The sequence below is a fragment of the Ideonella alba genome (assembly GCF_018069845.1).
Lineage (GTDB): Bacteria > Pseudomonadota > Gammaproteobacteria > Burkholderiales > Burkholderiaceae_C > Ideonella > Ideonella alba.
Genome location: NZ_JAGQDD010000024.1, coordinates 1 through 82,760, shown reverse-complemented (window position 1 = coordinate 82,760; position 82,760 = coordinate 1). Strand labels below are relative to the sequence as shown.

The following is an 82,760-nucleotide window of genomic DNA, read 5'->3' as shown; positions in this document are numbered from 1 at the left end:
ACGAAGTCAAGGAGGAGGCCGCAGGCCGGGGGACATGAGAGAGACCCCTTTCCCCCACCTCGCCTCAACCACCTCCGGGGGCAATGACTTCCAAGGGCAGAAATCAGCCCTCCAGACGCAACAAAGCCCGCCGAAGCGGGCTTTGCCTTGTGCGCCAGACTAGAAGGTCAGGCGGCGCTGAGCCACATCGCCGTGTCGAAGGCGCTGCTCATCATCGGCATGTTCATGCCGAAGTTTGGATTGATGCCGTTCTTGGCTGCCGCCTTCGCGGCAGGCTTCGTAGCTTCCTGGGCCGTCTCAGCAGCCCGCTCCCATGACCCGTTTTCCTGGGAGCGGGCTACTGAAAAGAATAGAAACATCTGAAGGGTATTTTTCGATCACCCCAGAAGTCGGCGGCATCGCGGAAGACGTCGAGCAATTGCTCGCGCGACTCGCGGTCGAAGCGCGTGTTGTCGGGGATCTGCTCGAGCACGACCACGAAGCCCGGCTGCTGGCCCGACTTGTGGACCAGGTCGGTCATGCAGTCGTACAGGGCGTCGAGGTTCTTGCCGAAGTGCGATGGGAACAGGAACGCGCTCGCGATGCCTTCCAGCACGTCCTGCTTGGACTGTGCCTCGGTGAGGTTGGCATACAGGAAATGCTGGCCCGACTCCTGTGCCGCGCGCATCAGGTCATCGACCCGGTACGCGCGTATCGCCTGCACGATGTTGGGACGGACGGTCTGCAAGAGCATGGTCTCGTTCCTCCGTTGATCAAATGTCTGTCGTTCGTCTTGCGCGGGCTTCAGGGCACGATGCGCCGGAAGCTCGCGTAATGGTCTTGGGTGTAATAACAGGCCTCAGGTTCCCTGGGTTGCTTGCCGCCGCAGACGATGCGCCGGGCACCCCGGTCGCGCGAGCCTGGCGTGGGCACGGTGTATTCGCGGTAGTGACCCCGGGGCTGGCGCGGTAGCAGTCGCTCGCGGTTGCCGAACACCGTGCCATCCTTGGCATACGGGAACGGACCGCCGGCGCGGATCAGGCTGTCGGTGCGGCGGGCCTCGACCGGCAGATCGCTCAGCCGGACCGTGGCCATCGCCGAGTCGGTCGCAGGGCTCGTTTCACGGGCCTGCGCCGCCGTCGCGGCAGCCCCCAGGACACCCACTGCGGCCACACCGACGACCGCCGCAGATGCGATGGTGAGCCCCCACTTGCGTAAGGTTCTGCCCACCAGCAGCGGATCGCACGAGACCACGGGTTTACCCTGAAGACTTAAACAGTCATGCTACCGGATTGGCGCGAAAACCACAAGTGCACTGCACCATGGCGGCGCAGCGCAAGGCCTTTCAAGTAAGCATTTGCTTACCTGCTTTACGTTGTCAATGGCGGGCGGCGTTGGCGTCAACCACCGTGAGTGCCGTCATGTTCACGATGCGGCGCACCGTGGCGGACGGCGTCAGGATATGCACCGGTTTGGCCGCACCCAGCAGCACCGGGCCGATCGCGATGCCCCCACCCGAGGCGGTTTTCAGCAGGTTGTAGCTGATGTTGGCGGCGTCGATGTTGGGCATCACCAGCAGGTTGGCCTCGCCGGTGAGCGTGCTGCGCGGCATCAGCTCGGTGCGGTAGGCGGCGTCCAGCGCGGTGTCGCCGTGCATCTCGCCGTCGATCTCCAGCCAGGGCGCCTGCTCGCGCACCAGCGCCAGCGTCTGGCGCATCTTCACCGCCGAGGGCTGGTCGCTCGAGCCGAAGTTGCTGTGCGACAGCAGCGCGGCCTTGGGCGCGATGCCGAAGCGGCGCATCTCCTCGGCAGCCAGGATGGTGATCTCGGCCAGCTGCTCGGCGCTGGGGTCGTAGTTGATGTGGGTGTCGACCACGAAGACCTGGCGCCCCGGCAGCACCAGGCCGTTCATGCAGGCGTAGGTCTTCACGCCCGGGCGCTTGCCGATCAGCGCGTCCACGTGGTGGATGTGCATCGCGGTGGTGCCCCAGGTGCCGCAGATCATGCCGTCGACCTCGCCCTTGTGCAGCAGCATGCTGGCGATCAGGGTGAGCCGGCGGCGCATCTCGATCTTGGCGAACTGCTCGGTCACGCCGCGGCGCTCCATCAGGCGGTGGTAGGTCTGCCAGTAGTCGCGGTAGCGGGTGTCCTCGTCGATGTTGACGATCTCGAAGTCGCGGCCCTCTTCAATGCGCAGGCCCAGCTTCTCGATGCGCGTCTTGATGACGCTGGCGCGGCCCACCAGCACCGGGCGGGCCAGGTTCTCATCGACGATCACCTGCAGTGCGCGCAGCACGCGGCGGTCCTCGCCCTCGGCGAAGGCCACGCGACGGTTCTTCGCGCGCTTGGCCACCGCGAAGATCGGCTTCATCAGCGTGCCCGAGGCATAGACAAAGGTCTGCAGCTTGTCGCGGTAGGCCTGCAGGTCGGTGATCGGGCGCGTGGCCACGCCGCACTCGGCGGCGGCCTGGGCCACGGCCGGGGCGATGATCATCATCAGCCGCGGATCAAAGGGCTTGGGGATCAGGTACTCGGGGCCGAAGCTCAGCGTGGCGCCCGAGTAGGCGGCGGCCACCGCGTCGTTCTGCTCGGCCTGGGCCAGCGTGGCGATCGCGTGGACCGCGGCGATCTCCATCTCGTCGGTGATCGTCCTGGCGCCGCAGTCCAGCGCGCCGCGGAAGATGTACGGGAAGCACAGGACGTTGTTGACCTGGTTCGGATAATCCGTCCGGCCGGTGGCCATGATGGCGTCGTCGCGCACCGCCTTGACCGCCTCCGGCATGATCTCGGGCGTGGGGTTGGCCAGCGCGAAGATCAGCGGCCGCTCGGCCATGCTGGCCACCATCTCGGGCTTGAGCACGCCGCCGGCGGACAGGCCCAGGAAGATGTCGGCCCCGGCAATCGCCTGCGCCAGCGTGCGGTGTGGCGTGTCGTTGGCGAACTCGGCCTTGTCCGGGTCCATCAGCTCGGTGCGGCCCTTCCAGACCACGCCGGCCAGGTCGGTGGCGATGATGTTCTCGCGCGGCAGGCCCAGCTTGACCAGCAGGTTCAGGCAGGCCAGCGCGGCGGCGCCGGCGCCGCTGGACACCAGGCGCACGTCCTTGATGTCCTTGCCCACCACCTTCAGGCCGTTGAGCAGCGCCGCGCCCACCACGATGGCGGTGCCGTGCTGGTCGTCGTGGAAGACCGGGATGGACAGGCGCTCGCGCAGCTTGCGCTCGACATAGAAGCAGTCGGGCGCCTTGATGTCCTCGAGGTTGATGCCGCCGAAGGTGGGCTCCAGCGCGGCGATGATGTCGACCAGCTTGTCCAGGTCGTTCTCGGCGATCTCCAGGTCGAACACGTCGATGCCGGCGAACTTCTTGAACAGGACGCCCTTGCCCTCCATCACCGGCTTGGAGGCCAGCGGACCGATGTTGCCCAGGCCCAGCACCGCGGTGCCGTTGGTGACCACCGCCACCAGGTTGCCCCGGCTGGTGTAGCGGAAGGCATTGGCCGGATCCTCGACGATCTCCTCGCAGGCCGCGGCCACGCCGGGCGAGTAGGCCAGCGCCAGGTCGCGCTGGTTGATCAGCTGCTTGGTCGCGGTGATGGCCACCTTGCCCGGGGTCGGGAACTCGTGGTACTCCAGCGCGGCTCGGCGCAGTTCGGATTGCTTCTCTTCGGAGGTGGTCATGCAGGAGCCTCGGCGCAGCGGATCGGGGGTCGGATTGTAGGAGTCACCCCGCGCCCCAGCCCTGCGGGAACTGCGTAGGCCCTGCCCCCGGTCCGGCTGGATACTTCCGCCATGCCACCCGCCACCGGCTCCACGCCCACCCCAGCGCTGCGCGCGCGCGTGCTGTGGGGGGCACTGGTGCTGATGCTGCTGGTGGCGCAGTCGCTGCTGGTGTGGCTGACGCTGGACTACGAATCCGGCCGCGCGCAGGACCGCGCCGCCGAGGTGGCTGCGCAGTCGGCCGGCGAGCTGCGCCGCCAGGCCCAGCAGGTGCTGGAGTCGGTGCAGGTGCTGGTCTGGACGCATGGCTCCGATGCCGCCTGGCGCACCGAGACCCAGGCCCTGCTGCGCGAGCGCCACGCGCTGCTGCGCCTGGAGCGCCGCGACGACCAGCTGCACCTGCTGTCGGCCACCGACACCCCCTACGGCCCCACGCCCTTCTCGGCGATGAGCCGGCGCGCGCTGGAGCTGGAGCTGGCGCCCACCTGCGCGCAGGCGGTGCGCACCTCCACGCCCACCTTCTCGCGCAGCTACTTCATGCCGCTGCCCGGCGGCCAGGGCCAGGAGGTGGTGGACCTGTGCTTCGCGGCCGAGGGCGGCGCGCGCTTCGTGGTGGCCACCGTCTCGCTGCCCGAGCTGCTGGAGAGGGTGGCGGCCGGCACCCGCGGCGAGCACGAGCTGTCGCTGGTCGAACCTGACGGCACCCGCCTGGCGCGCGCGGGCAACCTGCGCGGCCAGGGCGTCTACCAGGCCACGCGGCTGGTCAGCCTGCCGGGCCTGTCGCTGCTGCTGCGTGCCGACGCGGTGACCGGCCGCCCGGGCCTGATTCCCAACCTGGCGATCGCGCTGGTGCTGGGCCTGTCGCTGAGCCTGCTGGGCGTGGTGGGCCTGCTGGTGCGCGACATCCGCCGCCGCAGCGCCGCCGAACACGCGGTGGCCGAGGCGCTGGCCTTTCGCCGCGCGATGGAGGACTCGCTGGTCACCGGCCTGCGCGCGCGCGACCGCGACGGCCGCATCACCTATGTCAACCCGGCCTTCTGCGCGATGGTGGGCTGGGAGGCCGAGGCACTGGTGGGCCAGGACACGCCGCCCTACTGGCCGCCCGAGCGGGTGGACGACTACCGCCGCCGCCAGGCCGAGCGCCTGCAGCTGGGCGCCGACGACAACGCCCAGCGCCAGGGCTTCGAGACCCAGTTCATGCGCCGCAATGGCGAGCGCTTCCCGGTGATGATCTACGAGGCCCCGCTGCGCGACCGCGAGGGCCACCACACCGGCTGGATGAGCGCCGCGGTGGATGTCAGCGGCGAGCGCCGCATGGAGGAGCTCTCGCGCCAGCAGCAGGAGCGCCTGCAGGCCAGCGCGCGCCTGGCCACGGTGGGCGAGATGGCCTCGCTGCTGAGCCACGAGCTGAACCAGCCGCTGGCCGCGATCGCCAGCTACGCCACCGGCTCGCTGAACCTGATGGACGCGCCCGACGAGGACCCGGCCGAACTGAAGGACCTGCTGCGCCAGGCCCTCACGCGCATTGCCGAGCAGGCCGAGCGCGCCGGCCGGGTGATCAAGAGCGTGCACGGCTTCGTGCGGCGGCGCGACGGCGCGCGCGAGGCCCTGGCCGCCGACCAGCTCATCGAGGCCGTGCTGCCGCTGGTGCGCCTGCAGGCCCGCAAGAGCGGCACCCGCATCGAGGTGACGCTGGCCAGGCCGGTGCCGCGCGTCTGGGCCGACCGCACGATGGTGGAGCAGGTGCTGCTGAACCTCACCCGCAACGGCATCCAGGCGATGGACGAGGCCACGCCCGCCGCCGAGCGGGTGCTGCACATCGAGGTGGTGCAGACCCACCCGCGCTGGGTGCGCTTCACCGTGCGCGACGCCGGCCCCGGCATCCCGCCCGAGGTGGCGGCGCGCCTGTTCACGCCCTTCTTCACCACCAAGACCGAGGGCATGGGCCTGGGCCTGTCGCTGTGCCGCACGGTGATCGAGCAGCATGGCGGCGCGCTGGATTTCGGCCCCCCGCCGGGCGAACCCGCTGGCCGCGGCACCGAGTTCCGGTTTACCCTGCCGGTGCCCGAGACGCCCGTTCGCAAGCCCACCGACACCCCGCCATGAACTCCGCCCGCTTCGGCCTGCCGATGGTCTATCTGGTTGACGACGAGGACGTGGTGCGCGACGCGTTGGCCTGGCTGCTGCGCTCGCGCCGCCTGCTGTCGGAAGCGCATGGCAGCGCCGAGGCGTTTGAGACCATGCTGCGCCAGCGCCTGGCCGCCGGCGCCTGGCCCAGCGCGCCCAGTTGCCTGCTGCTGGACGTGCGCATGCCCGGCATGAGCGGCCTGGCGCTGTTCGACCGCCTGGTGGAGCTGGGCCTGACCCGGCTGCTGCCGGTGATCTTCCTGACCGGCCATGCCGACGTGCCCACCGCGGTGGCCTCGGTCAAGCGCGGCGCCTTTGACTTCGTCGAGAAGCCTTTCTCCGACAACGCCCTGGTCGACCGCGTGGAGCAGGCGCTGGCCTTGAGCCTGCAGGCCCTGACCGAGCGCGAGGATGCCCGCGCGCTGGCGCGTGCGCTGGCCGAGCTGACCGAGCGCGAGCGCGAGGTGATGCAGCTGGTGGTGGAAGGCAAGCCGAACAAGCTGATCGCCGATGCGCTGGACATCAGCGTGCGCACGGTGGAAGTGCACCGCGCCCGGCTGTTCGAGAAGATGAATGTGAAGTCGGCCGTGGAGCTGGCCAACCTGCTGCGCCCTGGCGGCGGCTGACGCGCCGCTGCGCCGTGGCGCGGCTCAGTTCTCGTCGAAGCGCGTTGGCTCGAACGAGGTGCCGCTGATCACGTGGCCCTGGCTGGAGGCCTCGACCAGCGCGCGCAGCTTGGCGCGCTCCTGCTTCAGGTCTTCTTCCAGGTCGGCGATCTCGCCGGCGTGCGAGCGCTTGAGCGCCTCGATCGAGCGCAGGTGGCGCTGCTCCTGCCGCTCGACCCGGGCTTCCAGCTCGCGGTTGTCCTCACGCAGCTTTTCCAGCGCGCGGCGCTGCTGCGAATCGGCCAGCGCATCGCGGGCGCGCTGGCTCTCGCGTGCGGCGCGGGCCGGGCCCACCAGCAGCATCACCACCGCGCCGATCACGGCGCCGGTGAGCAGCCAGGCTGCGCCGATCAAGGGGTCCATGCAAGCTCTCCTGCGGTGTCAGTGGCGCTGCGCCGGGCCGGGCAGCAGCTCGGTGCTCGCGAAGGTGGTGGTGGCGGGCTCGTCGGTGCTGTCATGGGGGCCCATGCGGCGCCAACGCTCGACCTCGGCCTCCAGCGCCTTCACATGGTTGGCGTGGGCCTTGTGGATGCCGTCCACCTGCTCCACCAACAGCGCCATCAGGTGGCGCAGCTCGGTGGAGTGCTGCTGGCGCAGCGTTTCGACGCGCTCGTCGTAATCGGCCTTGGCCTCGGCCAATGCTTCATCCTGGGTGCGCAGCAGCTTGGCATGCTGGGCGGCACTGGCCTTGAGCTGCGCGGCCAGGTCCAGGTTGCTCTGGCGCAGGTGTTCCAGCAGGCGCTGCTGCGGGGATTCGGCCGGGCTGCCAAAGCGGCTGGCGCCTGGCAGCACCGAGGTGGGCAGCTCGCTGGCGGGTTTGCTCAGGCGGCTGTCGCTGGCGGGCGGGCTGGCCGGGCGCTGCGGCCGCCGCTGGGCCTTGGTGCGCCGCAGGTGCCACGCGCCCAGGCCCAGACCCAGCCCCAGGCCGCCGAAGGCGCCGAGCACCTGCCAGGCCCAACTGGGAATGTCCGCCCACTGCACGCGAGTCCTCCACGCGCCGCGAGTCCCGGCGCTTCCATGCCTGATTGTGCGGGCAAACGCGCACCGCCACCACCCGCGGCCGGCCGGCAGCTGTGCCAGACCGTGACCGCCGCGTGCCGCTTGCGACAGGGCCGGGCACTCCGTCACGCCCGCCAGGCCCGCTCGGCGCTTCATCCAGGGGGCTTCTCCAGGAGGTGGCCAAAGCGCACACTGCCCCATCCCTTCGCCATCCCGCCCATCGCATCCGGCCCGCCCACCCTCCCGGCGGGCCGTTCGTCCGTCCACCGGTCGAGGAGGGCGACCCCTCTTGTCGAAGGAAGTGCCATGTCCACACCCACCACCCGCGCCATGATGGTCCTGCTGGCCAGCCTGGCGGCGGCTCCGGCCTGCCGGGCCGACGCGAGCGCACCGCCCCCCTGCCTGATCAGCGGCACGCCCTTCCAGGCCGCCTATGCGCAGCAGCTGAGCTTTGGCAGTGACATCGAGACCTACGACCTCGAGACCCACTCGTACCGTTTCATCCCGCGCATCAACATGACGGTGTGCAGCGTCGGCTACACCAGCCCCGCCACGCCGCCGGGCCGCTACCGCTTCCAGATCCGCGACATCAACTGCAGCCCGGGGGTGCTGCTGAGCGTGGTCTTCAACCCCGCCTCGCTGGCCTTCCCGCCGCTGGGCATTCCCAACACCACCCACCAGCTGGTCACGCCCACGCCGCTGAGCGCCGGCTGCACCTACGAGATCCGGCGCACCGCGCTGAACTACAGCGTGACCAACCAGCTGATCGGCCGGGTGCTGACCGGCCAGGCGCCCTTCCTCAGCGGGCCCAACAGCATCAACGCCCCGCTGATGACCATCGTCAGCAGCAAGCTCTTCGGCGGCGGCGGGCCGGTCAAGGATCAGGTGCTGCCGCACATCGACTTCGGCACCTACTGAGGCCGGCGCGGCCGGGGCGCGGCACGGCCGCGCCTCCTAGAATCGCACCGATGCCCGATCCCGCCGCACCCGCCCAGGCCCACCCCTCCGCCCCGGCGACCCTGACGGCCCAGGAAAGGCTGCAGGCCGCCTGGCGCCTGCTGGCGGTGGCGGTGCTGGGCTTTGCCTCCGGCCTGCCGCTGGCCCTGACCGGTCAGGCGCTGCAGGCCTGGCTGAGCCAGTCGGGGGTGGACATCGCCACCATCGGCTTTCTCAGCCTGGTGGGCCTGCCCTACACCTTCAAGTTCCTGTGGGCGCCGCTGATGGACCGCTTCGATCCGCCCTGGCTGGGGCGGCGCCGCGGCTGGCTGGTGCTGACGCAGCTGCTGCTGGCGGCCGGCCTGTGGGCGATGTCGGTGACGCCGCCGCAGGGCGCGCTGCAGACGCTGGCGCTGCTGGCGGTGGCGGTGGCCTTTCTGTCGGCGTCACAGGATGTGGCGGTGGGCGGCTACCAGACCGATCTGCTGGCGGCGCGCGAGCGCGGCATGGGCGCGTCGCTGAACGTCATGGGCTACCGGCTGGCGATGATCGTCTCGGGCGGCATCGCGCTGATCTGGACCGACGCGCTGCAGGGCGGCGGCTGGACCTGGCCCGAGGTCTACCGCCTGATGGCCGCCATCCTGGCCGGCGCAGCGGTGTTCAGCGCGGTGGCGCTGCCCCGGCTGAAGGCCCCGCCGCCGCTGGCCCAGCCGGGCGGTCACGACCTGAAAGGCTTCCTGGCCGTGCTGGCCGCGGCCGCGATGGGCTACTTGCTGACCGACCGCCTGCTGGTGCCCGCGGCGCATGCGCTGCTGGCGCCGCTGTGGCAGGGCAGCACGCTGCCCGCCGGGCTGCAACAGCGCTGGGGCGATCTGCTGGCGTTGCTGGCCGGCATCGCGCTGACCGTGCCGCTGGGCGTGGCGGCGGCGCGTTGGGCCCGCTTCGAGACCCTGCGCGCCGGCCTGGCCAGCTACTTCGCCCAGTCCGGCGCGGTGGCCTTCCTGGTGTTCATCGTGCTGTACAAGCTGGGCGATGCCTTCGCCGGCGCGCTGATGACGCCCTTCCTGCTCAAGAGCATGGCCTTCGCCGCGGCCGAGGTGGGCCTGGTCAACAAGGTGCTGGGCCTGTGGCTGACCATCCTGGGCGCGCTGGCCGGCGGCGCGCTGATGCTGAAGCTGGGCCTGTGGCGCGCGCTGATGCTGTTCGGCGTGCTGCAGGCCGCCAGCAACCTGGGCTTCTGGTGGCTGGCCACGCATGGGCAGGGCGCGCTGGGCGCGGTGCCGGTGCCGGCCTTCGACTGGGGCTTCGTCAAGCTGGCGCAGGACAGCCGCATGGACGGGGGATTGATTCTGGTGGTGGCGCTGGAAAACCTGACCGGCGGCATGGGCACGGCCGCCTTCGTGGCCTTCCTGATGAGCCTGACCAGCCAGCGCTTTTCGGCCACCCAGTTCGCGCTGCTGTCGGCGCTGGCCTCGGTGGGCCGGGTCTGGGTGGGGCCGATGGCCGGTGTGGTGGCCGAATCCATCGGCTGGCCCGACTTCTTCGTGCTGTCCACCTTGCTGGCGCTGCCCGCGTTGGGCATGCTGTGGTGGCTGCGGCCGCAGATCCAGGTGCTGGAAGCCGATCCGACCGCCGCCGCCATGGACGACTGAGTGACCGCTGAGTGACGACCGAGGGAGCCCGATGAACGACCGCGTGGATGATCTGCTGGTGACCGACGCCACCATCGCCTTGCCGCCGATGGCGCACGCCCGGGGCTGCGGCTGCGCGCTGCACCGACGCCGCCGCGTCTTCGGCGGCCTGGCCGGCGCCGCCGCGCTGGGCACGCCGCTGGGCGCGCTGGCCCAGGACGGCGTGCGCAGCGAAGTGGGCAAGACCAGCGGCTTCACCAAGCTGGTGTCGGCCGAGCAGGTGGAACAGGCCGCCACCGAACAGTACGGCCAGATGAAGCGCCAGGCCGCCGCCAAGAATGCGCTGGCCCCCGACAACCACCCGCAGGTCATCCGCCTGCGCGCGATCGCCAACCGCATCATCCCCTTCACCAACCCCTGGAACCCCCGCGCCGCCCAGTGGCGCTGGGAGGTCAACCTGATCGGCTCCAAAGACCTCAACGCCTTCTGCATGCCCGGCGGCAAGATCGCCTACTACTTCGGCATCCTGCAGCGCCTGCAACTGAGCGACGACGAAGTGGCCATGATCATGGGCCACGAGGTGGCCCACGCACTGCGCGAACACGCCCGCGAACGCATGGGCAAGACCGCAGCCACCCGCGTGGGCGCCGGCCTGCTGAGTTCGCTGCTGGGCCTGGGCAACCTGGGCGACGCCGCGCTGAACATCGGCGGCCAGCTGCTGACCCTGAAATTCAGCCGCCAGGACGAAAGCGAAGCCGACCTGGTCGGCCTGGACCTGGCCGCCCGCGCCGGCTACGACCCCCGCGCCGGCATCAGCCTGTGGCAGAAGATGCTCAAGGCCAGCGAAGGCGCCCCGCCCGAATTCATGTCCACCCACCCGGCGGGGCCGACGCGGATCAAGGACATCGAGGGGACGTTGCCGAAGGTGATGCCGCTGTACACGGCGGCGGGGAAGCCGGGGCAGAGGTTTGGGCCGCCGGCTGTCAGCGCATCCAGCTGATCAAAGTTGGCACATTCGCCAATTCTATTTGGCTGACTCAGAGCGCGTTCCTGCGGATGCCTGTACTTGCGTCTGTCACCAGTGATGTCTGCCGTAGACAAAGCCCATCTAACCGACGCTGAAATGGGCGGATGTCAATTGCTTGACTGCAAGCCATGCCGCGCCTCTCCAAGGCATATCGGTCCTGTAATGATCTGGAGGAACCTCAGGCGTGGTTTGGCTAGGTCGTAAGAAGATCTTGGACCGACCCCATGCGCAGCCTGATATCCCAAGAACGTAGTAGAAACAAGATGCGCATCCAAGCTTGATCTGTGCTAGCTTTACAAAGGACCGCAAATCCTTTGCCCCCAAACTAAAAAGCATGGCCTATGGCACTGACCCGGCGAAAGCTCCTGACCGTCGCAGTGAGTGGAGGGATCACCATAGCGATAGGCTACAAGTTCCTCTCAACCAAGCCGGTCAGGTTGTCGCTCGATAATTTCATCGGGGAAAAGCGCGAAGAACAGTTTATCGAGCTCTTCAGAAAGCTCCGACTAGAAAAGCCAGAGTCAACTCGCGGTCTATTGGTTCAGGCCGCTCGGCACGGGCGCCTTCACAAGGCGATGCTAGAAGGCAAAATACCATACGACCCAAAGACGCCAGCGTATAGATATATAAGACAAAAATACAGCGCGGCATCGGATGTGAAGCAAGTTGATAGCGTCTTATCCGTTTTCGCCTGCGCCACATGCTTGCACAACCAACAAGACTTCCTGTTCTGGCATCGCGCGTATTTATACCACTTTGAAAAGATCGCACAATTGCTGCTGCGAGATGACTCCTTTGCTATCCCATATTGGCATTGGGATTCGAAAGAAATATTCTCGGAGCCACGACTCTTTTCAAACCCGCTAGCAAAATGTGATACCAATCCGCTGTGTAGCGCATCTCGTGATTTCCGATCATCCAAGATCCAGCCTTGGCAACTGCGAGACCTAGTAATGTCAGCCCTGGGTGCCAATTACTTCTTGGCGTCTGAAAAGGGGGACGGCTTTGGGCAGCCCATAAGGCAGCTCAGCAATAAGCTGATTGTCTCGAGTGAGCCGAGCAAGATAAATATTGAGCACGGCGCGCATGATCTCGTTCACAATAATTCTGGCGGATGGCTGAAATCTTATCAATCATCAGCCTTTGATCCCTTGTTCTGGGTGCATCACTGTAACGTTGATCGCATTTTTTCGAAATGGCTCGCCAGTGAGGGAAAGGAGTGGTCTCCAAAGGACCAAGTGTGGGACGCCAAGGAGTGGCTGAACACAGCGGTGGCTCCGTTCTACTCCAATAATGACGACCTAGTGACGATGACAAGGAGTGAATTGTTAGATATTGGATTGACTAGCTATCGTTACGACGATCCAAGTTTTGAAAATAGATTATCAGGGACCCTATCGAGATATCAATCCTCAAATGAGAAATGGGCGGAGTCTTCACCTCGGAAGCGTCCATATCAGCCAAATAGAGACGGGCACAATTACATGGCCCTGCTGAATGGGGCGGGCGGCAAAGTCACTGGGCCGGGCATTGGCGTTTTTCCCCTCAGGCATTCAGCAGATACCATCATCTTGGATGACTTTGCTGACCACGTGGCAGTTCACCTAGCTCGCACACGCGAATGTCCCGCTATGTTGATTCTTGCTGGGTGGCGAATGACTGGATCCTACGAGAGTATCCGCGTGTTTCTTGGCGAGAGCGATCCAGTTGGTGATGCGGGAATTGATCTAGGCGAGATTGGGCTTTTCCAGTTGCCATCTGACGCCGAACTCAACCAAGATGCGGCAGACCTAGTGATTTCTATCTCCGTACGGCAGCTAGTTGCCACGCAGAAAATCCTTAACCCAGTGATTCGCCTCGTCTCAAGGAGTCAAGGTGATACCGCCAATTTGATGCCAAGTCTCAGCTTCGAGAAGGCGTTGATATTGGCATCTCAAGAGCCGTCCAAGTAACCTTCGGAGAGACTAATATGTCAAGCTGCTACGTTGTCGTATTCTCAAAGTCCATTGAAGAGCACCGGAATTTTGGAAGCAAAGTTGATCGGACTAGCGAAGATGATAGTAAGCCGACTATGGTTGGCTGCACTACTACGGGCTATGGGACCAACAGCCTCCCTGCATTGCTTGCAGCTCTTGGCAAGAATATAAGCAACTTGGCAAGATCTAATGCTCTCTCTGGTCGCAATCAGTCTGAGTCCAGCAGTGAAGGGATTATTGAGCTTGATAAGTATCCCAGAGATGTGGATATAACTGTCTGCCTCAAAGCCGGCTGGCAGGGCTTTGTTCTGACATTCGCGTCGATGGAATATGCAGAGGCCTGGATGAACGAAGCAACGAGAGACAGCAGCGGAGAAACAATTTGGTTCGCTATCCCTATGACTAGTTAAGGGGTATATGAAGTTGCTTGTGGCAGCAAGGTTAACGGGGGCCGTGGTGGTCGCCATCTGGCTTGTTGCCTACTTTACACAATATCATCGGAAAGAAAAGGTAGAGATATCGAGCGAATCACCAACACATATTCTTCTGCTGGAGGAGCAGCATGGGTGGCTTGACGCCCTAAGGGTACGCTTAGCGGCATGCCAAGAGAGAAGTCGGTTTGCATGCGAAATTAGAATTACAGACTTGCACCATGGTCAGTTCAGCAATTCCATAAAGGCTGTTGGGGAGTGGTTGAGCGAGGCGGAGAGGAGGTCCCCGACAGTTGTTGGAGTTACCGGTGAGCTAGCGGCTGAACTTCGAGACTATTATCCGGCAATAGGAGTTCTATTTGATTCTTATCATGACCCGAGAAGATCATGCCTTGTGACGTCACTGGAGAATCCTGGCAATAAGGCCTCAGGAATATATGGCATTCCTGAGGTCGGTGACAGGATGATCGAGTTAATTGTCCGGGCTTATCCAGACACAAAAAGGGTGGTCGTACTAGTTGATGACGATCGATTAGGGCAAATGGACTGCTTGATGAGTATAGAAGACCGGCGGGGCTGGAGGTCGGGCCGCTGTTTAGGCAAGAGAAACATTGATATAGCAGAAGCCGCACAATTCATAGAAACAACGAGCATTGCTCGCGCTGCCCAGCGTTTAGCAGTCACGCTGAATTTCTGGCAGTTTTGTCGGAAGGATAGAATAGCAATTCCTAGTGCGGGTCTATTGCCCTTCGGTACGGCCTTTGTTATTCCAATTAGAGAGTCGTTCTACCTGCGACGAGGTGACTTGACCAATGCGATTGGAGCGGCGGGCGTGCCCGCTATCTATCAAGGGCGCGTGTTTGTGCGATCCGGAGGACTACTAGCTCTGAACCCAAAGATACCTGATGCAGTTGAGGCATTAACTGAAATAACAAGGCAGATTTCATTGGGGAGAGATATATCAAGTATTCCAGTTGAGCAGCCAATGCAGAGCGAGATCGTCCTCAACCGTGAGGCCGCAAGGTCCCTCAAGAAAGCACCGTCATCAAGCTTTCTGCGACTAGTTGACGAGTTCTATGTCCGAAGCCAGAGGTGACCCCAAGGGTCGGGCTGTTGGGCGATTCTGGGTCCGAATGGCCTTGGTCGTTGCCGCCGTATCATCACTGGGTGTGATCGGGTTAGGTGCGCTTCAGGCAAGGCACACGTACCAAATTGCACTTGAGTCGCAAGAAAGGCTCTTGAACTCACAAGTTGAGGATCTCGCTAGTGAGGTTCGTGTCTACTTGGCGTCTATAACCAGACATATGTTGGCCATAGCCACTCTTCCATGGAATGAGCAGGGTTGGCTTACTGCAAATGATCTTGGTCTTGAGCTGGAGCGTTTGCTGTTGATCGTGCCGCAAGCCGCAGCCGTCGAAGTCTGTAGAGGCGACGGGAGTTTGGTGGCCATCCGGGAGCGCAGCCGCGCTGTATCGGACAGAAGCAGAGATCATTGCGACGGGGCAAGCTTCCGCCCAAGGGTCTCAGTGGACCGGAGCGACCCTGACCGGCCAATGGACGTGGTGACGTTGCAAGCCCTCGAGTTCGGACCGAGAGCTACCTTGTCTCTTCGGCTTGATATGCGAGCGGTCAGTGTGCATATGAAGCCGTCGTTGGCTCGAGGAAATGGCGTACAGCAGGTCGTTCTTGGAGGCGATGGTCGAGCCGTCATGCACGCGGACTCGCTCTACCTACTTGGACAAGGCAGTCAATTTGATTCGGGCGAAGGCTGGATCTATGCAAAGCGCAATGTTCCCGAAACTGATTGGGTGGTCGTGGGTCGTCAATCCGACGCAGCGATCAAAGCAGAAACCTTGCGCAGCGTTTGGCCGGTATTGGGTGCACTGGGCCTAAGCTGGTTGGCGGCGCTGGCAATCTCGATATTATTGGCCCGCCGCCTTTCACGGCCGATTAGCGAGATATCACGTGGAGTCGAGGCCTTCGCCGCTGGGCGCCTGGAGGCACGTGTGCAAGTGCAGGACCAGGGCGAAATCGGCCGTCTGGCCGAACAGTTCAACCGCATGGCCGATGTGGTCCAACGCTCGCAGGAAGAGCTGGAAGGGCTGGTAGCTGTACGCACACAGGACCTCGCCCAAGCCAACGACCAGCTCGCCGCCTGGTCCAAGGAACTGGAGCAACGTGTGGCTGACAAGCTGCGCGAAGTAGAACGCCTCTCCGAACTCAAGCGCTTCTTCTCGCCCCGATTGGCCGAGAGCCTGGTGGCCGAGGATCGCGCCCAGCTGCTGCAAAGCCACCGCCGCGAAGCCACCGTGATGTTCGTGGACCTGCGCGGCTTCACCGCTTTTGCCGAAGCCGCGCCGGCCGACCGCGTGATGGCCGTGCTGCGGGAATTTCATGCCGAGGCGGGCCGGCTGATCTTCGAGTTCGAAGGCACGCTGGAGCGCTTCACGGGCGACGGCATGATGGTCTTCTTCAATGACCCCGACCCCATGCCTGACCATGCCGGCCGCGCCGTGGCGCTGGCTTGTCGGCTGCGCGATCGTGCTGCGGCCCTGATGCAGAGCTGGCAGGCCGAGGGCGCTGGGCCCAGTGGCGTGGGCATCGGCCTAAGCCTGGGGCAGGCCACGATCGGCCCGATCGGCTTTGAATCGCGCGTGGACTACGCGGCCATCGGCACCGTCACCAACCGCGCGGCGCGCCTGTGTGCCGAGGCGGCTGCGGGCGAGGTGCTGATCTGCTCGGCGCTCCATGAACGGCTGCAGGGTCGCCTGCATCTGGCAGGCATCCGCCAGGCCCAGCTCAAGGGCTTGCAGGCCCCGGAAACCTGCTACGCCGTGGCCGCCATCGACGCAGCCCCCGCCGATCCCCTGCTCACCAACGCGCCGGCAGAGGCCGGGTGAGCTTCAGCGTCTTGCGTTCCTTGAGCAGGTAGCCGCCGTCACTCAGGCTCTTCATCACGCGGCTCACCATCTCGCGTGAGCAGCCAATGTGGCCGGCAATGGCCTTGTGGGTCAGCGGCTCGCTCACGGTGCGGGTGCCATCGGCTTCGGCCACCGCCATCTCTTCCAGCAGCCGCTTCAGGCGCCCGTACACGTCGTTGAAGGCCAGGGCCTTGGCATTCAAGGTGGCCACCCGCGCGCGGCGGATGACCTTGGCCAGCAGCTCGAACGCGAAGTCCGGATGCTCCGCAATGTGCCGGGTCAGGGTCTCGCGGGTGATGGTCACCAGCACGCAGCGGCCGTCGGTGATCACGCTGGCGGACCGCGGGCCGCCGTCCAGGTTCATCTCGCCGATGTACTCGCCGGGGCCATAGGTGCCATAGGTGATTTCGTGGCCCTGCCCATCCTCAGAAAAGACGCGCAGCTGGCCCTGCAGGATCAGGTAGATCGTGTCGCCCTGATCACCTTCCTGGATCAGCAGCGTGCCAGACCGGTACTGCCGCACCACACCCTTGACGGCCAAGGGCTGCAGCACCTCGGGCAGGTGCTGCAGCTCGGGCGGTATGTCGGGCAGGGCGGCGGCCATGCCCCATGGTAGCGCGGCCTCTAGGCGGTGCAGGCCGCCCGCCGCGCGGGGCTCAGTTGGGCTTGGCGCTCACGGGGATCTTCACTTCGCGTCGGTTGCGCCCCTGGCTGTCGGTCGCCCACAGCGTCAGATCACCGGGCGGGAACTGCGCCGGCACCTCCACGGTGGCCACCACCACGCCACCATCCACCGCCAGAGACAAGGTCGCCTTCAGTGCGCCTCGCTGCGCCCCCAGCAGGCCGGCGCGCGGCAGGCGGCCGTCCGCCAGTGCAATCATCAGGCTGGTGCTGCCGCCGGGCACCACTGCATCTGGCTGATCCGGGGTTATCTCCACCACCCGCGCCAGTCCGCCGCAACCGTCCATGCCCTGGACCGTGCGCATGGCTTGGCGGAACTTCACCAAGGTCAGCATCACCGGCCGACGCGCCTGGTGGATGCGCTCGGTCAGCCACTGCAGTGACGCCGGTCGCCCACCCTGGCGCCACAGCCCCTCCGGTGTGGCGGCCAGGTGATCGCTGATGCGGTGCTTGCAAACGGCCTGGTCGGGTTGATCGCCCGCGTCCAGACACAGCTTGCCGGGCAGCGGCTGCGCGGGCGTGGCAGCAGATGCAGCGGTGGACGGTGCCGGGGCGGACTTGGTGGACTTGCCCGCCACCTCGGACTTGCGCGCACCTGCAGACGATGTCCCAGCCGACGCTGGCGCCGAAGCCGCTGCTGAGGCAGCAGGCGCCGCCGCCTGTCCACCCGTCGTGGTGCCCGACGTGCCTGGTGCAGAAGGTGCGGGCGAGCCATCACCCTCCTGCCCACCGCTGTCCTTGGTTCCCGAGCCGGTTGTTTTCTCCTCGGCCTCGGTGTCCTTGCCCACGGCATTCAGGCTGGCCAGCATGCCGCTCATCTGGGTCGTGGCCATGTTGAACTCGGGCAGCGCCTTCTGGCGCGACTGCAGTTCGGCGTTGCTGGCCCCCACCAGTGCCGCAGTCCGGTAGCGCAGCAGTGCGCCCGACTGGTCGATGGCGTCGGCCAGCACATGGCCCTCACGCAGCGCGGTGCGCGCCAGGTTCAGCGCGCTCTCCAGGCGCTGCACCACCTTGGCGGCGCGCGGCGACATCTGCTTTGCGTCATAGCCGCCTCGCGCCAGCCCCAGCGCCAGGTAGCCCTCGTCGATGCTGGCCTGCAACTCATCCAGACGGGCCTGCAGCGTGGCGCGGTCCTTCACCACCGCGGCCGCGCCGGCAGACCCTGCCGTGGGCGCTGCGGGCCACATCAGCGGCTCACTCTGCAGCGCCAGGCAGGTCAGCGCGCTGTAGCTGCGGGCCTGCACGGATTCCTGGTCGCTGTTGAGGCTGTCGCTGGTGCCCATGTACAGCGTGGACGCGGTAACTGCCAGCCGCGTGGCTCGTAACTGGTCTGCGTTCGTCGGGTCAGGCTTCAGGCCCGTGTACGCGGCCCAGCCGATCAAGCCGAACAACGACTGGGCGCCCAGGTTGCGCCGCACGGCGCTGCTGTCGAGCTGGCGGTATACCTCGGTACGGCGCTCCTCCAGCTCCACCAGCGCGTCGCCCATGCCGCCCGCCAGGCCGGCAAGCTGCGCCCGCGAGCCATTGCTGCAGCCACTCGCGGCATCGGCCGACTGGCAGTTCGGCGCCGCGCCGGGCGCCAGCGGCATGTGGTTGTAGGGGCTCAGTGCGCCGCAACCGGACAACAGGGCCAGGGCGGCCAGCGCCAGCTGCTGACGTCGGACGATGAAATGACGGCCAAGGTGATTCATGACAGTTCCCCCTTCGATCAGGCAACACGCACGTTGAGCAAGGCCACCGCTTCCGCCACGGCCGGGAAGCCACGCAGCGAACTCATCATCGGCGGCAGCATCGCCACCGACTGCACCAGCTCGCGGATGCTGGGCGTGTCGGTCTTGGCGCGAATGCAGGCGATCTGGGTGCGCACGGTGGCGATCTTCACGCCATGGCGGTCGGCGATCTCGGTGGGTGTCAGACCATCGCACAGCTGCCGCAGCACGCGCTCCTCATGGTCCGACAGGCCGTGGGCCCGTGCATAGCCGTGGATGCTCAGCGCGCCGCACACCTGTCGGCGGCCCAGCACCAGCAGTGCGCCGGCGGGGCTGTCTGCACCGGGCGCCAGGCCGCCCAGCGGCACCACCGACACGCTGATGCGCTGCGCGCCCTGGCCGATCGACAGCATCCGGCGCAGCCCCTTGGTCACCGCCGTGTTCACGGCCTCGAACAGCGCGGCCACGTCCTTGGCGTCGCGGGCGCGCAGCTCGCCACCCAGCAGCTGCAGCGGGTGGTCCTCGCCCACCTCGGCCCGGGCGGCGTGGTTGACGTGCAGCACCTGGCGCGCATCGGCCAGCAGCACCAGGCCGTAGTCGATCTCGTCCAGCACCTGCGCCAACAGGCGCGCCATGGTCAGGCTGGCCTGGCGGCGTTCGGGGCCGCTGTAGGGCAGAGGCTGGTGCCAGGCGCCGCTGGCGTGCGGGCGGCGGGCCGGCTCGGGAAACGGGGTGTGGGTGTTCATCGCTGTCCTCCATCCAGGCCCCCGAGATGGGTGGGAGCCATGGGGAGTCAGCGTAGAAATCCGGCCCGGTTTCAGGCGGGCACTCTGACCGCGGCGGTTTGTGATGTATTCACCTTGCCGCGGCGCAGGGCGGATCAGTTGAACCGATCAGGTGCCTTTGACGTAGGGGTTGTAGCGCCGCTCTTCGCCAAACGTGCTCTCGGGCCCGTGCCCCGGGATGAACACCGTGTCATCACCCATCGGCCACAGCCGCTGGGTGATGCTGTCGATCAGCTGCGGGTGGCTGCCACCGGGGAAATCGGTGCGGCCGATCGAGCCGGCGAACAGCACGTCGCCCACGAAGCAGCGCTGGATGTCGGGGCTGTGAAACACCACGTGGCCGGGCGTGTGGCCGGGGCAGTGGCGCACGTTCAGCGTGGACTGGCCCAGGGTGACGCTGTCGCCGTCGTGCAGCCAGCGCGTGGGCGTGAAGGGCTCGGCCTTCGGAAAACCGAACATCTGGCTCTGCTGCGGAAGGCCGTCGATCCAGAACTGATCGCCCTCGTGCGGGCCGATGATCGGCAGGCCCAGTTCGCGCGCCAGCTGGCCGGTGCCACCGGCGTGGTCGATGTGGGCGTGGGTGAGCCACAGCGCTACCAGCTTCACGCCGCGGCGCGCGACCTCGGCCTTCAGCAAGTCAAGGTCGCCGCCTGGGTCGATCAGGGCAGCTTCGTTAGTCTGGTCGCACCAGAGCAGGGAGCAGTTCTGGGCGAAGCCGGTGACGGGGGTGGTGTGGTAGTGGAGCATCTGCCGACAAAAGAGCCAACCGTGGGCGACGTCAGTCGCCAGAAACAGCACTAGCTACGATCGCCGAGTGCGCCATCATTATCGACCCCTAAGGGCAGGCCGACGGCGTCAATCTGCAGGTGTTGTAGCGCTGCTGCTGAGCGATCAGATCGCTTGCCGCCTTCAATGCAGCAGTTTCAGCATTGTCCACGTTGACCTGCGCATTAACTGTGGCGGTAGCAGCGCCCATTGCGGCCGGAACACCAGTCAACTTTCCATAACCCAAAGTTGCAATTCGCCCAGAATCAGAAAGTACAAGCTGAAAGGACTGTTTGCCAAAAAGTGCGGCCTTAGGTATTGGCAGCACGAATGTTCGCGATGTCGGAACGGCTATTTTCGATCCACCTATAGTTCCAGAGCTGTCCTCAACAGAAACCAACAGTGAAACCATTCGTTGCAGTGTCAGCGGGACTTCATCAGCCCCTACGCTACTCTTCAGATTGGCAATTGGCTGCAGCTCTTCGGTCCCAAAAATACCCTTCACACTTGACGATAAATCGATACCCAAGGACTTAAGACCCTCAACAAGTACCTCCTGATCATTAGATGCCTTGGGCACCGCACTTATGGCTTCTGAATTGAGTGAAGCAGTGTGCACAATGGATACCTGTGGTAGCTGGTCTGGTGCAAGAATAGTGCTTTTCCTTATCAGTCCGCAAACTGCAGCTGGCGCGGGTCCCTTCAGCTGCTTCTTGAAGATGTCTCGTTCGAACAAAAGGATGCCAGCCGTCGGTTGGTTAAGAGAAGCGGTTGGGCCTACGTTCTGGCCGGACAGTAGGGATGCTCCCAGCGATATTGCGCCCTTGACAACCAGCTCGCCTTGCCCCGTTGTCGACTGGTTGACTGACTTGAGCCGACCGTCATCCGTGAAGGCAAGGCTAATATCGGAATCAGCAAAAAAACGGTCTAGCTGTTTCAGATCAATTCTGAAATCGTCGCGCGGCTCATCTGCGGAATAGATCGGTACGAACGCTGCATCCCGTTGTATAACGACAATTTGGTCGTCTCGGCTGCAGGTGATTGTATGAACCACGGCGACCGAAGTAGCCCATCTGACTGGGCGGTAGCTCACGGCAACATCAGGCACTGAAGCGCAACCGATCAACAGCAAGTTCGCGAAAAAGGCGAGCGTAAAAAATATGCCACGACGCAAGCTGGATTTGCTCATTGCTAACCTCCGAAGAAAAGAATTGAAAGATCAGGTGCTTGACCGCTAAAGCCCAAGCTTGATAAGCAAACTTCAGAAGATAGATGCTCTTCGGTGTGCTTTGCGACCTCGATTGCTGAGTTTCTAGCGTGAGAGCGAAGCTGGATCCCAGCAAGACTCCCGCTGGCAGTGCGAGCACCACTCTCTTGGCGGACTGCCGATGCGACATCGGGATCAACCAATACGACCAATTCCGGCGCAGAGGACGACATAGAACTCCCTCGGTAGAAGTCCATTCAGACTACGCGAGTCTAGGCGAACAGGTCATCGTGATGAATGATGAGGCCGGGAACCACAGCGGGCTGCCGAGTGGCACAGCATGCCTTGACCAAGCGTCATTTGGCCGCAGCCCCGCCTGGGTCGGACAACTGTACAGGTCCACCAATCGGTGGCTTCGGGCCTGTTGTTGATGTTCTGCTGAGTAGAGATGGCCGATCGAAGGCCAACACCTGAGCAACGCCTACCATGCCCTTGTATCCTGACAGCGTGGCCCTCCTCCCCACCCTCGCCCCCCTGCTGCTGGCCACCCTCGCCACCACAGCCTCAGCCGCCCCCTCCCTCCCCCTCACCCCCTGCCGCCTCAGCAACGTCCCCCAGGAAGCCCGCTGCGGCACGCTGCAGCGTCCCTTGGACCCGGCGCAGCCGCAGGGTCGGCAGATCACGCTGCAGGTGGCCCTGATCCCGGCGCTGGCGCGCAACGCGCGGCAGGATCCGGTGGTGTTCGTGGCGGGCGGGCCGGGGCAGAGTGCGGTGGATCTGGCGGGGCATGCGATGGCGCTGTTTCCGCGGCTGCTGAACCGGAGGCCGTTGCTGCTGGTGGACCAGCGGGGCACCGGGCGCAGTGCGCCGCTGTACTGCGATGACCGCGTGCCGCCCACGCGGCCGCTGGCCGAGCTGGTGGATGCGCGGCGGCTGCCGTCGGAGCTGGCGGCGTGTCGCCAGCGCTTGCAGCAGTTGCCGCATGGCGACCTGCGCCACTACACCACCACGGTCGCCAGCGCCGATCTGGAAGCCGTGCGCCAGGCGCTGGGTCTGGGGCCGCTGAACCTGTTTGGCGGCTCCTATGGCACACGCGCGGCGCTGGACTACCTGCGCCAGTACCCCGGCAGCGTGCGCCGCCTGCTGCTGGACGGCGTGGCCCCGCCGGACATGGTGCTGATGCGCTCCATGCCCACCGACCAGCGCGCCACGCTGGACGCGCTGCTGGCCAGCGCCGAGCCGCAGCGCCCCGGCCTGACCCAGCGCTGGCAGGCGCTGCTGGCCGCGCCCGCGCGCGACTGGCCGGTGCGCCACCCCTTCAGCGGCCGCGATGAAACCCTGCGCGTGGACGGCGCGCTGCTGGCCTCGCTGGTGCGCCCGGCGCTGTACCAGCCCGCGGCGGCCGCCGCGCTGCCCTCGGCGATCGACCGCGCCGCGGCGGGTGACCTGGGCCCGCTGCTGGCGCTGGCCACGCCCGGCCCCAGCCCCAGCGGCCGGCCGGGGCTGGCGCAGGGCCAGCATTTCTCGGTGGTGTGCAGCGAAGACGCGCCACTGCTGGACACCCAGCCCGCCGCCCCCTCGCCCGATCCGGCGGGCACCGAGGCCCTGTACCGCCGCATCTGCGCCGACTGGCCACGCGCCAGCGTGCCGCCCGACTTCTACCGCCTGCCCCTCAGCCCGGTGCCGGTGCTGCTGATGTCCGGCGGCCAGGACCCGGCCACACCGCCGCGCCACGCCCAGCGCGTGCTGCAGGCGCTGGGCCCGAAGGCGGTGCATGCGCTGGTGCCGCAGGCCGGCCACGGCGTGTCCAGCCTGGGCTGCCTGCGCGAGCTGATGCACCGCTTCATCGACGCCGACGACGACACCGCCGCGCTGGCCGCCGCCCGCGAGGGCGCCGATTGCGCGAAGGACGTGCCCCGCCCCACGCCCTGGCGCGCCCTGTCGGAGACCGCGCCATGATCGAGGTGCAGGACCTGCGCAAGCACTTCCCCGCCCCCCAGGGCGCGCCACCGGTGCGTGCGGTGGACGGCGTCAGCTGGCAGGCGGCCGACGCCCGCATCACCGGCCTGCTGGGCCCCAATGGCGCCGGCAAGACCACCACGCTGCGCATGCTGGCCGGCCTGCTGCCGCCCGATGCCGGCACGCTGCACATCGACGGCATCGACGTGGCCGCGCAGCCGCTGCAGGCGCGCGCGCGGCTGGGCGTGCTGTCGGATGCGCGCGGGCTGTACCCGCGCCTGACCGCGCGAGAGAACATCGTCTACTACGGCCGCCTGCAAGGCCTGTCGGCCCAGGCCGCGCAGGCGCGCGCCGAAGCGCTGTCGGACCAGCTGGGCCTGCAGTCGCTGATGGACCGCCGCACCGACGGCTTCAGCCAGGGCGAGCGCATGAAGACCGCGCTGGCCCGCGCGCTGGTGCACGACCCCAGCCACATCATCCTGGACGAGCCCACCAACGGCCTGGACGTGGTGGCCACCCGCGCGCTGCGCGAGGTGCTGCGCCGCCTGCGCGACGAGCAGGGCAAGTGCATCGTCTTCTCCACCCACATCATGCAGGAGGTGGAACGCCTGTGCGACGCGGTGGTGGTGATGGCCCGCGGCCGCACCGTGGCCAGCGGCAGCGTCGATGACCTGCGCGCGCTGAGCGGCCACACCGACCTGGAAGACGCCTTCGTGGCGCTGGCTTACGGAGACCCGCCATGACCCGAGCTTGGCTGGTGTTTCTGAAGGAACTGCGCGACGCCCTGCGCGACCGCCGCACACTGCGCGCCGTGCTGCTCAGCGCGCTGCTGCCCGGCCCGCTGATGCTGGTGCTGCTGTCGGTGCTTGTGAGCGATGTCGAGCGCCAGGCCGAATCGCGCGAACTGGTGGTGGTGGGTCTGGCCCACGCGCCCACGCTGGACAACTACCTGCGCCGCCAGACCTGGACCACCCGCGACGCGCCGGCCGACTACGAAGACGCGCTGCGCCGCAAGCGCCTGGGCGACGCGGTGCTGGTGCTGCCGGCCGATTTCGAGCAGCGTCTGGCCAGCGGCGAGCAGCCGCGCCTGCGCCTGATCTTCGACAGCGCCAACCCGCGCGCCAGCGCCAGCCAGCGCCGCGTGCAGGAGCTGCTGGCCGGCTTTGCGCGCGAACGCGGCACGCTGGCGCTGGTGTCGCGCGGTGTGGCGCCGGGCCTGTTGCAGCCGCTGGCGGTGGACGCCGAGGACCTGGCCGACCCGGCCGCGCGGGCCTCCAACTTCACCAGCATGCTGCCCTTCCTGGTGATGATGGCGATGGTCTCGGGCGCGCTGGCCGCCGCGCTGGACAGCACCGCGGGCGAGCGCGAACGCGGCTCGCTCGAGCCGCTGCTGATGAACCCTACGCCGGGCTGGTCCCTGGTGGCCGGCAAATGGGCCGCGGTGGCGCTGCTGGGCATGTTCATCGCGGTGCTGGCCTGTGGCAGCCTGATGCCCGGGCAGTGGCTGCTGCGCAATGAGCAGCTGTCGGCGATGTTCCGCTTCGGCCCGCCCGAGGTGGCCGCCTTCCTGGCCCTGCTGCTGCCGCTGGCCGGCCTGCTGGCCGCGGTGCTGATGGTGCTGGGCATCCACGGCCGCAGCGTCAAGGAAGCCCAGGCCGGCGCCAGCCTGGTGGTGCTGGCGGTGTCCTTCCTGCCGCTGGTGCCCATGCTCAGCACCCGCGGCGAACAGCCCTGGCAGCTGTGGCTGCCGGTGGTGGCGCAAAGCACACTGATGTCGCGCGTGCTGCGCGGCGAAGCCATGGCCTGGCACGAGGTGGCCGGCCCGGCGCTGGCCTGCGCACTGCTCACCGTGCTGGCGCTGGCGCTGGTGGTGCGGCAGATGGGGCGGGTGGTGGCGCGCTGAGCGCCAGTCGGCTGCCCGACCTGATCGCCAGATCCGCCGCCAGGCCCGCGCGCAGCTCCAATGTCTGGTGTGCGCCGCGGCAGACCGCCGCGGCCCAGGGCCGCAGGCCGGGCACCACGCGCAGCACGCAGCCGCTGCGGTCCAGGAAGACGACGTCCAGCGCATAGGCCATGCCGGCCATGTGCACCGCGGCGCAGGGGCTGAGCCACAGGCCGTCGAGCCGGTCGAGTCGGCGCGTGGCCAGCAGTCCGATCGCCCGCGAACGCCAGCGGTTGGCCAGGCCAACGCGGCAGCCGCTGTCACGGCCGTCGATCCACAGTGCCTGGGCAGGATCCATGCGTCTCAAAGGCCCGCGCTGAGGAACTTCATGACGATCGGAAAGCCCAGCACGATGAACGTGCACGGGAAGATGAACAGGATCAGCGGCCCGAGCATCTTCACCGGGGCCTCCATCGCCAACTTCTCGGCGCGCTGGAAGCGCTCGGTGCGGCGCTGGTCGCTCTGGGCGCGCAGCACCGGACCCAGGCTCGAGCCCATCAGTTCGCCCTGGACCAGCGCACTCACCAGGCTGGAGACCGGCGCGAAATCCATGCGCTCGGCCAGGTCGCGCAGCGCATCGACGCGGGGCTTGCCGGCCCGGATATCGCGCAGCACGCGGTTGATCTCGGACATCAGGGGCCCGGGCTTGCTGCGGTCGACCGCCTTTTGCAGCGCGCCAGTGAGGTTCAGGCCCGCCTCGATGGCCAGCGTGACGATGTCCAGGAAGTAGGGCATGGCCTTGAGCACCGCCAACCGGCGGCGCTGGGTGTGGTCCTTCAGCCAGAGGTCCGGGTAGTACCAGCCCAGCAGACCGCCGCCCAGCAGGGCGGCCAGCGAGCTGCCGTCCAGCAGCCACTGCGCCAGCAGCCCCGCCAGCAGCGCGGACAGCAACTGGCCCCCGATGAATTGCTCTGGTGTCAGCGCGTACTCCTGGCCGGCGCGCCGCAGGCGGGTCAAGATGGTCTGTCGCCGGCCTGGCGTCAGCAGGGTGGCCACGCTGTTGCCGAGGATGTTGATCAGCGGCCACAGGACGCGAAAACCCGGCGGCGGCCTGTCACGGTAGGTGGCGTCGGCGCGGCCGAGCGTGGTGTAGAGGCCCCAGGCCGCAATCAACAGCAAGACCAGCGCGAGACCGCCGAGCACGGAGACCATCAGGGGATGTGTCATACGTCGATCGAGACAATCTTGCGGATGAAGACGCCGCCCAGCAGCAGCAGCACGGCGACGGCTGCCATCACGCCCCAGCCGTACAGGGTGGTGAACAGCGGCAGCATGGCTGGCGGATCCATCAGATACAGGACGCCGGCCAGGAAGATGGGCAGCAGGCCGACGATGAGGCCCTGCAGCTTGCCTTGCGCGGTGAGCGCGCGGATCTTGCCTTCCATCACCGCCTTGGCGCGCAGCGCGGACGACAGCCGCTCCAGCACTTCAGAGAGATTGCCACCCACCTCCTTGGCGATCGTCAGCGCCGAGACGAAGAGGTCCACCTCCTCCATCTTCAGCCGCTGTCCCATGCCGTGCAGTGCGTCCTCCAGCGCCACGCCCAGCCGCTGTTCGCGCAGCAGCAGCGAGAATTCCTGGGACAGCGGCGCAGGGCTCTCGCGCACCAACAGGTCCAGTGCGTTTTGCAGGCTGGCACCGGCCCGCAGCGAGCCGGCCATCATCGTCAGCCCATCGGGCAGCTGCTGCACCAGCCGGGCGGCTCGGCGTTGGCGCATCACCACCCAGGCCAGGCGCGGCAGCCCAGCGCCCAGCAAGCCGGCCAGCAGCGCCAGCACCGGCGCACCGCTCAGCAGCCAGACCAGCAGCGGCAGCAGCATGAACATCAGCAGGTTCAGACGGAACAGGCGGCGCGGGTCAATGAACAGGAACATGTCCTCCAGCGTCACACGGGCGTGTTCGGTGAAGCTGGCCCGCCAAGCGATGTAGGCGCCGCTGATGGCACTCACCAGCAGGAGCACGCTGGCAAAGACCAGCAGGGCGATCACCAGCGCTTCGGTGTTCATGGGCGGCGCATCCGTGCGACTTCTTCGGCGGGCATGCCCGAGAAGAAGATGTCCAGGTTCAGTGGCACGCCGATGCGCCGCAGTTCCTCGTAGAACTCCGGCACGAAGCCGCGCCCGGCGAAGTGACCGCGGGTCTTGCCCTGGTGGTCGATGCCGGACTGCTGGAAGGCGAAGACTTGCTGCAGCTGGATGCGACCGCTTTCGACGCCGGTCACTTCAACGATGCTGGTGATCTTGCGGGTGCCGCAGGCGAAGCGTGTCTGCTGCACGATGATGTCCAGCGCAGAGGCCACTTGCTCGCGGATCGCCGTGACCGGCAGGTCCATGCCCGCCATCAGCACCATCACCTCCAGCCGCGCCAGCATGTCCCGCGGGCTGTTCGCATGGGCGGTGGTCAGCGAGCCGTCGTGACCGGTGTTCATGGCCTGCAGCATGTCCAGGGCCTCGCCGCCGCGGCACTCGCCCACCACCACACGGTCGGGCCGCATGCGCAGCGAGTTCCTCACCAGGTCGCGGATCGACACCGCCCCCTTGCCCTCCAGGTTGGCCGGGCGCGCTTCCATCGACACCAGGTTCGCGTGGTGCAACTGCAGCTCGGCGGCGTCCTCGATCGTGACGATACGTTCGCCGTCGGGGATGAAGTTGGACAGGATGTTCAACAGCGTGGTCTTGCCCGAGCCGGTGCCGCCGGAGATCAGCATGTTCTTGCGCTGCTCCACACACACGCGAAGGAAATCGATCATCGCCGGGCTGGCGGAGCCGAACTTCAGCAGGTCGCCGGCGCCCAGCTTGCGCTGGGAGAACTTGCGGATCGTGATCGAGGGGCCCTTGAGTGCCAGCGGCGAGATCACGGCGTTGACCCGTGAGCCGTCTTTCAGGCGCGCATCGACCATGGGTGAGCTCTCGTCGATCCGGCGCCCGATCGGCGCGACGATGCGCTCGATCACGCCCTGCACCGCGCGATCGCTGGTGAAGTTGACGGCCCATCGCTGCAGTCGGCCGGCGCGCTCAACGAAGACCTCGTCGTGACGATTGACCATGATCTCGGTGACCGAGGCATCGGCCAGCAGCGGCTCCAGCGGACCCAGGCCAATCGCCTCGTCGCGGACCTCCTCCAGCAGGCGCACGCGGTCCACCTGTGGCGGCAGATCAGCCGACATCTGCGCGATGAGCTCGCGGATCATCCGCTCGGTCAGCTCGCGCAGCTCGGCGTCACCCATGCGGTGGGTGTCGACGCGGCGCACATCGAAGGCATCCAGCAGCCGACCATGCAGCGCGCGCCGGAAGCGGTAGAGCTCATCGTCGGCGTCGGCCGTGGCCGCGGGGGCGGACACTGCCTCCCCAACGGCCGGGACCGCCGCGGCCCGCGGCTGTGCGTCGGCGGGGGCGGCCGTGGCCGGCGGGGTCACTGGCGCCCGCTGCAGGCGCACCCTCAACTGGTGTCCGCCGATGCGCAACTGGTCCTGCTCGTCCACCACGGCCGTGCCGTCGACCTTGCGCTCATTGATCAGGGTTCCAAAGGCGGACGCCAGATCGCGGACATAGACGCGATCATTGCTGACGAAAACCTCGGCATGACGGCGGCTCACGCGCCAGCCAGGCAAGGTCACCTCGCAGTCAAGGTCCTTGCCGATGACGCAGCGCGGGGCCTCGACCCGCAGCGGGCCTGTCTGCCCGGGAATGCCGTCAACGATCAGCATGGGTCGTCACCTGCTCATGTCGAAGTTGCCCTCGATGGTGCTGGGCGTGACGCGCGGCCTCACCTTGTCGGCCGCCGCCGCGGCGGCGGCAGCGGCCTTGTCCAGCGCCTCGCGGTTGATCGCCGAGTCTGGTGTGATCACCCGGGGCGTGGCGATCACGAACAGCTCGGTCTGCTCGGTGGTGTTCTCGCGCGAGCGGAAGAGGGTATTGACCACCGGGATGCGCGCCAGGCCGGGGATGCCGTCCATGCCGCGCTCGGCACGCTGGCGCAGCAGGCCCGAGATCACCAGTGGCTCACCCTGGCGCAAGGCCACGCGGGTTTCGGTGCGGTGCGTGGTGAAGGCCACATAGCCGGCGTTCGAGTTGCGCGCGTCGGGTTCGGAGACCTCGACCATCAGCGCCGAGTCGATGTTGCCCTCGCCGTCGGCCACAGGCTTGAACTCGATGCGCACGCCATATTGCTTGTACTCGACGGTGACCGCTCCCAGGCCCTGGGCCACGGGGATCGGGATCTCGCCGCCCGCCAGGAAGCTGGCCTCGCCGCCACTGCGGCAGCTCAGGCGCGGCTCTGCCAGGGCCCAGGCGTCGCCGTTCTGCTCCAGCAGGTGGATGGCCGAGCTGAGCTGCGTGGCGAGGCCGAAGTAGCTGCGTGCCGGCACCACGCTGCTGACCGGTGGCAGGCCGACGTTGTCCGCGGGCCGCCACGGCGTGTTGCTGTAGCCCAGGATGTTGGTGGCGAAGCTGGGGCCCTGGGCGCTGCTGCCCCATTTCACCCCGAGTTGGTCGAGTGCGCGCTTCTTCACCTCGACGACGCGCAGGTCGATCTGCACCATGCGCTCCATTTGCAGCGGGTCGGCATCGGCCGGCCGCTCGGCCACCAGGTTCAGAGCCTGGGGGAAACTGGCCGCCAGCTTGTTCATGCGGATGGCCGTTTCGGCGTCGGGGTATCGCCCCTCCATGACGATGCGGTCTCCCACCTGGCGCGCGGTGACGCCGGGCACCGCGCGGATCAGCTCCTGCAGATCCTCCAGCACCCGCGAGGCACGCACCGCCTCGACCTTGAGCTGGTAGCTGATCTGCCGGCCCGACTTGAGCCAGACATGCATCGTCGTCTCGCCAGCGGCCTCGGCCAGCAACACGATCTCACGGTCGTCCACGACCGTCGCCTTGACCACGGCGCCGTTGCCGATGGCGATGCGGCTGATCGCCGGCAGGCCGATGGTGCCGACCTCGCCCACCACCATGCGGCGGTTCGGCCCCAGCTCGACCTCGGGGGCAGCCACGGGCGGGGGTGTGCGGGCCGGGGCACGCTGGGCGGGCAGGACTCGGGTCTCCATCGGCGTGCCGCGCGCTGTGGACACGGGCGACGTGGTGGCGCCGGCCGGCATGGGTGCCGCTGGCGGCGTGGCCGCAGCCACGGTGGGCACCGCGGCCGTGGCAATGACCGGCCAGGCCAGACACGCGGTCAGACAGGCGGCTGGACGGCAGCACCACCGGGCGCAGGCGGACATCATGGCGCGCAGGAACAACGGAATCTCCCGAGGAAGGTGGGTCGGTTGCAGGGCGTCAACGGATGGCCGTGGCCGCTGGACGGCCGGCCGCCGGTACCGATGGACCCGCTGGCTCCAGCAAGCCCTTGAGCAGCGGTGCCAGCCCGGACACCTTGGCGTCGATCACGTTGGCCAGACCACTGCCCTGTCCACCGACGATGAACTCGACCCGACGGTCACCCACCTGCGCCGGGCGCTGGCTGATCAGTGACGCGCCACTCATCACCGGCGTGTGGTTGGGATCGGTGTCGTCCGGGTTGCGCAGCAGCGCGGTCAGCCGACCGGCGGCGCGGGCCACGATGATGCGATCGGCTTCCTCAGGACTGACCTCCAGGGTGATGGTCGAGTAGGCCGACTCGGAGCCATCGTCCCGCCGATTGACCCGCTGGTCGGTGGCCAGCACCGGCACCTTGGACAGCAGCGGCAGCGTCAATTCGTCGTCGCGCGCGGTCCCCTGCGCAGCAGCTGGCCGGCCGGAATAGATCAGGTCGATGAAGTCGCCGGGCTTGAGCATGCCGGAGATCGAGTTCACCGAGTCGACCTCGACCGTCATCGCCCGCAGCCCCTTCTTCAACGTGGCCGAGAACACGTAACGACCACCGCCTTCGGCGTGCATGGGCAGCAACACTTCGCCACGCTTGATCGGCACGGTCAGCCGCTGGCGCTCGAAGTCACCGAACTGGCCGGGCATCACCGCGCTCTGGTGCACAAACTCCTTGGGCACCTCTCGAACGGCCATCGCGTCGGCCGAGATCGGCTCACCACGGTCCAGGTCACGCTTGGCGACGACCACCCGGACCATCTCGCGCCCGCGGCGGCTCTCTTCCTCGAGCTGCGCCAATCGGCTGTGGATCAGGTGGTTGCTCAGGTAGACAGCCCCGGCGCCCAGCGCGATGGCGACGCCCAGCAGCAGCCAGTGGGTGTTGATCTGGGGTCGGGCAAACCGCATGGTCAGGGCAAGGAGAGGAAGTAGGTGAGGTTGCGGTAGAAGAGCCGGACCATGTCGGCCAGGTGCTGCGCGCCGGTCCGGCCGTCCACCTCGACGATGAACAAGGTCGCCACCAGTGCAGACACGACCACGAGGTACTCGACCATGGACTGCCCGCCATCACCGCGGAGGACTGGGCGTCGGTGTTCAGCGACGTTCGTCATGGCTCAGCGTGTCAGGGCAGCGGTGGCGGGCGCCAGCAGGTTGATCGTGGCGACGCCACGCTGCGCCTGCGGCTGCCAGCTGATCACCACATCAACGCTTTGCGGGGGCCGCTCGAAACTGGCCAGCCAACTGCGGCCGGTTGCGGCGTCGGCAGGGCTTTCGCGGTCGAACGTGGCGCGCCAGCCTTGTCGCTGCCAGTGGTCCCGCCAGCGACGGACCTGCACCTCGAATGGCGCCCGGCTGACCAGGGTCACGCGCTCGCTGCGTACGGGCCCATCGGTGGAGGCCATGCTCTGCGCGATGCGGTGGTCTGAGAAACGGGGCAGCCAGGTCGGTGCCAGATCGCGCCGCAGGCCCTGGACATGGCCCCAACTGATCAGCCCCTCACAGCCTCGGCCTTCGGGATGCTCGCGCACCTGAACGGCCACCTGCAGTCCACCGGCCAGCGTCGACAAGGCCATCCAGCCCCCGGTATCGACCCGACGCGGCGCGCCAACGGACCGGCGCGCCCATTCACGTTCGAAGAAGTCGAACACCTCGCGCGGCGTCAACTCGGAGACGAAGTGCTGCAGCCGGGTCGGCAAGCCATTGACCACGGCGTCGTTGGTGACCCACTCGGCATGGGTTCGCGGCGGCAGCTGGATATCGACCCACTCGACCGGGCTGGCGACCGCTGCGCCCGCCATCACCCAGACCAGCGCGCCCAGGAGCGACTTCATGGCACGCAGGGCCCTGCGGTACCGGCCCCCTCCAGGCGGCTCGCGTAAATCGGGTCAGGCTTGATGCAGCCCAGCACGGGTCCTTCGGGTTCGAACAGCGAGACGGCCCGTTCCACAAAGTCGCTCAACATGCCGGGCATGTGGGTCAGCGGAACAATGACCGCCGCCGCGTCACGGGTGGCTTTCGAGCCGCTGCTGCCCAGCGCGTTCGCGCCTGCGGCCGTGGCGGCGGCCAGCGTGAGGCGATCGGTCTTCAGGCTCTCGGCCAGCGGCAGCCGGTTGATCAGCGAAACCTCCACCCGAGCGACGGTGCCCGCGGGGTAGTGCTTTCCGGCTGACCAGGCCATGGCCTTGGCCTCGGCCAGCGGTCCCTTGCTGCCCATCGCGACCCCGCTGAAGACCACGCTCACGTCCTCGGGCTTCTCCAGCAGTGGCTGGCCGGACAGGTCCAGCCACAACGAGGTCTGCCCCTTGGCGCCCTGGATCGACGCGACGCTGTCGTCAGAGCGCAGCCTGCCGCCATGCAGATGGCTCCCGTGCAGGAAGAAGCGGGCCCGCATCTGGTCCTGGATCCGGTCCTCGGACAGGCCAGGATGCATGGCCTTCTGCATGGCCGCGTAGCGGCTGGCCTGTGTGGCTGTCTGGTTCAGGTCACCATAGCGGCCCAGGTAGCTGATGCCCAGAAACAGCGGCAGCATCACCGCCAGGCCGATCAGGAATTCCGCCATCGACTGGCCATGCTGGTGCAATCGCAGCGCGGTCATCGGGCGGCTCCCAGCGCTTGCTTGTGCGGCTGGCGCAGGAAGGCCTCGACGCCCTCGCGGGAGAAACGGGTGGGTGGAATCGGGGTGCCGTCGCTGAACTCGGCGAGCTTCATCTCAGCAGCCATAGGAATGATGGCGCCGACGTCGCCGCCGCGGTCATTTCTGTTGTCCAGGCGCATGCGCACGACGACCCGCTTGGTGCCGCTGGGATGGGCCACATGCGAGCGGCGCGCGTAGAGGCAGGTGTCAGTGCCGCTGCGTTTTCCCAGGGGCATCTTGAGCTCTCGGGCGACGATGTCTGCTGTCCAGATGCATTGAACGCCCAGTCCGGCATCGTCGACGGGCAGGCCGCTGAGGTCGGTCTCGCGCTTGGTCTGCCGCCGGGCACAGCCGACAGGATCATCGAACACCATGGCCTGAGCAGTCTCATTGCCGTTGTAGAGAGGCGTGCCTTTGTGTCCTCGAAGTGCTCGTCGACATCCATCGATGACGTTGACCTGAAAACTGCGCAGGATGATCGGCTGGCAGTTGGAAGGATCGACTACAAAGGCCGCGTTGGTCGTGTACATCGCCCACCGTTCGCCGTCGAAGAGTTCTTCGTTCTGCTCCTGGGGCGCTTGCTCCAACTGGGCCGCTGACAAGAGGGGCACAGGGGCGGCGGGCAGTCCTTTGCTGGTCCAGCATGCGTGGGACAGAAGTTCCAGATGCTCCTGGATCGTTGCCGGGTGTGCGTAGCCGCGCAACACCACCCGCAGGGGCCCACCGTCGGCGACGGCTGACCCATTGAACAACATCCACAGCAGCAGCAGCCCAAGCGTTCGGCAGCGATCTTGACCGCGCACAGCGCAGCGCATCTTCATTGCCCTCCAGGTGTGTACAGCGCGGCGTCCGGCGCCAGTCCCATGGCCATCAGAAGGGCCGTCTTTTCGCTCTGGCTGGTGTCTGCCAGCCGAGCTTGCCAGTAGGGGCTGAACAAGGAACCGTGCTCCTTGGCGCTGTCTGGGCGCCACAGTGAGCGGGCCGTGAAGTCGTTGGGCAGGCCGCGGCGCGGGCGCTCAAAGAAGACCCGCGCCTTGCCAATTGCGCTCAGCCGGTGGCCAGCCAGGCGCTCGGGCATCTCCGAGGAGCCAGCCACCGAGCCCGTTGGTGCACCCATTCGCAGCGCATCACTGGTCAGGGTGTTCGACGCAGGGCGGCTCACCACCACCACGAAGTCCAGACCCAGGCGACTGCGCTGGGACAGGGACTTGTCTCTGATGTCGTAGACATGGGGCACTCCGGTCCACTCCGCGTGCCTGCTCGCGTCTTCGTAGGCCAACATCTGTGCGCTGCGCCGAGGTGACCAGCTATCGCCACGACCACCAACGTAGTCCGCGTTGGAGCGACCCCACCCGATCGGTGTGTACAGCTTGCAGGGCCGCGGCGGCTTGCCGCACAGACCCTTGACCCACAGCTCCAAGGTGTCCTGGGACTCCCAACGCTCATAGCTCTTGAGGCGGGAGCCACCGTCTTTCTCGAGGCCGAACAGCAGGGCGTCGAAGTTCAGCCAACCCGCGCCGGGTCGAGACGCTGAGAAGCCATCGCGCGAGGCCAGTAGGACCTGGGCGGCATCACGCCGGTCGTCCCCGGTTGTGCCGTACTGCCGAGTGAAGCTCAGCCACTCCCGCGCGTTGGCGGTCAGGGTCAGCGCCAAGACCGCCGGGCGACGATCGAGTTGCACCCCAGCATCGATGTGCTGCCCATACTGGGCACGGTTGGCCTCCGCTACGGTCACTGCGGCATCCTGCGCCAGCAGGCTTCCCGTGGTCCTAACCGCCAGGTGACTGCCTTTGAACAGCTTCTTCTCGCCTTCCAATGCGGTGACGACCTTGCCGATCGACTGACCCAGGCGCACATGCCCTTCGTCGGCGGCGGCCGCCAACTCGTGCAACAGCCGGGCCGCGATCGCCACTTGAGGTACGACCGCGCCCAGCACGTCCATCACGTCGCCAATGTGTTCTGCCGTGTTTGAGAAGTACTGGGTCCAGCTCTCCAGGCTGAGCATCTGCACCAGGAATGCCTCGTTGGCCATCATGGCGCGGTTGTTGTAGGCCATCAGGTTGAGCAGCCGCGCTTCCACCGTGGCGCCGGCCAGCGCGGCGGCATCGGCCGCGTTCACCGTCCGCTCCTTCGCCACGGTGAGTTGCGAGACGTTGAACACGCCGTACATCACGGCAGCTGCCACCGACAGCGTGCCCAGAAGCCAGATCAAGGCCTGGCCGCGCTGCTGCCGGCGCGGCTGCAGTGGGTGTGCGCAGAATGCGCCGACCCATGGGGGCCTCCTGCGCATGGTCTCTCCCTCCTGTTTTGGGTGCTGGCCTTCAGAGGCTCAGTGCACTGGCCTGAGCTGACCGCTTGATCGAGACAAGTTGTCGAGTCCTCATGGCGCCTTCACCAATTCGACGCGTCGGTTCTGGGCTCGACCAGCCTCGGCCCGGTTGTCGGCGATCGGCTGCTCTTGTCCCCAACCCTTGGCGGACAAGCGGTTGGCCGCAACACCCTGCGCCTGCAAAGCCTTGCTCACTGCCTCTGCGCGGGCCTGAGACAGCCGCTTGTTGTCGGCGGCCTGGCCCACGTTGTCGGTGTGGCCCTCGATCGACAGGCGCAACGACGGCGTCTGCTTGAGCCACTGCACGATGGTTTGCAGGGTCTGCGCAGCGTCTGGTGGCACCTCTGCGCTTCCAGTGGCGAAATTCAAACGAATCGTGGCAAACCCCTGGTCAGCCATCTCCTGGGCGAGCTTCCCAACCGTGACCTGCTGGACCATCGGGCTGGGTTCGATGAATGTCAGTGAATACCGCCGCGAGCCGTTGATTCGCAGCAGGACGTAGGTGGGCTCAGCCACGGACTTGCTAGGAATCTGGAAAATGTGGTGCCCTCCTTGAACATCCCGGCTAGTAGGCCCAAAGTTCGAGTTGAGTTGCACGCCGCCGAGTGACTTGGCCGCACTAAGATAATTTCTGTAGATGAACGCTGGGGAAGTGGTCTCTTTGTCATCGTTGTAGTCAATGAAAGTAACCTTACCCTCGGCTTGAAATGCCTGAGAATTCTTGCCGATCTGGCCTGCGATGCTGAAGTCTTCGATTTTCACGACATCGAATCTCGGACCCGTCTTTGAGTGGACCTCAAACCCCGGAATGCGAGAAAGCAGCGGGTGGTCACTGGGTTCAGGTGAAGCCGCCGCGTGGGCGGTGGAAGCAGCGAATGCGGCCCAGAGCAGCCACAGAAGCAGACGGAACATGCGCATACATTCAGACTTCAGGAGTACGACGCAGGCGAGATGCCCGGCAGCCCAGATGACGAGTGAATCCAGACATGCATCACCAGCGTCAAGTAGATGAGAAGGGTTCGGACCTTGAGTTCTTACTTTTCGCCCGTCGAATCGGCAAAGCTCGACAACCCACGTGGGGTATTGGCGTCGGACTTGGCTGCCTCCTCAGCATCCCGCGCGGCCTTAATCGCATTCTTGGCGTGCCCATCCTCTCCAGCCAAACCCGCCGCCAGACCCGCCGTTTGGTTGCGGATTGTTTTGCCGAAGAGGTTGTAGACGCCGATCGATGCGATCGCGATCAGCGCCACGATGATGATGTACTCGGTCATCCCCTGGCCGTGATGACGGCCCTTCATGCTGTGTGCGGACATATTCGCTCCCTGAGGTTGATTGAGTCGAAGGTCGACGCCGATGTATCGCTGGAATGGGTATGACACGCGGCTGTCGATGGCCACCAGACTACTTCAAGACCTGCTGATGTCATCCCCCCCTCATGGGTGATGGCCGGCCGAATGCCGACGGATTAATTTCCCTGGGTCGCGGCGCCCGAAACCCCCTCGGCGCTGATTGTCAAAACCCTTGGATCGCCACGTCGCGCCATCAAAGTGCCCAGCACTCCACAGGTCAAACCCGCTTGGACCGGCGCGGTGTCCGGCGCCCTGATCGGCCTGTCGCTGGCAGGACCGGCGTGGTCGGTTCTGGCCTGGCCCGCCTTGTTGCTGTGGGCGATGGGCATCCATGGGTGCCAGGATCGTCGCCAGGAGGTCGCCTGCCTCGCATGCGGTGTCTGGGCCTGGTCCGGTGTCGGCACGGTCTGGGTGGCCACCGCGGTGCAGGACGCCTCGGACGCGCGGCTGCTCTGGCAGTGGCTGGCGATGCTGGTGTCCGTGTGTCACCACTCGGTCTGCGTGATGCTGCCCTGGATGCTGGTGCGCTGGTCCAAGGCGCGGGACACCACAGCGCGCCAGCGCCTGGCAGCGTGGGCCATCGCCCTGGCGTCGGGTGAGGCTTGGCGCCAATGGGGCTGGGCGGGGCACGGCTACGCGTCGCTGGCGGACCCCCTGTCGGCGATGCCTGGCGCAGCGCTGCCGCTGAGCCTGGTGGGCGGGCTGGGGTGGTCGGCCATCGGTTGCGGTGCTGCCGCGGTGGCAGCCAGGGCGCTGCTGTCGCCTGACCACCGTGGACCTCGGCGCATGGCCGCGGTGGCCGCTGTGTTGCTGCCGATGCTCCTCACGGTCCCGTTGCGACCCCCGCCCACCGAGACCCGCGCACACACCGACGGGTGGCGGGTGGTGGCCCTGGCCACCCACATCGACCATGGTCAGGCGTCCAGCCGACCAGGGCGAGATCGCCAGCTCGCGGCACTGGATCAGGCCATGCAACTGGCCGGCGCCGGCCAGGCGGTGGTCACCCCAGAGAGCTTCTTTGCTGAGCCACCCCCTCAGAGGGCGGAAGGGGTCTGGGCCGACCTGCTGCAGCAGGTGGACACCCGTGGCGTCACGCTGCTGCTGGGCATGCCGCACGCGCTGCACGACGCGACCGGCCTCCGCATGGTCAACACGGCGCTTCAGCTCGCCCCAGGCCGAGCGTCGATGTATGGCAAGCGTCGACTGGTTCCCGGCGGCGAGTATCTGCCCTGGCCGTCGCTGATGGGCTGGATCGATGGGCAGGCCTTCGGCCGCACGCTCGAGGGGCCCAGTCCCGCCCCCGAGGAATTGGTGGAGTCGCTGCTGGTGGCGGGACACGCCACGGGCGTGTTGATCTGCCACGAGATGTCCTTCGCTCTGGAAGCCGCCGAGCGGGCAGCCAACACCGAATGGCTGGTCGTGCTGTCCGAGGACGGCTGGATCGACCACCCGATGTATCGCCAGCAGATGGTTGCGCTGGCCCGGCTGCGCGCCATGGAGACCGGTTTGCCCGTGCTGCGGGTGGCCAACAGCGGGCCGACGCTGCTCGCCCTGCCCGACGGGCAGGTGCAGCGCATGCTGCCGCTGCGCGGCGCACGCATCCAGCCCTGGCCCGTGGGGGTCCCCGCCGGCAGCACCGCCTCGTTCTATGCGCGCAGTGCCGCCCCGCAGTGGTGGCTGCTGGCGCTGCTTCCGCTGGCGCGGGCCCTGCCTGCGGCCTTCGGGCACCGGGCCGCATGGCGGCGGGGAGCCCCAGCATGAAGCCCGCATGGGCCCAGCGCCTTCAGCAAGGCGCGTCGTTGGTCGAGTTCGTGATCGTCTTTCCGTTCGCTGTGCTGTTCATGCTCGGCCTGATCCAGGTGGGCTTCGTCTTCATGGCCAAGACCACGCTGAACCACGCCACCTTCATGGCGGCGCGGGTGGGGGCGACGCACAACGCCAGCCGCAGCGCCATGAACGAGGCGCTGGCGCGCGGGCTCAGCCCGTTCTACCAGGATGGCTCCCACCGCAATGACCACACCCGTTTGGCGCTGGCGCTGGCCCAGGCCAAGGTGGACAGCCTGCTCTTCAGCGACCTGACCGTGCTGTCGCCCTCGCCCGAGGCTTTCGCCGATTTCGGTGTGCGTGATCCCGTCAAAGGGGTCACCTACATCCCGAACGACAACCTCGCGTTCCGCAGCCAAGCCGTGCAGCCCAAGTCCAAGATGAACCTGCGCGACGCCAACCTGCTGAAGATCAAGGTCGTCTACGGCTACGAGATGAAGGTCCCCTTGATGGCCGGCGTGGTCCGTCGCGTGATGTGCGGCGGAGACGCGGGCGTCGACGCCTGGGGTGACGTCAGCATCACCGAGTCCACCTTCGGCCTGTCCCACCCTGTGCTGTGCGCCCGCTACTACCAACGCGGCCGACTGCCCATCGAGGCCTATGCCCTGGTCGAGATGCAGTCGCCGGCCTACCAACCCTGAAGTCTTCGCAAGGATCGCTCCGTGTCCACATCCATCCCACGTTCTTCCCGGCGCGGCCTGGTGGCCTTGCCGCTGGCGATCGCCCTGGCCGGCTGCGGCGGTGGCGGCAACGAACTGGGTCCGGCCGAGGCCGTCTGGGCGTCGCCCGATGCGGTCAAGGTCGGCGCCAAGGGCAGCTGCTTCGTGGGGATCGGCCCAACCGTCCATGTCTATGGCGGCAAGCCGCCCTATGTGCTGAAGAATGCTGCGCCCTTGGCCATGTCGCTCGATCGTGCACGCGTCAACATGCCGGGGGAGGGCTTCACGCTGACCTTCAACGGCGTGTGTCTGACGGACATGCCCATCACGATCGAGGATGCCGAAGGCCGGTTGCTGGCCGTGCCGATCAGCAACGCGCCGATATGACCGCCGGTCCCGGCCCATGGCTCGCCGTGGTCGTGCTGGGCCTGCTGCTCAGGCCCGCGTCAGCGCAGTGGCATTGTCGTCAGGGACGGGTCGAGCTGATCGTCGGGGGCGCCCAGGGCTGCGTCGAGTCCGTACCCGCCTCCCCGCCCGCCTCCCCGCCCGCCTCCCCACCGAGCCCCGGTGTTGCACCGACGTTGCAGCGCCAGCGTGACATCACTCGGCGCGCCATCCTGGAGAACGAGTTGCGCCAGGAGCAAGCTGCGCTGGCCGCCCTGCAGAGCGGTGGGCGTGTCGTGGATCCCGCCGAGCGGCAGCGCGCGCAGGACAACATCGCTGCCCTGCGGCGCGAACTGGCGCGTTGAGCACTTGCCTGATCGGCTCTGTCGGCTTCGTCGGCTGCCGCGCTTCGGTCGGGCGCTGACGGACCTTTGGCGCACCACACTGGTACGACGGGCAGTCTGCAGTGAGGCCGGTGCACCGCTCACCGTGCTGGCACTCGCGCTGGCGCTGGTGGTGCGGCAGATGGGGCGGGTGGTGGCGCGCTGAGGCCGCGCCTCAGCGGTGGTACAGGACGCCCTGCGAGGGCCCCTGGGCCAGCTGCAGCAGGATCCGGCAGGACTCGGCCAGATCGGCTTCTGAGGCCTGGCTCAGCTCGGTGCTGAGCCGCCGGTCATGAGCCTCGTACTCGGCCGTGCCAATGTACGACGCATAGCTCCGGCCGGCGAAGCTGCCCGCCAGCACCTGCCGCACGCGGGCGAAGACCGCGGCCTGCGCGGGCGCGCGCCGCGAGCAAGCCGCCATGCCCAGCGCCATGCTGGCGATGAACTCGGCGGGTGGCGGGATCTCCGGCTCGGCCCGCGCCGTGGAGCTGGCGCAGGCCAGCAGCAGGGCCGGCAGCAGGTCCGGCCTATGGCCCGGCCGTTGGCGGTCAACGGGGGGCGTCACGTGCTGTCTTCCTGGCAGGTCCACGGCGGGGGGCTGAGCTTGAAGGTGGCAACGGGGGGATGGGGCCACGCGCTCGGCCCCTGCGCTCGCTCAGGGCTGCAGCAGTTCATCCAGCCGATCAATCACCCGATCGGGCTGCGAGGCCTCAACCGGCTCGCCGTGGTTGTAGCCATAGCGTACCAGCACCACCGGGCAGCCGGCGGCGCGCGCGGCCTGGCAGTCGTTGCTGGAGTCGCCCACCATCAGCGTCTGCGCGGGCGCAGTGCCCAGCGCCTCGCAGGTGCGCAGCAGCGGCAGCGGGTCGGGCTTCTTGCGCTCGAAGGCGTCACCGCCGAACACCACGTCGAAGTAGCCGGCCAGACCCTTGCGCGCCAGCAGCTCGCGCGCGAACTCGCCCGGCTTGTTCGTCAGGCAGGCCAGGCGCAGGCCGCGCGCGCGCAGCGCCTGCAGGCCCTCCAGTACGCCCGGGAACACCGCCGAGTGCGCGCCGTTGATGCTGCGGTAGTGGCGCTGGTAGGCGGCCCAGGCGGCCTCGTACAGCTCGGCCGGCGCGCCCACCTCGGCCAGTGTGCGGCGGATCAGGTGCTCCGAGCCCTTGCCCACGGTGCGCTCGATGAAGGCACGCTGGATGGCCGGCTGGTCCAGCTCGGCCAGCGTGCGGTTCAACGCGGCATCGAAGTCGCCCACGGTGTCCACCATTGTGCCGTCGAGGTCGATGATGGCGGCGAGCCAGGGCAGGGGGGTGAGCGAGGTCATGAGCGGTGGGTGGGCCAGGTCAGGGTGCAGGCAGCGCGGATTGTGCGGCGCCGCGCCCGGCCCGCGTGCGGGGTGGGTTGCTATCGTGCCCCGGGTGCCCTGCTTCGGCGACACCCGCCCGCCCTCGCCACACCGCTGACAGCCCGCGAGCATCGCCCGGCCGCGGGCGCCACTGCGCACTGCGGAAGCGGTGTCTATCCAGGCCCAGGCGCGTCAGAATGTTGTGGATCACCGGCCCCTTCACCACAAGTGGCCGGCATGAGTTCTGCTTGACAAGGTATCTCCAGGCCTCACAGTCGTCATCATGGAACCCCTGATCCTGCACGCCGACCATCTGCTGACGATGGACGCGGCCAATACCGTCATCACCGATGCCGCGCTGCTGGTGGATGCCGCCGGCCGCATCGGCGCCGTGGGATCATCGGCCGACGTGCTGGCCGCACATCCCGGTGTGCCGGTTCGGCGCCTGACGGACAGGCTGCTGATGCCCGGCCTCATCAACACCCATTCGCACTCGGGCGTGCTGCGGGGCACCGCCGAGGGCCTGCCGGTGTGGGACTGGCTGCAGCAGTACATCGACCCGATGCACCGCGTCCTCACGCCCGAGGATGCCGAGATCGCCTCGCGCCTGTGCTACGCCGAGTCGCTGCTGGCCGGCACCACCACCGTGGTCGACATGTGGCGCTACATGGATGGCAGCGCGCGTGCCGCCCGTGATCTCGGCATCCGCGCGGTCCTGGTTCCCTACGTGGCCGAGCACCCGGACCACGACTACTTCGAGACCCTCGACAGCAACGAGGCCACGATCGAGCAATGGCATGGCGGCGCCGACGGGCGCATCCAGGTGTGGGTCGGCATGGAGCACATGTTCTACGCCACGCCGGATGCCTGGCGGCGCGCCATCGACCTGGCCCGCCGCCACGACACCGGCTTTCACACCCACAGCAACGAGAGCCGCTTCGACGTCGAGGAAACGCACAAGCGCCACGGCATGCGCCCGATCGAGGCGCTGGAGTCCTTCGGCCTGCTCGACGCGCCGCGCACCCTGCTGGCGCACTGCGTGTGGCTGTCAGAGGCGGAAATCGTCATCCTCGCGCGGCGCGGCGTCGGGGTGGCCCACAACCCGGTGAGCAACATGAAGCTGGCCAGCGGTGCCGCGCCGGTCGAGGCCCTGCTGGCGGCCGGCATCAACGTCGGCCTGGGCACCGATGGCGAGAAGGAGAACAACAACCTCGACATGTTCGAGGAGATGAAGGTGTCCTCACTGCTGGCCAAGTTCAACCGGCTGGACGCCGCGGCGCTCGATGCCTGGTCGATCTGCCGCATGGCCACCCTCCTCGGCGCGCGCGCTCTGGGGCTGGACGCCGAGACCGGCTCGCTCGAGGCAGGCAAGAGCGCCGACCTGATCGCCGTGCGCACCGACACGCCACGCATGACCCCGCTGATCGGCGGGCAGGCCGGCAACCTGCACCACAACCTGGTGCACGCGGTGCGCGGGGGTGACGTCGACCTCACGATGGTGTGCGGCCGCGTCCTGGTCGACGGCGGCAGGCTGGTCTCGGGCGACCTGCAGCAGGCGATCGCCGAGGCCAACCGCATCGTGCCCGACCTGTTCCGGCGCCGCGCCGCCTGGCTGGCCTCGCACCAGGCGGTGCACCGCGGCTCGGCCATGCCGGACTCGACAGGGCCTGCCGGCCCGTAGGACGCGGGGCATGCCCGCCCGGCGGAGTGCCGGGCTGGCTTGAGGCCTTCGTCAAAGGTCACGGAGGCGCCCGCCGGGAGGCGCGCTGCCCATGGCACCTGACTGCGGCGACCGTTCCGGCCACGCGACTCACCTCCGATCATCAGGTCCCGCTTGCCCCCTTGACCGGTCGCCCGATCAGGGGACTGTGCTCGAGGATCTGCACGGCATCGACGATCTCTCCGATACCTTGCGCGATGTGTTCCGCATCAGAAGCCGACAGGTGGTCGAGGATGCGGTCGAAGTCGTCCAGCACCTCGGGCGCCAATTCGACCTTGGCCATCTCGGCGCTCTCAGCGCTTGGGTTTGCGTGCGCTTGGGCGACGTGAGGGCTCGCCGCGCGCGCGCTTCCAGCCAAGCCTTGGTGTCAGACCAGGCGACAAACCGTCCGTTCGTCATCAGCGATGTCCACCGGTCGTCGGCCAGCCGCTCGAACGCCTCATCCAGTTCGACCTGCTCGACCGTTCGGGCGATGGCCTCAACGATGAACGCATGTGCCGTCTTGCCGGCTCGCTGAGCGGCCATCGCGACACGGGCCTTCAGTTCCTCGTCGATGCGGATGGTGGTCGTGGACATGCGCGGCTCCCGAAGATCGATCACGTGTGGCACTGGAGTGCTACATCTCTGCCTCCGTTCTCTTCAATCCTTCCGTGCCCACCGGAGGCGGGCGGTCGACCGAGCCCGTCTGCGATCCTGGACGCGCGCGGAGGGTGCCCCAAAGCCAGAGATCCACCCTTCAATCCGCCTCCTCCACCGTCTCCGTCCCCCCGCTGATCTCGCCCACCAGCTCTGCCAGCACCCCTCGCCCGCTCTCCAGCAGGAAGTAGCGAAACGCCTCGGCCGCCGGTGACAGCTCGGTGCCGCTGCTGCGCACCAGGTGCCAGCGGCGCAGCAGCGGCAGGCCTTCCATCGGCGGGGTGGCGATCAGGCCGTGCTGCAGCTCCAGCGCCACGGTGTGGCGCGACAGCAGGCTCACGCCCAGGCCGGCCATCACGGCCTGCTTGATGGCTTCGTCGCTGGGGATCTCCATCAGCGACAGCGGCTGCACGTGGTGGGCGCGCAGGAACTCCTCCATCGCGGCGCGGGTGCCCGAGCCGGCCTCGCGCACGATCAGGGTTTCGCGCGCCAGCGCGGCCACCGGCACGTGGGCCAGCGCGGTGAAGGGATGGTCGGGCGCGGTGACCAGCACCTGCGGGTGCATCGCAAAGGGCTCGGCGCGGTTGGGCCAGTCGGCGGGGGCGCGGCCCATCACGGCCATGTCCACCTCGCGCGCCTGCATCGCGGCCACCAGCTGGGCGCGGTTGCCCAGGCGCAGCGTGACCTGCACGCCCGGGTGCTCGGCCCGAAAGCGCGCCAGCAGCGTGGGCAGGAAGTACTTGGCCGGGCCCAGCATGCCGATGCTCAGGCGGCCCGATTCCACCTGCTTGTAGCGCGCCATCAGGTCCTGGGTTTCCTTCAGCAGCGACAGCATGCGCCGGGCCTGCATCAGGAACTGCTCGCCGGCCATTGACAGGCTCAGGCCGCGGCCCTGGCGGTCAAACAGGCGCAGGCCCACCTGCGATTCGATCTCGCGCAGCTGCATCGACACGGCCTGCGGCGTCAGGTGCAGCGCCTCCGAGGCGCGCTGCACGCTGTTGTGGCGCGCGACCTCGGTGAAGACGCGCAGCTGTCTGAAAGTGATATTCATCAATCTCGTCCCGACACCTCAGCCGCACCTTACGTGATCGACAAGAACTTCTGACTGTTTCTTTCGCAAGCCTGTTCCTACAGTGGGGTCACCCACCCACCTGAGAACACCTGAAGGAGACACCCATGAACAGCCCTGTGGACGCCGGCCTGGTGGCCGAGGCCACCCAGATCGTCGATGCCAAGAAGCGCTACAGCGCGGGCGTGCTGAAGTACCGCCAGATGGGCTACTGGGTGCCCGACTACGTGCCCAAGGACACCGACACCATCTGACTGTTCCGCATCACGCCGCAGGACGGCGTGGACCCGGTGGAAGCCGGCGCCGCGGTGGCCGGCGAGAGCAGCACCGCCACCTGGACCGTGGTCTGGACCGACCGCCTCACCGCCTGCGAGAACTACCGCGCCAAGTGCTACAAGGTCGAGCCGGTGCCGGGCCGGCCGGGCGAGTACTTCGCCTGGGTGGCCTACGACATCATCCTCTTCGAAGAGGGCTCGATCGCCAACATGACGGCCAGCCTGATCGGCAACGTCTTCAGCTTCAAGCCGCTGAAGGCCGCGCGGCTGGAGGACATCCGCATCCCGGTGGCCTACGTCAAGACCTTCAAGGGCCCGCCCACCGGCCTGATCGTCGAGCGCGAGCGCCTGGACAAGTTCGGCCGCCCGCTGCTGGGCGCCACCACCAAGCCCAAGCTGGGTCTGTCGGCGCGCAACTACGGCCGCGTCATCTACGAGGGCCTGAAGGGCGGCCTGGACTTCATGAAGGACGACGAGAACATCAACTCGCAGCCCTTCATGCACTGGCGCGACCGCTTCCTGTACGTGATGGACGGCGTCAACAAGGCCAGCGCCGCCACCGGCGAGGTCAAGGGCAGCTACCTCAACGTCACTGCCGGCACGATGGAGGCCATCTACGAGCGCGCCGAGTTCGCCAAGAGCCTGGGCAGCGTGATCGTGATGATCGACCTGATCGTCGGCTGGCCCTGCATCCAGAGCCTGGGCGAATGGTGCCGCCGCAACGACATGATCTTGCACCTGCACCGCGCCGGCCATGGCACCTACACCCGCCAGAAGAGCCACGGCGTGAGCTTCCGCGTGATCGCCAAGTGGCTGCGCCTGGCCGGCGTGGACCACATGCACACCGGCACCGCGGTGGGCAAGCTCGAGGGCGACCCGATGACCGTGCAGGGCTACTACAACGTCTGCCGCGACGCCTACACGAAGCAGGACCTGCCGCGCGGCCTGTACTTCGACCAGGACTGGTGCGACCTGAAGAAGGTGATGCCGGTGGCCTCGGGCGGCATCCATGCCGGCCAGATGCACCAGCTGCTGCACCTGTTCGGCGACGACGTGGTGCTGCAGTTCGGCGGCGGCACCATCGGCCACCCGGCCGGCATCCAGGCGGGTGGCGTGGCCAACCGCGTGGCGCTGGAGGCCATGGTCAAGGCCCGCAACGAGGGCAAGGACATCATCAATGAAGGCCCAGAGATCCTGCGCAACGCCGCGCGCTTCTGCACGCCGCTGAAGCAGGCCCTGGATACCTGGGGCGACATCAGCTTCAACTACTCCCCCACCGACACCAGCGACTACGCGGTCACGCCGGCCGTGGCCTGAGCCCGCACGAAGGAGACACCCACCATGATGACCAACCCCGCCGGCCGCGTCACCCAGGGCCAGTTCAGCTTCCTGCCCGACCTGAGCGACGCCGAGATCACCCAGCAGATCGCCTACGGCCTGTCCAAGGGCTACGCCTGGAGCGTGGAATACACCGACGACCCGCACCCGCGCAACACCTACTGGGAGATGTTCGGCATGCCGATGTTCGACCTGGAGGATGCGGCCGGCGTGATGATGGAGCTGAAGGCCTGCCGCGAGACCTTCCCCCAGCACTACATCCGCCTGATGGCCTTTGACTCCACCCGCGGCATCGAATCGATCGCGATGAGCTTCATCGTCAACCGGCCCAGCACCGAGCCCGGCTTCGGCCTCGTGCGGCAGGAGGCCGATGGGCGCTCGATGCGCTACACCGTTCACTCCTACGCCACCGACCGGCCCGAGGCCGAGCGCTACACCGGCTGAGGTCTCGCGCGATGAATGCTCCGCTGTACCGCATTCCGGGGGCCACGCTCGCGCCTGCGAGCGCGGCCGACGACCCCTCGGCTCCGCCCCCGCGCACCGTCGGCGAGGTGCTGGCGCACAGCGGCATCGAATCGGTGCTGGACGAGCTGGACCACGACCTGGTCGGCCTGGTGCCGGTGAAATCGCGCATCCGCGACATCGCCGCGCTGCTGGTGATCGACCGGCTGCGCGCCCAGCACGGGCTGGCGGCGCAGCCGCCGTCGCTGCACATGTGCTTCACCGGCAACCCCGGCACCGGCAAGACCACGGTGGCGCTGCGCATGGCCGAGATCCTGCACCGGCTGGGCTATGTGCGCCGGCCGCAGGTGGTCAGCGTCACCCGCGACGACCTGGTGGGCCAGTACATCGGCCACACCGCGCCCAAGACCAAGGAGGTGCTCAAAAAAGCGATGGGCGGCGTGCTGTTCATCGACGAGGCCTACTACCTCTACCGCCCCGAGAACGAGCGCGACTACGGCCAGGAAGCGATCGAGATCCTGCTGCAGGTGATGGAGAACCAGCGCGACGACCTGGTGGTCATCCTGGCCGGCTACGAGGACCGGATGAACACCTTCTTCCAGAGCAACCCGGGCATGAGTTCGCGCATTGCCCACCACCTGGCCTTCCCGGATTACTCGGTGGAGGAGCTGTTGCAGATCGCCGACCGCATGCTCAGCCAGTCGCACTACCGCTTCGGCGACGGCGCACCGGCCGCTTTCGAGGCCTACCTGCGCCGCCGCGTGCAGCAGCCGCACTTTGCCAACGCCCGCAGCGTGCGCAATGCGCTGGACCGCTCGCGCCTGCGCCAGGCCAGCCGCCTGTACGCCGACCGCGACCGGGTGCTGGACGCCACCGAGCTGTCGACCATCGCCGACGTCGATATCCTGGCCAGCCGGGTGTTCGCGGCGGGCTGAGGTCTCAGGCCAGCCAGCGCGCGGCCCAGTCGCCGCCCCAGGTCCAGGCCCACAGCACCAGGCCCGTCGTGGCCAGCACCGCCAGCGCGGCGCCGGCCAGGCCCAGCGCCACCGCCAGCCCGTCGCGGAACACCAGGCCCAGGCCGATCAGCACCAGTGCCAGCGAGGGCAGCAGGTTGCCGAACGGAATGGGCAGCAGCACGATCAGCGCCATCAGGCCCACCACCGCCGCCAGCGCCGGGTGCCAGCGCTCGGCGGTCAGCATGTCCAGCCGCTGCCGCGCATGGCGGCCGGCCAGCGCATAGGCGGTGGCCAGGCCGTGCAGTACCCGGCGCGCCCAGTGCCCGGGCAGCTCCAGCGCCGCCACCTGCGGCGGCAGGCCCACGCCGTGGCCGCGCCACATGGCCACCGACAGCGCGGCAATGCCCAGGCTCAGCACCGTGCCCACACCCGGCACCGGCAGCAGGCAGGGCATGGCCAGCAGCAGCAGCAGCGTGCCCTGGGCCTCGGGGCCGTGGGCCTGCGCCAGCGCCTGCATCGACACCCGCTCTCGGCCGACCGAGTCGGCGGCCTCGCGCAGGCGCTGCGCGATCGGCGGCGTCATGCGGCGCCACCCGCCGCCAGCGTTGGCGCGCGCCGCTGCCACAGCGCGATCAGCCCGTGCAGACCGGCGCCCAGCAGCACCAGCAACAGACTGACCAGGCCCCACAGCACCCAGCTCAGCACCGTCAGGCCGGTGGCCAGCGCTGGCGCGGCCGACAGCGTGGCATCCACCCACGGGCCCAGCCAAGCCACCAGGTCGCCCAGCGCGCCCACCAGGTCCAGTGGCACCCAGTCGGCCAGCCAGGCGGGCAGCGACAGCAGGCTGCCCGGCTCGGTGTCGCCGGCCATCGTGCCGGCGCTGTTCAGGCTCCAGGTGGCCAGGGCGTGCACGGCCCAGACGAGCAGGGACCAGCCTGCGAGGACGATGGCGACCAGCAGCCAGCTGAGGGCGTAGACCATGGTGTGTACGGGGTGCGTGAGGTGGATTCCGGCAGTGTGGGGGCGCCGCCGCGCGCCACAAGCCAGGACGGGCCTGAACAAGGCTTCGGTTTTCCCGCAGCGCCCGGCGTCCCGGTTTTTCGAAGCCCCTGCGCGGAAAAGCCTGCTGGTTCCCCCACCGGGGTGCCACCACATTCCAGCCGTCCGGCGATTGCCGGCCCCTTTACCGAGGAGACATGCCATGCGCAGCTACCCCACCGACAGCCCCCAGGCCGCCGCCCGCATCCTGGCGCTGACCGCCACCGCCGACGGCCTGGTCGATCCCGCCGAGCTGGACTGGCTCGACCGCCACGCCGTCCACCAGTCGCTGGGGCTGTCGCGCTCCTCGCTGCTGGCGCTGCTGGCCGCCCACATCAAGGAGCTGCGCGAGGTGGGCCACTGGGTCGACCCCGACATCTGCCCCTTCGACGAGCGCACGCTGGCCGACCTGATGGCCGAGATCCTGGACCCCGCGCTGCGCCGCCGCCTGCTGGGCCTGTGCGTGGCGCTGGCCCAGTCCGACGAGTTCGTCGCCGAGGCCGAGTCGGCGGTGCTGGTGGCCGCGGTCGAGCACTGGGGGCTGCAGCACGCGATGGTGCTGCCCGACGCGCCCGCCCTGGCCAACCACTGAAGGCCGCGCGGGGCGGCCTGCGGGGCAGGGGCCGGGCATCGGGTTGACCCTGCGGCTCAGACAACGGTCAGCTTCGGCCGGCAGACTGCGCTGGTGCGGCTGCGTCTGGCCGTGTCCGGAGCCCCGATGCGCCTCACCCTGTCCTGCCTGGCCCTGGTCGCCAGCCTCGCCGCCCCGCTCACTGCCTTGGCCGCCAAGGCCAACCTGCTGGTCAACGGCGACTTCTCGGCCGACACCACCGGCTGGAGCGGCGCCACGCTGAGCGACGGCCGCCCGCTGATGAACCTGTTTGTCGATGCCAACGGCGAGCTGGTCTACCAGGCCCGCTACGACCGTTGCGACCCGGGCGACCCGCCGTCGTGCAAGCAGTTCCCGATGTCGCCGCTGCTGTCGCAGGCCGTCACCCTGACCGCCGGCACCTACAAGCTCAGCTGGCACCAGCACAACGACGGCCGCCAGATCGGCCCGATCAATGCCTTCGATGTGCGCGTGCTCAACCCCGGCGAGCCGCTCTACGTGCTGGACCCCAGCACCGGCTACTACGTGCGCACGCCGCCCGACATGCAGGGCCCGATCCTGGTGATCGACCCGGTGACCAACCAGTGGGTCACCGCCCCGCCCGCCACCCACACTTACAAGTTCAAGGCGCCGGTGGACGGCATCTACACCGTCTACCTGGGCCTGCACGGCGTGGGCCGCCTGGTCGACACCGGCCTGCCCTACGACACGGTGTGGATCGACCAGGTGATGCTGACCAAGGTCTGCAAGAAGGGCCAGACCTGCTGAAGCCGGCCTGGCCGGCCTGCGGCGCTCAGCGGTGCAGGTCGAAGCGGTCAGCCTCCATCACCTGCGTCCAGGCCGCGGCGAACTCGCGCACGAAGCGGGCGCCGCCGTCGTCCTGCGCATAGACCTCGGCGATCGCGCGCAGCTGGGCATTCGAGCCGAACACCAGGTCCACCCGGGTGGCGCTCCAGCGCGGCGCGCCGCTGGCGCGGTCGCGGCCGCTGTAGGCGTTGTCGCCCACGGGCTGCCACACCGTGCCCATGTCCAGCAGGTGGACGAAGAAGTCGTTCGTCAGCTGACCCGGCCGCTGGGTGAACACGCCCTCGGGCGCGCCGCCGTGGTTGGCACCCAGCACCCGCAGGCCGCCCACCAGCACGGTCATCTGCGGCGCCGACAGGCCCAGCAGCTGCGCGCGGTCCAGCAGCATCTGCTCGGGCGCGACGCTGAAGGCCTGGGCGCGCCAGTTGCGGAAACCATCGGCCTGCGGCTCCAGCACCGCGAAGGATTCGACATCGGTCTGCTCGGCGCTGGCATCGGTGCGGCCGGGGGTGAAGGGCAGTTGCAGCGCATGGCCCGCGGCCTGCGCGGCGGCCTCGACGCCGGCGTTGCCGGCCAGCACGATCAGGTCGGCCAGCGACACGCGCTGGCCCTTGCTGGCCTGGGCGTTGAAGTCGCGCTGGAGCGCCTCCAGCACGCCCAGCACCTTGGCCAGCTGGGCCGGCTGGTTGACCGCCCAGTCCTTCTGCGGTGCCAGCCGGATGCGTGCGCCGTTGGCGCCGCCGCGGCGGTCGCTGCCGCGGTAGGTGCTGGCGGCGGCCCAGGCGGTGGACACCAGCTCGGCCACGCTCAGGCCCGAGGCCCCGATGCGCTGCTTCAGCACGGCCACATCGGCGTCGTCGATCAGCGGGTGGTCCACCGGCGGCAGCGGGTCCTGCCACAGCAGGTCCTCGGTGGGCGCCTCGGGGCCCAGGTAGCGGCTCTTCGGGCCCAGGTCGCGGTGGGTCAGCTTGAACCAGGCGCGGGCGAAGGCGTCGGCGAACTGGTCCGGGTGGGCCAGGAAGTGGCGCGAGATCGCCTCATACGCCGGGTCGAAGCGCAGTGACAGGTCGGCGGTGGTCATCATCGGCGCATGCTTCACCGACGCGTCGTGCGCATCGGGGATCAGGTCCTCGGGCGCCACGTCCTTGGCGCGCCACTGGTGGGCGCCGGCGGGGCTCTTCACCAGCTCCCACTCGTACTTGAACAGGGTCTGGAAGTAGCCCATGTCCCAGCGCGTGGGGTGGGGCTTCCAGGCGCCTTCAATGCCGCTGGTGGTGGTGTGCACGCCGTGGCCGCTGCCCAGCTGGTTGATCCAGCCCAGGCCCATGGCTTCCATCGGGGCGGCTTCGGGCTCGGGGCCCACCAGCGCCGGGTCGCCCGCGCCGTGGGCCTTGCCGAAGGTGTGGCCGCCGGCGATCAGGGCCACGGTTTCCTCGTCGTTCATCGCCATGCGGGCGAAGGTCTCGCGCACGTCGCGGCCGCTGGCCACCGGGTCAGGGCGGCCGTCGGGGCCTTCGGGGTTCACGTAGATCAGGCCCATCTGCACGGCGGCCAGCGGGTGCTCCAGCTGGCGCTCACCGTGGTAGCGGCTGTGCGGCTGGTCGCTGGTGGCCAGCCAGGTCTTTTCGGCGCCCCAGTAGATGTCCTCCTCGGGCGCCCACAGGTCTTCGCGGCCACCGGCGAAGCCGAAGGTCTTGAAGCCCATGGTCTCCAGCGCCACGTTGCCGGCCAGGATCATCAGGTCGGCCCAGGAGATGGCGTTGCCGTACTTCTGCTTGATCGGCCACAGCAGGCGGCGCGCCTTGTCCAGGTTGCCGTTGTCGGGCCAGCTGTTGAGCGGCGCGAAGCGCTGGTTGCCGGCGCTGGCGCCGCCGCGGCCGTCGGCCGTGCGGTAGGTGCCGGCGCTGTGCCAGGCCAGGCGGATGAACAGGCCGCCGTAGTGGCCCCAGTCGGCGGGCCACCAGGGCTGCGAATCGGTCATCAGCGCGGCCAGGTCGCGCTTGAGCGCGGCGTAGTCCAGCGTGCCGAAGGCGTGGGCGTAGTCGAAGTCAGCGTCCAGCGGGCTGGACACCGGCGGGTGCTGGTGCAGGATCGCCAGGTTCAGCTGCTGGGGCCACCAGTCGGCATTGGCGCGGGTGGCGGCGGTGGTGCGCGCCCCGGCGGACGCGTGGAAGGGGCACTGGGCGGTGGACGGCTGGCTCACGAGGGATCTCCTGGGTGGAACGGCACGGGGGCCGGTGTCTCCACTTTAGAGATCTACTATCAAAGTGGGTATTTGATTGGGCCTATCAATGAGATAGCGCTCAACGCGGCGCGTCAGGCTGCCGCGCGGGCGCGGCGTCGGCAAAGGCGGGCAGCGCCGCGCAGGCCGCATCCACCGCGCTGATCAGCGGCCAGCGCGACAGGTCCACGCCGAAGCGGCGCGCGCTCTCCACCTGCGGCACCAGGTAGACATCGGCCAGCGTCGGCGCGCCGCCGAAGCAGAAGTCGCCGCGTGCGGTGTCGGCCGCCAGCAGCGCCTCGATCGCGTCGAAGCCGGCGCTGATCCAGGTGCCGCACCAGGCGTTGATGGCGGCGTCATCGCAGCCGAACTGCTTGCGCAGCGTTTCCAGGATGCGGCGGTTGTTGATCGGGTGGATGTCGCAGCCGACGATGGCCGCCAGCGCACGCACCTTGGCCCGCGCCTCGGGGCCGGCGGGCAGCAGCGGCGGGTTCGGGTGGCGCTCTTCCAGCCACTCGATGATGGCGGGCGACTGGATCAGTACGTCGCCATCGTCCAGCACCAGCGCCGGCACCAGCTGCTGCGGGTTGACGGCCTTGAAGGCGTCCTGCAGGTGCGCTTCAGTGCGTAGGTCCACCGCGATGTACTCGGGCGCCAGGCCCTTGAGGTTCAGCGCGATGCGCAGGCGATGGGACGTCCCGCTCCTGAAGAAGTTGTACAGCTTCATGCAGCAGGCCCAACCACCAGCTTGACGCTGCCCACACCCTCGACCGAGCCTTCGATGACATCACCCGCCACCACCGGCCCCACACCCTCGGGCGTGCCGGTGTAGATCAGATCACCCGGCTGCAGGTGATAGAACAACGAGAGGTCAGCAATGATCTCGCGGATGTTCCAGATCAGCTTGTCCACGTTCGACTGCTGACGCACCTGGCCGTTCACGCTCATCGCCAGCGCACCCTGCTCCAGCACCACGCCGGGCAGCGGCTTGATCGGCGCGCACACCGACGAGCCTTCCACATCTTTGCCCAGGTCCCAGGGGCGGCCCTTGTCGCGCGCCACCAGCTGCAGGTCGCGCCGGGTCATGTCCAGGCCGCAGGCGTAGCCGTAGACCAGTTCGTGGGCCTGCTCGGCCGGCACCCGGAAGCCAGCGCTGCCGATCGCCAGCACCAGTTCCATCTCGTGGTGGAAGTTCTTCGTCTCGCTGGGGTAAGGCACGGTCGCGCCCGATTCCACCAGCGTGCTGGGCGACTTGGTGAAGTAGAACGGCCGCTCCACGCTCTTGTCCACCGGCTTGCCCATCTCCACCGCATGCGCGTGGTAGTTGCGGCCGACGAAGAACAGGCGGTTGACGGGGAAGCGCTCGGTGCGGCCCTCGATGGGCAGCGAGGCAACGGGCGGCGGGGGGAACAGGTAGGTGGTCATGGTCGGGGATTACGAACGGACCTCATAGACGCCCAGCTTGCGGTGCAGCGGGCTCTCGTCGGCGATGAAGATGAAAGCGGGTTCGGTGGCCGAACGGTTGGTCAGCGTGGCCGCGGTGTAGCCGGGGATGGCGCAGGTGTCGGCCTCGGCCAGCGTGAAGGCGCTGGACTCCACCGCCACGTCCACGCAGCCCTCGATCTGGTGCAGCACCTGGGCCGGCGAGCGCGCCGGCAGGCGCAGGGTCTGGCCCGGGCGCAGCAGCTGGGCGTAGAAGCCCAGGATGTTCTCGGCGTCACGGCCCGTCTCGGGGTTGATGTAGGTGACCTGCACCGATTCCAGCGCAGGCTGGTCCTCGGCCAGCGACAGCAGCGCCGCCTTGGCGTCGGCCCAGGGGTAGCGCAGCATCGGGTAGGCCTTGTCGCTGCGCTGGAACACGGTGGTGGGCGCCACGCCACCACGCGCATAGGCCTTGGCGCCCTGGCCGGGCTTGACCGTCTGGCTGGGCACTTCCTCGTGGTACGAGGCCTCGATGTAGTAGACCAGCGGCAGGTCCAGCACATCCAGCCAGATCACCGGGCCCGTGCCGTCGTGGCCATGCTCGTGCCACAGGCCGGTGGGGGTGAGGATCAGGTCGCCGCGGCTCATCGGACACTTCTCGCCGCCCACCAGCGTCCAGGCGCCCTCGCCTTCCACCACCATGCGCACCGCGTTGGGGGTGTGGCGGTGGGCCGGGGCCAGCTCGCCGGGCAGCAGCAGCTGCATGCCCAGGTACATCGCCGCGCTGGCCTGCATCTTCTCCAGACCGTGGCCGGGGTTGGCCAGCACCAGCACGCGGCGCTCGGCCTTCTCGATGGGCGTGAGCTCGCCGGCCTTCAGCAGCAGCGGGCGCAGGCCCGCGTAGGACCAGTGCGTGGGCCGGGTCTTGCGGGCCGGCACATGCGGCGGCAGCACCGCGCGCAGGCTGGGCCACAGCGGCACCAGGTTCTGTGCGGTGAGTTCGTCGCGGTAGTCCTGCGGCAGGTCTTCCAGACGGCCCAGGGTGTCAAAACGTCCTTGTTCGCTCATGGTGTGCTCCTGCATTCAACGGGCCAGGCAATTCGAGACATTCCAGCCGTACAGCCATTCCATCGCGTCGTAGAAGCGCTCCTGCGAGCGGCCCTTCCACAGCGCGTTGCGCACCAGGCGCTCGACGCCGGCCGCGTGGTACAGCCGGCCCATCTCGCGGCCCGACAGCACGATGCGCGCGGTGCGCGCCACGCGGCTGTCCTGGTAGAGCTGCAGGGCCTTGTCCCAGTCGTTGTCGTGCACGCGCAGGGCTTCGCCCAGCGTGACGGCGTCTTCCAGCGCCATGCAGGCGCCCTGGGCCATGTACTGCGTGGTGGGGTGGGCGGCGTCGCCCAGGATGGTGGCGCGGCCAAACACCCAGGTGCCGATGGGTTCGCGGTCAGCAGTGGCCCAGCGGCGCCAGCTCTTGGGCAGGTCGATCAGCTGGCGCGGCTTGGCGGCAATGCCCTGGAAGTAGCTCTGCACCTCTTCCTTGCTGCCGTCGGTGACGCCCCACTCTTCCTGCTGGCGGCTGTGGAAGGTGACCACCACGTTGTACTGCTCGCCGCCGCGCAGCGGGTAGTGCACCAGGTGGCACTTGGGGCCGGCCCACAGGCTGGCGGCGTTCCACTGCAGGTTCTCGGGGAAGTCCTTCTTGTCGATCACCGCGCGGTAGACCACGTGGCCGGTCACGCGCGGCGGATCGTTCACGTACTGCGCGCGTACCACGCTCTTGCCGCCGTCGGCACCAATCAGCGCCTGGCCCGCCCAGCGCTTGCCGTTCTGGTCGATCGCGGTGACCACGCCACCGTCCTGCTCCACCTTGACGATGCGGGTGCTGGTGAAGAACTCCACGTTCGGGCTCTCCTGCACGCCTTCCAGCAGCGAGGTGTGGATGTCCACGCGGTGGATCACCGCATACGGGTTGCCAAAGCGCTGGCGAAAGGCCTCGCCGGTTTCCAGGCGGCCGATCAGCGACTCATCAATCGCGTCGTGCATCACCATGCAGTCGGTGTAGACCGCCCGGCCGCGCGCCTTGTCGCCCACGCCCAGCGCATCAAAGGCGTGAAAAGCGTTGGGGCCCAGCTGGATGCCGGCGCCGATCTCGCCGATCTGCTCGGCCTGCTCGAACACCTGCACCTTGAAGCCGCGCTTGAGCAGCGCCAGCGCGGCGGCGAGGCCGCCGATGCCGCCGCCGGAGACCAGCACGGGGAGGTTGTGAGGGGAGGGCGTCATGGGGGTCTCCTTGGTTGCTGGCTATGCACATCATCCGTATGCTGATGATTAGTGTAGGACGCCGGTGTGGCGGATGTCAGGATGGGGTTTTCCCTCGCGCATAGTCCTGCCGGTCAAAGCTCGGGGGGCGCGCGGCGCACGCGTTCGAGCCGCTGCGGCCTAGGCAGCCGGGGATGGCAGCCGACGAGCATCCTCTGGAGAGGAGTTGTGTCCTCAGTTCCCGAAGCCCGCACAGCCCCCGTCCAACCCATTGAGTTGAGCGACCGCCTCCACTCGTCCTCGCTCTGCAGACATCACCTTGCAAAACGCACTCATCCCGGGCAAAGTTGCCGTAGCTAGATGTCGCTATTCTCCATTACATACCTACCCTCGCTACGGCGTAGTGAAGCAATCCATATCTGACGAGAGTTGAGCGTCAATGAGCAAACCGGAGGATCTGATGTGACCGAGAGCGTAAGAGCCGCAGCCGACATCGCGTCTAGTGTTGCAGTGCCTGCATCAACACTTGGGCAGGCGCTCGATCTTCTGACTGCACCCGCCCTGTGGGTTGCGACCTTGGTACTACTCATATGTTGGCTGCTCTTAGCCCTGCTCCCCATTAAGAGACATGACAAGCCAGAAAAGCAGCAGGACATTCGAAAGCTATTCGAATCTCTCAGAGAATACGCGTCGGAGCACAAGTTTGTCTTCAACGTATTAATGGGTATAACGTCACTGTCGCTACTTGCATTCACTTCTATCGCGACTATCCTTAGCCCGAAGACTCCGCACGCCATCACATACGAAGACTTATTTTTGGCGGTCTTCGCAGGAGTGGGCGGAGCTTTGCTCATCCTTGTCATGACCGACTACGCCTCGAAACGCTATTTCGCTGGAGTTTTTGAGCAACTCGAACCGAAACTTACATCAATATTCACATCCAGTCAGCAGTCGGCAAAGATCGCAGCAGATTATGGTCTACACGCATTCCCCTCTGCAATAGAAGTTGGGAAGCCCGCCGTACAAGAGTTCCAGAAGTACCTTCTGGATGATGAGATGGTATGTGTCTCAGCGTCTAGCGGCATGCGCTGGCTGAATCGGAGAACAGATGCCAGGCCGATCGAAAACAATCTCGCTGAACTCGCGAAACGACCCGTATGTCTGCGAATTGCGATCTACTCACCGCTACTCGAACTAAAGAGATTATTTTCTCACGCCGGCCTAGAACTAACTAGCGCGCAAGCCTACTCCGCCTTGAAGTCCGACTCCGTAACGCTCAGCCAACACAATCCAATAGAGATCTTGAGATTTCACCTTGATGCAGCCGAAAGAATTTTGAACCCCGTCGCCGCATTACCTGAGACACATGCAAGATTCAGGCTGGAAGTCCAAGTCTGTGACGCGCCACCGGTATGCGAATTCTTTACCATCGCCGACCGACGCCTCTACGCCTCATACCCAATGCGTACCCGTCAGAGTTTGGATTCCCCAGCTCTACATGTCTACGACCCGCCCAAGCTGACCCCGACAAATCTTGTCTCCGCATTTACGAAAGAATTCGCGCTGACCTGGCGAGAATCCATCCCATTCTCCGAATATTATGAAAAGTATGCCCCTCTCATTCGAGAGATCATCAAACTAAGCATTGACGACTATGGCACGAAATAGCGACCAAAAATTCATGAGCATTGCCATCGACCTCGCCAAAGAGTCGCTTGCTCAGGATGAGCTTCCCGTAGGAGCAGTCATCGTGCTCGGAGGGCAAGTGATCGCCAAAGGTAGAAATCGTCGAGAGAGCAGCTCGTCAAAAATTGCTCATGCTGAGCTCGAGGCCATAGAAGTTGCCTCAAGACTCCTTAGGGAGAACCCGAGACAAGCTACCCTCTACACGACATTGGAACCCTGCCTAATGTGTTATGGGGCAGCCTGCTCCTCAAAGATCCTTCGTATCTGCTATGGGGCACAAGATTCCTTTGCCGGCGCTTGCCATAGCGTTGAACTGCCAAATTTCTATCAGCGCTTCGCTCCAGCCCTCGACGGAGGTATTATGCAAGAAGAATCACTTGAACTCCTGCACCAATTTTGCAACATGCATGACCAACGAAAGTGGAAAACATCGTTCTTTGGCCCAGCGATTACTTGACAAGCTCCTACTTAATCGCAGCGCAAACAATAGATGGCCAACGCCTCGCGCGCCCTGGCTCGATACGGTAGACCAGTTAGCTCGGGGACTGGGATTTGAGCCAGCTCGTCAGCAATAGACCGCGGGCTTCAGAACCAAACAAGCACAAGCGCATGAAGTTCTTCAAGTGGGGGGCAACCCCAGAATTGTCTTCCTTTGACGGAGCTCTACCTCGCGAAGAGCTGATTCAGAAAGGAAGAATTGCCTTCATTGATGACGAAGAGCCACTACTAATCGATCACATTCGGAAGTCACAGTTCTCCGTCGATCACGACAAGGATGGCTCAGATCTCCGCAACTACGACGCACAACTATACGACGTGGCAATCGTTGACTACTACGGCGTAGGACAGCATCTCGGAGCAGGACAAGGACTTGATTTACTTAAACATATCAAGCGAGTCTCCCCCAGAACGCGCTTAATCGCTTACACCTCCCGAAGTCTGAATGCCTCTGAGTCAGAATTTTTTCGCTTGAGTCATGTAGTACTCCCGAAAGATATGGGCTTGGGTGATTCGATGGCAGTGATTGAGCACGAACTTCGCAAGTCACTTGGGAAAGAGCATCTGTTCGAGGCCATCGTCACTAAGTTGTCCGTAGCCAGCGCGGAAGAACGGGAGAAAATGCGCGTGGCCTTGGCCAACGCATTAGACAAGAGGGACAAGACCAAATTCAAGGACTACGTCTCCCGTGCCGTTGGAGTCGCAGCTGAAAAGACTGTCGAGGCAGTGGTTAACAAACTTTTCTTCTAATGCGCCCACCGTCCCTTCTTCCACTCACCGACCCAGAGGCGCTCAGAGTCTACGACGGAATAGATGTCCCCAGCCCGACGCTATGCAGAGAGTCGGTCTCGACCCGCGCTGAGTGTGCACAACACTATAAATCAGCTGACGGCCGTCTGGGCGAGTTCAGGCAGTGTCCGTTTGGCTTCACAACGCTTGCCATTGCATACGGAGGAAAGACTTGGTTTATATCTGGGATTGTTGCGCATCCTCGATTTGACACCGCAAGAGAACGTGAACTTGCTAAGCGTTTTCCTTCAAGCAGAGTCAGCCGAGATACTGTCGATGCCATGGCGCGGCTCGCTGCTGAGATAGAGCAGGCCCGCGCCGATGCCATCGTTGAAGGCTCACTTGTACTTCCGCAAGCCTTCCACGAACTTCGTAAATTAAACGGCGCAATAATTCAGCACGCTGAACGATTTATTTCTGACGAGGGAGAAAGTCGAAGCCTGTTGAGCATCAAAGGCGCCGCAGAATTGATGCGCAACAACTTCGACCTTCTCGAAGCGCTTTCGAACATTGAAAGTATGAAGACGCTGCCGATCGACTCCACAGTGAATGTTTATGACTTGGCTTTTAAGATGAAGCGCGTGTACCAGGAGAAAGCAGCCAGTCGCTCAATGACAATAAACGTTCAAGGTATTCGTGCGATCATCCGAGGTAGCCAGAAGTCGTTTCCGCTAGTTCCTGCCGTCCTCCTCGAGAACGCAATCAAGTATGGAACTGAGCGTGAGCAGATTTACATTGGAGTGCACCAGCGAGGCCAGCGTGCTGCGTTGATTGTTGAAAACGTTAGCCGCCACAAAATTGACCCGGACCGCTGTTTTGATCGTGGAGTTAGATTTGCAAGCGGCGTTGAAGGCGGTGGATTCGGGCTGTTTCTTGCCAAGGAGGTCGTTCTCGCACACCGCGGAACGATTACCTGCGAAGCCACGGGAGATCTTATTCGAATGGTTGTCGACCTTCCACTTCACGCTGTTATTGCATAGGCACGTCTTGCATGCTAATGCTAGGCCTTTGCAGCACGCTGTTACCCAAGGGGAAACCGTACATCGCCCCATCCTAGGCTGAGCGTCGACTTTGATTGCATCAATCCAGTGAAATCCTGCTTAGGTGTAGATGGCGAAATGAGGACGCTATGGGTAAGCTGATGCTTTATACGCCTCATTCACGGATGCGCCGCAATCACCTCCGCCACCGCCGCCGTCAACCTTGTCCCATAGCCAATGTGCAGGAACTCATTCGGCCCATGCGCATTGCTCTTGGGCCCAAGCACGCCGCAGACCATCATCTGCGCCGCCGGGAAGCCCTGTTGCAGCAAGTTCATCAGCGGGATGGTGCCGCCCTGGCCGATGAAGCCCAGCGGGGCGCCGAAGTGGCGGCGTGAGGCGCGGTCCATCGATTGCTCCAGCCACGGCGCCAGTGAGGGCGCGTTCCAGCCGGTGGCGCCCCAGTTGTCCATGCGGCCGTCGGGCTCGAAGGTGACCTTGGCGTTGTAGGGTGCGTTGTCCTCCAGCAGCGCTTTCAGCGCCACCGCGGCCTCGTGGCCGGGCACCAGCGGGGGCAGGCGCAGGCTCAGCTTGAAGGCGGTGTAGGGGCGCAGCACGTTGCCGGCGTTGGCCAGCGCGGGCATGCCGTCCACGCCGGTGATGCTGAGCGTGGGGCGCCAGGTGCGGTTGAGCAGGGCCTCGACCGGGTCGGTGGTGGTGGGCAGCGTGAAGCCGCCGTCGGCGCCGCAGGCCCAGGGGTAGCGCTTCCAGACCTCGTCGCCCAGGATGGCGGCGGTGGCGCGGGCCTGCTCAATCCGCTCGGCGGGGATCTCGCAGTGGAAGACGCCGGGCAGCAGCTGGCCGCTCTTCGCCTCTTCCAGGCGGTCCAGCACCATGCGCATGATGCGGAAGGTGGAGGGCACCAGGCCGCTGGCGTCGCCGGAGTGGATGCCCTCGGTGAGGATTTCCACCTTCAGCGTGCCGGTGATGTTGCCGCGCAGGCTGGAGGTCAGCCACAGCTGGTCGTAGTTGCCGGCGCCCGAGTCCAGGCAGACCACCAGGCTCACGTCGCCCAGGCGGCCCTTCAGCACGTCCAGGTAGGCGGGCAGGTCGTACGAGCCCGATTCCTCGCAGGTCTCGATCAGGCCGACGATGCGCGGGTGCGGCACGCCTTGCGCCTTCAGCGCCTCGATGGCGCTGATGCTGGCGTAGATGGCGTAGCCGTCGTCGGCGCCGCCGCGGCCGAACAGCTTGCCGTCCTCGATCTTGGGCGTCCACGGGCCCAGGTCGGAGCGCCAGCCGCTGAACTCGGGCTGCTTGTCCAGGTGGCCGTACATCAGCACGGTCTGGGTGCTGCCGGCCTTGGTGGCGTCCAGCTCGAAGAAGATCACCGGCGTGCGGCCTTCCAGGCGCAGCACCTCCAGCCGCAGGCCGGGTACCTTGCGGCCTTCCACCCACGCGGCGGCGTCGCGCATCACGCGGTCGATCAGGCCGTGGGCCGACCAGTCGGCGTCGAACATCGGGCTCTTGGCAGGCACGGCGATGTAGTCGACCAGCTGCGGCACGATGCGCTCGCGCCAGGCCACGTCAACAAACTCGCCCAGTTGGGCTGAATCAAGAGGGGGCAGGGTTTCAGGAGCGTTCATGCGAAGAAAACCGGGGTGATCGACGTACACGGGATTGTGCGCCGGTCCGCTGGCACTATGCTCCACAAGACCGCGTCGGGAGGAGGACTCATGGGCGCTGACCACAGCAGCCGTCGTCACTGGCTGGCCCGCCTGGTGGCGGGTGGCTGGGCGCTGGCCGGTGCGCGGGCGGTGCACGCCCAGGCCACGCCGGGGGTCTCGCCGCAGGCCATCCTGATCGGCCAGGTGCTGTCGATGCAGGCCGGCCGCAACGACCACGGCGTGGCCACGCGCCAGGGCGTGGAAGCCGGCGTGCGCCGGGTCAATGCCGAGGGCGGCATCCTGGGCCGGCAACTGCAGATCCGGGTGGCCGACGATGACGCCAAGCCCGACCAGGCCGAGGCCCTGGCCCACCAGCTGGTGGCCGACGGCGTGTTCCTGCTGTTCGGCTCGATCGAGGGCGGCCCCAGCAACGCGGTGATGAAGGCCGCCAACGCCAAGAACGTGCCCTTCTTCGCGCCGATGGCCGGCTCGCCCACGCTGCGCCGGCCGCTGCAGCCGCTGGTGTTTCCGGTGCGCGCCGAACACCGCGACGAGTTCCGCGCGCTGCTGGCCCACGGCGGCAGCCTGGGCATGCGCCGCGCCGCCTTCCTGCAGTCCGACACCGAGGTCGGCCGCCTGCACCTGGCCAATGTGCAGCTGGCCTGCGCCGACCTGGGCTGGCAGCCGCCGCTGGCGCTGCCCATCGGCAGCGAGGTCAGCGATGCGCAGATCACCGCCATGGTCCAGCGCCTGCGCGAGGCCCGCTGCGAACTGATCTTCAACCACGGCTCGATCGGCGTGTATGAGCGCCTGATCCGCGCACTGCGCCAGGCCGGCCTGGGCATCGCCTGCTATGGCGTCAATTCGGGCTCGGCGCAGCTGGCCAAGCGGCTGGGCGAGCTGTCGCACGGCATGCTGTTCACCCAGGTCGTGCCCTCGCCGTGGGAGCGCAAGACCGCGCTCACCCGCGACTACCAGACCGACTTCCGCGCCGCCTTTCCGGACCCGGAGTTCTCATACGGCAGCCTGGAGGGCTACCTCAGCGTGCGCGCGCTGGCCGAGGCGCTGCGCCGCAGCGGCCGCGACCTCAGCCGGGCGGGCTTCGTGAAGACGCTGGAAACCGCCAGCTTCGAGGTGGCCGGCTTCAAGCTGCGCTACACCCGCGAGGAGCACATCGGTTCGACCTTTGTCGACACCGCGCTGGTCACGCGCGACGGCCGCTTCCGGCACTGACGGCCCCTGCGGCCGGCCCAGCCCTCAAATGCCCGCCGGGTAGCGGGTGTCCAGCCAGTCCAGCAGCGCGGCCATCACCTCGGCCCGCTCGGGCTCGTGGAAGATCTCGTGCGCCAGGCCGGGCCATGCGCGGTGGCTGAGCACCGCCGACGGTGCCTGCTGCGCGAAGCGCGCGCTGCCGGCCGGGGCCACGCAGCGGTCAGCGCCGGCCCACATCAGCAGCGTGGGCACCGACCAGCGCGGGGCCACCGCCTGCACCGCCGGCCCGGCCTGGGCCAGGAAGCGACCCAGCCGGCCGCTGATGCGGTCGTGCACCAGCGGGTCGGCCAGGTAGCCGGCCACCACCGCCGGGTCGCGTGAGATCCAGGCGGCGTCCAGTCCGTTGCCCACGCACAGCGACGGCAGCAGCCGCGGCACCACCGCCAGCAGCAGGCGCTGCAGCGCACTGGCGCCGATGTCCAGTGCCGGCGACGACAGCACCAGCGCTTCCACCGGCTGCCACCACGCGGCGGGGCGCTCGGCCAGGCCCTCGGCCACGTAGCGGGCCGCCACCGCGCCGCCCATGCTGTGGCCCAGCAGCACCAGCGGGCCGCTGCCGGCGGCGCGCACCACGCTGAGCATGCGGCCCAGGTCGGCCAGCAGGCTGTCGTCGGCGGCGATCAGGCCGCGCGGGCCTTCTGACTGGCCATGGCCGCGCTGGTCATAAGCGGCCACGCGCCAGCCGTGGCTGCACAGGGTCTGGGCCAGCTCCTCGTAGCGGCCGGCGTGCTCGCCCAGGCCGTGCACCAGCAGCACCTGGCCGCGCGGGGCGTCGGCGTCCCACAGGCGGGTGTGCAGGCTCAGGCCATCGGCGGTGTGGATCGCGTCGCTCATGGGCAGGTCTTCTTGCGGCTGATGCGCACAGTCTCTCATCCCGCCCAGGCGGCGGGCCGGCCCCACAGAAAGCCCTGACCGCGCGGCACGCCCAGCCCGGCCAGGCAGGCGGCCTGGCGCGGGTGCTCCACGCCCTCGGCCACCAGGTCCAGCGACAGCGCCTGCGCCAGCCCCACCAGCAGCGCGACGATGGCCTCGCTGGGCCGATCCTCCGGTAGACGCTGGACGAAGCTGCGGTCGATCTTCAGCACGTCCACCGGCAGGCTGCGCAGGTAGGCCAGCGACGAGTAGCCGGTGCCGAAGTCGTCCAGCGCGATGCGCACGCCCAGCGCGCGTGCGGCGCGCAGGCCGTCCAGCGCCGGCCCCTGCGCCTCCAGCAGCGAGGCCTCGGTCAGCTCCAGCTCCAGCAGCGACGGCGGCACCCCGGTCTCGGCCAGCAGCCGCTGCAGCGTGGGCACGAAGCCGGCCGCGCCCCAGGTGCGCGCGCTCAGGTTCACCGCCACCGGCAGCTCGGCGCCGCGTCGCCGTGCCTCGGCCGCCCAGGCCAGCGACTGCGCCAGCATCCAGCGGTCGATGTCGATCACCAGGCCGCTGTCCTCGGCCACCTGGATGAACTCGGCCGGCCCCAGCAGGCCGCGCTGCGGATGCTGCCAGCGCACCAGCGCCTCGACGCCCACGCGCGGCCCATCGGCCGTCAGGGCCACCTGCGGCTGCTGCCAGGCGCGCAGCTCGCCGCTGCGCAGCGCGCGGCGCAGATCGGCCTCGGTGCGGGTGCGCGCCAGCTGTTCCTCGCGCAGCCGCGGGTGGTAGGCGCGCAGCCGCCGCCCGCCGGCCGGCAGCGCGCCGGCCGAGGCCAGCTCGGCCTGCTGCAGCAGCTGGTCGGACTGCAGGCCATCGGCCGGAAACAGCGACCAGCCGACGGCCACGGCCAGCGGCGTGCCGGTGCCGCTGGGCAGCGCCTGCACGCCGGCGCACAGCGCCTCGGCCCAGGCGGCGGGGTCGTCCAGCGCGCGGGCGTCGTCGCTGCACAGCACGAACTGGCCGTCGCGGTGGACGAAGACCGAGCCCTCGCCCATCCGGTCCAGCAGCCAGCGGCCCACCTGGCGCAGCACGCCGTCCACACCGCCGGAGCCGATCACCGCCGCCAGCTCCTGCAGCTGCGCCAGGCACAGCGACAACACCAGCAGCCGCGACACCGTCTGCAGCCGCTGCGGCAGCGCATGCTCCAGCGCGCGCCGGTTGGCCAGCAGCGTCACGCTGTCGCGCTCGGCCAGCCAGCGCACCCGCGACTCGGATTCGTCCAGCGCCCGGGTGGCCTCGGCCACGCGGCGGTCCAGCGCGGCGTGGCGGCTCTCGCGGTCGCGCTGGTCGGCGTGCTCACGCGCGTGCATCAGCACCGAGTCGATGCCCTCGGCCAGGTCGTCCAGCACGCGGGCACCGGCCTCGCGCCGCCGCTCGGCCAGCTCGCTGGACAGGCGCGCGGCGCTGGACCACAGGCCCAGCGCGGCGGCCTGCTCGGCCAGGAAGGCCAGCGCTTCCTCGCGGTAGATCGGCCGGCCTTCGCGGTCCAGGCGCCGGCGCGCCAGCTCGGCCAGCCGGATCGCCTGCCGGTGCCGGCCTTCCACCGCCAGCACACGGCCGTGGTTCAGCGCCAGCGCGGCCTGCAGCCGGCGCAGCCCGTGGCGGCGCTGCAGCGCCCGCGCGCGTTGCCAGGCCTGGCGGGCCGGGCTGGCCTGGCCCAGCGCGGCCCGCGCCCAGGCCAGGTTGCACCACAGCGCTGCGTGGGCCAGGGGCCAACATTCGACATCGGGCTCGGCCAGGCCCTGTTGCAGCTCGCGTTCGGCCTGCGCCGGCTGGCGCGCCAGCAGCGCGCAGTAACCCAGGTTGGCGGCCACCCGCACGCGCCAGCCGGCGGGCACGGTGGGGCCCATCAGGCTCAGCGCCTCCTGGTAGGCGGCGCGGGTGGTGTCGAGCTGCGCCAGGTGCACATGCAGCAGGCCGGCGGTGAACAGCGCCGCGCCGCGCTCGCGGTCCAGCCCGTGTTCGCGCGCCAGCACCATGGCCTCGCGCAGGTAGGCCGAGGCGTAGACGAAACGGCCGAGCTGGATCTGCGCGTCGCCCAGCACCGTCAGCGCCACCGCCAGCCGCTCGGGGCGGCCGCGCTGGCGCAGCTCGGGCATCAGCTGCACCAGCGCATCGGCGGCGCCCAGCCAGTCGCCTTCAATTTCGCGCACCTGCGCGGCCAGCAGCGCGCCGTCGAGCATGTCGTCGGTGTCGCCCGCGGGCGCGACCAGGTCGCGCGCCTGCGCGACCACCACCGCCAGCCCGTGCGTGCCCTGGTGCAGCGCGGGCTGCAGCTGCGCGAACAGCGGCGCCAGGTCGCGCCCACGGTGCGCCAGCACAGACAGCTCGTTCACCCAGGGCGACTGTGCCGCCACATCCTTGTCCATCAGACCTCCCATGCCCGATGATGCGGGCCGCGCCGGACCCGGCGCAAGTCCCTCGGCCCACCCGGCGTTGTCCCGGTGGCGACAGGAGTGGCACTTGCGTCACGCTATGGTCTGGCCGAGGAGACCGTGATGACCGACACCCCCAGCTTCACCTGCCACACCGATGCCGACAGCGGCGTCACCGAGCTCAGCCTGTGCCGCCCCGAGCGGCTCAATGCGCTGGACCCGGCCTTCTTCCGCGCGCTGCGCCAGACGGTGCAGGCGCTGGATGCGGCCGGCACCACCCGCGTGCTGCTGATCAGCTCCAGCGGCAAGCATTTCAGCGCCGGCATGGCGCTGGACGTGTTCGCCTCGGACCTGGCGCTGCTGTCCACCGCCACCGCACGCCAGCGCCAGGCCTTCCAGACCGGCCTGCGCGCGCTGATGGAGGACCTGGACGTGCTGGACACCGCGCGCTTCCCGGTGATCTGCGCGGTGCAGGGCGGCTGCATCGGCGGCGCGCTGGATCTGGCGGCGGCCTGCGACATCCGCGTGTGCAGCGCCGACGCCTTCTTCACCATCCAGGAGATCGTCATCGGCATGGCGGCCGACCTGGGCTCGCTACAGCGCCTGCCGAAGATCCTGCCGCAGGGCATCGTGCGCCAGATGGCCTACACCGGCGAGCGGCTCGATGCCCAGCGCGCGCTGGCCCACGGCCTGGTCAACGCGGTGCTGCCCGATGCTGCGGCACTGCGCGAGCACGCGCTGGCGCTGGCGCGCGAGATCGCCGCCAAGAGCCCGCTGGCGATTGCCACCAGCAAGCAGGCGCTGAACTATGCGCGCGACCATGGCGTGGCCGACGCGCTGGCGCAGATGCGCCTGCTGCAGAGCGCGGCCTTCGACATCGAGGAGATGGGCCGCGCGATCGCCGCCTGGAAGGACAAGCGCGCGGGCGATTTCGCGCCGCTGGCGCCCACCGCCTGATCAGGCGGCGCGGGCCTGGCGCACCGCACGCTCCCACTGCGCCATCAGGTCCTGCGCCCGCTCGCGCGGCATCGTGGGCAGGAAGCTGCGCTCGACCTGCCACTGCGCCTCCAGCTCGTCCAGGCTGCGCCACACGCCGGTGGCCAGGCCGGCCAGGTAGGCGGCGCCCAGCGCGGTGGTCTCGATCACCTGCGGCCGCTGCACCGGGATGCCCAGCAGGTCGGCCTGGAACTGCATCAGCAGGTTGTTGACGCAGGCGCCGCCGTCTACACGCAGCTCGCTCACCGGCGTGCTGCCGGCCGCCACGGCGTCCTTGCTCATGCTGTGCAGCAGGGCGGCGCTCTGGAAGGCGATGCTCTCCAGCGCAGCGCGGGCGATGTGGGCCACGGTGGAGCCGCGCGTCAGGCCGACGATGGTGCCGCGCGCGTCAGCGTCCCAGTAGGGCGCGCCCAGGCCGGTGAAGGCCGGCACCAGCATCACGCCGCCGGCGTCGGGCACGCTCTCGGCCAGGGCCTGCACCTCGGAGCTGGACTGGATGGCGCGCAGGCCGTCGCGCAGCCACTGCACCACCGCGCCGCCGATGAACACGCTGCCCTCGAAGGCGAACTGCGGCCGGGCATCGGCCTGCGCCGCGCTGGTGGTGATCAGGCCGTTGGCGCTGGTCTGGAAGCGCTCGCCGGTGTGCATCAGCATGAAGCAGCCGGTGCCGTAGGTGTTCTTCGCCAGCCCGGCGCGAAAGCAGGCCTGGCCGAACAGCGCGCTCTGCTGGTCGCCGGCCATGCCGGCCACCGGCACCGCGGCGCCCAGCAGCGCCGGCTCGGTCTCGCCATACACGTGGGCGCTGGGGTGGACCTGCGGCAGCACGCTGTCGGGCACGCGCAGCAGGCCCAGCAGCTGGTGGTCCCAGCGGTTGTGGCGGATGTCGAACATCATCGTCCGCGCCGCGTTGCTGACATCGGTGGCATGCACCCGGCCACCGGTGAGCTTCCACAGCAGCCAGCTGTCCACCGTGCCGAAGGCCAGCTCGCCGCGCGCCGCCGCCGCGTGCGCGCCCTCCACGTGGTCCAGGATCCAGCGCACCTTGGTGCCCGAGAAGTACGCGTCCACGCGCAGCCCGGTGCTCTGCAGAAAGGTCTCGCCATGGCCCTGCTCGCGCAGCTGCGCGCACAGCGGCTCGGCGCGGCGGTCCTGCCAGACGATGGCGTTGTGGATCGCGCGGCCGGTGCGGCGGTCCCAGACCACCGTGGTCTCGCGCTGGTTGGTGATGCCGATCGCGCGCAGCTCGCGCGCGGTGATGCCGGCCTTCGCCAGCGCCTCCTGCGCGGTGGCCAGCTGGCTGGTCCAGATCTCCTCGGGGTCGTGCTCGACCCAGCCGGGCTGCGGGTAGATCTGGCGGAACTCGCGCTGCGCCATGGCCACGATGCGGCCGCGCTCGTCGAAGACGATGCTGCGCGAGCTGGAGGTGCCCTGGTCCAGGGCCAGGATGAATGCCATGCGGGTCTCCTCGTTGTTGTTCAGGTCGCCACTTCCACCTGCACTCCGGCCTCGGCCAGCAGGCCGGGGAAGGGCGCTGGTGGCGGCGCATCGGTGAACAGCAGGTCGATCTGGTCCATGCGGCCGAGCTCGACCATCGCCGGCCGGTTGAACTTGCTGTGGTCGGTGGCCAGCCAGACCTCGCGGCTGTGCTCGATGATGGCGCGCGCCACCTGCACCTCGCGGTAATCGTAGTCGCGCAGCGTGCCGTCGGCCTCGATGCCGCTGATGCCGATCAGGCCGATGTCGACGCGGAACTGGCGGATCAGGTCCACCGCCGCGGCGCCGACGATGCCGCGGTCGCGGTGGCGCACCACGCCGCCGGTGACGATCACCTCGCAGTCCGGGTTGGCGGCCAGGATGGTGGCCACGTTCAGGTTGTTGGTGATCACGCGCAGGCCCTGGTGCTGCAGCAGCTCGCGCGCGATCGCCTCGGTGGTGGTGCCCAGGTTGATCAGCAGCGAGCTGCCGTTGGGCACGCGCTGCGCCACCGCGCGGGCGATGCGCTGCTTGGCATCGGCGTGCAGCATCTCGCGCTGGCGGTAGGCGATGTTCTCGGTGGTGGAGCTGGGCACCCGCACGCCACCGTGGTAGCGCGACAGCAGCCCGGCCTCGGCCAGCAGCTTCACGTCGCGGCGCACCGTCTGCAGCGTCACGCCGAAGCGCTCGGCCAGCGCCTCCACGCTCATCACGCCATGCTGGCGCACGGCCTCGAGCAGTTCCGATTGGCGGGGATTGGGCGTCATGGCGGCATCGATGGTACGACCGGAGTCCCCCGGCGCCGCGAGCCTAAACGAACCAAAGCGAAAACAAACAGCTGAAATTCCTATTGCAAACGAACATTGCCTGGGCTAAAAAGAAAAAAGAAGAACGCGACCCACCGGTCGCACGCTGGAGACATTGCCCGTGCCGTCCTCATCGCCCCTGCCGGCGAGCGCCCCGCCTCACGCCGACGCCTGCGACGTCCTCGTCGTGGGCGGCGGCATCAATGGCTGTGGCATCGCCCGCGACCTGGCCGGCCGCGGCTGGCGCGTGGTGCTGGCCGAGCAGGACGACCTGGCGGCGCACACCTCCAGCTCCTCCACCAAGCTGATCCACGGCGGCCTGCGCTACCTCGAGTACTACGAGTTCAGCCTGGTGCGCAAGGCGCTGCAGGAGCGCGAGGTGCTGCTCAAGAGCGCGCCGCACATCATGTGGCCGCTGCGCTTCGTGATGCCGCACGACCCGGCGATGCGGCCGGCCTGGCTGATCCGCCTGGGCATCTTCCTGTACGACCACCTGGCCCGGCGCGAGGTGCTGCCGGGCTCGCGCGGCGTCAACCTGCGCACCCACCCGGTGGGCGCGGCGCTGCAGGACCGCTACACGCGCGGCTTCATCTACTCCGACGGCTGGGTGGACGACGCGCGGCTGGTGGTGCTCAACGCGATCGATGCGCGCGCCCGCGGCGCCTCGGTGCGCACCCGCACCCGGGTCGAATCGGTGCAGCGCGAGGCCGGCGGCTGGCTGGCCCGGCTGGCCGGTCCGCAGGGCGAGCGGCAGACGGTGCGTGCCCGCGCGCTGGTCAACGCCGCCGGTCCCTGGGCCGAGAGCTTTCTGCGCGGCGTGGCCCGCCCGGCCGGTCACGAGAACCTGGCCACGCGCAGCCTGCGCCTGGTCAAGGGCTCGCACATCATCGTGCCGCGCTGCTTCGAACACGACCACGCCTACATCTTCCAGAACCCCGACAAGCGCATCATCTTCGCCATCCCCTACGAGCGCGAGTTCACGCTGATCGGCACCACCGACGAGGAGATCCACGGCGACCCGCGCGACGCCCGCATCGGCCCCGACGAGGTGGCCTACCTGTGCGAGCAGGCCAGCCGCTACTTCCGCCGCCCGGTGCGCGCCGCCGACGTGGTCTGGAGCTACACCGGGGTGCGCCCGCTGCTGGATGACGCCTCGGGCGACCCCTCGGCTGTCACCCGCGACTACCTGCTGGAAAGCAACGAGCTGCCCGGCGGCGGCGCGCCGCTGCTGAGTGTGTGGGGCGGCAAGATCACCACCTTCCGCAAGCTGGCCGAGGACGCTGCCGACGAGGTGGGCCGCATGCTGGGCGAGCCGCGCCGCGCCTGGACCGAGGGCGCTTTCCTGCCCGGCGGCGACCTGCGCGACTGGGTCGGCCCGCCGCAGCGCCCCGACACCGATTTCGAGCGCCTGGTCCAGACCCTGGGCCAGCGCCACCCCTGGCTGCCCGGCCCGCTGGCGCGCCGCCTGGCCCGGGCCTATGGCGCCCGCGTCGGCCTGGTGCTGGGCGACGCGCGCTCGCTGGCCGATCTGGGCGCCGCCGTGGCGCCGGGCCTGCACGAGGCCGAGTTGCGCTACCTGCGAGACGAGGAGTGGGCCTGCAGTGCCGACGACGTGCTGTGGCGCCGCTCCAAGCTGGGCCTGCACCTGACCGCGGCCGAGCGGGCCCAGGTGGCCGCCTGGATGGCCGCCCATGCGCAGGCCGGCGCCGATGACGAGATGACGATGAAGGTGGACACATGCAGCTGACGCTCGAAGGCATCAGCCGCCGCGTCGGGGCCGAGACCTGGCTCCATCCGATGGACCTGGCGCCACGGCCCGGCGCCGTGACCGTGCTGCTGGGCGCCACCCAGGCGGGCAAGACCAGCCTGATGCGGGTGATGGCCGGGCTCGATGCGCCCAGCGCCGGCCGCGTGCGCGTGGACGGCACCGACGTCACCGGTCTGTCGGTGCGCCAGCGCAACGTGGCCATGGTCTACCAGCAGTTCATCAACTACCCGTCGATGACGGTGTTCGACAACATCGCCTCGCCGCTGAAGCTGGCCGGCCGCCCGCGCGACCAGATCCGCCAGCAGGTGCAGGCGCTGGCCGAGCGGCTGCACATCGAGCCCTTCCTGGCCCGGCTGCCGGCCGAGCTGTCGGGTGGCCAGCAGCAGCGCGTGGCGCTGGCGCGCGCGCTGGCCAAGCAGGCGCCGCTGATGCTGCTGGATGAGCCGCTGGTCAACCTGGACTACAAGCTGCGCGAGGAACTGCGCGAGGAGCTCTCGGCGCTGTTCGCCAGCGGCGAGGCCACCGTGGTCTACGCCACCACCGAGCCGGCCGAGGCGTTGCTGCTGGGCGGCTACACCGCGGTGCTCGACCGCGGCGAGCTGCTGCAGTACGGCCCCACCGCCGAGGTCTTCCACCGCCCGGCCTCGCTGCGCGTGGCACGCGCCTTCAGCGACCCGCCGATGAACCTGCTGGCGGCCGAGGTGGCCGACGGCGGCGCCCAGCTGGCCGGCGGCCCGCTGCTCGCGGTGGACCTGCCCACCCACGCCACCCGCACGCTGACGCTGGGCCTGCGCGCCAGTGCGCTGCGGGTGCAGTCGCGGCCCGGTGATGTGGCCCTGCCGGGCCAGGTGCAGCTGGCCGAGATCTCGGGCTCGGACACCTTCGTCCATGTGCACACCGCGGTGGGCGAGCTGGTGGCGCAGCTGACCGGCGTGCACGAGTTCGAGCTGGGCGCCGCCTTGACCCTGTACGCCAGCCCGGCGCAGGCCTATGCCTTTGACGCCAGCGGCGCGCTGCTGACGGCGCCCGAGCGCGCGCGGGGAGTGTGAGATGGCCAAGATCGAACTCGACCTGGCGCACAGCTACAAGCCGAACCCCCGGCAGGACAGCGACTACGCGCTGCTGCCGCTGAACATGTGCTTCGAGGACGGCGGCGCCTATGCGCTGCTGGGCCCGTCGGGCTGCGGCAAGACCACGATGCTCAACATCATGTCGGGTCTGCTGGTGCCGTCGCAGGGCACGGTGCGCTTTGACGGCCAGGACATGACCCGCGCCACGCCGCAGCAGCGCAACATCGCCCAGGTCTTCCAGTTCCCGGTCATCTACGACACCATGACCGTGGCCGAGAACCTGGCCTTCCCGCTGAAGAACCGTGGCGTGCCGGCGGCGCAGATCCGCCAGCGCGTGGGCCAGATCGCCGAGATGCTGGAGATGAGCCACCAGCTCGACCAGGCGGCGGCCGGCCTGAGCGCCGACCAGAAGCAGAAGATCTCGCTGGGCCGCGGCCTGGTGCGGCCGGATGTCTCGGCGGTGCTGTTCGACGAGCCGCTGACCGTGATCGACCCGCACCTGAAATGGCAGCTGCGGCGCAAGCTCAAGCAGATCCACCATGAGTTGAAGCTCACGCTGATCTACGTCACCCACGACCAGGTCGAGGCGCTGACCTTTGCCGACCAGGTGGTGGTGATGACGCGCGGCCGCGTGGTGCAGCTGGGCACGCCCGACGCGCTGTTCGAGCGGCCGGCGCACACCTTCGTGGGCCACTTCATCGGCTCGCCCGGCATGAACTTCCTTCAGGCGCAGGCGCGCGGCAATCTGCTGCAGATCGGCAGCCATGCGCTGCCGGCCGACCGCGCGCTGCCCGAGGGCCCGCTGCGCCTGGGCATCCGCCCCGAGTACCTGGCCCTGGCGCCGGCCGGCACGCCCGGCACGCTGCCGGCCCAGGTGCGCCAGGTGCAGGACATCGGCACCTACCAGCTGGTCACGCTGGACGCCGCCGGCCAGGCCCTGAAGGCGCGCCTGTCGCCCGAGGCCGTGCCACCCGCCACCGGCGACGACGTGGGCCTGCAGGTGCTGGGCGCCCACAGCTGCTTCTACCGCGACGAGGAGCTCATCCCGTGACGACCAAGCCCGTCAACCAGAAGGCCTGGTTCCTGATCCTGCCGGTCTTCCTGTGCGTGGCCTTCTCGGCCATCCTGCCGCTGATGACGGTGGTGAACTACTCGGTGCAGGACATCATCAGCCCCGAGCGCCGCGTCTTCGTCGGCACCGAGTGGTTCGCCGCGGTGATGCGCGACGAGGACCTGCACGCCGCGCTGTGGAACCAGATGCGCTTCTCGCTGGCCGTGCTGCTGGTCGAGATCCCGCTGGGCATCGCGCTGGCGCTGTGCATGCCGGCCGCGGGCTGGGCCGCGTCGGCCACGCTGGTGGTGGTGGCGCTGTCGCTGCTGATCCCCTGGAACGTGGTGGGCACGATCTGGCAGATCTTCGGCCGCGCCGACATCGGCCTGCTGGGCCACACGCTGGAGTCGCTGGGCTTTGAGTACAGCTACACCGGCGACGCCACCCACGCCTGGCTGACCGTGCTGCTGATGGATGTGTGGCACTGGACGCCGCTGGTGGCGCTGCTGGCCTACGCCGGCCTGCGATCCATCCCCGACGCCTACTACCAGGCCGCGCGCATCGACGGCGCCAGCCGTCTGGCGGTGTTCCGCTACATCCAGCTGCCCAAGATGCGCGGCGTGCTGATGATCGCGGTGCTGCTGCGCTTCATGGACAGCTTCATGATCTACACCGAGCCCTTCGTGCTCACCGGCGGCGGCCCCGGCAATGCCACCACCTTCCTGTCGCAGTACCTGACGCAGAAGGCGGTGGGCCAGTTCGACCTGGGCCCGGCGGCGGCCTTCTCGCTGATCTACTTCCTGATCATCCTGCTGCTGTGCTTCATCCTCTACAACTGGATGCAGCGGCTGGGCCAGGCCCAGAACCAGGGACAGGAGGTGCAGTCGTGAACGACGCCCGCTTCAAGAAACGCACGCTGTTCCTGCTGGCCTACATGGTCTTTGCGCTGCTGCCCATCTACTGGATGGTCAACATGAGCTTCAAGACCAACGAGGAGATCCTCTCCAGCTTCAGCCTGTGGCCGCAGCAGTTCACCTGGGCCAACTACCGCACCATCTTCACCGACGAGAGCTGGTACTCGGGCTACATCAACAGCCTGATCTACGTGGGCATCAACACGCTGATCTCGATCACCGTGGCGCTGCCCGCGGCCTATGCCTTCAGCCGCTACAGCTTCCTGGGGGACAAGCATGTCTTCTTCTGGCTGCTGACCAACCGCATGACGCCGCCGGCGGTGTTCCTGCTGCCCTTCTTCCAGCTCTACACCACGGTGGGGCTGATGGACACCCACATCGCGGTGGCGCTGGCCCACCTGCTCTTCAACGTGCCGCTGGCGGTGTGGATCCTGGAAGGCTTCATGAGCGGCATTCCGCGCGAGATCGACGAGACCGCCTACATCGACGGCTACAGCTTCCCGCGCTTCTTCGTGCAGGTCTTCCTGCCGCTGATCAAGGCCGGCGTGGGCGTGGCGGCCTTCTTCTGCTTCATGTTCAGCTGGGTCGAGCTGCTGCTGGCGCGCACGCTGACCAGCGTCAACGCCAAGCCCATCGTCGCCACGATGACGCGCACCGTCAGCGCCAGCGGCATGGACTGGGCCACGCTGGCCGCCGCGGGCGTGCTGACCATCGTGCCCGGCGCGATCGTGATCTGGTTCGTGCGCCACTACATCGCCAAGGGCTTTGCGATGGGCCGGGTCTAGCGCTGGAACAAGGAAACAAGCGATGCACAGCTTCAACAGAACCAAGCAGCAGCCACGGAACTGGCTCTGCCAGGCCGTCGGCTGCGCCCCCTTGAGGGGGAGCGCCGCAGGCGCTACGGGGGTGGGCCATGTTTGATTGGATGGTGTGGACGACGCCGGTGGCGGTGTTCTTCAGCTGCATCGCGCTGATGCTGGTGGGCATGACGGTGTGGGAGATCAAGTCGCCCACGGTGCTGCGCAAGGGCTTCCTGCCGATCGCCACCACGCGCGGCGACCGGCTGTTCATCGGCCTGCTCAGCGCGGCCTACATCAACCTGGCCTGGGTGGGCGTGGCCGGCCACCTGGCCGAGTGGCTGTCGCTGGAGAACGAACCCAGCATCTGGATCAGCTTCATCGCCTCGATGGGCGTGCTGGCGCTGGTGATGCGAAAGGGCTGAGACCGATTCCAGGCAATCCGGCCCGGCGCTGCCCCGGGGCCGTGGTGACCTCAACCGCAACGCGGGGCAGCGCGATTCACTCCCGATCATCGACCGCTAGAAGGAGACAAGCGATGAAGATGCGTTACACCGCCCTGGCCCTGGCCGCCGCCTGCGCGCTGGGCAGCACGACCGCCTGGTCCGGCGAAGCCGAGGCCAAGAAGTGGGTGGAGGGCGAGTTCCAGCCCTCCACGCTCAGCAAGGACCAGCAGCTGGCCGAGATGAAGTGGTTCATCGACGCCGCCGCCAAGCTCAAGGCCAAGGGCGTGAAGGAGATCTCGGTGGTGTCCGAGACCATCACCACCCACGAGTACGAGTCCAAGACGCTGGCCAAGGCCTTCAGCGAGATCACCGGCATCACCGTCAAGCACGACCTGATCCAGGAAGGCGACGTGGTCGAGAAGCTGCAGACCTCGATGCAGTCGGGCAAGTCGATCTACGACGGCTGGATCAGCGACTCCGACCTGATCGGCACGCACTACCGCTACGGCAAGATCATGAACCTCACCGACTACATGGCCGGTGCGGGCAAGGAGTTCACCAACCCCGGGCTGGACCTGAAGGACTTCATCGGCACCAGCTTCACCACCGCGCCCGACGGCAAGCTCTACCAGCTGCCCGACCAGCAGTTCGCCAACCTGTACTGGTTCCGCGCCGACCTGTTCGCCCGCAAGGACCTGCAGGACAAGTTCAAGGCCAAGTACGGCTATGAGCTGGGCGTGCCGCTGAACTGGAGCGCCTACGAGGACATCGCCGAGTTCTTCACCAACGACGTGAAGACCATCGACGGCAAGCCCATCTACGGCCACATGGACTACGGCAAGAAGGACCCGTCGCTGGGCTGGCGCTTCACCGACGCCTGGCTGTCGATGGCCGGCACCGCCGACAAGGGCATCCCCAACGGCATGCCGGTCGACGAGTGGGGCATCCGCGTGGCCGACGACAAGTGCACCCCGGTGGGGGCCTCGGTCGAGCGCGGTGGCGCCACCAACTCGCCGGCCGCCGTCTACGCGCTGACCAAGTACGTCGACTGGATGAAGAAGTACGCGCCCAAGGAAGCCACCGGCATGACCTTCGGCGAGGCCGGCCCGGTGCCGGCCCAGGGCCAGATCGCGCAGCAGATCTTCTGGTACACCGCCTTCACCGCCGACATGACCAAGAAGGGCCTGCCGGTGGTCAACGCCGACGGCACCCCGAAGTGGCGCATGGCCCCCGGCCCCAACGGCCCGTACTGGAAGCAGGGCATGCAAAACGGCTACCAGGACGTGGGCTCGTGGACCTTCTTCAAGGACCATGACGCCAACCGCACCGCCGCGGCCTGGCTGTACGCGCAGTTCATCACCGCCAAGACCACCAGCCTGAAGAAGACCATCGTCGGCCTGACGCCGATCCGCGAGTCCGACATCCAGAGCAAGGCCATGACCGACCTGGCCCCCAAGCTGGGCGGCCTGGTCGAGTTCTACCGCAGCCCGGCCCGCGTGGCCTGGACGCCCACCGGCACCAACGTGCCCGACTACCCGAAGCTGGCGCAGCTGTGGTGGAAGAACGTGGCGCAGGCGGTGACCGGCGAGAAGACGCCGCAGGGCGCGATGGACAACCTGGCCAAGGAAATGGACGACGTGATGGCTCGCCTGGAGCGTGCCGGCATGGCCAAGTGCGCGCCCAAGCTGAACAAGAAGGAGGACGCCAAGAAGTGGCTCTCCGACAAGGCGGCGCCGTGGGCCAAGCTGGCCAACGAGAAGCCCAAGGGCGAGACCATCGCCTACGACAAGCTGCTGGGCGCCTGGAAGGAAGGCCGGGTGCGCTGAGCACCGGTCGAATCGTTCTCCACCCCCACACCAGGGCGCCTTCGGGCGCCCTTTTTTCGTGCGGTCCGGCGGCGCGCCGGGCCGCGACTGCGCCATAGTTCGCGCCCGCCGGGGGTCTGGTCCGGCGGCGGCGCTCTGCTGCGCCTATGATCCAGCGCCTGCCGCCGTGGCAGGCGGCAGTACCCATGGACGCATTCGAACCCGACGACGGCTTCGCCCACGATCTTGCCCTGCTGCATGCGCCGCAGGACCTTCGTGCCGCTCAGGCGCTGGCGCTGGCGCTGCAGGCGCAGGGCGCGACCGTGGCCTGGACGCCCGGCCAGCCACCCGAGGCCGGGCGCCTGGACGACGCACTGGCGCGCACCCGCTGGGTGCTGCTGCTGTGGTCGGCCGCATTGGCCGAGCTGCCCGAGCAGATCGAACGCGCCCGCCTGGCGCTGCAGCGCCAGGCGCTGATGCCGCTGCGCCTGGACCCGACGGCGCTGCCGCCGGGCATGGAACGCGTGCCGGTGGTGGCGCTCAGCGGCTGGCAGGGCGACACCGCCGAGCCGGTGTTCACCGGCCTGATGCGGGCGCTGATGCCGCTGGTGCTGCCGCCGCGCAACGCGGCGCCGCCGGCCGCGGCCGCGCCCGCCGCCGAGCCGCGCCGCTGGTGGCAGCTCTGGCGCCGCGAGCCTGCGGCCGAGCCCGCGTCTGACCTGCGCGGCAGCCTGCGTCTGGCGCTGGGGCCCACCGAGGAGCCCTTCGAGCGCACCGTGCCGCTGATCCGCGCCGCCGCGGTGAGCCCGCCCGACACCGTGGCCGAACCGGCCCAGCGGCGCGCCGACATGGCGCCGCCGCGCGACGACGGCCTGCCCGTCTGGGTGGGCGCCGCCGCGCCGCGCCACGCCGCGCCGGGCCAGCACTTCGCGGTGCGCCTGGGCCTGTTCACCGAGCCGATGCGCGAACGCATGCTGGCCGTGCTGGCCCACCTGGCCGAAGAGGCCGAGCTGGCGCCGCGCCCTGACGCGCCCGCCTCCGTCTGGTGCGAGGGCGCACCCATCATCGTGGCCATCGACGGCGGCCCCGACCTGGTGGTGTCGCCGCCGCTGCGTCGCCTGAGCTGGAACGGCCAGTCCGACCTGGCCAGCTTCAACGTCAGCGTCAACCCCGGCACGCCGATGGGACCGCAGACCCTGCACCTGCAGGTGCTGCTGGCGGGCCTGCCGCTGGCCTACCTGAGCCTGCCGCTGCGCATCGAGCGCGCCAACATGGCCACCGCGCTGGCGGTGCCGGTGGTCGAGCCGCCGCGGCCGCTGCCACGCTCGCTGTGGGTGGCGGTGGCCAGCGCCGACGCCAGCGCAGTGGCCGAGCGCGTCAGCCAGGCACTGGCCCAGGCCCCGGGCCTGCGCCTGCAGGCCGGCGACGCGATGCACACCGTGGCCGAGCGCGAGCGCGCGCTGGCCGCCTGCGACGCGATGCTGCTGTGCTGGTCGATGGCGGCCGTCACCGACGCCGAGGTGATCCGCACGCTGCGCCACGGCTGGTCGCGCCTGGGTCCCGAGGCGGTGCTGCCGATGCCGCTGGCCGACCCCGAGGCGGTCTGGCCGCCGCAGGAGTTCTCCGAAGGCCTGTGGCTGGAGCGCTACCGCATGGCCTGGGCCGCGCTGGCGCCGCCGCTGGAGCTGCAGCTGGCCGACGAGCCCGAGACCGAGGTCGGCCCGCTCAGCCGCCGCTGAGCCCGCTTCAGCGCCCGCCGGTGACGTCGATGATCGCGCCGGTGGTGTAGGCCGCCTCGTCGGACAGCAGCCACAGGATGGCCGGCGCCACCTCGTCAGCGGTGCCCAGGCGTCCCATCGGGATCAGGTGCAGGCTCTGCGCCACGCGTGCCGCGTGGCCGCCGCTGGCGTGTATCTCGGTGTCGATGATGCCGGGGCGCACAGCGTTGACGCGCACGCCTTCGGTGGCCACCTCGCGCGCCAGGCCCACCGTGAAGTGGTCGATGGCGGCCTTGCTCATCGAATAGTCCAGGTACAGGCCTGGCGAGCCCACCCGCGCCGCTCCCGAGCTGAGGTTGACGATCGCGCCGCCCTGGCCGCCATGGCGGGTGCTCATGCGGCGCACGGCCTCGCGCGCGCACAGCAGGCTGCCGCTGAGGTTGGTGCGCCACATGCGGTCCAGGCGCGCGGCGCTCATCTCGTCGACGCGGGCCGCCACGTCGATCACGCCGGCGTTGTTGACCAGCGCCCCCAGCGGTCCGAGCTGCGTGTCCACCGCGGCAAACATCGCCGTCACCTGCGCCTCGTCGGCCACGTCGGCCTGCACGACGATGGCGCGGCGCCCGTGCGCACGCACCTGCTGCGCCACGGCCTCGGCGGCGGCGGTGTCGCGCACGCAGTTCACCGCCACGTCCCAGCCGCGCTGGGCGGCCAGGCGGGCGGTGGCGGCACCGATGCCGCGGCTGGCACCGGTGATCAGGACAACACGGGAGGTCGGCATGCGCGGGGCTCCGGCGGCAGCCCCGGGCACCGCGCCCGGGTGGCTGCGTGAGCCCCGAGTGTCGCAAGAAGCCGGGCGCGCCGGCCTCGGCTCACTTGGTGGCGACGGTGGTGTTGCGCTGGCGGGTCTGCTCGGCCACCAGGTAGGCCTGCATCTCGGCGGCGGAGATGTAGCCGTCGCGGTCGGTGTCGATGCGGTTCCAGTCGCGCGTGGCGGGGGCCGTGGCGGGTGCGGCGGTGGCGGTGCGTTCGGCGGTGGCGGGCGCGGCCGGGGCCGGGTTGGCCAGCGCGGTGCCGGCCAGCGCAGCCAGGGCCAGCGGGGCCAGGTGGCGGATCGAGATCGTCATCATCAGCTCCATCGGGTCAGGGGTTGGTGAGGGGAATCGACGCGTCGCGCGACATGGACGTCGCGCCGCCCCGGAAAGTTCCCCCGGTCCCTGAGAGCCAGCGATGGCACTGGGGTGATGCTCAGCCGGCGCGCACCCGGTTGCGACCGGCCTGCTTGGCGCGGTAGAGCGCCCGGTCGGCCTGGTCGAACAGCGCCGCCATGTCGTGCGGCGGTGCCATCGCCAGGCCGATGCTGACCGTCACGCGCAGGCCGGGCTGGTGCTGGCCCCAGTCGGTGTGCTCGACCTGCTCGCGCAGGCGCTCGCAGACCTCGGTGGCGCGGTGCAGGTCGGTCTCGGGCAGCGCCACCAGGAACTCCTCGCCGCCGATGCGCGCGATCAGGTCGGCCGAGCGCGTGCCCTGGCGCAGGCGCTGCGCCAGCTCCACCAGCACGCGGTCGCCGACGCGGTGGCCGAAGCGGTCGTTGATCGACTTGAAATGGTCGATGTCGATCAGCACCAGCGCCAGCTCGCTGCGCTGCTGCTCGGCCTGGTGCAGCAGGCGCGGCAGCTGCTCGTCCAGGTAGCGGCGGTTCCCCAGGCCGGTCAGCGCGTCCTGGCTGGCGCGCACCGCCAGCTCGGCGGCGCGGGCGCGTTCGATCTGCGCCTCCAGCCGCGCGCGCTCGGCCTGCAGGCGGCTCAGCTCGGCCTCGGTGCGGGTGACCAGCAGCGCCGACTGGGCGCGCAGCTGCTGGGCCATGCGGCGACGCAGCAGCTGCTCGCCGGCCTCGTGGTGGCGCAGCGCGGCCGGGGTGTCGCCCAGGAGCTTGCAGGCGCGGTACATCGCGTGGTGCAGGCGGATCCGGGTGGCGGCGGGCACCTGGTCCAGGGCCTCGGTGGCCATGGGCTGCAGGCGTGCCAGCACGCGCGCGGCCTGGTCGGTCTGCAGGTCGCCTTCGGCCAGCGTGCAGCGGATGCGCCAGACCTGCGCCTGGTGACCGCCCTGTTCGGCGGCGGCCAGCGCGCGGTCGAGCAGCGGCTGGGCCTCGTCCAGCCGGCGCTGGTGCAGCAGGACCTCGCCCAGGTTGCCTTCGATGAACACGCGGTGGAAGGGCTCGCCGGTCAGCGCGGCCATCGCGGCGGCCTCGCGGGCATAGCCGGCGGCGCGGTCCAGCGTGGCGGTGGCGTCGGCCTCGTCGATGCCGTCGCGCAGCAGGTGGTAGGCGCCGATCGTCACCGCGGACAGGTTGTTCAGCGTGATCATCAGCGCTTGTGCCCCGCCATCCAGCCGGGCGTGGGACAGGGCCTCGAGCATGATGCGCTCGGCCTGCCAGGGGTCGCCCATGCGCTCGTAGCAGGCCCCCATGGCGTTCAGCGACAGCGCCAGGTTGGCCGAGCGCTCGCCGCTGCGCGCGCGCTCCACGCCCTCCACCGCCCAGGCCATGGCCTCGGCGTGGCGGCCGGTCTCGGAAGCGGCCAGCACGGCCCAGCGCAGGCATTCGTCCAGGTCGTGCTGGTTGGCGCTGGCGCGCAGCTCCGGCCAGCAGCGCGCGAACAGCACCACCAGCTCCTCCAGCCGCCCCAGGCGGAACAGGCAGAACGCGCAGCGGTGCGCCGCCTGCAGGCGCATGGCCCGATCGCCTGCGGCGTCCAGCGCCTGCTGGGCGAGGGCCAGGGCGCGTGTCAGCTCGCCATCGCTGACCGCGGCGGTCGCGGCTTCGAGCAGGCTCGCCGGATCGGGCGAGAACGCCACCGGATCGTCGGGGTGGGGGTACGGCATGGGGGCACTGCTCGCGAAAGGCGACGACCCATGCTGAACCAAGTCACGGTTGGCAACAAGTCCGTGTATCCCGGCGGACGTGATGCATTTGGTGGGCGCTGCGGCCTTGTCGCGCCACTGCGGGGCGATGGCCTCGGGATAACCCGGTAATACAATCGATTGCAATTGGGCGATGATGCGGCCCGTCGCCACCTCACCGCGTCTTGCGATTCCATGAACGCCCCTGTCCCCGCCCGCGCCAACGTCGGCTTCGACCAGGCTCCCCGCCGCCACCCGATCGGTCTGGCGGTCGTGGCCCTGCTGCACGTGGTGGTCGGCTACGCGCTGGTCAACGGCCTGGCGCGCAAGATCGTCGAGGTGGTCAAGGCCCCGATCGAG

General features: G+C 68.1%; 77 protein-coding genes and 1 pseudogene. 35 read left to right on the top strand and 43 right to left on the bottom strand.

Annotated features, from left to right (window positions below; all coding sequences use genetic code 11):
• Positions 1 to 167: 167 nt before the first annotated feature.
• The 4 genes from KAK03_RS22205 to KAK03_RS22190 all read right to left on the bottom strand — a co-directional run bounded on the left by KAK03_RS22205 (position 168) and on the right by KAK03_RS22190 (position 3,655).
• Entirely contained in the window at positions 168 to 359 is a 192-nt protein-coding gene (locus tag KAK03_RS22205; RefSeq protein ID WP_210856858.1) for a hypothetical protein, read from the bottom strand.
• Entirely contained in the window at positions 338 to 733 is a 396-nt protein-coding gene (locus KAK03_RS22200) for a barstar family protein (protein WP_210856857.1), read from the bottom strand. Before KAK03_RS22200 ends, KAK03_RS22205 begins: the two co-directional genes overlap by 22 nt.
• A 50-nt stretch (positions 734 to 783) precedes the next feature.
• On the bottom strand, positions 784 to 1,209 hold the full coding sequence (locus KAK03_RS22195) for a guanyl-specific ribonuclease (protein WP_375140996.1): 426 nt from the start codon (positions 1,207 to 1,209) through the stop codon (positions 784 to 786).
• Positions 1,210 to 1,357: 148 nt separating this feature from the next.
• Positions 1,358 to 3,655, bottom strand: a complete 2,298-nt coding sequence (locus KAK03_RS22190; RefSeq protein WP_210856856.1) for an NADP-dependent malic enzyme — start codon at positions 3,653 to 3,655, stop codon at positions 1,358 to 1,360.
• 111 nt (positions 3,656 to 3,766) lie between these two features.
• Between KAK03_RS22190 and KAK03_RS22185 the strand changes: the two genes are divergently transcribed.
• Both KAK03_RS22185 and KAK03_RS22180 read left to right on the top strand, forming a co-directional pair.
• The gene (locus KAK03_RS22185) at positions 3,767 to 5,800 is read left to right on the top strand and encodes a two-component system sensor histidine kinase NtrB (RefSeq protein WP_210856855.1); all 2,034 of its coding nucleotides are present in this window, start codon (positions 3,767 to 3,769) and stop codon (positions 5,798 to 5,800) included.
• Complete coding sequence (locus tag KAK03_RS22180) at positions 5,797 to 6,447, top strand: response regulator transcription factor (RefSeq protein WP_247661342.1); 651 nt, start codon at positions 5,797 to 5,799, stop codon at positions 6,445 to 6,447. The genes KAK03_RS22185 and KAK03_RS22180 overlap by 4 nt, the downstream gene beginning before the upstream one ends.
• A gap of 24 nt (positions 6,448 to 6,471) precedes the next feature.
• On the opposite strand, the gene KAK03_RS22175 is transcribed toward KAK03_RS22180, so the two are convergent.
• Positions 6,472 to 6,849: a hypothetical protein gene (locus KAK03_RS22175; RefSeq protein ID WP_210856854.1), complete on the bottom strand. Its 378-nt coding sequence runs from the start codon at positions 6,847 to 6,849 to the stop codon at positions 6,472 to 6,474.
• An 18-nt stretch (positions 6,850 to 6,867) separates the two neighbouring features.
• Positions 6,868 to 7,467: a hypothetical protein gene (locus KAK03_RS22170; RefSeq protein WP_210856853.1), complete on the bottom strand. Its 600-nt coding sequence runs from the start codon at positions 7,465 to 7,467 to the stop codon at positions 6,868 to 6,870.
• A gap of 324 nt (positions 7,468 to 7,791) precedes the next feature.
• Here KAK03_RS22170 and KAK03_RS22165 point away from each other — a divergent pair, with 324 nt between their 5' ends.
• The 6 genes from KAK03_RS22165 (at position 7,792) to KAK03_RS22140 (ending at position 16,386) form a co-directional block, all read left to right on the top strand.
• Positions 7,792 to 8,403, top strand: a complete 612-nt coding sequence (locus KAK03_RS22165) for a hypothetical protein (RefSeq protein ID WP_210856852.1) — start codon at positions 7,792 to 7,794, stop codon at positions 8,401 to 8,403.
• Positions 8,404 to 8,453: 50 nt separating this feature from the next.
• A complete protein-coding gene (locus KAK03_RS22160) occupies positions 8,454 to 10,073 on the top strand; it encodes an AmpG family muropeptide MFS transporter (protein WP_210856851.1) in 1,620 nt (539 codons plus the stop codon).
• An 88-nt stretch (positions 10,074 to 10,161) separates the two neighbouring features.
• Positions 10,162 to 11,052: a M48 family metallopeptidase gene (locus KAK03_RS22155; RefSeq protein ID WP_210856861.1), complete on the top strand. Its 891-nt coding sequence runs from the start codon at positions 10,162 to 10,164 to the stop codon at positions 11,050 to 11,052.
• A 368-nt stretch (positions 11,053 to 11,420) separates the two neighbouring features.
• On the top strand, positions 11,421 to 13,031 hold the full coding sequence (locus KAK03_RS22150; protein ID WP_210856850.1) for a tyrosinase family protein: 1,611 nt from the start codon (positions 11,421 to 11,423) through the stop codon (positions 13,029 to 13,031).
• A 441-nt stretch (positions 13,032 to 13,472) separates the two neighbouring features.
• Positions 13,473 to 14,582: a type 1 periplasmic-binding domain-containing protein gene (locus KAK03_RS22145; RefSeq protein ID WP_210856849.1), complete on the top strand. Its 1,110-nt coding sequence runs from the start codon at positions 13,473 to 13,475 to the stop codon at positions 14,580 to 14,582.
• Positions 14,583 to 15,126: 544 nt separating this feature from the next.
• A complete protein-coding gene (locus KAK03_RS22140) occupies positions 15,127 to 16,386 on the top strand; it encodes an adenylate/guanylate cyclase domain-containing protein (protein ID WP_210856848.1) in 1,260 nt (419 codons plus the stop codon).
• Here the strand turns inward: KAK03_RS22140 and KAK03_RS22135 are convergent.
• The 5 genes from KAK03_RS22135 to KAK03_RS22115 all read right to left on the bottom strand — a co-directional run bounded on the left by KAK03_RS22135 (position 16,358) and on the right by KAK03_RS22115 (position 21,536).
• The gene (locus KAK03_RS22135) at positions 16,358 to 17,011 is read right to left on the bottom strand and encodes a Crp/Fnr family transcriptional regulator (RefSeq protein WP_210856847.1); all 654 of its coding nucleotides are present in this window, start codon (positions 17,009 to 17,011) and stop codon (positions 16,358 to 16,360) included. The two genes, KAK03_RS22140 and KAK03_RS22135, sit on opposite strands and share 29 nt — an antisense overlap.
• 52 nt (positions 17,012 to 17,063) lie before the next feature.
• A complete protein-coding gene (locus tag KAK03_RS22130) occupies positions 17,064 to 18,779 on the bottom strand; it encodes a hypothetical protein (protein ID WP_210856846.1) in 1,716 nt (571 codons plus the stop codon).
• Positions 18,780 to 18,796: 17 nt separating this feature from the next.
• Positions 18,797 to 19,543 (bottom strand): helix-turn-helix transcriptional regulator, encoded by a 747-nt coding sequence (locus tag KAK03_RS22125; protein ID WP_210856845.1) that lies wholly within the window; start codon positions 19,541 to 19,543, stop codon positions 18,797 to 18,799.
• A 147-nt stretch (positions 19,544 to 19,690) separates the two neighbouring features.
• Complete coding sequence (locus KAK03_RS22120; RefSeq protein ID WP_210856844.1) at positions 19,691 to 20,329, bottom strand: MBL fold metallo-hydrolase; 639 nt, start codon at positions 20,327 to 20,329, stop codon at positions 19,691 to 19,693.
• A gap of 88 nt (positions 20,330 to 20,417) precedes the next feature.
• Entirely contained in the window at positions 20,418 to 21,536 is a 1,119-nt protein-coding gene (locus tag KAK03_RS22115) for a hypothetical protein (RefSeq protein WP_210856843.1), read from the bottom strand.
• Positions 21,537 to 22,061: 525 nt separating this feature from the next.
• Here KAK03_RS22115 and KAK03_RS22110 point away from each other — a divergent pair.
• The 3 genes from KAK03_RS22110 to KAK03_RS22100 are packed head-to-tail and all read left to right on the top strand — an operon-like array spanning position 22,062 to position 25,416.
• A complete protein-coding gene (locus tag KAK03_RS22110; RefSeq protein WP_210856842.1) occupies positions 22,062 to 23,513 on the top strand; it encodes an alpha/beta fold hydrolase in 1,452 nt (483 codons plus the stop codon).
• Positions 23,510 to 24,256, top strand: coding sequence for an ABC transporter ATP-binding protein (locus KAK03_RS22105; protein WP_210856841.1), 747 nt, complete (start codon positions 23,510 to 23,512; stop codon positions 24,254 to 24,256). The genes KAK03_RS22110 and KAK03_RS22105 overlap by 4 nt, the downstream gene beginning before the upstream one ends.
• Complete coding sequence (locus tag KAK03_RS22100) at positions 24,253 to 25,416, top strand: ABC transporter permease (RefSeq protein ID WP_210856840.1); 1,164 nt, start codon at positions 24,253 to 24,255, stop codon at positions 25,414 to 25,416. Before KAK03_RS22105 ends, KAK03_RS22100 begins: the two co-directional genes overlap by 4 nt.
• On the opposite strand, the gene KAK03_RS22095 is transcribed toward KAK03_RS22100, so the two are convergent.
• The 13 genes from KAK03_RS22095 to KAK03_RS22035 form a co-directional block, all read right to left on the bottom strand.
• A complete protein-coding gene (locus tag KAK03_RS22095) occupies positions 25,358 to 25,753 on the bottom strand; it encodes a DUF192 domain-containing protein (protein ID WP_210856839.1) in 396 nt (131 codons plus the stop codon). The genes KAK03_RS22100 and KAK03_RS22095 overlap by 59 nt on opposite strands.
• A gap of 5 nt (positions 25,754 to 25,758) precedes the next feature.
• Complete coding sequence (locus tag KAK03_RS22090; protein ID WP_247661340.1) at positions 25,759 to 26,607, bottom strand: type II secretion system F family protein; 849 nt, start codon at positions 26,605 to 26,607, stop codon at positions 25,759 to 25,761.
• 11 nt (positions 26,608 to 26,618) lie between these two features.
• Entirely contained in the window at positions 26,619 to 27,461 is an 843-nt protein-coding gene (locus KAK03_RS22085; RefSeq protein ID WP_210856837.1) for a type II secretion system F family protein, read from the bottom strand.
• Positions 27,458 to 29,161, bottom strand: coding sequence for a TadA family conjugal transfer-associated ATPase (locus tag KAK03_RS22080; RefSeq protein WP_210856836.1), 1,704 nt, complete (start codon positions 29,159 to 29,161; stop codon positions 27,458 to 27,460). The genes KAK03_RS22085 and KAK03_RS22080 overlap by 4 nt, the downstream gene beginning before the upstream one ends.
• Positions 29,162 to 29,167: 6 nt before the next feature.
• The gene (locus KAK03_RS22075; RefSeq protein ID WP_210856835.1) at positions 29,168 to 30,445 is read right to left on the bottom strand and encodes a type II and III secretion system protein family protein; all 1,278 of its coding nucleotides are present in this window, start codon (positions 30,443 to 30,445) and stop codon (positions 29,168 to 29,170) included.
• Between the two features lie 283 nt (positions 30,446 to 30,728).
• Positions 30,729 to 31,661: a Flp pilus assembly protein CpaB gene (gene cpaB / locus KAK03_RS22070; RefSeq protein ID WP_210856834.1), complete on the bottom strand. Its 933-nt coding sequence runs from the start codon at positions 31,659 to 31,661 to the stop codon at positions 30,729 to 30,731.
• Between the two features lie 2 nt (positions 31,662 to 31,663).
• Complete coding sequence (locus tag KAK03_RS22065) at positions 31,664 to 31,807, bottom strand: hypothetical protein (RefSeq protein ID WP_210856833.1); 144 nt, start codon at positions 31,805 to 31,807, stop codon at positions 31,664 to 31,666.
• Positions 31,808 to 31,867: 60 nt separating this feature from the next.
• Positions 31,868 to 32,584, bottom strand: a complete 717-nt coding sequence (locus KAK03_RS22060) for a hypothetical protein (protein WP_210856832.1) — start codon at positions 32,582 to 32,584, stop codon at positions 31,868 to 31,870.
• Positions 32,581 to 33,348, bottom strand: coding sequence for a TadE family protein (locus KAK03_RS22055; RefSeq protein ID WP_210856831.1), 768 nt, complete (start codon positions 33,346 to 33,348; stop codon positions 32,581 to 32,583). Before KAK03_RS22055 ends, KAK03_RS22060 begins: the two co-directional genes overlap by 4 nt.
• Complete coding sequence (locus KAK03_RS22050; RefSeq protein WP_210856830.1) at positions 33,345 to 34,208, bottom strand: hypothetical protein; 864 nt, start codon at positions 34,206 to 34,208, stop codon at positions 33,345 to 33,347. The genes KAK03_RS22055 and KAK03_RS22050 overlap by 4 nt, the downstream gene beginning before the upstream one ends.
• On the bottom strand, positions 34,205 to 35,599 hold the full coding sequence (locus tag KAK03_RS22045; protein ID WP_210856829.1) for a pilus assembly protein TadG-related protein: 1,395 nt from the start codon (positions 35,597 to 35,599) through the stop codon (positions 34,205 to 34,207). Before KAK03_RS22045 ends, KAK03_RS22050 begins: the two co-directional genes overlap by 4 nt.
• Before the next feature lie 168 nt (positions 35,600 to 35,767).
• Positions 35,768 to 36,628, bottom strand: a complete 861-nt coding sequence (locus KAK03_RS22040; protein WP_210856828.1) for an OmpA family protein — start codon at positions 36,626 to 36,628, stop codon at positions 35,768 to 35,770.
• 122 nt (positions 36,629 to 36,750) lie between these two features.
• On the bottom strand, positions 36,751 to 37,113 hold the full coding sequence (locus tag KAK03_RS22035; RefSeq protein ID WP_310738705.1) for a hypothetical protein: 363 nt from the start codon (positions 37,111 to 37,113) through the stop codon (positions 36,751 to 36,753).
• Between the two features lie 192 nt (positions 37,114 to 37,305).
• On the opposite strand from KAK03_RS22035, the gene lnt reads away from it, so the two are divergent.
• Genes lnt through KAK03_RS22015 form a run of 4 tightly spaced genes read left to right on the top strand, consistent with a single transcriptional unit; the run spans position 37,306 to position 40,297 of the window.
• Positions 37,306 to 38,826, top strand: coding sequence for an apolipoprotein N-acyltransferase (gene lnt, locus KAK03_RS22030; protein WP_210856827.1), 1,521 nt, complete (start codon positions 37,306 to 37,308; stop codon positions 38,824 to 38,826).
• Entirely contained in the window at positions 38,823 to 39,530 is a 708-nt protein-coding gene (locus KAK03_RS22025; RefSeq protein ID WP_210856826.1) for a TadE/TadG family type IV pilus assembly protein, read from the top strand. Before lnt ends, KAK03_RS22025 begins: the two co-directional genes overlap by 4 nt.
• A 60-nt stretch (positions 39,531 to 39,590) precedes the next feature.
• The gene (locus KAK03_RS22020) at positions 39,591 to 39,935 is read left to right on the top strand and encodes a hypothetical protein (RefSeq protein WP_210856825.1); all 345 of its coding nucleotides are present in this window, start codon (positions 39,591 to 39,593) and stop codon (positions 39,933 to 39,935) included.
• Positions 39,932 to 40,297: a hypothetical protein gene (locus KAK03_RS22015; protein ID WP_210856824.1), complete on the top strand. Its 366-nt coding sequence runs from the start codon at positions 39,932 to 39,934 to the stop codon at positions 40,295 to 40,297. The genes KAK03_RS22020 and KAK03_RS22015 overlap by 4 nt, the downstream gene beginning before the upstream one ends.
• Positions 40,298 to 40,490: 193 nt before the next feature.
• On the opposite strand, the gene KAK03_RS22010 is transcribed toward KAK03_RS22015, so the two are convergent.
• Complete coding sequence (locus KAK03_RS22010; RefSeq protein ID WP_210856823.1) at positions 40,491 to 40,880, bottom strand: hypothetical protein; 390 nt, start codon at positions 40,878 to 40,880, stop codon at positions 40,491 to 40,493.
• 90 nt (positions 40,881 to 40,970) lie between these two features.
• Positions 40,971 to 41,636, bottom strand: coding sequence for a phosphoglycolate phosphatase (locus tag KAK03_RS22005; protein WP_210856822.1), 666 nt, complete (start codon positions 41,634 to 41,636; stop codon positions 40,971 to 40,973).
• Between the two features lie 304 nt (positions 41,637 to 41,940).
• On the opposite strand from KAK03_RS22005, the gene KAK03_RS22000 reads away from it, so the two are divergent.
• Positions 41,941 to 43,338, top strand: coding sequence for an amidohydrolase family protein (locus KAK03_RS22000; RefSeq protein ID WP_210856821.1), 1,398 nt, complete (start codon positions 41,941 to 41,943; stop codon positions 43,336 to 43,338).
• Positions 43,339 to 43,480: 142 nt separating this feature from the next.
• On the opposite strand, the gene KAK03_RS21995 is transcribed toward KAK03_RS22000, so the two are convergent.
• Together KAK03_RS21995 and KAK03_RS21990 are read right to left on the bottom strand one after the other, a co-directional pair.
• Positions 43,481 to 43,660: a type II toxin-antitoxin system RelE/ParE family toxin gene (locus KAK03_RS21995; RefSeq protein ID WP_210856820.1), complete on the bottom strand. Its 180-nt coding sequence runs from the start codon at positions 43,658 to 43,660 to the stop codon at positions 43,481 to 43,483.
• Between the two features lie 453 nt (positions 43,661 to 44,113).
• A complete protein-coding gene (locus KAK03_RS21990; RefSeq protein ID WP_210856819.1) occupies positions 44,114 to 45,064 on the bottom strand; it encodes a LysR substrate-binding domain-containing protein in 951 nt (316 codons plus the stop codon).
• Between the two features lie 125 nt (positions 45,065 to 45,189).
• On the opposite strand from KAK03_RS21990, the pseudogene KAK03_RS21985 reads away from it, so the two are divergent.
• The 3 genes and pseudogenes from KAK03_RS21985 to cbbX all read left to right on the top strand — a co-directional run bounded on the left by KAK03_RS21985 (position 45,190) and on the right by cbbX (position 48,092).
• Positions 45,190 to 46,674 (top strand): annotated as a pseudogene (locus tag KAK03_RS21985) (form I ribulose bisphosphate carboxylase large subunit).
• Between the two features lie 24 nt (positions 46,675 to 46,698).
• Positions 46,699 to 47,139, top strand: a complete 441-nt coding sequence (locus tag KAK03_RS21980) for a ribulose bisphosphate carboxylase small subunit (RefSeq protein WP_210856818.1) — start codon at positions 46,699 to 46,701, stop codon at positions 47,137 to 47,139.
• An 11-nt stretch (positions 47,140 to 47,150) separates the two neighbouring features.
• The gene (gene cbbX, locus KAK03_RS21975; protein ID WP_210856817.1) at positions 47,151 to 48,092 is read left to right on the top strand and encodes a CbbX protein; all 942 of its coding nucleotides are present in this window, start codon (positions 47,151 to 47,153) and stop codon (positions 48,090 to 48,092) included.
• Positions 48,093 to 48,096: 4 nt separating this feature from the next.
• Here the strand turns inward: cbbX and KAK03_RS21970 are convergent, their stop codons facing one another.
• Entirely contained in the window at positions 48,097 to 48,696 is a 600-nt protein-coding gene (locus KAK03_RS21970) for an exopolysaccharide biosynthesis protein (protein ID WP_210856816.1), read from the bottom strand.
• A complete protein-coding gene (locus KAK03_RS21965) occupies positions 48,693 to 49,094 on the bottom strand; it encodes a hypothetical protein (RefSeq protein ID WP_210856815.1) in 402 nt (133 codons plus the stop codon). The genes KAK03_RS21970 and KAK03_RS21965 overlap by 4 nt, the downstream gene beginning before the upstream one ends.
• A 220-nt stretch (positions 49,095 to 49,314) precedes the next feature.
• On the opposite strand from KAK03_RS21965, the gene KAK03_RS21960 reads away from it, so the two are divergent.
• Both KAK03_RS21960 and KAK03_RS21955 read left to right on the top strand, forming a co-directional pair.
• Complete coding sequence (locus KAK03_RS21960; protein WP_210856814.1) at positions 49,315 to 49,743, top strand: TerB family tellurite resistance protein; 429 nt, start codon at positions 49,315 to 49,317, stop codon at positions 49,741 to 49,743.
• Positions 49,744 to 49,869: 126 nt separating this feature from the next.
• Entirely contained in the window at positions 49,870 to 50,529 is a 660-nt protein-coding gene (locus tag KAK03_RS21955; protein WP_210856813.1) for a hypothetical protein, read from the top strand.
• A 25-nt stretch (positions 50,530 to 50,554) separates the two neighbouring features.
• Here the strand turns inward: KAK03_RS21955 and katG are convergent, their stop codons facing one another.
• From katG to KAK03_RS21930, 5 genes are all read right to left on the bottom strand, one after another.
• On the bottom strand, positions 50,555 to 52,768 hold the full coding sequence (katG, locus tag KAK03_RS21950) for a catalase/peroxidase HPI (RefSeq protein ID WP_210856812.1): 2,214 nt from the start codon (positions 52,766 to 52,768) through the stop codon (positions 50,555 to 50,557).
• A gap of 100 nt (positions 52,769 to 52,868) precedes the next feature.
• Complete coding sequence (maiA, locus tag KAK03_RS21945; protein WP_210856811.1) at positions 52,869 to 53,513, bottom strand: maleylacetoacetate isomerase; 645 nt, start codon at positions 53,511 to 53,513, stop codon at positions 52,869 to 52,871.
• Positions 53,510 to 54,211, bottom strand: coding sequence for a fumarylacetoacetate hydrolase family protein (locus tag KAK03_RS21940; protein WP_210856810.1), 702 nt, complete (start codon positions 54,209 to 54,211; stop codon positions 53,510 to 53,512). The genes maiA and KAK03_RS21940 overlap by 4 nt, the downstream gene beginning before the upstream one ends.
• 9 nt (positions 54,212 to 54,220) lie before the next feature.
• Positions 54,221 to 55,276: a cupin domain-containing protein gene (locus tag KAK03_RS21935; protein WP_210856809.1), complete on the bottom strand. Its 1,056-nt coding sequence runs from the start codon at positions 55,274 to 55,276 to the stop codon at positions 54,221 to 54,223.
• A gap of 15 nt (positions 55,277 to 55,291) precedes the next feature.
• Complete coding sequence (locus KAK03_RS21930) at positions 55,292 to 56,491, bottom strand: 3-hydroxybenzoate 6-monooxygenase (protein WP_210856808.1); 1,200 nt, start codon at positions 56,489 to 56,491, stop codon at positions 55,292 to 55,294.
• Between the two features lie 441 nt (positions 56,492 to 56,932).
• Here KAK03_RS21930 and KAK03_RS21925 point away from each other — a divergent pair, with 441 nt between their 5' ends.
• The 4 genes from KAK03_RS21925 (at position 56,933) to KAK03_RS21910 (ending at position 60,423) form a co-directional block, all read left to right on the top strand.
• Positions 56,933 to 58,138: a hypothetical protein gene (locus KAK03_RS21925; protein ID WP_210856807.1), complete on the top strand. Its 1,206-nt coding sequence runs from the start codon at positions 56,933 to 56,935 to the stop codon at positions 58,136 to 58,138.
• Positions 58,125 to 58,613, top strand: coding sequence for a nucleoside deaminase (locus tag KAK03_RS21920; RefSeq protein ID WP_259375491.1), 489 nt, complete (start codon positions 58,125 to 58,127; stop codon positions 58,611 to 58,613). Before KAK03_RS21925 ends, KAK03_RS21920 begins: the two co-directional genes overlap by 14 nt.
• Positions 58,614 to 58,765: 152 nt before the next feature.
• Entirely contained in the window at positions 58,766 to 59,404 is a 639-nt protein-coding gene (locus KAK03_RS21915; protein ID WP_210856805.1) for a hypothetical protein, read from the top strand.
• A 320-nt stretch (positions 59,405 to 59,724) separates the two neighbouring features.
• Positions 59,725 to 60,423, top strand: coding sequence for a sensor histidine kinase (locus tag KAK03_RS21910; RefSeq protein ID WP_210856804.1), 699 nt, complete (start codon positions 59,725 to 59,727; stop codon positions 60,421 to 60,423).
• Positions 60,424 to 60,602: 179 nt separating this feature from the next.
• Here KAK03_RS21910 and KAK03_RS21905 read toward each other — a convergent pair whose 3' ends face one another.
• A complete protein-coding gene (locus tag KAK03_RS21905) occupies positions 60,603 to 62,069 on the bottom strand; it encodes a M20 family metallopeptidase (protein ID WP_210856803.1) in 1,467 nt (488 codons plus the stop codon).
• A gap of 90 nt (positions 62,070 to 62,159) precedes the next feature.
• Here KAK03_RS21905 and KAK03_RS21900 point away from each other — a divergent pair, with 90 nt between their 5' ends.
• Positions 62,160 to 63,323 (top strand): ABC transporter substrate-binding protein, encoded by a 1,164-nt coding sequence (locus KAK03_RS21900; protein WP_210856802.1) that lies wholly within the window; start codon positions 62,160 to 62,162, stop codon positions 63,321 to 63,323.
• A 24-nt stretch (positions 63,324 to 63,347) separates the two neighbouring features.
• Here KAK03_RS21900 and KAK03_RS21895 read toward each other — a convergent pair whose 3' ends face one another.
• Both KAK03_RS21895 and KAK03_RS21890 read right to left on the bottom strand, forming a co-directional pair.
• On the bottom strand, positions 63,348 to 64,196 hold the full coding sequence (locus tag KAK03_RS21895; RefSeq protein ID WP_210856801.1) for an alpha/beta hydrolase: 849 nt from the start codon (positions 64,194 to 64,196) through the stop codon (positions 63,348 to 63,350).
• A gap of 35 nt (positions 64,197 to 64,231) precedes the next feature.
• Positions 64,232 to 66,646, bottom strand: a complete 2,415-nt coding sequence (locus KAK03_RS21890; protein WP_210856800.1) for a putative bifunctional diguanylate cyclase/phosphodiesterase — start codon at positions 66,644 to 66,646, stop codon at positions 64,232 to 64,234.
• Between the two features lie 129 nt (positions 66,647 to 66,775).
• Between KAK03_RS21890 and KAK03_RS21885 the strand changes: the two genes are divergently transcribed.
• A complete protein-coding gene (locus KAK03_RS21885) occupies positions 66,776 to 67,609 on the top strand; it encodes an enoyl-CoA hydratase-related protein (RefSeq protein WP_210856799.1) in 834 nt (277 codons plus the stop codon).
• Here KAK03_RS21885 and glpK read toward each other — a convergent pair whose 3' ends face one another.
• Positions 67,610 to 69,103 carry a glycerol kinase GlpK gene (gene glpK / locus KAK03_RS21880; RefSeq protein WP_210856798.1) on the bottom strand — a complete coding sequence of 498 codons (1,494 nt, stop codon included), beginning with the start codon at positions 69,101 to 69,103 and terminating at the stop codon, positions 67,610 to 67,612.
• Positions 69,104 to 69,123: 20 nt separating this feature from the next.
• Positions 69,124 to 69,888, bottom strand: coding sequence for a DeoR/GlpR family DNA-binding transcription regulator (locus KAK03_RS21875; protein WP_210856797.1), 765 nt, complete (start codon positions 69,886 to 69,888; stop codon positions 69,124 to 69,126).
• 160 nt (positions 69,889 to 70,048) lie between these two features.
• On the opposite strand from KAK03_RS21875, the gene glpD reads away from it, so the two are divergent.
• From glpD to KAK03_RS21835, 8 genes are all read left to right on the top strand, one after another.
• Positions 70,049 to 71,674 carry a glycerol-3-phosphate dehydrogenase gene (gene glpD / locus KAK03_RS21870; RefSeq protein ID WP_310738702.1) on the top strand — a complete coding sequence of 542 codons (1,626 nt, stop codon included), beginning with the start codon at positions 70,049 to 70,051 and terminating at the stop codon, positions 71,672 to 71,674.
• On the top strand, positions 71,665 to 72,744 hold the full coding sequence (locus KAK03_RS21865; RefSeq protein ID WP_210856796.1) for an ABC transporter ATP-binding protein: 1,080 nt from the start codon (positions 71,665 to 71,667) through the stop codon (positions 72,742 to 72,744). Before glpD ends, KAK03_RS21865 begins: the two co-directional genes overlap by 10 nt.
• 1 nt (position 72,745) lies before the next feature.
• Complete coding sequence (locus KAK03_RS21860; RefSeq protein WP_210856795.1) at positions 72,746 to 73,816, top strand: ABC transporter ATP-binding protein; 1,071 nt, start codon at positions 72,746 to 72,748, stop codon at positions 73,814 to 73,816.
• Complete coding sequence (locus KAK03_RS21855; RefSeq protein WP_210856794.1) at positions 73,813 to 74,706, top strand: carbohydrate ABC transporter permease; 894 nt, start codon at positions 73,813 to 73,815, stop codon at positions 74,704 to 74,706. The genes KAK03_RS21860 and KAK03_RS21855 overlap by 4 nt, the downstream gene beginning before the upstream one ends.
• Complete coding sequence (locus KAK03_RS21850; RefSeq protein ID WP_210856793.1) at positions 74,703 to 75,515, top strand: carbohydrate ABC transporter permease; 813 nt, start codon at positions 74,703 to 74,705, stop codon at positions 75,513 to 75,515. The genes KAK03_RS21855 and KAK03_RS21850 overlap by 4 nt, the downstream gene beginning before the upstream one ends.
• A 128-nt stretch (positions 75,516 to 75,643) precedes the next feature.
• A complete protein-coding gene (locus tag KAK03_RS21845; protein ID WP_210856792.1) occupies positions 75,644 to 75,952 on the top strand; it encodes a DUF2160 domain-containing protein in 309 nt (102 codons plus the stop codon).
• 113 nt (positions 75,953 to 76,065) lie between these two features.
• On the top strand, positions 76,066 to 77,799 hold the full coding sequence (locus tag KAK03_RS21840; protein ID WP_210856791.1) for an ABC transporter substrate-binding protein: 1,734 nt from the start codon (positions 76,066 to 76,068) through the stop codon (positions 77,797 to 77,799).
• 185 nt (positions 77,800 to 77,984) lie between these two features.
• A complete protein-coding gene (locus tag KAK03_RS21835) occupies positions 77,985 to 79,517 on the top strand; it encodes a TIR domain-containing protein (RefSeq protein WP_210856790.1) in 1,533 nt (510 codons plus the stop codon).
• A 7-nt stretch (positions 79,518 to 79,524) separates the two neighbouring features.
• On the opposite strand, the gene KAK03_RS21830 is transcribed toward KAK03_RS21835, so the two are convergent.
• The 3 genes from KAK03_RS21830 to KAK03_RS21820 form a co-directional block, all read right to left on the bottom strand.
• Positions 79,525 to 80,277, bottom strand: a complete 753-nt coding sequence (locus KAK03_RS21830; RefSeq protein WP_210856789.1) for an SDR family oxidoreductase — start codon at positions 80,275 to 80,277, stop codon at positions 79,525 to 79,527.
• A 91-nt stretch (positions 80,278 to 80,368) separates the two neighbouring features.
• Entirely contained in the window at positions 80,369 to 80,623 is a 255-nt protein-coding gene (locus KAK03_RS21825) for an EF-hand domain-containing protein (protein WP_210856788.1), read from the bottom strand.
• Positions 80,624 to 80,744: 121 nt separating this feature from the next.
• Complete coding sequence (locus KAK03_RS21820) at positions 80,745 to 82,382, bottom strand: GGDEF domain-containing protein (RefSeq protein WP_210856787.1); 1,638 nt, start codon at positions 82,380 to 82,382, stop codon at positions 80,745 to 80,747.
• Positions 82,383 to 82,760 lie beyond the last annotated feature (378 nt).

What these genes read in the sequence shown, in the direction of transcription:
- KAK03_RS22205 (WP_210856858.1), bottom strand. Translation starts at nt 359, where the DNA reads ATGTTTCTATTCTTTTCAGTAGCCCGCTCCCAGGAAAACGGGTCATGG.
- KAK03_RS22200 (WP_210856857.1), bottom strand. Translation starts at nt 733, where the DNA reads ATGCTCTTGCAGACCGTCCGTCCCAACATCGTGCAGGCGATACGCGCG.
- KAK03_RS22190 (WP_210856856.1), bottom strand. Translation starts at nt 3,655, where the DNA reads ATGACCACCTCCGAAGAGAAGCAATCCGAACTGCGCCGAGCCGCGCTG.
- KAK03_RS22185 (WP_210856855.1), top strand. Translation starts at nt 3,767, where the DNA reads ATGCCACCCGCCACCGGCTCCACGCCCACCCCAGCGCTGCGCGCGCGC.
- KAK03_RS22180 (WP_247661342.1), top strand. Translation starts at nt 5,797, where the DNA reads ATGAACTCCGCCCGCTTCGGCCTGCCGATGGTCTATCTGGTTGACGAC.
- KAK03_RS22175 (WP_210856854.1), bottom strand. Translation starts at nt 6,849, where the DNA reads ATGGACCCCTTGATCGGCGCAGCCTGGCTGCTCACCGGCGCCGTGATC.
- KAK03_RS22165 (WP_210856852.1), top strand. Translation starts at nt 7,792, where the DNA reads ATGTCCACACCCACCACCCGCGCCATGATGGTCCTGCTGGCCAGCCTG.
- KAK03_RS22160 (WP_210856851.1), top strand. Translation starts at nt 8,454, where the DNA reads ATGCCCGATCCCGCCGCACCCGCCCAGGCCCACCCCTCCGCCCCGGCG.
- KAK03_RS22155 (WP_210856861.1), top strand. Translation starts at nt 10,162, where the DNA reads ATGGCGCACGCCCGGGGCTGCGGCTGCGCGCTGCACCGACGCCGCCGC.
- KAK03_RS22150 (WP_210856850.1), top strand. Translation starts at nt 11,421, where the DNA reads ATGGCACTGACCCGGCGAAAGCTCCTGACCGTCGCAGTGAGTGGAGGG.
- KAK03_RS22145 (WP_210856849.1), top strand. Translation starts at nt 13,473, where the DNA reads ATGAAGTTGCTTGTGGCAGCAAGGTTAACGGGGGCCGTGGTGGTCGCC.
- KAK03_RS22140 (WP_210856848.1), top strand. Translation starts at nt 15,127, where the DNA reads ATGAAGCCGTCGTTGGCTCGAGGAAATGGCGTACAGCAGGTCGTTCTT.
- KAK03_RS22135 (WP_210856847.1), bottom strand. Translation starts at nt 17,011, where the DNA reads ATGGCCGCCGCCCTGCCCGACATACCGCCCGAGCTGCAGCACCTGCCC.
- KAK03_RS22130 (WP_210856846.1), bottom strand. Translation starts at nt 18,779, where the DNA reads ATGAATCACCTTGGCCGTCATTTCATCGTCCGACGTCAGCAGCTGGCG.
- KAK03_RS22125 (WP_210856845.1), bottom strand. Translation starts at nt 19,543, where the DNA reads ATGAACACCCACACCCCGTTTCCCGAGCCGGCCCGCCGCCCGCACGCC.
- KAK03_RS22120 (WP_210856844.1), bottom strand. Translation starts at nt 20,329, where the DNA reads ATGCTCCACTACCACACCACCCCCGTCACCGGCTTCGCCCAGAACTGC.
- KAK03_RS22115 (WP_210856843.1), bottom strand. Translation starts at nt 21,536, where the DNA reads ATGAGCAAATCCAGCTTGCGTCGTGGCATATTTTTTACGCTCGCCTTT.
- KAK03_RS22105 (WP_210856841.1), top strand. Translation starts at nt 23,510, where the DNA reads ATGATCGAGGTGCAGGACCTGCGCAAGCACTTCCCCGCCCCCCAGGGC.
- KAK03_RS22100 (WP_210856840.1), top strand. Translation starts at nt 24,253, where the DNA reads ATGACCCGAGCTTGGCTGGTGTTTCTGAAGGAACTGCGCGACGCCCTG.
- KAK03_RS22095 (WP_210856839.1), bottom strand. Translation starts at nt 25,753, where the DNA reads ATGGATCCTGCCCAGGCACTGTGGATCGACGGCCGTGACAGCGGCTGC.
- KAK03_RS22090 (WP_247661340.1), bottom strand. Translation starts at nt 26,607, where the DNA reads ATGGTCTCCGTGCTCGGCGGTCTCGCGCTGGTCTTGCTGTTGATTGCG.
- KAK03_RS22085 (WP_210856837.1), bottom strand. Translation starts at nt 27,461, where the DNA reads ATGAACACCGAAGCGCTGGTGATCGCCCTGCTGGTCTTTGCCAGCGTG.
- KAK03_RS22080 (WP_210856836.1), bottom strand. Translation starts at nt 29,161, where the DNA reads ATGCTGATCGTTGACGGCATTCCCGGGCAGACAGGCCCGCTGCGGGTC.
- cpaB (WP_210856834.1), bottom strand. Translation starts at nt 31,661, where the DNA reads ATGCGGTTTGCCCGACCCCAGATCAACACCCACTGGCTGCTGCTGGGC.
- KAK03_RS22065 (WP_210856833.1), bottom strand. Translation starts at nt 31,807, where the DNA reads ATGGTCGAGTACCTCGTGGTCGTGTCTGCACTGGTGGCGACCTTGTTC.
- KAK03_RS22060 (WP_210856832.1), bottom strand. Translation starts at nt 32,584, where the DNA reads ATGAAGTCGCTCCTGGGCGCGCTGGTCTGGGTGATGGCGGGCGCAGCG.
- KAK03_RS22055 (WP_210856831.1), bottom strand. Translation starts at nt 33,348, where the DNA reads ATGACCGCGCTGCGATTGCACCAGCATGGCCAGTCGATGGCGGAATTC.
- KAK03_RS22050 (WP_210856830.1), bottom strand. Translation starts at nt 34,208, where the DNA reads ATGAAGATGCGCTGCGCTGTGCGCGGTCAAGATCGCTGCCGAACGCTT.
- KAK03_RS22040 (WP_210856828.1), bottom strand. Translation starts at nt 36,628, where the DNA reads ATGTTCCGTCTGCTTCTGTGGCTGCTCTGGGCCGCATTCGCTGCTTCC.
- KAK03_RS22025 (WP_210856826.1), top strand. Translation starts at nt 38,823, where the DNA reads ATGAAGCCCGCATGGGCCCAGCGCCTTCAGCAAGGCGCGTCGTTGGTC.
- KAK03_RS22015 (WP_210856824.1), top strand. Translation starts at nt 39,932, where the DNA reads ATGACCGCCGGTCCCGGCCCATGGCTCGCCGTGGTCGTGCTGGGCCTG.
- KAK03_RS22005 (WP_210856822.1), bottom strand. Translation starts at nt 41,636, where the DNA reads ATGACCTCGCTCACCCCCCTGCCCTGGCTCGCCGCCATCATCGACCTC.
- KAK03_RS22000 (WP_210856821.1), top strand. Translation starts at nt 41,941, where the DNA reads ATGGAACCCCTGATCCTGCACGCCGACCATCTGCTGACGATGGACGCG.
- KAK03_RS21995 (WP_210856820.1), bottom strand. Translation starts at nt 43,660, where the DNA reads ATGGCCAAGGTCGAATTGGCGCCCGAGGTGCTGGACGACTTCGACCGC.
- KAK03_RS21990 (WP_210856819.1), bottom strand. Translation starts at nt 45,064, where the DNA reads ATGAATATCACTTTCAGACAGCTGCGCGTCTTCACCGAGGTCGCGCGC.
- KAK03_RS21980 (WP_210856818.1), top strand. Translation starts at nt 46,699, where the DNA reads ATGATGACCAACCCCGCCGGCCGCGTCACCCAGGGCCAGTTCAGCTTC.
- cbbX (WP_210856817.1), top strand. Translation starts at nt 47,151, where the DNA reads ATGAATGCTCCGCTGTACCGCATTCCGGGGGCCACGCTCGCGCCTGCG.
- KAK03_RS21970 (WP_210856816.1), bottom strand. Translation starts at nt 48,696, where the DNA reads ATGACGCCGCCGATCGCGCAGCGCCTGCGCGAGGCCGCCGACTCGGTC.
- KAK03_RS21965 (WP_210856815.1), bottom strand. Translation starts at nt 49,094, where the DNA reads ATGGTCTACGCCCTCAGCTGGCTGCTGGTCGCCATCGTCCTCGCAGGC.
- KAK03_RS21960 (WP_210856814.1), top strand. Translation starts at nt 49,315, where the DNA reads ATGCGCAGCTACCCCACCGACAGCCCCCAGGCCGCCGCCCGCATCCTG.
- KAK03_RS21955 (WP_210856813.1), top strand. Translation starts at nt 49,870, where the DNA reads ATGCGCCTCACCCTGTCCTGCCTGGCCCTGGTCGCCAGCCTCGCCGCC.
- maiA (WP_210856811.1), bottom strand. Translation starts at nt 53,513, where the DNA reads ATGAAGCTGTACAACTTCTTCAGGAGCGGGACGTCCCATCGCCTGCGC.
- KAK03_RS21940 (WP_210856810.1), bottom strand. Translation starts at nt 54,211, where the DNA reads ATGACCACCTACCTGTTCCCCCCGCCGCCCGTTGCCTCGCTGCCCATC.
- KAK03_RS21935 (WP_210856809.1), bottom strand. Translation starts at nt 55,276, where the DNA reads ATGAGCGAACAAGGACGTTTTGACACCCTGGGCCGTCTGGAAGACCTG.
- KAK03_RS21930 (WP_210856808.1), bottom strand. Translation starts at nt 56,491, where the DNA reads ATGACGCCCTCCCCTCACAACCTCCCCGTGCTGGTCTCCGGCGGCGGC.
- KAK03_RS21920 (WP_259375491.1), top strand. Translation starts at nt 58,125, where the DNA reads ATGGCACGAAATAGCGACCAAAAATTCATGAGCATTGCCATCGACCTC.
- KAK03_RS21915 (WP_210856805.1), top strand. Translation starts at nt 58,766, where the DNA reads ATGAAGTTCTTCAAGTGGGGGGCAACCCCAGAATTGTCTTCCTTTGAC.
- KAK03_RS21910 (WP_210856804.1), top strand. Translation starts at nt 59,725, where the DNA reads ATGGCGCGGCTCGCTGCTGAGATAGAGCAGGCCCGCGCCGATGCCATC.
- KAK03_RS21905 (WP_210856803.1), bottom strand. Translation starts at nt 62,069, where the DNA reads ATGAACGCTCCTGAAACCCTGCCCCCTCTTGATTCAGCCCAACTGGGC.
- KAK03_RS21900 (WP_210856802.1), top strand. Translation starts at nt 62,160, where the DNA reads ATGGGCGCTGACCACAGCAGCCGTCGTCACTGGCTGGCCCGCCTGGTG.
- KAK03_RS21895 (WP_210856801.1), bottom strand. Translation starts at nt 64,196, where the DNA reads ATGAGCGACGCGATCCACACCGCCGATGGCCTGAGCCTGCACACCCGC.
- KAK03_RS21890 (WP_210856800.1), bottom strand. Translation starts at nt 66,646, where the DNA reads ATGGACAAGGATGTGGCGGCACAGTCGCCCTGGGTGAACGAGCTGTCT.
- KAK03_RS21885 (WP_210856799.1), top strand. Translation starts at nt 66,776, where the DNA reads ATGACCGACACCCCCAGCTTCACCTGCCACACCGATGCCGACAGCGGC.
- glpK (WP_210856798.1), bottom strand. Translation starts at nt 69,103, where the DNA reads ATGGCATTCATCCTGGCCCTGGACCAGGGCACCTCCAGCTCGCGCAGC.
- KAK03_RS21875 (WP_210856797.1), bottom strand. Translation starts at nt 69,888, where the DNA reads ATGACGCCCAATCCCCGCCAATCGGAACTGCTCGAGGCCGTGCGCCAG.
- KAK03_RS21865 (WP_210856796.1), top strand. Translation starts at nt 71,665, where the DNA reads ATGCAGCTGACGCTCGAAGGCATCAGCCGCCGCGTCGGGGCCGAGACC.
- KAK03_RS21860 (WP_210856795.1), top strand. Translation starts at nt 72,746, where the DNA reads ATGGCCAAGATCGAACTCGACCTGGCGCACAGCTACAAGCCGAACCCC.
- KAK03_RS21845 (WP_210856792.1), top strand. Translation starts at nt 75,644, where the DNA reads ATGTTTGATTGGATGGTGTGGACGACGCCGGTGGCGGTGTTCTTCAGC.
- KAK03_RS21840 (WP_210856791.1), top strand. Translation starts at nt 76,066, where the DNA reads ATGAAGATGCGTTACACCGCCCTGGCCCTGGCCGCCGCCTGCGCGCTG.
- KAK03_RS21835 (WP_210856790.1), top strand. Translation starts at nt 77,985, where the DNA reads ATGGACGCATTCGAACCCGACGACGGCTTCGCCCACGATCTTGCCCTG.
- KAK03_RS21830 (WP_210856789.1), bottom strand. Translation starts at nt 80,277, where the DNA reads ATGCCGACCTCCCGTGTTGTCCTGATCACCGGTGCCAGCCGCGGCATC.
- KAK03_RS21825 (WP_210856788.1), bottom strand. Translation starts at nt 80,623, where the DNA reads ATGACGATCTCGATCCGCCACCTGGCCCCGCTGGCCCTGGCTGCGCTG.
- KAK03_RS21820 (WP_210856787.1), bottom strand. Translation starts at nt 82,382, where the DNA reads ATGCCGTACCCCCACCCCGACGATCCGGTGGCGTTCTCGCCCGATCCG.